Origin of the sequence: Halomicrococcus gelatinilyticus, from assembly GCA_024227995.1 — an archaeon.
Taxonomy (GTDB): Archaea; Halobacteriota; Halobacteria; order Halobacteriales; family Haladaptataceae; genus Halomicrococcus; species Halomicrococcus gelatinilyticus.
Genome location: CP100466.1, coordinates 222,830 through 331,950, shown reverse-complemented (window position 1 = coordinate 331,950; position 109,121 = coordinate 222,830). Strand labels below are relative to the sequence as shown.

Genomic DNA, 109,121 nt, shown 5'->3' with positions numbered 1-109,121 from the left:
ATCCGCTCGGCCGGTCCGCCGAGCAACTGGGGCGCGATGAACGCGCCCGCAGAGATGATGAACGTGAACAGGATGCCGGAGACGATGCCCGGCCACGAGAGCGGCAGGGTCACCTCGCGGAACGCCCGCGCGTCGGTCGCGCCGAGCGTCTTCGCCGCCTGGATGATGTCGTCGTCGATGGTGCTCACCGACGAGTACACCGGCAGTATCATGAACGGCAGCAGGCTGACGACCAGCCCGACCATCATCCCGGGCAGCGTGTACAGCAACTGCACCGGTTCGTTCACGACGCCGAGGCCCAGCAGGAGCTTGTTCACCAGTCCCTGGCGGCCGAGCACGGAGATCCACGCGTAGGTCCGAATGATGATGGGCACCCAGAACTGCACGACGACGAGGCCGAGCAGGATGGGCTTCCAGCGGGTTTCGGTCCGGCCGAGGTAGTAGCCGAGCGTGTAGCCGAGCGGCAGGACGATGAGCGTCGTCAGCACGCCGATGCCGAACGACTTCGCGACGACGGCCTGGTACGTCGGACTGTTCAGGAACCGGGCGTAGTTCTCCAGCGTGAACTCGGCGACGATGGTTCCGTACTCGCCTGAGCTGTAGAAGCTGAACAGGACGATGATCGAAAGCGGTGCGAACAGGAACAGGAACACCCACAGCAGTCCCAGCCCCGGCGAGAGGAGCCACCGCGCGTAGTCGTTGGCGGCGACGCGCTCCTGGATCGTCGTGAACGTGCTCCGCTCGCCCGTTACGGCCTCCCTTCCCATGCCGGTGGCGTCCTTGCCCGACATGGTCACGGATGCGTGTAGATGACGTCCGCGGGGTCGATCGCCAGTTCGACCGAGGTCCCCTCGGAGAACGTCGTCTGCTGCATGCCGGTCGTCGCGCTGACCATGACCGTCGTCCCGAGGGACGGGACCGACACGAAGTAGTTCACGTCGCTGCCCTGGTAGTCGACGTTCCGGACCTCGCCCTCGAAGACGTTCGCACCGTTCGACTCGCCGTCGACGAGCGACAGGAGTTCGTTCCGGAGGAAGACCTCGACGTCGTCGCCGTCTGTGACGTCGTCTTTCGGCGTGACGTCGATGGTGGTCCCCCCGTCGGAGACGACCTCGGGCCCGCTCCCGTTGTGGCGGAATGTGCCCGACACCTGCGAGGACTGGCCGAGGAAGTCGGCGACGAAGGGCGTGTCAGGGTCCTGGTAGGCGGCCTTGGGGTCGCCGAACTGTTCGAGGCGGCCGTCGTTGAGGACTGCGATGTTGTCGCCCATCGACAGCGCCTCGGTCTGGTTGTGCGTGACGTAGATGGTCGTCACGCCGGTCTCGCGCTGGATACGCTTCAGTTCGGTCCGCATCGACTGGCGCAGCTTCTTGTCGAGGTTGCTGAGCGGCTCGTCCATCAGGACGAGGTCGGGGTCGAACGCGAGCGCGCGGGCGACCGCGACGCGCTGCTGTTCGCCGCCGCTGCACTCGTGGGGGTACTGGTCCTCGTAGCCCTCGAGGTTGATGATGCGGAGCATCTCCTCGACGGCCGCCTCCTGTTCGGCCTCGCTCGCGCCGCGCATCTTCAGCCCGAAGGCGATGTTCTCGAACACCGTCTTGTGGGGGAACAGGGCGTAGTCCTGGAACACGACGCCGATGTCGCGCTCGTAGGCCGGCAGCGACGTGATGTCGTCGCCGCGGATGCGTATCGTCCCGGCCGTCGGGTCCTCCAGGCCGGCGATCATCCGGAGCGTCGTCGTCTTCCCGCACCCGCTCGGCCCCACGACGGTCACGAACTCGCCCTCCTCGACCGTGAACGAGACGTCGTCGACGGCCGTCAGGTCCCCGAACTGCTTGACCAGATCGTCTATTTCAAGGTATGTCACTGGTAATCACGTTGCGTTGTATCGGATATATTTATAAAAGGTTCTGGAGTTACTGGACCGATTCCCACTTCTTCGACCACTCGTCCTCGTGTTCGTCCTTGTACTCGGGGTTGAGGAACGTCAGACGCTCGCCGCCGCTCGGGTCGTAGTCGTAGAGCTCCTCGATGCCCTTGGACGTGACGCTGGTCGCGGGCGGGTAGCCCAGCTTCTCACACAGCGACTGCATGACGTCGTCATCGAGGAGGTAGTCGAGGAACGTGTACGCGGTGTTCTTCTTCTTCTCGGACGTGTCCTCCAGGACGACCCAGTTGTCGGACCAGCCGTACGCGCCCTCCTTGGGGATGACGTAGTCGAGGAAGTCGTAGCCGTCCTGGACGGCGCCGTAGATGCGGCCGCCCCAGGCCTCGCCGACGAGCGCCTGCTTCTGGGAGAACAGCCGGACGTGCTCGTCGCCGCTCGTCCAGTACTTCGTCACCAGCGGCCGTTGTTCTTTCACCTTGTCCCAGATCTTCTGGATGCCCTTCTCGTAGGAGCCGTCGACCTGGATGTCGTTGGGGTCCATGCCGAGGTAGACGGCGGTGGTGAACACGCGCACGAAGCCGTAGCCTTCCATGGTCACCTTGCCCTCGTTGGCGGTGTCCCAGGCGGCCTCCCAGGAGTCCAGTTCACCGAGCTCCTCTTTGTTGTAGGCCATCCCGATGGTCCCGTAGACGTACGGGATGCCGTGGACGTCGTCGTTCGGGTCGTAGAGCGGGTTCTGGAAGAGGTCCAGAAGGTTCCCGTAGTTCTCGAACTTGCTCTCGTCGAGCGTGTGCCAGAGTCCTTCTTTCGACCCCATGTTGAGGGTCGACGCGGACGACTTGAACAGGTCGGCCTCCGTCTGGCCGGCCTTGATCTTCGAGTAGCCCGCGAACTGGTCGCCGTGGAGTTCGGTCTTGATCGTCACGCCGTACTCCTCCTCGAAGGGCTTGAACACCTTCTCCTTGAAGGAGTCGAGGTAGTGGCCGCCGGGCATCTGGAGGACGAGCTCGTCCGCGAGCTCCCCGTCTCCGCCGCTGCCGCCGCCACCGAGGCTCCCGAGACAGCCCGCGAGTCCCAGCGCAGTACCGCCCGCGACAGAGGTCAGGACGCGACGACGCCGACCGCTGTCCAGAGTCCGGTTTCCGTCAGTCGCCTGTCTTCTTCTTCCCATGTACACCGGTAACAGTACCCCCTGGGCTAATAAACCTTGGTAAAATATATCGTCCTATGAAGTACAAAGTATCGTACTATCGGGTAAAGAGTTAACACTGGTAAGGGCAAATGGGGCGTACATGGTAACACGCAGAACGACGAACCGCAGTGGGGTGGGAACGGACGCATGACGGAGATAGACAGGACCGCTCGTAACCGCGTGGACACGGCAGTAGAGGCCCTCACCGACGACGCAGTAGCGTTCGCGAGCGACCTCGTGACCGAGCGAAGCGTGCAGGGGGACGAAGCACCGGTACAGTCACGCGTACGCGACAAGCTTAACGAAATCGGTCTCGACGTCCGGACGCTCGAGGCCCACGAGGTGGCCGGCATCGAGGACCACCCGGAGTACTCCGACACCGGCGAGCCCTACGACGACCGCCCCAACGTCATCGGTACGCGCGAGGGTTCCGGCGACGGCCGCTCGCTGCTGTTCAACGGTCACGTCGACGTCGTCCCCGAGGGCGACGCAGAGCAGTGGTCGTTCGACCCCTTCTCGGGCGACGTCGAGGACGGAAAGCTGATCGGGCGCGGTGCCTCCGACATGAAGGGCGGCGTGGCCGCCATGGTCTACGCGCTCGAAGCGCTCGACCGCGCCGGCGTCGAACTCCTCGGCGACGTGACCGTCGAGTCGGTCATCGAGGAGGAGGCCGGCGGCTACGGCGGCACGCTGGCGACCGTGCTCGACGACGACGCGGCGGACGTCGACGCCGTGGTCATCCCCGAACCGACTGACTTCGACATGTGGATCGCCAACGACGGCGTCTCCTACTTCCGGGTGACCGTCGAGGGCAAGAGCGCCCACGCCGCCGAGACCGACAACGGCGTCAACGCCATCTCGAAGCTGGTCCCCATCTACCGGGCGCTCGAGGCGCTCCACGACGAGCGCAAGGAGAGCGTCCACGACGACCTCTTCGAGCAGTGGCACGAACACACCGTCTCGCTCAACCTCGGCACCCTCCACGCCGGGGAGTGGGCCTCCAGCGTCCCCGACGAGGCCGTCCTCGAGGCGCGCATCTCCCACGCGCCCGACGAGACGCGGGAGGAGATACACGACGTCGTCGAGGAGACGGTCCGCCGCGCGGCCGACGGCGACCCGTGGCTCGACGACCACCCGCCGGCGGTCGAGTGGTTCGGCTGGCGCGGAAGCTCCGCGAAGATATCGCCCGACGAGGAGATCGTCACGACCGTCCAGGACGTGATGGCCGCGGAGTTCGACCGCGAGAGCCACGCCAAGGGCTTCCCCGGCGGCATCGACTCCCGCTTCTTCGTCAACTACGCCGACACGCCCGCCGTCTGTTTCGGACCGGGCGACTACAACATCCACGGCACCGACGAGTACCTGCCCGTCGAGGACCTCGTCGAGACGACGAAGGCGCTCGCGTTCCTCGCGATGGAGTGGTGCGGCTACGAACTCGACGAGCGGGCGAGCGACCTCGACGCATCGGAGGCCGCCGAATGAGCCCGGTGACCGACGAGATGGGTGACGGAACAGACACAGAGGCGGCCGCGACGCGCGACAAGACGACCGACCTCGAATCGGCCGTCGACGAGTACGTCCCCGACGGGGCGAGCGTCGCCTTCGGCGGGATGGGCGGCCGCGACCCCGAGGCGGCGGCCCGCGAGATCATCCGCCAGGAGAAGGAGGGACTGTGCGTCGTCGACGACGCCCGGACCACCCTCTTCGACATGATGGTTGGTGCCGGCTGCGTCGACGAGTACGTCGGCTCCTGGGTCGGCACCAGCCTCATCTCCCAGGGCCACAACGTCCGGCGCGCGGTCGAGGACGACGTCCCCCACCACCTGGAGATGCAGGACGTCTCGAACTTCGGGTCGTCGCTCCTCTTCTTCGCCGGCGCGATGGACGTCCCCTTCGTCCCCACGCGGTCGATGCTCGGCACCGACATCGCCGCGAAGAACGACGACATCGAGGTCATCGAGGACCCGTTCGGCTCCGGCGACGAACTCGCGCTCGTGCCCGCGGCGAACCCCGACGTCGCCATCATCCACGTCCAGCGCGCGGACGCGCAGGGCAACGCGCAGATATTCGGCAACGTCGTCAACGACCACCTCAAGGCCCGGGCCGCCGAGCACACCGTCATCACGTGCGAGGAGGTCGTCCCGACCGGGGAGATCGAGGAAGCGCCCGAACTCACCCGCATCCCGTTCTACGCCGTCGACGCGGTCGTCGAGGTCCCGTTCGGCTGCCATCCGTGGCACTGCTACGGCGAGTACTACGCCGACCTCCCGTTCTACCGGGAGTACGGCCTCGAGTCGAAGGACCGCGAGGAGTTCCTCGACTGGCTCGACGAGTGGATCGTCCCCCACGAGGAGTACCTGGAGAAGGTCGGCGCGGACCGGCTGGCGAAACTGGAGTCCATGGAGCAGACCATCAACGGAGACACGAGATGAGCGAGATGCAACCTGAAAGGACCGGCGACCCGGACTTCGAGTACCCCATCGACGTCGAAGACCCACACGAACCGGCCGACGACTACTCGCTGACCGAACTGCTCGCGGTGACCGCGTCCCACGAGATCGGTGACGGCGAGACGGCGTTCATCGGCGTCGGGATGTCGCTCATCTCGGGCGTGCTCGCCAAGCACACCCGCGCGCCCGACTGCCAGCTCGTCACCGAGTCCGGCTACGTCGGCTCCCAGCCGCCGGGCGTGGTGCAGTCCATCTCCGACAGCGTGCTGGGCGTCGGGTCGCTCGTCGCGACCGACCAGATGCAAATCTTCATGGACAACCAGCGCGGGCTGTTCGACGTCGGCATCATCGGGGCGGGCCAGATTGACAAGTACGGCAACACCAACTCCACGGTCGTCACCGGCGACGAGGGGACCTACGAGCGGCCGAAGGTGCGCCTGCCCGGGTCGGGCGGGAGCAACGACATCATGACCTCCTGCGGCCGGACGGTCGTGATGATGCGCCAGCACCGCCGTGCGTTCACCACCGACGTCGACTACGTGACCGCCCCGGGCTACCTCGACGGCCCCGGCGCGCGCGAAGAACTCGGCTTCGAGGGCGGCGGTCCCGAGGCGGTCATCACGGACATGGCCGTGTTCCGGTTCGACGACGACACGAAGGAGATGACCCTGTCGTCGACCCACCCCGGCGTCTCGGTCGATGAGGTGCGCGAGGAGGTCCAGTGGGACCTCGCGGTCGCCGACGACGTCACGACGACGCCCGTTCCGACCCGCGGTGAGGTGGCGATGCTCCGGGCCATCGACCCGACCGACATCGTCCTCCGCGGCACCGACCGCATCTACGACGTCGGCTTCGAGGAGTGGACCGAGGAGGTCGAAGCACACTGGGAGAAACTGATGGAACTATGACAGAGCGACCACGAACAACGACGCCAGGCACCGAACTCGGCGGGATGTTCCCCCGCGCGTTCCAGAAGGAGTACGTCACCATCGTGCGCGGCGAGGGCCACCACGTCTGGGACGCCGACGGCAACCGCTACGTCGACGCCATCTCCGGCAACCAGAACGTCAACATCGGCCACGGCCGCGAGGCGATCGCCGAGGCCGCCCGCGAGCAGATCGAGACCCTGGAGTACACCTCCAGCATGCTCTTTGCCAACGAGCCCGCGATGGAGTACACCGAGAAGATCGCGGAGTTCACGCCCGACGGCTTCGAACACACCTGGCTGGTCGGCAGCGGCTCGGAGGCCAACGAGAGCGCCGTGAAGATGGCCCGCCAGTACCACTTCGAGCGCGGCGACGAGCGCAAGTACAAGGTCATCTCGCGCCGGCGGAGCTACCACGGCAACACGGCCGGCGCGATGGCGCTCTCGGGCTTCCCCGCCCGCAAGGACAAGATGGAACCGCTGTTCCAGAACTTCCCGAAGGCACCGAGCGCCTCGCCGTACCGTTGCGAGTTCTGCGGGGGTGAGGGCGCCGGAGGCGCGCGAACGTCGTCAGAGCTCCGCTCTGACGGAAGCGAGGGCGGGCGCGACTGCGGCGTCGAGTGCGCCGACGAGGTCGAGCGCATCATCCAGGACGAGGGACCGGAGTCGGTCGCGGCGTTCATCGCCGAACCCGTGACCGGCGCGGCCAACGGCGGCGCGTACCCCCACGACGGCTACTTCGAGCGCGTCCGGGAGATCTGCGACGAGTACGACGTCCTGTTCGTCGTCGACGAGGTGATGGCCGGGTTCGGGCGGACGGGCGAGAACTTCGCCATCGAACACTGGGACGTCACCCCCGACATCATCACAGGGGCGAAGGGGATGTCCGGCGGGTACACCCCGGTCGGCGGGACGATGCCCCACGAGCGCGTCGCCGACGTCTTCGAGGACGTCGAGGACGGCTTCCAGCACGGCCACACCTACTGCTTCAACCCCACCTCCGCGGCCATCGGGACGGCGGTCCTCCAGTACATGCAGGACCACGACCTCGTGGCGAACGCCCGCACGGTCGGCGAGTACCTCCTCGAACGGTGCCAGGAGTTCTACGACTACGACATGGTGGGCGACGTCCGCGGCAAGGGGCTGATGGTCGGCGTCGAGTTCGTCCAGGACCGCGAGACGAAGGAGCCGCTGGCCGAGACCGGTGCCGAGTTCCAGGGCCTCCTGTTCGAGCGGGGGCTGGACAACGGCATCATCACGTACCCGAGCGGCACGCACGTCGACGGCGAGCGCGGCGACCACACGCTCATCACGCCGCCGCTGACGGTCGGCGAGGACGACGTCGACGACATCGTCGAGCGGATGCACGCGACGTTCGCCGACGTGGAAGCGGAGCTGTCGGTGTAGGGCACCGGCGTCCTTCTTCCCAAAGTTTTATCACCCCATACGACGATTCTTAAGCAAGGGAGACGGTGAAATTATATCGCCGGATTCTTGTAGTAGTTCCCCATAGCTTTTGCTCAAGCGCTCGATTTCGTCTACACTGGGCGCCGTGACGGACGAACAGGACACCGACCAGCCACCGGTCCGGGGAGCGCCCGCGGTCCGAATCACCAACAGTTCGACCATGACCGACGCGACCCACGACGCCACCATCGACTGGAACGAGTTCTGGCACGAAGCCGACGACGACGACCGCGACAGCGCGACGCCGAGCACGCACCACGTGCGCGGACTGCTCGACGACCTCTTCGACGCGAAGGGCGTCCCCGATTCGTTCGCGGACGTCGGCTGTGGTCCCGGCATCGTCGCCTTCCACGTCGCCGACCGCCACCCCGAGACCGCAGTCGTCGGCTACGACGCGGCCGAGACGATCCTCGACGAGAACCGCGAGCGAGCGCGTGACGAGGGGTACGAGAACGTCGACTTCGAGCGCACAGTCCTTCCCGAATTCGACCCCGGCCGCCAGTTCGACGTCGTGCTCACCTTCGGCACGCTCGCGTACGTCGCTGACTCCGAACGCGCACTCCAGGCCCTCTACGACGCCGTCGCCCCAGGCGGTTCCCTCGTGCTGGGATACATCAACCGCGGCGGTCGGGCCCACTACCACCGTCTCCTCGACGACCCCGACGAGCACGCGCCGGAGGGCTTCGACCCCGGCCGGTTCGAGGAGCGGTTCAAGCTCGTCCTCGACGGCGAAAGCACCCTCTCCTACCGCCAGATACGCGACGCGCTCGGTACCTGGCCGCGGAGCTTCTGGGAGTTCACCGAGAGGCCCGAGCAACGCTGGGCGTGGGACCACGCGCCACTGGTCTGGGTGCCGAAGTGACCCCGAGTCCCACGGGCGCTCCGTGACAACCGGCGCGTTCCGGACCGCAGTCGGCGGTCCAGGTCGGGTCGTGGTCGGGTAGTCCCGCCCTGCAGGCGACCCCAGGCCCGCAGAAGGGAGGCCGTATCCGGTTAGGCTCGAGTTGTATGCGCCGCCACAGCGACGGAAAGCGGACCTTATCCGGTTAGTATCCGACTCATAACAATCAATGCCGTCGCTTTATTTGCCGGTCGAACCATGCAATTATCTGGTTTCGGCCTACCGGATTACAGGCGGTTGTTGCGTGCCGCCCTGGACCACGATTACGAGTTCTACACCGTCGCCGAGTACCTCGACGCGGCCGAGACGGCTCCCCGGTCGATAGTCCTCCGGCACGACGTCGATCGGCGCGTCAGCAACGCCGTCGCGCTCGCCGACGTCGAGGCCGACCTCGGCATCGACGCGACGTACTACTTCAGGACGAGCACGTTCGACCCGGAGATCGCGAAGCAGATGGCCTCGAACGGACACGAGATCGGCTACCACTACGAGGACTTCGTGAAGGAACGCGGCAACCCACACCGGGCGCACACGCGATTCGCAGCCAACCTCGCGTCGTTCCGCCAGCACGTCCCCATCGAGACCGTCTGCGCCCACGGGAACGCTCTCTCCCCGCACCTGAACATTGACATGTGGAACGAAGACACCCGGACGCCGGCCGACTACGACCTCGTCGGGAGAGCGTACGAAATCGACGCCGACGACGACGGTAGCAGCGACCGGATGTACCTGTCCGACACCGGTCGCGACTGGGACGCGTCCGTCCCGGGGTTCGGCGCGGTCCGCTCGACCGACGACGTGGTACAGGCGCTCGAATCCGGCGACTGTCCGTCCGTCTACCTGCTCGCGCATCCGAGTCGATGGGCGACGTCAGGGGTCCAGCGCCTGGAACGGGTCAGCTGGGACCTCGCCGCGGAGACCGGGAAGTCGGTGGCGAACACCGTCAACACCGTTCGACAGGCCGACGGACGGTTCGGCTCGCCAGCGCGCGTCTTGCGAACGCTTCGCTCGATAGCCAGCACCGGTATCCCCGGGAGGAAGTGATGGCGAGCGACGGGACGTCTTCGTCGACGCGTCGCGCCGTCCTTCGGAACGGCCTGGCTATCGCCGGGTCGGCGATGGTCGCGGGGACGGCGCTCTCCGCCTCCTCGTCGAACGGCAAGCTGGTGTTCACCTACGACGACGGCCCGGTCGAGGATTACACCAACACGTACCGGAAGGCCCACCGCAAGGAGGGCGTCCCGGGCTGTTCCGCCGTGGTGGCGTCGTACGTCGGAGGAGGCAGCGCCCTCAGCGCGTCACAGCTCCGGACGCTGGAAGACGAGGGCTGGGAAATCATGTCCCACACCGTCCAGCACCGCCTACTGGCTGCCGTCGAGGTCACGCGCGACGTCGCGTCCGGCGACCGGAAACTCCACGTGAGCACGAACGTCCACGGCAAGGTCCCCGGGGACGAACTCGTCGTCAGCGACGGAACGCGGTCGACGACCGTCACTGTGACAGGTAACGGCTCCGACGAGAAGGGGGAGTTCGTGGAGCTCGAGTCGCCGGTCGGGCAGGCGTTCACGGCCAGCGACGGCGTGACCGAACGGTACTCAGACGCCGTCCTTCGGACGTCGCTCCGCGAGTCGAAACGGCAGATCGAGGAGTACGGCGTCGACGTCTCGAACATCGTGATGCCGTACGGCGGGTACGGGCGACGGACGCAGGAACTCGTCGACGAGCACTACACCGCCGTCGCGAACGGTGGGCTCGCCATCGGCGGCCGCGGCCAGATCCACCACGCCGACGGGATACAGCTCCCGCACCTCTCCAGGACGATGTTCCGCCGTGGGAAGATCACGAAGGACGAACTCGGGACGTTCCTCGACCGGGTCGCGTCCGAGGACACGCTCGGAATCCTGGGTGGTCACAGCTGGGCGACGGAGAAGCTCTCGCCGTCCCGCATCCGGATGGTGATCCAGATGGCGAAAGACCGGAACGTCGACATCGTCACCCTCCGCGACGCGCTCGCCGACCTCGGCGTCACCGACGGGTCCGGGACGACAACCACGACGAGCACGTCCACCACGACAACGTCGACGACCACGCCGCCGACCTCGACTACCACGACCACGCCGGCTACCACGACGACGGGCACGGGAACGACGACGGCCACGAGTTCCAGCGTGGACGCCGGACCCACGACGGGGACCGGGTCTGCGGGGGAGGGGAACGAGGCATCGACCTCGTCCACCACGACGAAGACGAACCAGCCCGGGTTCGGCGTGCTAGCCGGCATCGCCAGCATCGGCGGTGCGCTCGGGCTCAAACGATACAGCGACGAGTGAACGGCCCGCCGTTCCTCGGAGGCTGCAGCGTTCGAGTTCCCGACCACGCGCCGTCGATGCAGTTCGTCGGACGGGTTCGGCCGCTCGTCCGGGACCTTACCGTGGACGTTCGTGCGCCCGTTCAGTTCACGGAGCGGTCGGCGTCCTCCCAGTACGGATCGCGCAGGGTGGCCTTGTCCACCTTGCCGTGGGCCGTCGTCGGGAGGTCGTCGGCGAACGCCACGGACTTCGGCTTCTTGTAGTCGGCGAGCAGTTCGTCCGCGTGCGCTCTCACGTCGCCGGCGGTCAGCGCCTCCGAGCCGGCGACGACGACCGCGTGGACCGCCTCGCCCCAGTCGTCGTCCGGGATGCCGAACACCGCCACGTCGCGTATCTCGGGATGGTCGCCGAGGGCGTCCTCGACCTCGTGACTGTAGACGTTCATCCCGCCCGTGATGATCACGTCGCGCTTGCGGTCGAGCAGGTAGAGGTAGCCGTCCTCGTCGAACCGCCCGACGTCGCCGGTGTGAACCCAGCCGTCCCGGAGCGTGCGTGCGGTCTCCTCGGGGCGCTCGTGATACCTCTCGAACGCGTAGGGGGAGGCCACCGCGACCTCGCCCGGCTCTCCCGTGGGGCGGGGGTCGCCCGTCTCCGGGTCGACGATGCGGACGTCGACGAGGAGACACGGCTGACCGGCGGACCGGAGGCGCTTTGCCCGGTCGTCGCCGTCCGCGTCGCTCGCCGCCGCAGCGGCGGCGTGCTCCTGACGCCCCAGCGTCGTGACGAGGTTCGGCACCTCCGTCTGGCCGTAGAACTGGAAGAAGACGGGGCCGAGCGCCTCGATGCCCTCGCGGAGTCGGTCGGGACGCATCGGCGCGGCACCGTACAGTAGCCTGTCCAGCGAGGCGAGGTCCCACTCGTCGACGCCCCTGTCGAGGAGGCGGTACACCATCGTCGGGACCATGAACGTCCACGTCACCTCCCGCGACTCGATGGTCCCGAGGGTCCGCTCGACGTCGAACCCGTCCCGTATCACGGTGGTCGCGCCGGCCAGCAGGTTCGCCCAGAGGAACGTGCCGGCCGAGTGCGACAGCGGCGTGACGACCAGTCCGGTGTCGCACCCGTCGAACCCGAGTTCCGCGAGATGGGCGTAGAGGCTCGCCGCGAGTCCCGCCTGCGAGTAGACGACGCCCTTCGGCTGGCCCGTCGTGCCGCCGGTGTAGAAGTGCCCCGCCACGTCCCCGGGTTCGACGTCGACGGCCGGCGGGGTCGTCGACTCCTCCGCCAGCAGGTCGTCGTACCGACTGACCGTCGCGTTCTCGATCCGTGGCGTCTCGGCCTCGTCACCGCCGACGAGCACGACGTCAAGCGACGTCGCGAGCGCAGGCGCGACCTCGGCCAGCACGTCCGCGTGCGCAGCGTCGCAGACCACCGTGGAGGCACCGGAGTCCGAGAGGACGTGCTCGACCTCCGACGGCGAGAGCATCGGGTTCAGCGGCAGGCGGGCCGCCCCGGCAGCCACGATGGCCAGGTCGACGACGACGTACGCTGGTCGGTTCGACAGCAGGACCGCCACCCTGTCCCCCGGGTCGACGCCCATCCCGACGAGCGCGTTCGCCAGCGCCGACGACCGGGCGTCGAGGTCGCCGTAGGTGAGTCGGCGCTCCCCGGACACGACGGCGGTACGGTCGGCGTGCTTCTCGAGCGCCCTGCGGAAGAGCGGCGGCAGCGTCCGGGGCGTGGGGGCATCCATAGGGAGAGTTGTTCGCGGCCCCAGAAAAAGCGTTGTGGGTGGTGTCAGTACTTCCCGCCCCCGGGCGGCCGTCGTGGCCGGTCCCGCCGTCGCTGGCACAGGACCGCACCGGAAAAGCTACTGCCACCTCGACGGCCCGGCAGCCGTCTGCAGTCCGTCGACGACGCTGGACGGCGACGATGGTCGCCGTCCCGTAGCTACCTGTTCCGACACGTTCACACCGCGTGACATGCCCGCCACATCGCGGCGCAGACTGCTACGCTCCCTCGCCGTCGGCGCTCCCGGTGCGACCGCAGGCTGTCTCTCGGACGGCGGCAGTCCGGCCACCGAATCGTCGACTGATACCCCCGTCGGCACGAACCTCACCGAGTGGGAGCGGTCGACGGACTGCGTCACGACGGCAAAGCGCGACGACATGGACGAGCTGTACGACAGCGTCATCAGCGTCGAGGAGGTGGGCCGCAGTCGCCCTGCCCGGTTCGCCCACGTCGAATTTAGCGCCCTCACGGCCGCCGAACGGGACATCCTTCGCACGGTCACCGGCGACGGCGGCTACGCGACCTGCGACCCGTCTCCGGCGTTCGGACGGTTCGTCGATCGCGTGCAACAACGCCAGCACCAGAAGGAGACGACGATGGTGTATCTCGAACGGAACGGGACGTACTACGGGCTCTACGTCGAGGTGACGGACCAGGTGTGCTCCTGGTGACGCCTGGACCGCGGTTCGTTCCGGACACCCTCAGAACGACGACCGGTCCAGCACCGTCTCGAGCAGCGCGACGAGGACGAGGAGACCGGCCAGCACGGCGCTCTCTACTGGACCGTACTGGAACGGGTAGACCGCGAGCGCGAGGAACGCCAGTGCGCCGATGAAAGCGATGGCCGCGACGAGCAGCGCCTTCGTCGTCCCTTCCATACCGGAGTCGAGGTGCTGCTGTCGAAAAAGGTCACCGTCTCGACACGCACGTCCGAAGTGGACGTTTGACCCGTGGCGACCGTCGGAGACGTCGGTCTGCAGAAAGCTTATTCCACCGAAGTGACGAGCGAAGTCATGGATCGCCGAACGGTCCTCGCCGGCACCGGAACCGCCCTCTCGCTCCTCCTCGCGGGCTGTTCGAACGGCATCGACGCGAACGACGAGTTCGACCCCGACGTCGAACCGGTCGAACGGGTGGGTGGGGCACCGCCGGTCTCGATCGAGGCGGAACCGGAGCGGGAGTACGAGTACCGCCCGGGGAGCGACTCCGTACGCGTGGAGTTCGACGGAGGAGAAACCGCCACGATGCCGTTCGACGAGTGGGGGACGCGGCGGGCCACCGACCACGCCGTCGACCACGTCTACTCGCTCCTGGCGGAGCAGTCGCTCGCCGGAACGGGCGTCTCCGTCGGGCAGGGCGAGGCGGTGCTGTCCGAACTGGACCGCACGACGGCGGAGGACGCACCGTCAGCCCCCGAACTCGACCGGGACGCGCAGTTCGCCCCTGTCGTCTTCCACGAGCACAGGTACGACCGGAACGGTGACCTCGTCTCCGAGCCGTCGGTGTCGTTCGACGCCATCGTCGAGGCGACGCCGCGGACCGTCGACGTGACGGTGCTGTTCCCCGAGCGCGAGTACGCGGCGACGCTCCCGGTCGTGTGCCAGCGGACGGTGGTTCGGTACTCCTGACGACCTCGGTTCGGCTACTTCGGCTGACCAGAATCGGTGGCACGACTCGAACCCCACGAGCCGCGGGGTCTCACCTCGGGTTGTACGGGTTGGTCGCCGTATCGAGCCGGTAGACGCCGTCGGCCGCCTCGAAATCGTCGTCCAAGGCATAGATGTACCCGAGTCCTTCGGTTTGCATGTACGCGATGATGCAGGCGTCGACGAACGAGAAGGGTTCGTGCTGTCTGAACAGGGCCTTTCCCGTCGCCAGCGCGTCTGTCGTGAGCGAGTCGACGTGGAACCGTGCGTTCTCCTCGATACGATCGAGGAGATCGACGGCTGCATCGTGGCCAGCGTGGGTCGTGAGCCCGTTGAGCGTTTCTGCAAGGACGTAATCGATGACGACTGCCTCCGGAAGCGAACCGTCGTCGATACCTCGGAGAACCGGGAGCGCGACCTCGTGCGAACTGTCCTGCCGGTACGCAGCCGCAAAGAGAACCGTCGTATCGATAAGTGCGCGGGGCATCTACTCGACGTCGACGCCCCAGGCGTCGTGGTCGCCAGTCACGTCGGTCGTCTCCTCGCCATCGTAACCGTCGAACTCCGCGAACGTCCCCGTTTGCTGCTGGACGACCTGGACACGGACGCTCCCGTCGTCTTCGACGTGCCAGCGAAGCTGATCGCCGTCGTCGATCCCGAGCTCACGACGAATCCGAGCCGGGATGTTCGCCTGATTCCCCGACACCTTGCTCTCGGCGTCGATCCGGTTGCTGCTCATGCGTCCTGGTAGGGGACCGATGGTCAAAAGCCTAGTGTGTTACCACACTATATAGCAATCCACCACGACTCACGCCCCAGCGAGGAAGTCGGTCCGATCTATGGTCGTCGAGCACTGCCCGTCAGGCTACGAAAGGTCGGCTGGCGCCGTCACTCTTGCACGACGATTATCGGGCGATGCGTCTGCTCGGCGGTCGACTCGTAGGTCCTGCCGAACACGCGCTCCAGCGGCGACTCCTGCGTCTCGCCCATCACCAGCAGGTCGTAGTCCCGCATCGCCTGGCCGATCTCGAACGACGGATCGTCCGAGACGACCTCCTTCCGCTGGCGGTCGTCCGGGTCGACGTCCGGCGACAGTTCGTACGCTCCGAGCAGCACCACCTTGCACGCGGTGAGGCCGTCGATGAACGTCGACGGGAGCGGATCGGGGTCGGGGAACTCGACCGGAATCAGTACGGTTGGAGCGACCATCGTTGGAAACCCGACTACGAGTACGTGTCCGCGGTTCAAAAGGAGTGACGGGCGACCGACCCCGGTCGGAAGGCGGTGCGCGGCGACCGGCGATGGTCACCCGGACCGCTCGTCGTTCGCCCCGCCTCGCCAGGACGCGTGCTGGCCACTGACACACCGAGACGGGTCGGAGATTATCGACATAGTAATGATGCATCAAGCAGGTGGCTGCACGTATGGATGGTCAGCGACAGCGTGCCGCCGTCGGCTTCCTCGGCGTGCTCGCTGTCCTCGGGATACTGCTGCACTTCGTCGGGGTGGAGGAGCTGACCCGCGAGCTGTCGGACGCGGACGGGACGATGGTCGCACTCGTCGTGCTGGCGATCTTCGGGTGGCTCGCGGCGTGGGGGTTCGGGCTCAAGACCGTGCTGAACACGCTCGGTAACGAAGTCTCGTTCGTCAGGTCCGTCCTGATCATGAACGGCGCGATGTTCTCGAACAACGTCACGCCGTTCGGGCAGGCCGGCGGCGAGCCGGTGACGGCGCTGCTCATCTCGAAGACGACGGACGCCGAGTACGAGCGCGGCCTCGCGGCCATCGCGACCCTGGACTCGCTCAACTTCGTCCCGTCGATCGTCATCGCCATGATCGGGCTGGGCTACTACGCGACCCAGACGACGTTCAGCCGCCGTCTTCAGGTCGCCGCCGTCGTGGTCGTCGCGCTGACCGCCGGGGTGACCGCAGGCGGGTACCTCGGCTGGCAACACCGGGGCCGCATCGAGCGAGGCATCGTGAAGCTGCTCGCGTCGGTACTCAACCCCGTCCTCGGCGTCCTGCCGAGGGTTTCGCGGTTCGACCGGGCCGCCATCCGCTCCAGGGTTGACCACTTCCTCGGGTCGATCGAACGGATCGCGACCGACCGCGAGGGCGTGACGGTGGCGCTCGGCGCAGCCGCGGCGGGCTGGGCGTTCCAGATGGTCGCGCTCTGGCTGTCGTTCCAGGCGGTCGGCGCGCCCGTCCCGTTCGCCATCGTGCTGTTCGCCGTCCCCGTCGGCGCGATGGCGGGGGTCACCCCGCTCCCTGGCGGCGCGGGCGGCATCGAAGCAGTGCTCGTCGGCCTCATCTCGACCCTTCCCGGTGCCGTCGCCGGACTGGAGACCGTGACCGCCGCGGTGGTCATCTTCCGCGGCGCGGTGTACGTCATCCCGGTCGTCATCGGCGGTCTGGTGATGAACGCCGCCAGCATCGACTACCTCTGACCGGCTGTCGAAAGCGTGTCCAGACCGCCGAACGTCGCCACGCCGCCGACGAAGCACGCCGACGCGGTCCCTTCCCGAGCTCCGTGACGGCCCGGTCGTACAGTTCGAACGCGAGCGAGATGATGAGCGATCCGCCGCCGACCGCGAGCAGGATGGCCTGCCACTCCCGCCTGGGGTCGACGTCACCGTCGCTGGCGGCGAGTTTTTTGCGACCCCGTCCGGGCTGTGGACGTCGCGGTCGTCGTCGTTCGAGTCCCGTTTCCGTCGAGAGCGGCAGACCACCCCTACTCACCGTCCCGCGACCGGTAGCCGGGTGGTAACTAAATGGTTGTTCACTGTTGTTACAGTGCATGGCATCACCGGGGATAGTCCGACTGATGAGCGACCTCTGGAAGGACTCGCTGGACGGGATCCATCCGACCGTCGACATCGAGACGGGCGAGGTAACGTATCCGGAAGCGGAAGCTCGCCTCGACGAACGCGACGGTCTTGCCTTCGAGGTGCTGGAGACGCTCACGGACCAGGACCGACTTCACCGTGAGTTCCAGGAGAAGCAGTACATCTGTCCGCAGTGCGAAGCGAAGGGGATGCAGTACACGTCCGCCTGTCCGTCCTGCACCTCTCCGGAGACGGTCCGCACGGAGCGATACCGTCACGCGGAATGTGGTCACGAGGGGATACAGGAACAGTTCCTCGACGACGAGGACGGTGCCGTCTGTCCGGGATGCGAGATGGACCTCGAATCGCTCGAACGTCTGGAACTGGACACCATCCACTTCTGTGAGAACTGCGACGCGATCTCGGAGACGGTGGACCACCGACTCCGGTGTCGGGAGTGTCACCTCGTCATCCATCCGATGCGGGCGACCGAACGCATCCTCTACCAGTACTATCTCACCGACGATGGCGCAGACTGGATCGGGGAGCAACTGACCGCACGCGAATCGCTCGTCGAGATGCTCGAGAACCGGACGTTGCGGACGGAGACGGACACGACGGTAACCGACGAGTCGGGCGAGCAGGTCCCGGTCCACGTGTACGCGACGGACGACCTGCTGGACGAGGACATCGTCGCTGCGGTACACGAGCAACCGGACGAGAGCGACGTCAGGAACCTCCTGTCGATCGCACAGGACGCCGACGCCCACGCCATACTGGTCACGACGTCCGGGAACATCGTCGGCAAGGACGTCGACCGGTTCATCACCGACGACCGCCTGACGGTCCTGCAACTGGCGAACGGCGGGACGCTCCAGCGGGAGTACGAGATCATCGCCGACCCGACCAAGCGCAACTCGTTCGTCGGCCGCATCGCCAACATCTTCCGGTCGCAGACGGTGTGATCCACGGTCGTAAGCCTGTTCGTCCAGTTAGGCAGTTCCTGAACCGGAACAGTGCCCGTCCGTCCGCGGTGATCGCTCTTCGACGCCCGGCGAGCAACAATAGCTCACGAAATCATGCCGACCACGGTTCACTTTCACGTCCACTCCACGGGGACGGCTCAGTTCCTTTAGGTGTCCGCCGTTCCCTCCAGCTATGGCGACGACTGACGACGAATCGAACCCCGGGCAGACTACGCTCGAACTGACACGGCTCGACGACGGGCGCTGGCGAGCGACCCAGGCCGGGGTCGCGACCGAGAGGTACGGCCAGACGGATGCGCTCGCCGCGATGGACTACTGCCGCCGGGTCGCAGAAGGAGGCGACGATGAGTGACGCCGGCCGGGAGACGATAGTGCGGTACCGGTGCCGCGCGTGCGGCACCGAGTTCGTCGCTGCCGGGCCTGGCGTGACGCCCTGTCCGCGGTGCGGGGCCATCGAGGAACACGAACTCGACACCTAGCTATCGAACTCGCATGAGTCGCGCGAGGACGTCCGCTGGACTGTGGAGGACGGTGACGGCACCCCGTTCGTGGTCGTGGCCGACCAGAACTGAAGACGCTAATCCGCGGTTCCCGTCGCCAAATCAGCGTTCTCAGTCCGTAGTGCGTCGCTGGCGAGCGGCGACCTCCGGATGGCGATAGTAGTAGAGCGAGAATCCGAGGTAGACGATGCCGAGCCCGAGGAGAAGGGCGAGGAAGGGATGGATGCTCAGCCCGAAGCTTCCGATGATGACCAGCATGACGAACGTCACTACGTACACGAGAAGGGCGACCGCAAACGTTCGGCCGATTCGAGTGATAGGGTCCCGTTCCGGTGCCATCGCCTGAACCACTACGCTAGCTCGGGTGAAAAGTATTCCCTGCCTACAGCCGCTCCCCTGGTCCTGCACGTGGCCACTCCCGGATAGATTCGACCGGACCCCCTGGCTCTCCACGTCGTTGTCGACCTCGAACGTGGCCGTGGTTGTCGTATTCCGCGGCGAGTGGAGCCGGGGTTGACTGTACAGGGGTGCGGGTCGGGACCACCTGCAGTTCCGGCAGGCGTAACGAGGCCACTACTCTCCGACCGCCGACTCTTTACTCCCCGACTCCCTCAGTCGGACGTATGGAACCGGAGGACAACCACCGGTACTGGGCCAACCGCTCGGAGGAGTTCTCCCCCAGCTACTACGCGGACATCGGGCAGAACGAGGTCACGGAGACCCTCGACGCCGTATTCGACCACTACGTGGACGAGGACGCGGCCATCCTCGAGGTCGGCTGTAGCTCCGGACGGCACCTGGCCCGCCTCCTTGACAGCGGCTACGAGAACCTCACCGGCATCGACATCAACGACGACGCGTTCGAGGTGATGGCCGAGCACTACCCCCGGCTGGCCGAGACGGGGACCTTCCACGCCGGCGCGATCGAGGACCTCCTCCCCGAGTTCGACGACGACGCGTTCGACGTCGTCTACTCGGTCGAGACGCTCCAGCACGTCCACCCCGAGAACGCCGACGCCTTCGAGGAGGTGGCCCGAGTCAGCGCCGACCTCGTGATCACTGCCGAGAACGAGGGCAACAGCCCGAGACGCGGCCGCGAGGGCGCCGAGGTGAGTTGCGTCCACGACGACTTCCCGCTCTACCACCGGAACTGGAAGGACGTCTTCTCGGACCTCGGACTCGCGCAACTCCTCCGCGAACCGCACAGCCGCGACACCGTCCGCGTGTTCCGCGTGCTCTGACCCTGCCGACCGTCGAACGCAACCGTCTAACGGAGTCATCGAACGGGGCCGTCGATCGGCTACAACAGGACCGACGCCAGACTCTATACCCAGCGTGGCGTGGACGTTCGATGGGGGAGAGTGAATGGGTCGAGCACTGCCGGAGGAGTGGTTCGTCTCGGACACGCGAGTGAACGCGGCGATCGCGTGGTCGTTCAGCGCCGTCTTCGTCGGCGTCGCCGTCGTGGGTTTCCTGCAGGTGCTGTTCGTCGAGATGGCGCTCGCTGCTATCGCTGCGTTCGTCGCCATCACGCCCGCCGTCGTCTATCGGTCGTGGACCCGGACGGTCCCGTGGCCGCTGCTGCTCGTCACCGCGCTCCCACTGGCGGTCGGGACGTTCCGACCGACGCTCTTCGACGAACTCGTCACAGGGTTCAGCGTCGCGACCCTCGCCATGCTCGTCGTCGTCGCGCTCGAGTTGACGACGGCGGTGCGGATGACGCCGCGGTTCGCGGTGTTCTTCACCGTCATCGCGACGCTGGCGACCGCCGGGTTCTGGGCGGTCGGCTCGGCGGCCTCGGCCAGATACCTCGGCACGACGTTCGTCTCGACGAACGGCGAACTGATGGCCGTGTTCACCGCCACGCTCGTCGCGGGCATCTTCACCGGGATACTGTTCCGACTGTACTTCCGGCAGCGACTCGCCACCGACGCCGAGCGGTCGGAGGAGGTGGCGACGTGAGTTCTCGGACGCTCGGCCACGTTTCAGCGCGCAGGAAGGGCCAGCTGGCGCGTCTCCTCCAGGTGGCGATGGCGGGCATCCTCCTCGTGGGCGTGTTGCGCGGCAACGCCGGCATCGCCGTCAACGCGGGCGTCGGACTGCTGGTCTCGTTCCTTCCCGCGGTACTGGAGCGCAACTACCGCATCACGATGAGCGTCGGCATCGTCCTCTGGATCACCGTCGCGATGTTCCTGCACGCGCTCGGGACGCTGTCGCTGCCCGCGCTGGGGTTCCTGAGTCCGTACAAGTCGACGTGGTGGTGGGACCACATGACCCACGCGCTGTCGTCGTCGCTCGTCGCTGGGGCGGCCTACGCCGTGACGCGCGCGCTCGACGAACACACGGAGTACATCGCGATGCCGCCGAAGTTCATGTTCGTCTACCTACTGCTGTTCGTGATGGCGTTCGGCGTCGTCTGGGAACTCGTCGAGTTCTACGTCGGCGTCGCGTCGGACCTCGTCGGGACCGGCAAGGTCCTCACCCAGTACGGGCTGGACGACACGATTCTCGACCTGTTCTACAACACGCTGGGCGGACTCATCGTCGCGACCTTCGGGACGGTCCACCTGACCGACCTCGCCGACCAGCTCCAGTTGCGGATCGAATCCACGGACCAGTAGGTGTCGACAGACGGAGGGCTCTCGTCACGCCTCGCGTCCGCGCTCGTCCGCCGGAACCTCCTCCCGCGTTGCCCGTCGGGTCGCCCTGCCGAGGCCGATGAGCGAGAGGCCGGTGACGAGCAGGTTCACCCCGAAGAGGACGCCGACGGCCCAGAGAGCGGTCGCCGGGAATCCCACCCAGAGCATGCCCGCGACGAGCAGCGACACGACGCCGCTCGCGAAGAGCCACAGCCAGCCCTCGTTACCGCGACCGGCGATGGACCACCCGATTTCGACGACGCCGTCGACCAGGAAGAACGCGATGGCGAGGATCGTCAGCGTCGTCAGGCCGACGACCGGATTCGCCATGAACGAGATGCCGGCGAATCCGTAGAGGATGCCGAGCAGGACCTGCCAGACCGCACCCCAGAAGCTCCCGGCCGAGAACGCGTGCGCCACGTGGACGATCGCGCCGACGACCAGGAACGCGCCGAGGAGGACTGCGAGCGAGAGGCCGGTGACGAACGGTGCCAGCATCGCGAAGACGCCGAGGACGGCGATGATGGCACCGACGACCACGCCGCCACGCATCTGCCCGGAGTCCATTTCGGCGGCTGGAACGGCTGCGATGTAGTTCATGATGTTCCCGTTCGCAGTTGGACGGGCGACGTCAAAAAGGCGCGAAACCGTTCAAACGGTGGCTGGCCGTCCGGGCGTGACTCATTGCTCACAATCGCTCGTCCACCGGTCGTTGAACGTCCCCAACGCCCCCGCTCGTCCCCGAGAGCGTCGACGAGCGGCCATCAGGGCAGCGTCGCCGGTGACGCGCCAGAACTCCACGGTAACCTGCACGAGAGTGTCGGAAAGGACCCCGTACAGACCACATAACGGTCGAGTGTCGGTGGCGTACAGACACGGGTGATAGGTGACGACAGCGCCCGCCGACGTTCGTGCGCCACGACCGGAAGAACGGGAGGCGGTTCGCCGACCCGGTCGAGGTGCAGTTCGCGGACGTCGAGAGAACGACGGGGCGAGGGGAGTCCGTCTTCGTTTCCGACCGCGACGTCGGGCAGACCGGAAGCACGTGACCGCCTTGATGGCTCGACGGATTTTCGAATACGAGACCGGCAGCCGACGGTCGTCGACAGGTTGCTGGGATGATAAAACGGCTGTTTGTGCTTACCGAAGGTAGTTACGGTGACGGAGCGAACGGTCGGACATGGCTCCCGTAACACGACGCGACGCCCTCCTCGTCGCCGGTAGCGGAATCGCCGCATCGATCGCAGGTTGCCTCGGACGGCTCGATTCGGGCAGTAGTCCCGAGGACGACACCACGACCGACGACACGACGACCGCGGAGGGTGACAAACCTCCGGAGAGCACGGAGACGACGGACGAGAGCGACGGGAACGGCGGCACCGGTGCCGTCACCGACTACGAGACGGTCCAGTTGGGCACGACCACGGGTGCCCCGGAGTGGTACCAGGAGAACGAGAGGACCGCCGGTGACGTCAGCGTGTCGCGCTCGAAGCAGCAGCTAGAGACGATCCTGACGGAACGCTTCGACGACGGCGAGCGTCCGGCCGCCGTATCGGACCTGCTCGAAGGCGTCTCGTTCGAGGAGTCGCTGTTCCTGTACGCCGAGTCGGTCGGGCCGGACACCTGCCACGACGAGGTCGAGGTCTCCGGCGTCGAGGTGTCGGACGGCACACTCACCGCGACGGCGTCAGTCGTCGACACCAGCGGTGAGGACGAAGGCTGTGGCCAGGCCGTGACGTTCCCGGCCGCGCTGGTCCTGGTGACGTTCGACGGCGAACCCGTGTCGGATGTCTCGGTCACGGTCGTCGACGGCTGGGGCAACGAGAGCGGAGTCGGGATGGCGTCCGGCGAGTCGAGCGCGTCGGCCAGCGGGTCGACGGCGACGCGGACGACGAGCAGCGAGACGCCGACGACGACACGGTAATCGCGGTCCCGTCACAGTAACGGCGGACCCAGTTCCAGGCGACGTCCGGGTGCACCCGGACGGTCCACTGGTTCGGGCGTGGAAGCTACTCCTCCAGCAGTCGAAGGTCCTCCGCGACGATGTCCGCCAGTCGGTCTTTCAGTTCGGGGTCGACCTCCGCGACGTCGTCGCCGTCGTGGAGTCGGTCGTTGTGCCGCTCGACCATCTCGGCGACGTCGGGCAGGGGGACGCGGGTCGTGGTCTCGCACTCGTCACAGCGGATCGGTACCTGTGGAGCATCGTCGCCATCGTCGGGCATGCGTACGCTGCAACGTCGTGGGCCGGAGAGGAAAAGTCGACCGTTCGGGCAACGACGTCCGCGTTCGTCCTCGCTCCGCCGGGCGAACGTGTTCGCGGCGGCGCTCGCCGACCGTCAGCCTCTCAGCACCGACGTGTCACCTTTCCCGAAGTCGGGGCCTGTCGGTGGATTCCCGTTCTGGCCACCCCGGCTGGATGACAGGCGGATGCCGGTCTCGACGTGAACGCTGCAGTCCACCCCGTGGCCGGCGGACTGGTGAGTCGTCTCGGCGCGCTACGGATGACGTCCCCGGACGCCCGTCAGTCCCTCGACCCGAGCCACGTCCCGAGCGTCAGCCCGTAGACGACGTGGCTCACGTGGAACACCCAGCGTTCGTCCGGGTCGAGTTCCATCCCGAGCACGCTCTGCAGGACGACCCGAACGCCGACGATGGACAGGAGGAGTCCGTACGCGAACCCGCCGAGCGCACCCCGGCGTTCCTTCGTCACGTCGGGGCCCTCCATCCACGGACCAGCGAGGCCCGAGAAGACGACACCGCCGACGGTGCCGTACAGCAGGTGAAGGACGAGTCCCTGCAGGGCGTAGTCGTCGGGCCGACCACCACCGACGTACGTCGCCCAGAAGTTCGCCGTCGGCGGGAGCGAGTCGGTGATCGGCATCCGGAACGCGGTCATCACCGCCGTCGCGACGAACCCGCCCGTTCCTCCCTTCGCTAGCGACCGAACGTCGACGACGGCTCGCGACGACTCCTCGCTGGCCGCGTCCGGTTCGGCACCCGTGCGTGCGTCCGGCGCGTTCGAGGACATGACTCGATCAGAACTCGACGCTGACGTGGATAGGCCTACCGGCGGTGAGCCAGCGGATGGCGAACGCGGTAGCACGCGTTCGACGACGGACCAACGACTCCTGGAGCCAGGACTGGAGGTAACGGAGCGAACGCTGCCAGGCGACCGCCGATAGCGGTACTGGTGACGGGAAGACGTCCGAACGCATAAGAAGCTACTCTTACAAGATAGCCGGCGAATCGTCGTGGTTCGACCGGACGCAAGGCTCTCAGACACTGGAAACGTCAGGTTGTCTTTATATCACCAGAGTGGCACGGAGACTGATGGAGGAGAACGAGTTGATGACCGAGACGGTCAGCACCATCGACATCGGAGAGAGCCTGCGCCAGGCAGCGAGTCGGATGCCCCATCACGGCGTCGGGAGCATCGTCGTCACGAACGACGGGTCGCCGACCGGCCTCATCACGAAGTCGGACGTCGCGGAGGCGGGCGTGGTGACGGACGCCCCGTTCAGCCAACTGCCGCTCGCGAAGGTGATGAGCCACCCCGTTGTGACCGTCCTGCCGACGGAGACCGTTCGGGAGGCCGTCGAACTGATGGACGACAACGGCGTGAAACACCTCCCGGTCGCGACCGACGCCGAGCTCTGCGGTATCGTGACCAGCAGCGACGTCGTCCACCACCACGAGGAACTGCTAGACGAGGTCGAGGCGTTGCAGCAGAACTGTTCCGAGCGACTCACCACCCAGGCGCACGCCGAGATAGAAGACGAGGCGTCGACGCAGGTGTGACCGCGTGTGGCGGGACGCGTCGACTTAGAGGTACGAGTCGTCGTACTCCTCGCTCGACCGCGTGGCGTGGACGTTCTGGCACTCGCGGCACTCGATGCGCCCCACGTCGTCGACCATCGCGTCGACCGACCCGCAGTTGCCGCAGTAGTAGCCGAACCGCTCCTCGAAGTCGGGATCGGAGTACGCGACGAAGAAGGAGGCTTCCGTCCCCGACTCGGCAGCGTCGCGGTCGACGTACAGCCGGTCGCCGTCGTCGGTCGGCGCGGTCAGCGTCCCGTCGCGCATCTCGGTGCCGGGGAAGTCGGTGGTCTCCTCCCCCACCGCTCCGGTCTGGGACGTCTCGCCCTCGCCGGTCCGGTCGGTCGGCTCCGGCCCGCTCGCGGACGACTCGACGTAGACGTACTCGACCAGCGACTCGTCGGCAACGTCGACGCGCCGGTCGTCGACTCGCTCGAACCCCTGGCGCTCGAAGAACGACCCGCCTTCGGTGTTCGCCTGGAACGCGGTCGCCTGGAGCCGTTCGCTGCCGGACTCGCGAAGGCGCTCGGCGACGCGGTCGAACAGTCGCGTCCCGACGCCCCGCCCGCGGTGTTCCGGGTCGACGAACAGCCATCGGACGGTCCCCCGGTCGTCGTCCAGCGTCCCCTCTGCGATGCCGACGGTCGGTGTCCCGTCGTCGGTCGGCGCCTCGTCGTCCTCGGCGACGATGACGACGGTGTCGTCGTCGATCGCCGCCGACAGCTGGTCGTCCGCGAACTCCTCGTCGACGATGCTGTCGATCTGCTGGGGGCTGAGGGCGTACGAGGTCGTCATCGCCGACCGGACCAGTTCGCGCACTCGCTCGGCGTCGGCGTCCGTCGCGTCCCTGAGTTCCATGGAGACAGTTCACTCCCGAGTCCGTTAAGCGCGCGGGCCATGGCGACCACGCGGTGGCTTGCGTCCGCGGGCGGCCCGGGCGCGGCGACGGCGACTCCATCCGGATCGACAACAAAAACCCGGTTCAGCGAGGACTTTTGTGGAGTCTGGCGCTTCCCACAGGTATGCTACTCGTCGGAAGCGACGATGGGGTGTCTCGGGTGGCGGACGTCACCACCGCCGCGGATAGCGACGTGGAGCGCGTGCTGTCGGCGGGGCGGACGCTATGCGTGCGGACCTTCGACGGGGTCGACGGTGTGTTCGCAGCCACGGAGACGGGGCTGTACCACTCCCCCGCCGGCGGCGAGTGGACGGACCTCGGTGTCCCCCGTGAGCAGGTCTACGCCGTCGGCGCGAGCGACGACGGCCGACTCTACGCAGGGACGCGGCCCGCACACGCCTACGTCGCCGACGTGAGCGGTGGCCCCGGGCCGGCCCTGGAGTGGCACGAACTCGACGGGTTCCGGGAGGTGCGGAGCGCGACGACTGGGGAATCGACCGCCACGACGACGTCGCGCAGGTCCGGGACCTCCACGTCCCTGCTGGAGAACCGGACCGCGTCGTGGCCGGCGTCGAGGTCGGCGGCGTCTACGTCAGCGACGACGGCGGCGACACCTGGACGAGCAGGTGCATCGAGGGCTTCGACGCCCCTCACACCGACGACGTCCACCACGTCTGCGTGGAAGACGGCGAGACGATGACCGCCGCGACCGGCAGCGGTCTCTACCGGACCACCGACGCCGGCCGGACGTGGACGCGACTGGACGCTGCCCATCGGCAGGACTACTTCCGCGAGTCGCTCGACGACGACGGCGTCATCTTCGCCGGCGGGTCGCCGACGCCCCCGGGGTCCTGGGAGGACGACCGCGACCACGCGCTGTTCGAGTGTCGTGACGGCCGAACCCTCGAAGCGGTCCGGTCGCCGACCCCGGAGGAGGTGCCGGTCGGCTGGTGTGCGCGCGACGACGGCGTCCTGGCCGCGACCCACCGGGGGACGCTCCTCCGTCACGGACCCGACGGCTGGGAGCGAGCGGGCACGGTACCCGTCCCCGAGAGCGTCCACGGGCGGTGCGTCCCGCTCGCGTGGGTCGACGCCTGAGCGGGCACGGACCGGCGGCCGTCAGCGAGCGTCGTGCCTCTCTGCGTCGAGGACTGTCAGTTCCTCGTCGACGGTCAGGCTGAGCGCGTCGCCGTCGACGCTGAACGTCAGACGGGCCTCGAGCGGGTCCGTCTCGACGACGGTCTCCTCGTAGTTCAGCATGACCGAGGAGAACCGCTCGTACTCCGGTGAGACGAGGTTGACGTCGTGAGCGGTCAAAAACGACTGCAGTTCCGTCGTGTCGAGGAGGGCACTGCCGCACGCGACGCGCTGGTCGAAGATGCAGTTCGTACAGCTGGCCGAGTGCATGACGGCGAATCTGTTGGTGCACTCGTCGCACTCGCCGTCGCCCAGCTGGTGGTCCTCGCAGACGGTGAGCCACTCGTCGAGCGTCGCCGAGCACCGCGGACACGTCCCCGTGGCAGCAAGCAGTCGCTCCGACAGGCTCCACGTGTGGGCGGCTTCGTGGACCTCGGTCGGCGTCCGGTCGGCCATCCCGGCGGGCGGGAGACGAAGGTAGCCGAGGAAGCCGTACTCTTCGGGGACGTTCTCCGCCTCCTGTCGGGTGCTCGTGCCGAACGTGCCCCCACACTCCGCGCAGTACGTCGCGACCCGTTCCTGGCGATAGGTCAACGCCATCTGGCGACCGCAGTGATGGCACGCCTCGCCGATCCGGGTCAGTTCGAGCACCGGGTCGTCGGTCACCGCTCCCGAGAGGATGGCTTCGGACACGCGACCGCCGGCCCGCCGGAGGTCGTACCCGTCGTCGGTCCGTTCGACGAAGTGGCCGACCAGCGTGTCGAGGTGGTAGTTGAACTTCGCCGAGTCGACCGTTCCGATACGCTCGCGCAGGTCGGAGAACGACATCGGCCGGTCGTCCCTGTCGGCCGTCGCGAGCGTCTTCAGGATCTGGACGCGGATGTCGTGCCCGAGCGCGGCGAACGCCTCGTCGGGCGAGAGGGTTGTCTCGTTCAACTCACCGTCCATGAGAGTTCCCACGAGCAACGGAGACGTAAATCCGGTTCATCTCGGTGCCGGTGGCCGCGACAGTCGGGATTGGCCGCCGACAGCGATAGCGGTCGTCGGATGCGTCGGATCGGAACCCGTCGGACGGCCCCGAACCCTGGTCACCCAGGTGCCCGTGTTCGGCGGCGTCGTCGAACTCGCCGTGTTCCTGCGCGACCTCGGTGCGCTCTCGCTCGCAGTCGACGGGCCGTACCACCGCTCCCACCCCGACGGAGCGGTCGAACGTGACGACGTCGCGGACGACGCGCCGGTCGACCGGCGTAACGGCCTACCGTCTTCTCCTCGAACGCTCCCCGACCAGCTACCGCTGCCCCCAGCAGTGAAGCCCGCCCCGGTCGAAGCAGTCGACCATGGCGAGAGAACTCACACGGCGGCGGTTCGTCGCGGTCGCCGGAGCGCCGACGCTCGCCGCGCTGGCCGACTGTTCGGCGTCGCCGGACGACGCCGACGCGGGAACGGAATCGACGCAATCGACAAACGCGACCGGGACGGGGACCACCACGACCACGCCGACAGCGGAGTCGCTGGACCTCCGCGAGGCGAACGTCGTCGGTGTCGAGTACGATGGCGACGGGGAGTCGTACCGGTTCTCGGTGACGCTGTTCCACGACGACGACGGCGAACCGGGGTACGCGAACTGGTGGCAGGTCGAGACGCTCGCCGGCGACCAGCTCGGCCGGCGCGAACTGGTGCACGCACACGGAACGCAACGGTTCACGCGGTCCGACACCGTCGAGATTCCGTCGGGGACGCGCTACGTCGTCGTCAGGGGCCACGACGAGACGCACGGCTACGGCGGTCGGGCTGTCGTGGTCGACCTCGACGACGGGACGACCGACGCGGTCGGGCAGGGGTCGAAGCCGCAGTCGTTCGAGAACTACACCGCGACGGTCACGACGGGGTGAGCGCCCCGCCGGCGGGCCCGAGCACCCGCCACGCGACCCCGGGACGGAACAGCGTTACTGGATGCTCCTCCATCATCATCACGCGGAAGAAGGCGTCCCGGAGCACGCCGTCGGCGTGCGCCCTGCGGGCCAGCCGGGCGAGGTAGCGACCCGTCAGCGCCGTTCCGCGAGGCCGTGGACCCGCCGTCCGTGGGAACTGGAAGTCCGAACCCACCGCCATGTTCCAGGCGGCGTCGACGACCGCCTCGCTCCGGTCGAAGAACCGTCGTCCCGCGTCGTCGCGGCCGCCCGACGCGAGGACGTCGTAGAGGAGCAGCGATTCGAGCGCGGCGACCGACATCCCCTGCGCGTAGATGGGGTTGAAACTGGCGATCGCGTCCCCGACGACGACCAGTCCCTCGGGGAAGCGGTCCAGGTCCTCGTATCGGCGCCTGACGTTGGTCGGGAAGCGGTAGTGGACGACGTCCGCTGCGGTCCACCGGTGCTCGTCGAGCAGTCGGTGCGGGTCGGGAACGGGAAGGGTCGCGGCGAACTCGACGAACCCGGCCGGGTCCGCCGGCGGGTACTCGCCGTGGACGCCGAACAGGGTCACCAGCCAGCGTCCGCCCTCGACGGGGAGCATCCCGGCGCCGCGCGGACACGACGACGAGGGCGTGACGACGAACGAGCGGCGGTCGTCGGCGGGACGCTCGACCAAGGTGGTGCTGTACGCCAGGTCGATGAACACCTCGTCAACGGGCGGCGGTGCGTAGTCGTGCGTCTCCAGCCAGGTCGGCGTTCGACTCGTCCGACCGGTCGCGTCGACGACCAGGTCGGCGGTGAGTTTCTCCACGTCTCCCGCATCGTTCCTGATCTCGACGCCGTCGACGACCGTGGCCGCGTCGTCGGCGAGGTACTCCGTGAACAGGCAGCTGGGTCGCAGTTCGACCCCGTCGATGTCGGCGACGAGGCGACGAGCGATCCACTCGTACAGTCGCCGCGTGGCACAGTACTGGGGGATGCGTCGCGGGCCGTCGGCGAGGTAGTCGCCCTCGATGAAGAAGTTGACGTCGCGCGCGGCGTCGACGAGCAACCCGTCGGCAGCGAGCAACTCCTCGCCGTATCCGGTCAGCAGGTCGTCCAGCGTGGACTGGGCGGCCGTCAGCATGACGTGGACGTGCCGGGACTGCGGCACCCCACGGCGGGCGACGGGGTCGTCCGGGAGCGGGTCGCGGTCGACGACCGTCACCTCGTCGAACCCGTCGGCGAGGACGCGGGCCGCGAGCAGGCCGGCCATGCCTGCGCCGACGACGACCGCCTGACCGTCCGACTCCGACGCCCTGGTGCTGTCGTACCGCGGAACGGTCGCCAGAGACACGACTGTCACCCCCAACTGTCGACTTCGCGCAGTCGATAGATAAGTGCTAGCACACGTCGCGGTGCGGCGACGTGTCGCCGGACGAACCGCTCGGTCGACGGGACCAGCACGGGGGCTGCCGTCCGGAACTCGGACGGGCGGCGGAACTGGGACGCGGAGACCTACGTGCCCGCGTCGCCGTCGAGGACCCAGTTGACGACTGTCGCCTCGACGAGGTCGCGCTCGGTGTGGAGAGAGTCGCCGCCGTACTCGGCCCGCACGCGGTCGCTGCGCTCGCGCATCCGCGACTCGACGGGGCTCTGGTCGGGTTCGTCGCGGGTGCGGTCCAGCATCGCCTCGAAGTCCTCCCGGAGGTCGAAGGAGGCGCGGGCGACGTTGCACCGCGGGAGCGGACTCATGCCCGTCTCCAGCACGAGGTCGCGGACGACGGCCCAGTCGCTCTCGCAGAAGTGGATGGACACCTCGCCGACGACGTCGCGCCACGCGATTGCGCCGCCGTACTTCATCTCGGGGATGGCCCGCGGCGGCAGGTCGACGCGGACCGGCGCGTCCGGGTCGTCGCAGAGACAGCAGGGCTGCTCGGTCTTCCCGGTGTACATGAGCGGGGCTAGGGACCCACCGGACAAGTCGCTGCCGGCGGTCCAGGTCCCGTGGTCCCAGCCGACGCTCAGAGGTACTTCGCCGCGATGTACGTCAGCAGTCCGAGGAGGACGAGCGGGATGAGCGTCAACCCGATGCTGATCGCCTCGTAGAACGGCTGGGACCCCCACGGAGAGGTGATCAGGAAGAGGGCGATGAAGAACCCCAGGATGAACAGGGGGACGATGTTGACCGTGATGTCGAGTATCGTCTCGCGGTTCCAGACGGAGTGGGGCATCAGTCGTCACCTCCCGACTCGGACGGCTCCGCCTCGTCGCCCGCCCCGTCGGCGAGCGCGGTCTCCTGCCGCCGGGCGAACCAGCGCCACTCGGGCGACAGCATGTCTTCCTCCTCGAGGTTCCAGGGGTCGGGGTCCTCGACGAGCGGTCCCTCGAACCAGGACTGGACCATGTTCCAGACGAAGATGAGCTGCCCGACGCCGATGACGAGCGCGCCGATGGTGGCGATCTGGTGCAGGTCGGTGAACTGCGGGAGGTAGGTCGCGTACCGCCGCGGCATGCCGCCGTAGCCCAGCAGCAACAGCGCGAAGAACGTCACGTTCGTCCCGATCATGGTCAGCCAGAAGTGCCAGCGGGCGAGTTGCGTCTGGTACATCCGCCCCGCGTAGATGGGGAACCAGTAGTAGAACGCGGAGAAGAGCGCGACCGCGATGGCGCCCATGACCAGGAAGTGGAAGTGCCCGACGACGTAGTAGGTGTCGTGGAGGATGAGGTCGACGGGGATGGAGGCGAGGAACACGCCCGTCACCCCGCCGATGATGAAGTTCTGCAGGAAACCGAGACAGAACAGCATCGGCGCGGCCATCCTGATGTTCCCGTTCCACATGGTGGTGATCCAGTTGAACACCTTCACTGCGCTCGGCACGGCGATGGCCAGCGACACCGCCATGAAACTGGCGCGCACCCGCGGGTCGATGCCGGTGGCGAACATGTGGTGGGCCCAGACGCCGAAGCTCAGCACGCCGATCGCCAGCGTCGAGTAGACGACGAACTTGTAGCCGAACAGCTTGCGGCCGGAGAACCGCGGCAGCACCAGGCTGACGATACCCATCGGCGGGAGGATGAGGATGTACACCTCCGGGTGGCCGAAGAACCAGAACAGGTGTTGCCAGAGGAGGGGTCCGCCGCCCTCGGCGGCGAAGAACGTGGTGCCGAAGTTGCGGTCGAGCAGCAGCATCAGCAGCGCGCTCCCCAGCAGCGGGAACGCGAACAGGATGATGCCCGACTGCGTCAGCAGCGTCCACGAGAACAGGTCGAGCTGCGGCCACTCGATGTCGCGTTCGGTGAAGATGGTGGCGATGAAGTTGATCGCCCCCATCGTCGTCGCGACCCCGGACAGGTGCAACCCGAGGAGCATCATGTCCACGCCGGGGCTCGGTTGCTCGATGGACAGCGGCGTGTACATCGTCCAGCTCGTCTCGGCGGGCGCGAACGCCGGAACGAAGAAGCCCGACCAGACGAGCAGCGCCGCCGGCGGCAGCATCCAGAACGCGATGGCGTTGATGCGCGGGAACGCCATGTCGTCGGCCCCGATCAGCAGCGGGATGAAGTAGTTCCCGAACGCCGCGATCATCGGCGTCCCGAAGAGGAGCAGCATCGTGATGCCGTGGGTCGTCAACAGCGCGTTGTAAAGGTTCGCCGACATAATGTCGGTCTCGGGCGCGAACAGTTCGACTCGCATCAGCAGCACGGAGAGCCCGCCCCACGTGAACGTGATGAGCGAGTAGACGCCGTACAGCAGGCCGATGTCCTTGTGGTCGACCGTCGTCAACCACCGTATCCACCCCGACGGCTTCTCGACGTACTCGGTTCTCCGTTCCTCCGCTCCCGCCGTCCCCCCGACTGTCGGCGCGTACGACCGCCAGTCCTCGATGCTGAGGATGAAGTAAAGGACGACCAGCAGCAGCGTCCCCATCAGGACGGAGGCCACTACGTCGGTTCCGATTTGTACCATCGCTCCGCTAGTAGAGGAGCAACGAGTAATCCCTTTCGGCGAACTGTCATTTTTCCGGCGTTGGATGGTGTCGTACCGAATACCTGACCGGGACCAAACCTGACGTCGACTCGATACGTTCGGCACCGACCGACGGGGACCCGTTCGGGGACGCCGACGCTCGACCGCGCCGACGTTCGACCGGGCTTTGATTCACCCTGCACGCGAGGTCGACCGACGCCGGGCGACGACGAGCGGACTACCAGAACCGGAGGTTGTGCTTGACCGCCTCGCGTTTGAGGTTCTGTATGTGCTCGGTCAACGGGATGTCCTTCGGACAGACGTTCGTGCAGGAGAACTGCGTCTGACAGCGCCACACGCCGTGCGTCTGGTCCATGTCGTCGATCCGCTGTTCCGTCGCAGCGACGCCCTCCCGCTCGTCCATCGCGAACCGGTAGGCCATGTTGATGGCAGCCGGGCCGAGGTACTCGTTGTCCCCGGCCGCGATGTTGCACGAGGACATGCAGGCGCCACACCAGATGCAGCGCGTCGCCATCTTGATCTCCTCGCGGTTCGCGCGGCTCTGGCGCTGTTCGACGAGTTCGCCGTCCGGAATCTCGTCCGGACTGAAGAACGGGTCGACCGCCTTCATCTGGTCGTAGAAGTGCTCCATGTCCACGACGAGGTCCTTCACCACCTCCTGGTGGGGGAGCGGCTCGACCATCACCGGTTCGTCGAGGTCGGCGACCTGCGTCTGGCAGGCGAGCCGCTGTCGGCCGTTGATGAACACCGCGTCGCTACCGCAGATGGCCTGCCGGCAGGAGTGACGGACGGTCAACGACGAGTCGAAGTGGTCGCGCGCGTAGATGAGCGCGTCCAGCACCGTCAACCCTCGCTTGTACGGCACGTGGAAGTGGTCGAACCGCGGCTCCGCCTTCTCCGGCACGTCCGGGTCGTACCGGAACACCTTCAGGTGGACCGTCTCCTCGGCCGCCGCCTCGTCCGCCCGCTCCTGTGACTCGCGTTCCCGCCGCCGTGCCTGTTTCTCGGAGATCCGCCGCTGCTGCGGGGCCGGCTCGGCGGACCGGTCCTCGACCTCCTCATCGACCGCTGCTCGCTCCGTCCGCTGTTCGCTCACGTGGAAACCCCTCCATCGCAGGGACGGCCCGCACGGGCATAAACCTCGTCACCCGGTAAGAGGATTCAACACCGTCGCGGCCGTCCGTCCGGACGATGACGTCACTCCACGGTGCGATACTGGACGTGGACGGCACCGTCGTCCGCGGCGACGAGCGACTGCCTGGCGCTCTCGAGGGGATACGGTCCCTGCGCGCGGCCGGCCTGGACGTCCTCTACTGCTCGAACAACCCGACGCGACCGGTAGACCACCACGTCGCCCGACTGCGCGACCACGGCGTCGCCGTCGACCCCTGGCAGGTGCTCACCGCCGACGTCGTCACGGTGGAGTACCTCGCGACCGAGCACCCCGGCAGCGACCTGTTCGTCGTCGGCGAACCCCACCTCTGCGGTCGGCTCCGCGACGCGGGGTTCGCGCTCACGGAGGACCCCGAGGCGGCGGACGTCCTCGTCGCCTCCATCGACCGCGAGTTCGACTACGACCGGCTCACGCAGGCGTTCTGGGCGCTCGAAGCGGGCGCAACGTTCGTCGGCACGGACCCCGACCTGACCATCCCGACGGGCGAGCGACTCGTCCCCGGGTCGGGTGCCATCATCGACGCAATCGCCGGCGTGGCGTCGCGCGAACCGGAGCGGGTGCTCGGCAAGCCCGCCCCGGAGACGGCGGCGGCCGCGCTGGAACGACTCGGCGTCGACCCAGAGCACTGCCTCGTCGTCGGCGACCGACTCGACACCGACGTCGCGCTCGGCGAGCGGACGGGGATGACGACGGCGCTGGTACTGACTGGCGTAGCGACCCGCGCCGACGTCGAGCGCGCCGACGTCCGGCCGGACTACGTGCTCGACTCGCTGGCGGAGGTCGGCGAAATCCTCGACTAGAGCTCCTCCTCCGCGGCGCGGTCCCGGACGTCGACGGCGCGCTCGCGGACGGCGTCGAGGTCGTCCTTCCGGTCGAGGTTGTGGTACGACAGCCCCATCCGGTAGTCGTCCCGGAGGCGGTCCTCGTTCTCGGCGAGGAAGTCCCAGTAGAGCGCGTTGAACGGGCAGGCGTCGTCGCCGGTCGTCTCGTCCGGGTCGTAGCGACAGTCGTCGCAGAAGTCGCTCATGCGGTCGACGTAGTTGGCGCTCGCAGCGTAGGGCTTCGTCGAGAGGGCGTCCGTCGCGAACGACCCCATGCCGACGACGTTCGGCGTCGTCACCCAGTGGTAGGCGTCCACGTAGGCGAAGTGGAACCAGCGGTCGAGTTCGTGGGGGTCCGCGCCGTACAGCAGCGCGAAGTTCGACAGCACCATCAGGCGCTCGATGTGATGGCTGTACCCCCTGTCGCGGACGCGGTCGACCACGGTGGCGAGACAGCGCATGTCGGTCTCCCCGGTGTAGTAGAGCGGCGGCAGGTCGCGGGTCGCGTCCAGCAGGTTCGCGCTCGACATCGCGGGCATCCGTCGGCGGTAGACGTGCCGGACGAACTCCCGCCACCCGACCACCTGCCGGACGACCCCCTCGACGCTGTTCAGCGGGGCGTCGCCGGCGTCGTACGCGTCGACGACGCGCTCGACGACCTCGCGCGGGTGCAGCAGGCCGAGGTTGAGCGCGGGCGAGAGCAGCGCGTGGTTGCCCGCCCACGAGTCCGCGACCATCGCGTCCTGGTAGGGGCCGAACTCGGCGAGGCGGCGTTCGACGAAGTCGTCGAGGGCGCGGTGGGCGTCCGCCCGCGTGACCGGCCAGCTAAACCCCTCCGGGTCGCCCCACGTCTCGAACGTCTCGTCGGCCCACGCCGCCACGGCGCGGGTCTGCTCGTCCGGTTCGAACGACGGCGGGTCGGGGAACTCGTGATTCGGCGGCGGCGTCTCGCGGTTCTGCTCGTCGTAGTTCCACTGGCCGCCGACGGGGTCGTCGCCGTCCATCAGGTACCCCGTCGACCGGCGGACGAACCGGTAGAAGTCCCCGTGGCGGAGGCGGTCGCGGTCGCCGGCCCAGTCGTCGAACTCGTCGGGCGAGAGGAGAAACAGGTCGTTCTCGAGGAGGTCCACGTCGCCACCGGCCTCGTCGACCAGTTCGCGCAGTCGCTCGCCGGCGCCGTGGCTCGCGGGCCGCATCAGCGCGAGGACGTCGCCGGGGTGGTCGTCGAAGTGGTCGGCGAGCGCGTCGCCGAACGTCTCCGCCCGGCGGTACTCGACCTCGTAGCCGCGCTCGCGGAGTTCGTCGCGGAAGTGCCGCATCGCGCTGAAGACGAGCGTCAATTTCTGCGGGTGGTAGGGGAGACGGCGGGCGAACGCGCGCGCCTCGATCATCAGCACGCGTTCGTCCCCGTCTGCGTCCGCGAGCGGGCCGACGCGCGTCGTCAACTGGTCGCCGAGCACCCAGACGGTCATGGCGGTGGTTCGACCGGACGGTAGAAAAAGCAGGGACCCGACGCCGTGGGTCAACACCGCTCGTCGGCGACCACGGTCGCGACGGCGGACACCGACCCGACGACCGTCACGCTCAGCATGGTGCCGACGTGGGGGACGCCGACGAGCGCGTGGCTCGCGAACCCCGCGAGGACGACGAACCCCAGGAGGGAGGCGTCGTTCGAGCGCGTCCGTCGGTTGCTCTCGAACGCGGCCGCGAGCGGGTCCTCGCCGCCGAGGACGACGAGCGGTGGGGCCACGAACAGCCGAGCGGCGAGCACGAAGAGCAGCGTGGTCGCTGCGACGCCGGCGAGCGGGTGCAGCGCGGCGAGCACGGCGAGCAGGGTGGCGACGGCGTACAGGCCGGCCGCGTACGCGAGCAGTCGCCCGAGTCCCAGCCAGGGCACGTCTCGCAACGAGCGGGGCACGCCGTACCGGGCCACGGTCACGGTGACGCCTGTCGCGAGGGCGCCGGCGGCGAGCGGCGCCGCCGAGAGCGCGACGAGGCGGGCGAGGGAGTCCGTGGGCAGACCGAGCAGCGCCCCGGGCGCGACGCCGGCGGCCCGCGACCCGCCGGGGAAGACGAGGACGTCGACGGACACGAGTCCGCTGCGCGGCCACGACTGCACCCTGACCGGAACCGGGTCGGCGAACCGGAGCGCGTCCACGAGCGTCGAGAGGAGGCCGACCAGCGCGAACGGCAGGATGAGCAGTGGCTGCTCGCGGAGTCGCCGCAGCGACGTCCCGACCAGGGTCCACGGCCACACGCCCGTCACGGCTGTGCCTCCAGTGCGTAGAGGACGTTCCCGCCCGCGACGTACACCCGACCGTCGGCGACCACCGGCGTCGACACAGATCCGGCGGCCTCGAACCGCCAGCGCTCGGCACCCGTCGCGATGTCGAGCGCATAGAGGTCGTAGTGCGACGGCAGGTAGAGGGTGTCGCCGGCGACCACGGGCGTGGAGTTCCGGTTCCCGTACGGGGCCGTCCACAGGGTCTCGCCGGTGGCCGCGTCCAGCGCGAGCAGCGGTCCGGCGGACAGTTCCGTCTGGACGTAGAGGGTGCGGCCGGCGACGACCGGCGGCGTCCCCACCGGCGTCTCCGTCGGGCGGCGCCACACCCGCGCTCCGGTCGTCGTGTCGAAGGCGTACACGTTCCACCGGTCGGTGAGGTAGAGGCGGCCGTTCGCGACGGCAGGTGCGTTCACCGTCGGCTCGCGGATCGTCGTCCGCCACAGTTCGGAGCCGTCGTTCAGGTCGAGGGCGCGAACGCGACCGCGACCGGAGACGACGAAGACCGCGTCCTCGGCGACGACCGGCCGCCGCGGGTCGGGGTACGACCCCGCCCGCCAGCGGCGCTCGGCGCTGCTGGGGTCGAGCGCGACGACGGCGTCCTCGTCGTCGATCTGGCCCGCGTAGACGAGCGTGTCGTCCGCGACGACCGGCGGCGGGGTCGGTCGGCTGCGAGGCGGCGGGGCGTGCGCGTCGCGCTCGCGGTCGGGGTACCGCCACCGGTTCGACCAGCGGTAGCTGCTGCCGAACAGGTCGACGCCGCCGGTCGGGTTGACCCCCAGGAGGCCGGTCCGGTCCGCGACGGCGAGCGTCTCGTTCGCGTACGCGGTCTCTGCGAGGAGGCAGGGCGGGGAGTAGAACGTCCCGTTCGCTATCTCGTGACGGACCGTGCCGTCGTCGGCGTCGACGACGAGGAACCGGTCGGCGGCGCTGTAGTACAGTCGGCCGTCGTGGAGGACCGGCGACGGCGGGTCGGCGACGTGGCCGTACGCCGCCCGCTTCCACCGGACGGCGACGTCGCCGGCGGGGCCGACCATGTCGGGCGCGTGACCCGTGCCGGCGGCGTCGTAGCGCGCCATGGGCCACGTCGCCGAGGCGGCGTTCGACGTCGCCGACTCGTCGGTCGTCCCGTGGGTCGCGACGGTGAACAGCCCTCCGACCAGAGCCGACCCGGCGACGCCGAGGACGGTCCGCCTGTCGGCGCGAAGAGATGTCACGCTCCGGAGTTCACAGGCGGGGGAAATCACTCTTGCCCTCCAAGGTCGGGGATGCGGGGCTGCTGAGACCGGTCCGAATCGGTTCGAAGCGTCAGTTTGAGACTTTGTACTCGTCGGGCCAGCTAATCGTGAACTCGTTTCGCAGTACCACGTCGCAGGGCAAGCTACCGTGCCCGACGTCGTCGTCGCCGACCGACGTGATGTAGTCGCGGTCACCGCCAGGAGCGTACTGGCTGTCGCTACATCCCTCGACCGTTATCGTCGTCGTTTCCGACGCCCCTGTCGGGCCGGTGGCCTCCAGGCGATAGCGCTGACCGTGTTCGAGGAGAGTGGGGAACGTCAGGACGTACTTGCCGGGAATCTCGTAGGTCGCGTCGACGAGCGGCTTCTGTTCGCCGGACTGGGGAGTGACCGTGACGGTCAGTTTCCGCGTTTCCGATCCGAGGTTCTGCAGGAGGTAGCTCTCGTGGTTCTCGCCCGTCGGTATCGTTGTCGTCGGGGTACCTGTCGTCGTGCCGCGCGTCGCTGTTGCGGTGGCGGTCGGAGAACCCGTCGTGTTCGCTCCAGCGGCAGTGGAGTGGGTCGTCCTGGTTTCGTCGCTGGTCAGTGGTGAACCGGTGCAGCCAGCGAGTGCGACGGAGAGGAGAGCCGCTCCGCAACCAAGCAGGCCGCGCCTGTTCATGCCAACCCATCATCACTTTCGGATAAATGCTTTCTGTATGAATCGAAGGCACGCAGCGAGCGTGCACGCACCTGGCCAGCACTGACGACTGTATTTGCTACTCTGATGGGTTGTCGAATACCGCTGTAAGAGAGTACCCGACCGCATCGAGGAGAGATAGTCCTCCGAGGAACGCTCCCCCGAGTACGAGATAGGTTTCAGGAACAGCTATGGCCTTTTCCACTCCGACGCCAATCAGGGCGGCAAAGCAGATAGACCGGACTCTCATCGTATTCCCGGGTTCAGTTTCGTAGGCATCTACATTAAACCTGGCAACTACACTCACACCGTGCGATTTCTGGGCTCTCCATCAGCCTACAAACTCTCGATTCGCCGGGGGAATCGGCCCCTGCGGTGCTTCAAAGTGGTCGACTTCGAACGCGACGGCGCGCACCTATCAGAAGATCGCGCGGTGGTCACCGCCCTCTCCTCTCGCTGGTGCCGGGTGAGATTCGCGAGCCCCAGGACCTCACGAGCGGCGTCGACGAGGGCGACGACGTCGTCGCAGACGAACGCGGTCGCGTTGCTCTTGTTCACCTCGTAGTAGTTGGCCGTGCGCACGATAGCGGCGTAGCGCCACTCGTTGCCTTCGTCGGTCCGGATGCGTACCGACCGTGGAGTGTCGATGTGCTAACTTATTGGCCGTGAACACGACGGGGTGTCGTATGCTGCGGTGACTGGAACGGGGATTCTTTATAAAGAGGCGTGTGGGTCAGGCGTGATCGGCGCGGTCGCGCGGGGCAATCCTCGAGGACGCACCGTGAATATGAACACGTCCAGCTGGCTACTAGTGTTCATATCCGGTCGAGCGAATCTGGGAACGTGCAACCCCAGGGGGTACCACGCCGAAACCTTACTCCGGACACCCAAATTTATGGATAGGTGAAATTCACATTATATATGGAAGATACACCGACTGTTGACACGAGAGTTCCTGGATTCGTTTACCTCGATATGGACCGAGTGAAATCAATATCTGCGCGCATTGACCAGGGCTATATCCAAGAACGGGTTAAAGAGCAAGAAGAAAGTGAAGAACTTGCTACGTCAGTATACGGTAGTATTAAAGCACATATTCTTGGGTCAGTCGGGCCTAGCGCAGAAACTGGTGCAGAAGTTAATGCCGGGTTTGCATCTGGTTCACGCCTTCAGGAAACAAAAGCTCTGCACCACTATTACTACGATCTGCTTGAGCAGTGGCTAGCGAAGGCTGAGGGTGACTGGTTTCACAATGTGAATTTAATGAAGGAAGGCGTTGGCGGTGGGTCTGCGCTACCCAGCCGATTTAGAAATGAAGTAGAAGAGGGAGACATCATCAAAGTATCTGGGGAACTAAATTTCTCAGATTTCAATACAAGTGTGGAGTTAATGGATGGGTTTTTTGATATGATAGAACTACTGGAGGAGTTTCAGACAGAAGCAGTCCGTAAGCAGCTTACTGGTGACACATCGGAGGTAACTGAACTCAGTGAGGTCGGTGAATTTGAACTTCAGAAATTTAAACCAGCAGAGCCAATATTCAACGCGCTTAAAACAGTTCTACCAAATGAATACCGCCAAATGCTGATTACGGAACTTTCCCCAATATCAGATAATGATTTTACCTTCTGGGCAACAGTAGAGCGAGACAATCTTGAAACAACTCCTGTTGAATTCCTTTCAAAATATCAATCGAACGATATTGAGAATTGTACAATGTTAGCGCGTGTAGAAAATATTACGTCTGAACTAGACGAGGAAGAACAAGCGTCATTGAGTGAAATTGAGGAGGGTGAAGACGTTGAGATTGGGAAATTCCTCAATTTTGCGGGCGAACTTGGTTCCCAATTCGGACTTGCAGTGAAGTATCCAAAAGTGTCAGTTTCTCCAATCGCAATTTATCGTTAATTAACAGTTCAAACATTTAGATTACGTATCAATTGCCGTAATTACTCGTTGGATTTGTTGATGTGCCTCTGTATTCTTAAAGTTAGTCATAATTTCGTCCTTGTTAGGGGTGTCAGAACTTAATGATGCTGTAATTAATTTTCCAGCGTCTCGGATGAATGCTGCTAAGGACGGATGATCATTCTGATTAAAGTAGATTGCAATTTCTCGAATTGCATCTTCTATGAGCTTTCGATCATGGGACAACGCTTTGTTTGATGTCCTTGTTTCATAGAAGCTTTGTATGAGGTCTAAAATAACTTCATTCATACCACTTTGGATGCCTCCAAAGGCGCCACGTTCTAACACCGCCTTTTCAATTGTACTCTCTGGGTCATCGGAAAGAAGTTCACCAGATTCACCACGTGGCATTTTGAATCGTTGTGTTAACGCCTTCGTCATATTCTTAGTGAAAATCCGATCACCATCATCTAATCCGAAGTGATCCTTTATGAACTTCTCGCGACACTTTGTGGTCTTCTTCACCATATCTTTCTGTTCAGTAGTAACATAACAGGCCTCCAGTGTGAATAATATAAATAGGTAAACTAATCCAGAGACAATATTTAATTCTTCATTATTATTTATCTTTCTGACTCTCTCTTTACTCTCTTTGAGAGTTTGAATGTATTTCTCAATATCGTCACCGTCGCCTTCAATAATTCTCACACACCTAACAAATTCAACAATTAGCTGCTTTTCTGGAGTTGAGGCTTCTAAATCAATCACATCAATTTCGCTTTTATCAGAGTCACCACCACCAATATCTATACTTTCTAAGTCAACCTCATCATTGTCAGCATAAAACACTCTAAGGTTGTTCAACACTCTATTTTCATCTATATCTGGATCCTGAAGGAGTTGATATATTTCCTCCTCTATTGTATCGTCTGAAGAGATTTCTTCAAGATGGAAATGTAACATTGAGCCTGCAGCGAAACATTCCGCTGTTGCTTCAGCAAATGATTCAATTGGTCCGCTCTCAGGAGATTCTTCAAACATGAGTGCCCAAATGAAATTTTGCACTGAGTCATTGAGGACATCCTGATCTAATTTATTTAAGTAAAAGCTAGCAACTGTCCGATGCTGTTGATTTAACTTCTCCTGACTTAGCGAGTTTTTGAGATGCTGATGTAGGAGATCGTGGGGTTGGTAGACAGATACTGATTCATGCGTCCCAATTCCCTCCAGTACAGATTTTCGATGTAAGGAGCGTAGCTGACGCCGAATGTGTGCTCTTGTCTCACCAGTAAGGTGTGTAATGATGTCCTCTCGGAACTCATCTAAAACGGAAATATCACGAAGGAATTGTTCCTGAGATTCTTCAAGTTGGTTGAGAAATGCGTCGTCAAGATACCGTCGAATCTCTCTTTCAGGAAGCCGATCTATCGCATCAGCGAGACCATGTTCATAGGCAGTCTGAGTAAACCGTTTCAGGTAATATGGATTTCCTGAAGTGGTTTCATGTACTGTTTTAATTTGCTCCTCTGTAGGTGAGAAGCCCGCTTCCTGCAAGTACATTTCAACTTCACGTTCTGAGAACTCACCAAGACGGATTTCTGCGATTGGAGAATCATAGCCTTCACACAGATCGCGGGTTCGTGACGCAACTATCCCTACAATTCCCTTTGGCATTTCCGAGGCTATCGAATGGAATAGCCTGTCAAACTCTGCCTTCTTTTCCCCAGGTATTTTATGGTATTCATCAAACAGTAGTAATAATCGAGTATCGGGGTTGAGCTGGTGAAATTGGTCCAAAAATTCGGTTAACAGATCAGAATAGGCTGGGGCGAGATTCTTATCTTTTTTCTCTGGAAGAGCTTTTTTGCTCAGCGATAATAGACTGAGATTAGGAGATATGATTCCTCCACCAGTAGAGATGTAATCTATTGCATTCTTCAGCTTTTGCGACTGTAAGATTTTGACGGCGCGTTCCGTCATCCTCCGTGTTACACTCTGAGGAACTTCCTCTCTCCACTTCTCCTCGAATTCGCTTGAGAAGTGCTCTATATTAGTTAGGCCACTATGGAATTGGAAATTTAGGATGTAGACGTCATCGTCGTTTTCAAACTCAGTTCGAATTTCCTCCAATATACTGCTTTTCCCATGTCCCCCTGGTCCGACTAATGAAAGGAAATGGCCTTTCTCTTCAGCCGACAGAACACAGTCGAATATCTTCTGCAACTGATCCTCACGGTCAACGCTATTCGGTAATTCTCTCTCAGACATATTATAGAAATCTAAATTTCCTCTTCTTCAATAGATTCTAGAAGTTGTTCAACATATTCCAGCTGTTTACGCACACGCTCAACCCGTTTTTCGACAATTCTTTTTTCCCCAGAAGCAATATCTGTACTAAGATAGTTCATTTCCTTACTGCACCAATTTAGTTCTGATTGGCCTATTTCAGCCGCCTTGGTTGCAGATACTTGATTAACCTTCTTTGTCCCGTCTGTTGGCAATATACCTAATTTGTTCGTCAGGTATTGACCAATTTTCATTTGTTCAAGGATACCCGCTTAGAGAATAGTGTAGGCTCTCAGTACTTATTCTTTGAGGAAATGACACACCTCCGACGACCAAGTATTCTCTTAGAAGTGGCGTCAATAAAGAGATGACCTCCGGGCAAGAGAAGATGTGTGCGAACCAAGGTATGACCGACTCAGTGATAATTGACCTTCATGAGTTATAGGTCTCTTATCGGAAGTAGCGTGAAATCGTCTGTTGAACTATCTAAACCCCAGAATCAGCCCCTTCAAATTCTTCGGTCTTTCCGGAAACCACCCTCCAGCAGTTTTGATACCTCCCTGTCTTCCCTCGAATATGAGCCAAGTAGAGGATAACCGGATCGACGAACACGGCTCGTCACAGGAAGAACTGACCGTGACCGAACTTGCTGGCGGCATCGCCGCCTGCGGGAGCGTCCGGAGCGGGAAGATCGTCGCGGAATCACTGCTTGACGTCGGCCAGAACTACCAGATGCTCCTTGGCATCGCCGACGACGCCGAACGAGCCCTCGTCTTCGACGAGGTCGACTGCGCCATCGCCGAGTTCACCTTCGACGGTGACGGACTGAACTGGCCACCCGAGCGCGTCATCGACCTGGAGTCCCCGCACGCCAGGGAAGCCCGTGCAGCTGTGGATGAGACACGCCTCGATTGGATGCATCCGAGGTTCCGCGAGGCGTAGCGGGGCGAGAGATGGGCTTTCCTGACGACGACCGGGTATAGAATCACCCACGACGATTCCAGCAGTTCCAGACCACGACCGCCGATCAGAATCACCATGCAATCGCCGGGAGAGCGGGATTTATGCGCCCGGAGTGTCCAGTTCGCGTATGTACCTCGCCGACCAGACCTGGCCGGAACTGGGCGACTACGTCGCGGAGGAGTCGGTCGCGGTCGTCCCGCTGGGGTCGACCGAACAGCACGGCCCGCACCTGCCGCTCGCCACCGACCACCTCATCGCGGAGGGGCTGGCGCGCGAAGCCGCCGAGCGGGCGGGTTACCTCTGCACGCCGACGGTCAACGTCGGCGTGAGCCCGCACCACAAGCAGTTCCACGGCACGATGTGGGTCGACCCGCCCGCGTTCCGCGACTACGTCGAGAGCTTCTCGCGCAACCTCACCTACCACGGCGTCGACCGCATCGTCTACGTCAACGCCCACGGCGGGAACATGGAGCACCTCCGGGAGGTCGGACGTCGCCTCCGCGAGGACGAGGTCGCCTTCGCCGTCGAGTGGATGTGGGACGAGTCCATCCCGGACCTCGTCGACGAGGTGTTCGAACGCAACGGGCCCCACGGCGGTCCGAAGGAGACGGCGATGATACAGCACCTCGCGCCCGAACTGGTGCGCGAAAAGAAGCTCGCGGAGGCACGCGACACTGGACTGCCGGACATCGCCGACGGCGACTTCCGCGTCCACGGCGCGCGCAACTTCTACGACGCCATCGACAACACGGAGAACGGCGTCCTCGGCGACCAGACCGACGCGACCGCCGAGAAGGGCGAGCGGCTGTTCGAGGCGGCGACCGACCAGCTCGTCGCGCTACTCGAATGGCTCGACGACAGCCGGTTCGAGGACCTGATGGCGAAGCCGCACGTCGACCCCCAGCCCGGCAGTCGGCGCTGACGGGCCGTGCGTCGCGGGTATCCACCGAGCGCTGCCGGCCGTGCACGTTGCCAGCCGTGCGCGTCGCCAGCCACGGGCGCTGCCGTCTGCCGCAGTCGCCGGCGAACGTCGGCCGGACGGCACCTACCGTTGTTCTAATGCCATTCGAGGGCGTGGAAGGCATGGATGAGTAGACAGACTCTCGCCGCCATCGGCGTCGCGTTCGCGCTGACGGCCCCGTGGTTCGTCGTCTGGAGCACGTCGTTCCACGCCGAGTCGACGCTGCTGACGGTCTTCCTGAGCGGCCTCGCCGTCCTCGGCGCGTCGTTCCTGCTCGCGTGGGGAGCCGAGACGGCGGAGAAGGACGTGCCGCGCGCGTTCGCCATCGCCGTGCTCGCGGTGCTCGCCGTCGCCCCCGAGTACGCCGTCGACGCCTTCTACGCCTGGAACGCCGGGCAGTTCGCCGGCACGCCCCGCGGCGCGGAGGCCGGCAACCTCGCCGTCGCGAACATGACCGGCGCGAACCGCATCCTCATCGGCCTCGGCTGGTCGGGCATCGCGCTGTTCACCGTGTTCCGCAGTCGCGCGGACGTGGACCCGAACGTGGTGAACCGGTCCGGGACGCTCGCCGACGCCGTCAGCATCGACCCCGACATCTCCCTGGAGATAACGTTCCTGTTCGCCGCGACCCTCTGGGCGTTCCTGGTGCCGCTGAACGGCGGCATCGACGCCCTGGACACGCTCTTCCTCGTCGGCCTCTACGTCGCGTACATCGGTGTGGTGCTCCGGGGCGACGTCGAGGAGACCGACCAGCACGTCGGCGTCCCGGCGTACCTCCAGTCGTTCCCGCGCACCCGGCGCGTCGCGACCGTGCTGTTGCTGTTCGGCTACTCCGGTGCGATGATCTTCACCGCGGTCGAGCCGTTCGCCCACGGTCTCGAGGAGATCGGCCAGAGCGTCGGGATACCCTCCTTTTTCATGATCCAGTGGGTCGCGCCGCTGGCCTCCGAGTCGCCCGAACTCATCGTCGTCGCCTACCTCGTCAACAAGGCGCGTTCGACGGCCGGGTTCAACGCGCTCATCTCCTCGAAGCTGAACCAGTGGACGCTGCTCATCGGCACGCTCGCCGTCGTCTACTCCATCGCCATCGGACAGTACGGGACGCTGCAGTTCGACGCGAAGCAGGCCGACGAGATCTGGCTCACCGCCGCCCAGTCGTACTTCGCGCTGTCACTGCTCGTCAACTACGAGATTTCGGCGCGCGAGGCCGTCACGCTGCTCGTTCTCTTCGTCTCGCAGGTCGCCCTGGAGTTCGTCATCATCCGCGACCTCCTCGTCCTCCCGCTGACGAGCAACGAACTCCTCGTCGCGTTCAGCGTCGTCTACGTCGTGCTCGGGACGGTCCTGTTCGTCGCTCGACGCGGCTCGCTCCAGGTCCTGCTCGGCCGCGCCGTCGACACCGTGACCGACGCGGTGTCGAGTCGCGGCGACCACCCACAGCGAGCCGACTGACGTCCCTTCCACCCGGATGGGGGCACACGCTTATGGTCGTCCGTGGGGAGACTCGAACCATGTTCGACCGCATCCTGATCGGCGTCGACGGGAGCGATTGCGCGCGGCGCGCCGCGACGTTCGGCTTCGAGCTGGCCGACGCGTGCGACGCGAGCGTCGACGTGCTCCTCGCAACCGGCGGCGGGTCGCGGTTCGGCGGTGGAACGGAGGGCGAGACCGAGACGGGACAGGACGTCCTCGACGAGACGGCCGCGCTAGCGGCCGATCGGAGCCTCGCCGTCGACACCCACCTCGTCGAGGGACGACCAGCGACGGTCCTCACCGAGTTCGCGGCCGACAGCGGCGCCGACCTCGTCGTCCTGGGTCGGCGGGGCCGGTCGGGGCTGGGCCAGCGACTGCTCGGCAGCGTCACGGAGCGAGTGCTGCGCCGGACCGACGCCCCGGTGCTGACCGTCGCCGAAGGGGGGACGGCCGGTGACGCCGAGGCGGCGTACGAGGACGTGCTCGTCACGACCGACGGGAGCGACGCTGCCGAGTGGGCTGGCCCGTACGCGGCCGAGATCGGACGGCGTTGCGACGCGACGCTCCACCTCCTCAACGCCGTCGACGTGCAGGGTGAAGCGGGCGTGTTCGACGCCGGCGGCGTCTCCGAGCGATTCATCGAGCGACTCGAACAGCGCGGCGAAGAAGCGATCGAGCGACTCGCGGACACCGTCGACGACGTCGATTACCGGACGACCGTCGTCCGAAACCCGCCCCACGAGGCCGTGGCGACGTACGTCGAGGACAAGGACGTCGACCTCGTCGTGATGGCCTCGCGAGGCCAATCCGGGCTCGCCGGCCAGCGCCTCGGCAGCGTCACGGGGCGCGTCCTCAGGACCGTCGACGTGCCCGTGCTGGTCGTCACGTCCGCGCCCTAGTCCCGCGACTGGCGGCTTTAGCTCTGGGAGACTAGCGGCGGTAGCTCACGGCGATGCCCTCGCCCAGCGGGACGACGCTCGTCTCGAACGCCGGGTCGTCGCGCACCGTCGTCAGGTACTCCGCGATGCCGCGCGACTCCGCGTCCAGGTCGGGGTCGCCACCCTCCAGCGCGTCGAGGATGGCGTCGAAGTCCTGTGCGCCGCTCACCATCGCGTTGTCCGCGACGACGACGCCGCCCGGTCGGACCTTCTCGCGGACTGCATCTAGAGCGTCCGGATAGCGATGTTTCTGGTGATCGACGAGCACCACGTCGAACGGGCCGTCGTAGCGCTCGATCGTCTCCAGCGCGTCGCCCGCCTCGAAGACCGCTCGGTCGGCGAACCCGCCCCGACGGAGATACTCGCGCGCCTCGTCCAGTTCGTCCTCGTCGTGTTCGGTGAGGACGACCTGGCCGTCCTCGGGGAGTGCGGCCGCGAACCAGTAGGCCGAGTAGCCGAACCCGGAGCCGAACTCGAAGACGCGCTCGGCGTCGACCATGCGCGCGAGCAGGCGGAGGAACTGCCCCACCTCGCGTCCGACGGTGGGGAAGTCCTCGCCGCGCGACTCCATCTCCCGTAGCGTCTCGTCCGGTTCGGCGATGGCCGCGCGGGCGAACCGTTCCGTCGCGTCCGGAAGCACGTCGGTCATGGCCGATGCGTCGACCGGCGGACTGATAAATCGTACCGGGACCGAAGCGTTCTTTCTTTCCGCCACCGAGCAACGCGTATGGGTCGCATCAAACGCATCCTGACCGTCCTGGTCGCAGTCGTCGCCGTGTCGTTCGCCGTCCACTACGCCCTCTTCGGCTCGCTCCCCCTCGGGAAGCCGCAACTGCTGGAGGACGACGAACCCACCGAGGAACCGCTCGACGTCACCGAGAACGCCTGAGGGCGTTCGACCGTCCCGTCGACAGAAGGTTTTTATTTCTCCGAGTAGAACCCGTATATTACCAGATGCGTCGCCGTCGCCTCCTTGGGTCCCTCTCCGCGCTCGTCACGGTCGGTCTGCTTGGAGCCGTGCTGCCGTTCGGGAGCGAATCGAACGCGACCGAACTCCGCGACCTGACCGTGAGCAACCACGACGACGAACCGCACGTCGTCCACCTCCAGGTCGAACACGACGGCGACCTCGTCCACTGGCAGTCCTACGACGTGGAGGCGAAGCACACGGTGTTCGGAGACGAGTCGGCGTACGACGTCGTGGGCGGGGCCGACGTGCCCTGTGCGTGGCCGGCCGAACCGGGACGCATCGTGCTCCGCGCCAGGGTCGACGACCGGTCGGAGTGGGAGACGTACGACCTCGGCGAGAGCGACGCCGACTGCCGGGTCGTCGAGGCGCACGTCGGACGCGACGGCCGGTTCACGTTCATGGTGAGCGGCGACTGTGCGTCGCGGGCGGACGAACCGACCGCCTGCGGAGCGGACGCCACGACGGAGTAAAGGTTCCGCGACCGGCACGGCTCCAGAAAACCTATATTTCTAACTTCCGTCGGCCGGCTTACCTGATGCGCCGACGCCGCCTGCTCGCCGCCCTCCCCGCGCTCGCCACCGCCGGCTGTCTCGGAGTCGACCTGCCGTTCGGGAACGGCTCTGACGCGACAGAACTCCGGGACCTGGTCGTGCGGAACATCCACGACCGGCCGCACGTCGTCCACCTCCAGGTCGAACACGACGGCGACCTCGTCCACCAGGAGTCCTACGAGGTCCGGGGCATGCGAACCGTGACCGAGGACGGGTCGACGTTCGACGTCGCTGGCGGGACCGACGTCCCCTGCGCGTGGCCGACCGACGCCGGGCGCATCGTCCTCCGCGGCCGCGTCGACGACCGCAAGAAGTGGAAGCGCCTCGACCTGGGCGAGAGCGACGCCGACTGCCTGTACGCCAAGGCGCAGGTCGAACAGGACGGCCGGCTCGTGTTCCTGACGAGCGCCCGCTGCGGTGAGCCCCCGGGGAACCGAACCCTCTGCGGGACGAACGACACGACGGAGTGAGCGTCGCAACCGCTATCCGGCCGGAGCGAGACGGCTCCGCCAGTGGCACTCGACTACCCGTACTTCCTGGTCAACGTCAAGACGTACCCCGGGACGGCCGGCGAGGAGGGGCTGGCGTTCGCCCGCACCGTCGAGCGCGTCGCGGCGGAGACGGACGCGCGGTTCGTCGTCGCGCCACAGACGCCCGACCTCCGGTTGATTGCGGCGGAGACGTCGCTGCCCGTCGTCGCGCAGGGGGTCGACGCCGACGAACCGGGGCGGCGGACGGGCGGCGTGCTGCCGGAGACGGTGGCGGCGGCGGGCGCGGACGGCGTCCTGGTCAACCATCCCGAGCGGCCTGCCGAGCTCGCCGCCATCGAGACGACGGTCGACCGCTGTCGTGAGTTGGGGCTGGAGAGCATCGTCTGCGCGAACGGGGTCGAGCAGGCGCGGGCGGTACTCTCGTTCGAGCCGGACTGCCTGCTGTTCGAGAAGCCCGAGGACGTGGCGACGGGACGCGCAATCAGCCGGACACATCCCGAGCGCGTCGAGGCTGTCGTCGACCTGGTCGCGGCCGAGCGTCCCGAGACGAAGGTGTTCCTCGGCGGCGGCATCAGCGGGGCGGCGGACGTCGCGGCGGCGTTCGACCTCGGCGCGGACGCGGCCGGCGCGGCGTCGGCGGCGGTGCAGGCCGACGACCGCGAGGCGTGGCTGCGCGCGGTCGCCGGGGCGATGCCGGAACGCGGCGAGTAGATCCGGCAAGCCGCGAGTGGACGCCCAGCTTTTTGGGCGCGCCGCGCGAGCGTCGCGTATGGAGTACACGACGCTCGGCGACACGGGCATGGAGGTCAGCCGCATCTGCCTCGGCTGCATGAGCTTCGGCACGAGCGACTGGCGCGAGTGGGTCCTCGACGAGGAGGAGAGCCACGAGATCATCGAGCGCGCCATCGACCTCGGCATCAACTTCTTCGACACGGCGAACATGTACTCCGGAGGCGAGAGCGAGCGCGTGCTCGGCGACGCCCTGGAGGGCCGGCGCGACGAGATGGTCGTCGCCACGAAGGGGTACTTCCAGATGGACGACGACGACCCCAACTCGGGCGGGCTCTCGCGGAAGGCCATCGAACAGGAACTGGAGAACTCCCTCGACCGCCTGGGGATGGACACCGTGGACCTCTACCAGATCCACCGCTGGGACGACGACACGCCTATCGGCGTCACGATGCAGGCGCTCGACGACGCGGTCCGGCGCGGGAAGGTCCGCTACCTCGGCGCGAGTTCGATGTGGGCCCACCAGTTCGCCGACGCGCTCCACACTGCCGACGAACTCGGTACCGACCGCTTCGTGACGATGCAGAACCACTACAACCTCGTCTACCGCGAGGAGGAGCGCGAGATGCTCCCGCTCTGCGAGCGCGAGGGCGTCGGCGTCATCCCGTGGAGTCCGCTCGCCCGCGGCTACCTCACCCGGCCTCACGAGGACATCGACGCCACGACCCGCGGCGAGACCGAGGAGCACATGTACGACCACCCGTACCGCGAAGGGGGCGGCAGGGAGGTCAACGAGCGCGCCCAGGAACTCGCCGCGGAGAAGGGCGTCACGATGGCCCAGATCGCGCTCTCGTGGCTGCTGCACAAGGACTGGGTCGACGCTCCCATCGTCGGCACGACCAGCGTCGAACATCTCGAGGACGCCGTCGAGGCGCTGGAGATCGACCTCTCCGCGAGCGACGTCGCCTACCTGGAAGAGCCCTACGAGCCCGTTCCCGTCTCCGGCCACGAGTAGCGGTGCGGCCGTTCCCCCGACAGCGTTCGTCGCGCCGGCGTACGGAGCCCCGGTGCTGGCCCGAGAACGTTGGCGAGGAATCGACCATCCGGCAGTCGGTACGTCGACCAGTAGCGCAGTCGAGATGAACCAGCAGCGCCGTTCGGGGTGATCCCGGCCGCGTTGCACTTTAGCTGGTGTATAATTAGTTCGTGAGGGTGTCGAACCTCGTTCGATGGCGAAACACACGCGAGGATGTGAGAAGAATGGCAGATGATTCGCGCGACGGGTTCACCCAGGGTGCGCTCGTCGGGGGCGGCATCGTCTTCTTCGTCGCCGGGACGATGATCCTCACGGGGATACCGAGTGGCGGCTTCGGCTCGGTGTCCGGCGGCACCCACGACGGGACGGCCGCCACGACGACGGAAGCCGTCACGACCGGCCCGGAGTCGACACAGGACCTCTCGATGACGACCAGCAGCGAGCCGACACGGACCCCATCAGCGACGACCGGGACGGAGACGACCACTGCGACGCCGACGGCCACCGCGACGCCGACGACTGCGCCGACCCGGACGACGGAAGCTCCGCAGTCGGAGGTGCGCTACCGTATCAACGTCGGCGGCGAACGGCTGAAAGCGTCGGACGGCGGACCGGACTGGCTTCCGGACACCGAGCGCAACCCGTCGTGGTTCGGGAACGCCCGCCTCAGTGGAAGCCGGACGAATCGGACGAGCGACCAAATCGCGACGACGTCCGCCGTTCCGGACGGGACGCCCGAGGCCGTGTTCCAGCGGCAACGGTACGACCCCGACGTGAAGGGAGATCCGACCGACGACGTCGAGATGCAGTATCGGTTCCCGGTCGAGAACGGCCGATACGTCGTCCGGTTGTACTTCGCCGAGACGTACTTCGGCGAGACGGGGTGGCGCGACTACAAGAAGTCGGGGCCGCGCAAGTTCGCGGTCGAGGTCGAGGACGAGACGGTGCTCGACGACTACGACGTGTACAGGGAGCTCGGCCACGACAGGGGGACGACGAAATCGTTCGCGGTCGAGTCGGAGGACGGCGTCCTCGACGTCGTCTTCCGGCACAAGAAAGGGGATCCGACGGTCGCTGGCATCGAGGTCGTTCGTGACGACGGCGAGGAGAGTGACGACGGCGAAGACGACGAGAGGTGAGACGAGGGCCGCGAACGCGGTGCTGGCTCCCCGACCCGAAGCGGTTTTGCGCGTGCTGGCTGGACGTCACGGTATGGAAGAACTGCAGGCACATCACTTCGGCGTGACCGTAACGGAACTCGACCGGGCCGTCGAGTTCTATCGAGACGTCCTGGGGCTCACCGTCCTCAGTCGGTTCACCGTCGAGGGACCGTCGTTCTCGACGGCCGTGGACGTCGACGGAGCGACCGGGCGCTTCGCTCATCTGGACGCAGACGGCGCGCGGATCGAACTCGTCGAGTACGAACCCGGGGGAGCGGGCAAGGCGGAAGATACGATCAACCGACCAGGGGCGAAGCACCTCGGCCTGGAGACCGACGACGTCGACGCCTTCTACGAGACGGTACCCGGAGACGTCGAGACGCTGAGCGAACCGCAGACGACCGAGAGCGGTTCGCGCATCCTGTTCCTCCGCGACCCCGAGGACAACCTGGTCGAGATCATCGAGTCGTAGCCGTCGTCGGCAGGTGCGACAGCCGGCGACCGGGCCGACGCGTCGCCCGGTCTGTCACTCGGCCGGCGGGTGGATGGCGATGTGGCCGTCGCTCTGGATGAACACCCGGTGTTCCTTGAACGTGAACGAGACGTGGCCGCCGGAGGGCGGCGCACCGTTGCTCCTCGGCCGGAACAGTCCGTCGAGGGCGTCGGGGTCGAACCGCTCGTACAGCGGATCCATCTCCGTCGGGTCCTCGTCGATAGCCTCCGCGACGGCCGTCATGACCGTCGTGCTGAGCGGTTCACTGCCCTCCCAGTCGTGTTGTGCATGGTACGTCCCCGGCCACGGCCCGGAACTCCACGCGTTGTCTTCTGTCTGACTCATTGCTGGACCACCCGTGCGACACGGGATTCGTACAACACGGCACAACGTACCCTTCAATAAATCCCTGTCAGACATGCAACCTGGCGTCGTCAGACACGCCAGCGGCAGAATGCAGGACGGGACGGGGGTAACTCCCCGGGGTGCGTCTTACGCGACGTGACGTCCGACGCGTCAGTCGTCCCGTTGGCCGACGACCGCGGTCGACCGGAGGTATCCCAGTTCGGGGGCGACGCGCCAGCGCTCGTCGAAGAATCCGGCGGCGCGAGCGGCGTTCCACCCCTGGTAGCGGACGGTGTCGTCGAAGATGGCGTAGTCGGGCGTCGCCGTCTGCGTCGGGATCCAGTTTCGGACGCGGGTGAGCCGGGCTCCCGCGAGCGACGTGCCCGTCTCGACCTGGACGAGCGACTCCGGATGCTCGGGGTTCGGGTAGACGAACTCCACGCCGAGGTCGCCCTCGTAGACGTTCCCCGCGACCGCCGCGCGGCCGTCGCCGACCTCGACCGGGAAACCGTCCGCGAGGCGCTGGTACACGGCGTTCGAGGACGGCCGTCCGAACAGCACGAGGTTGTACTCGCGCATGAGCGCGTCGTCGACCGCGGTGTCGGGGACGACCGTCGCCTTCGCCCGCGCTCGCTGGACGAGCCGCTGGGAGCGCACGTTCGCGAGGTTTCGGTTCGCGGTCGTCTCGGCGGCGTCGCCCTGCGTCCCGTAGACGAGGTAGTAGGGGTCGTGGTGGACCTCCTTGAGCGGGCCGTACTGCTCGGGGGACTTCCGGACGGCGGGCCAGTCGGGCGCAGTGCGAGACGCCGAGACGCCGTCGCGGAGGTCGAGGTAGATCCGCTGTTCGCCTCCTCTGCCGGGAAGTCGGACCGTCTCGCCGTTCACCGTGGCCGTCGGCGCGCCGCGAACGCGCACGTCAGTCTCGTGGAAGACGCGCGGGTCGACGGAACAGACGGCGACGTTCTCGGTGTCGATGCGGAGACCGTCCCCGGTCACCGCGGCGTCCACCTTCGTCGGGGCGTGGATCGTCTCCTGCTCGTGGACCGCGACCCAGTACTTGCGGTGCTCGACGCGGAGATTCGTCGTGAAGAGGTGGACGTGCTCGGGGTACGGGTCGCGGGTGGTCGACCGCAGGAACGTCCGCAGGTCGGGGTGGTTGACGCAGTCGGTCCCCTCGCCGATGCCGGCGTCCCACCAGTGTGGCTGGTCGGGAACCTCCAGGAACGCGACGTCGACGTCGTCGGGGTCGGGCGTGGAGTAACGCCGCCCGACCTCGCCGCGCACCGTGAGGCCGCGGTTGGCCAGCGCTCGGAGGTAGGTCCGGGGATGCAGCGTCGGGACCGAGGTGTCGGCGCCACCGTGCAGCGCGAAGACGGGGAGCGTGCCGTCGACCGCGTTTGCCGTCTTCGGCAGCGCGAGGTTCTTCTGGAGCGCCGTCTCCCCGACCGCCTTCAGCCGCGGGAACGAGTGGAGCTTGTCGCGGTCGAACGTCGCGGTGATGTAGGTCTCGTGGTCGGTCCACCCCGCCGAGGGGGCGAGGCCGGCGAACCGGTCGGGGTTCGTCAGGCCGACGTGCCAGGTTCCGTGGCCGCCCATCGAGTGCCCGGTGAGATAGACGGCGTCCTCGTCGACGTCGAACCGTTCTTTCGCCACCCGGATGGCCTCGAGGTCGTCGAGGCGACCCAGGTCCTCGTGGTCGTAGTTGACCGGCCCGCGCGCGCCGGGCGCGACGACGTAGGCGTCCTCGCGCTGGACGTTCGCGCCCGCCTGGTTGATGGAGGGGACGTTCGCGCCGTGCAGCGAGACGATGAGTTCGTACGGTCCCGACGACCCCGACGGTTCCCTGACGGAGAACTCCTGAACGCTCTCGTCGTGTTCGGAGACGAACGTCGTCTGCCAGCGCGTTTCGTCTCTGCTACGGATCCGGAGCGGAATCGCCCGCTCGTCGGTCGCACCGTCGACGCCGACGCGCGCAGTGACGGCCTCGTCGGCCGCCTGAACGGTGAACGACCCCCCGCCTGCCGTCCCGGCGGCCGACTTCGCGGCGTCGCTTCGCCCGACCGGGGCGGTCTCCGTGCTGGTCATCGCCAGGCCAGGGACCGTCTCCTCGCGTTCCACGTCGGCGGTTCCGGAGCCCTGGCTCCCCACCGGCCCGTCGGTCACGACCCGCGTGTTCACGCGCCGCGTCTCGAACGGTGCCAGCGGCGGGTCGACCGCGACGGTCCGCTCCTCGACCAGGTCGCTGTCCGGTGCGAACGTCAGCGTCGGCGTTCGCTCCTCGGCCGTCGTGTTCGTCACCCGGACGGATGCGGGACGGTCGGTCGCCTCGCCGACGCGCAGGTCCGGGAGGACGACGTTCTGGGGCGTCCCGCGGAACGAGGCGAGGTCGTTCACCTCCACGGGCGCGCGCGGCGGGCGGAACGTCACCGAGACGGAGCCGCTGGCGAAGGTCAGGGTGTTCTTCAGCAGGAGGTAGTTCGTCCCCTCCTCCAGCACGACGCCCGACGGCGGTTCCTCGTACCGCCGGCCGTTGAGCCACGCGACCGAGGCGTCCGTCTCCAGCACCGCGCGGCGCGTCTCGGACATCTCGAACGCCGCGACGGCGTAGCCGGTCGCATAGAGGACGCCGCCGACCCCGAACCAGTCCTGGAAGTCGTCGAACAGGCCAGCGCCGCCGAACAGCGGCGTCAGGCCGCCGTCCGTGGGGTCGACGCGGTCGGCGAAATCGAGCGGTACCGTCGACTCGCCGTCGGCGAGCGTCTCCGTCGCCCACTCGACTGTCGCACCGCCGGCGTACGCCGACTGGAACTGCTGGTCGGCGGCCGGTCGTTCGTCGCCGGTCGCGTACGCAGCCTCGCCGCCCTCGGGGAACAGCCACCCGGTCTCGACGCCGCGGCGCTGGTACTGGAAGGGGCCGACGGTGTGCCACTCGGAGGGCGTGAACGCCGCGTCGACGGGGTCGAGGTCGGCAGACCACGAGCGGTCGTCTACCGCCGCGTCGTCGCCTGCTGTCGCGGTGCCGACGGCCGCCATCGCGGCCGCCCCCGCGACCGACGACGTGAACGCTCGTCTGCTCAGTTCCACATCTGTCGCACGCCTGTCGTTACCATCCGCCATACAGGCGATACCCTCGAAAGAAACTAATTTCTATTCTAGTTTGGTTTATATTAACGCCAGGTTCGTTTACGGCCGGGAGCGGTCGCTCGGTGGTCACGGTACACCCGACACGTGGAGGGCGGAGACCGGCGGCGGGCTGTCGAGAGAGGATGGCGAGGAGATTCAGTCCCAGTCGACGCGTTCGACGGCGTAGCTGCCACACTCGGGGCACACCTGGTACTGGACCTCGAACTCGGACTCACACCCCTGACACTCGTAGGGGTCGGAGTCGTCGGAGGGTCCGACGCCGAGCCGTCTCATCAATCCCATGCCCGCCGCTTCGGAGGTGTGGAATAAATAGGTCAGCCTACCACGGTGAAAGTTAAATCCGGCGCGTAACGCCCTGAAAAGGACACATTGGACGAAACCCCGGTGGCAGCGATTCCCCGGGTTCGGTGAGGAGAGACAGGTCGCAGGTCAGTCCGGTCCGTCGGCGACGGTCGCGTCCCCCTCGACAGCAGTTCCGGACGGGAGGGCCGTCGTCGCGACCGGCGCTCCCTGCTAAGCGTACGAGAGTCGACCGGCGACCAGGAGGAGGCCGACGGCGACCGCGCCCGCGGCGTAGAAGAACGTCGCCGCGCCGTCGGCGGCGTCGCGAGCGCTGCGGCTCAGGCCGTCGCTGAGGCGACTCCGGCCGGCGTGGCTCAGGCCGATGAGGAGGAACCACAGTGCGACCATCGTCAGGACGAGGTGCCCGCGACTCGTCTCCAGCAGGGAGTTGAACGTGTACCCCGTACCGGCGAGGTGGCCGCCGGTGGCGAGCAGCACGAGCGCCGCGAGCGACGAGAACCGCGTGTACTGCTGGGTGAGCCAGTCGAGCGCCTCCGCGTCGAGTCGCCCATCCCGCGCCGCCGGGATGACGAGCGCGGCGACGAACACCGCAGCGCCGGCCCAGAGACCGGCGAACACGGTGTGCAACAGGTTCATCGTCAGGTCGATGGTTGACATCGGGCGGAGGTACTCACGGACGATTCAATATACCTTCGGAAGGCGTTCGGCGGAAACGAGCGGGGGTCGACGCTCGCGCGCTCGCAGGCGCGGACCGCGATGCTATCGCAACGGCCGAACGTCAGCGTGAGCGACCATCAGGTTCAATAGGAGCCGACACGCATCGTCGCCAGGCGGAGATCAGTGGCATGACCGGGAGCGATCGACGGTGGGCGTGGCTTTTCATCGCCCTCGTCGGACTGGGAGGGGTGGTCGTGAACCTGCTGTACTACGTCCAGTTCGGGACGTTCCTGACCGACCACGGCTTCGGTGGCGTCGCCCTCTACGGCGCGCTCGGTGCGCTCTCGGGACTGGCGTACCGGTCGGAACGTGACGGGTCGCCGAGAGCCGGGAACCGGTAGCGACTACCCGTCCACGGCGGCTCGCGAGGAGAGGTCGAAAGGGTCCGGCGGACGCACAACTGTGCAGAGAGAACGCTAAAAGGGGAGATAGAACGACGAGTCAGCGGTTACTGGTTGACGGCCTGTTCGGCCTTGGGGTCGTACTTGTCCTCGAACTCCTGGATGAGCTGGCCCATCTTGGCGTACCACTCGTTGAGCATCCGCTGCATGTCGTTCGTGACCTGGTCGGGGTTGGTCGGCCGGTAGACGTGGTAGTAGCCGCCCTGGTCGTAGTTGACCTGCTCCTTCTGGATGAACCCCGTCTGCAGGAGGCGCTGGATGGAGCGGTACGCGGTCGAGCGCTCGCGGTCGATGCTGTCGGCGATCTCGTCGATCGTCAGCGGCTCCTCGCTCTCGACGACGACCCGGTAGCACTTGCGGTCGAGTTCCTTCAGGCCGTGCAGACACTCCAGTAGTCCCTCACACTCCATGTCCTGCTGGAGGTATTCAGCCATCGAGTCTGTCATTGGTTATCGGCTAGGGATACGGACTAGACACGGAAAAGGTTTTGCATAGTACGCACAACACTGCCGCGTCTCCCGAAAATCCGACGCTCGCTGGATGGTGCGTCGACGGTTACGCGTCGTCGCGTGGACCGCGGGCGCTCGCTGGAGCGGTCCGGATCAGGTCGGTCGGAGAACAGAAACGATCGGGTGGACGCCACGAGAAAACGACGTGCGTCCGAAATTGGCGTGTTAGTCGGAAGCCTGCGCCACGGACGAGGGCTCTTCGGTGCGGAGTTCCCGGATGGAACTGACAACGACCGCCCCGCTGACGAGCAGCGCGGCACCGATGATGATGGCCAGGCTCACCATGTCGAGGACGGGCATCTCCAGGACGCCGCCGAGTTCCCGCACGGCGACCGCGATGGCGCCCAGCAGCAGCATCACGCCGAAGTACACCTTGATGTCCTCTTCTTCCACGAGGCTCGTGGCCGCGGCACCGAGTCGCGCTCCGAGCGCGCTACCGGCAAGCAGCGGGACGACGATGGTCAGGTCGACTGCGCCGTCCATCGCGTACAGGAAGCTCCCGATCCCGCCCGAGAAGACGATCTCGAACAGGTCGGTCCCGACCGCGACCGGGACCGGGACGCCGATGAGGTAGAACAGGGCGGGCATCCGGATGAAGCCGCCCCCGACGCCGAGGAAGCCCGAGAGCAGGCCCGTGGCGAACGCGACGCCGAGGATCATCCAGAGCGAGACCGTGAGGCCGCCCTTGATGTTCATCATCGGCGGAACGCGGTAGGACTGGATCTTCTTGGCGATGTCGGGGATCTCTTCGGCGGCTTCCTCGACGTCCATGTCTTCGGCGTCGTGACTGACGCCACCGTCGTCGTCGCCCTTGATGGCGTTGTACGTGATGAAGACGCCGATAGCGCCGAGGAGGCCCACGTAGGAGATGCTGACGACCGTGTTGGCCAGCCCGATGTCCTGGAGCCAGTGGAGGCCGATCTTGCCGACCTCGATGCCGGCGGTCGTCCCGGCGATCATCAGCACGCCAAGCTTGTAGTCGACCTGTCCGAGGTCGCGGTGTTTGAGCGTCGCGATGACCGAGGTCCCGAACACGAACGCGAGTCCGGACGCGACTGCGACGTCGGTCTTGTAGCCCATCACCAGCAGTGCGGGCGTGACGAGGAACGACCCACCCATCCCGAAGAATCCGAACAGGAGGCCGATGAGTAGCCCGAAGCCGGCGAACATGCCGAGCAGCGACGCCGCGACTCCGAATACCTCCATCGCTAGTCACCCCGCAGCGCCTTCGTGATGGTCGGTCCGAGTACCTGCTCCAGTACCCCATAGCCGACGTACAGCAGGATCGCCTCGACCAGCACGGCGCCGATGATTATGGCGGCACCCATCGGACCGGAGACGCTCTCAATTCCGAACATGATTCGACACCTCGTGCAGTATTGTACTGTTCATTGATTTCTGCTCAACTGGAGATAGCCGGCAACACCACTTAACGGTTTTGGGTTGATGGTGCAAGACTATATTTCGATACGGTATGCATGGTTAGACGTAACTTATGCATGACTACGCGCGGATTCGCCCAGAACGCCTGTCAAGCGTCAACAGAGAAGTATGGCGACCTTCGAATCGATCTCGTTACTGTTCCAACAGTCTCGCTACTGCGCCACCTGTGTTGTGCAAATAGTACAATACTGTAGCGATGGCCGCGTGAGCGGCTATCGACGGTCCGAAACGGTGCTGCAGCTCGTCGGGTAGCGGCCAGTAGGTAGGATGGTGGTCGAAAGCCGATTCAGTCGCTCGCGACGGACGTCGAACCGGTGTCGGACGAGCGCGCCCGCCAGAACGCCTGCAGGTACGAGCCGATGAACATACCCGCGATCGCCCACAGGATGGTCACGTTCCCGATTCCGAGGCTGGCGTAGGCGGCACCGGGACAGATACCCGTGACGCCCCAGCCGACGCCGAAGATGACGCCGCCGACGAGGACGTTCTTGTCGAACGACTTGAGTCGACGCGAGTACGCTCGGCCGGTCAGTGGTGCGCGGTCGAGGACGGTGGTCGCCACGGCGAACACGATGCCGGTGGTGACCGCGGCACCGCCCATCACGAACAGCAGTCCGAAGTCCTCGAACTGCAGGAAGTTCAGGACGACCTCCGGACGCGCCATGTGGCTGTAGCCGAGTCCGAACCCGAAGATCAGGCCGCCGAGCAGTATCACCGGCATGAACGCCGGGTGCCGGTCGGGCTTCGCGCTCATGGATTCACCCCCAGCGCCTGGACCAGCTGGGCCGTTCCGATCGCGACCGCCATGAACGTCGCCACGTTGACGAGGGAGGTCTCGGAGACCGACCCCACGCCACAGACGCCGTGGCCGGACGTACAGCCTTTCCCGACGCGAGTGCCGACGCCGACGAGGACGCCCCCGCCGAGCAGTCGCCACCACTGTACGTCGGTCGTCCACGCGCCACCCTGGAAGACGACGGCGTAGACCGCCGCCCCGAGGACGATACCGAGCGTGAACACGATCCGCCAGTCGCGGGAGGCGAGGTACTTCGGCTGGTTGAACCGGGGCAGGCTCGAGGCGTACGACCACGTCGATTCGAGGAACGTGCTCGCGCCCGCGATGATGCCCGTGCCGAGGTAGATCACGGCCGTGCCGAGACCGATGAGTAGCCCCCCGATGGCGTACCGCTCGATGCCGTTCGGGAACAGCTCGGCGAAGGTCAGTGCTGGTATCAGTTCCACGCTCATTAGTAGATCATCGGAAGCCGACTATCCTTCGGTTCAGTCATCGCTCGTGAGTGCGTCCTGACTGGCAGCGCAGTTGTTGGGGCCGAGTTCGAGTTCGAAGGCTTCCTCGTCGTCGGCCTCCTGCTGACCGAGGTTCGTCTCGATGATGTCGACGTAGTTCGCGGGCCGGGGCGGCATGTCCGCGAGGACGATGTCCACGAACTCGTCTTCGTCCACGGTCAGCGCGTCCATCGTCTCCGTCAGCTCGCCGATGGGCGCGGTGTAGGTGCCGTCCTCGGCGGGTTCGGCCGAGTCGCTGAAGTGCGCACCGCCGATGAGGACGTCGTCGTCGAGCGTGAGCACGCGCTCCTGGAGCGACTCGTACAGCTGCTTGGCCGCGTCGGGCGCACCCTCGTCGCCCTCTTCGAGGTCCGGGCGGGCAACGCTCTCGATGAACAGGCCGTCGCCCGTGGCGAGCAGTTCCCCGTCGACGAGGTAGGACGTCATGCCCGAGGTGTGGCCGGGCGTGTACACCGTCTCGATCTCGGTGTCGCCGACCTCGAAGACGTCGCCGTCCTCGGCGTTGGTGACCTCGTCGGCGTAGGTGACGCCGCGCTCGACGGAGGCCGCCGGGATGACGCCCTCGACGCCTTCCTCGGCAAGGGCACGCACGCCTGAGATGTGGTCGGCGTGGATGTGGGTGTCGATGGCGTACTTCAGGTCGGCACCGAGCTCCTCGGCGTCCTCCAGGTACGTGTCGGTGAACGCGCGGAGCGGGTCGATGATCGCCGCCTCGTCGCCGGAGACGACGAGGTAGCCCAGACAGCCGCTGGAGGGACGCTGGTACTGCGCGACGAGCGCGTCACCGTCGGTCTCGACCTCCTCGTACTCGTAGATGGTCGCCCAGCCGTTCATCCCCTCGGCGAGGCTGACCGCGTCACGGCCCTCCTCGACGAGCATCTCGGCGATGAGTTCGCTGGACCCACCCTTCGCACAGAGGACGACGAGAGGGTCGCCCTCCGGGATGCGTTCGAGGTCCTCCTCGTCGAGGCCGTCGACGAGGCCGTAGTACGGCACGTTGGCGATCTCGACCGAGTCGCCCTCGATGTGCCACTCGTCGAACTCGTCCTCGGCGCGAACGTCGAGGATGGTGACGTCCTCGCCAGCGTCGATCTGCTCTTTCAGGGTCTCCGCTTCGATGGTCTCCACGTCGGTGTCGGACGTATCTTCACTCATTGTCGTCACGTAGCGTTACTGGTCGGTCGCACATAAGCTTTTGCATAGTATTTCGATTACTACGCAATACCGTATCGGTCGGTGACGACCCTGCGAAAATAGAGCAGCAGCGACGGCCCCGCTTCACCGTTATTGTTGTCTCAGCACACGCGAGCGAGTACACTATGGTAGAACAGTCGAGTACGGATTTTACAATTCGACGGGTTTTTGTACCCGAAGTTGGTATTGTGGGGTAAGCCCAAGACAGACCAAGGGTGACCCAACTATGAGCACGGAATTCGAAGTCACTGAGACGCTGGACGTGAAAGGAAAGAGCTGCCCGATGCCCGTCGTCAAGACCAAGCAGTCCATCGACGGCCTCGGCGAAGGAGACGTTCTGGAGGTCGTCTCGACCGACTCCGGTAGCATGAGCGACCTCAAGGGGTGGGCCGACACGACCGACGGCGTCGAGCTCCTCGACCAGGAGGAGGGCGACTCGGTCTACCGCCACTACGTCCGGAAGACGGAGTGACCCCATGAGTACGGACACGCCCGACGCTTCGGGGGCCGACGCACCGAGCCAGGCCGAGCTCTACGAGCAGATCGAGGAGCTCGAGCAGGAGGTCGCGGACCTCAAGTCCGAGGTCGGTGACGGCCAGAAGAAGATGACCATCATCGCGACCAAGGGGACGCTCGACATGGCGTACCCGCCGCTCATCCTCGCCAGCACTGCCGCGGCGTTCGGATGGGACGTGGTGGTCTTCCACACCTTCTGGGGCCTCGACATCCTCCACGAGGAGAAGTCGAAGGAGCTCAAGCTCAGCGCCGTCGGCAACCCGAGCCTGCCGATGCCGAACGCGCTCGCCGCGCTCCCGTTCGGCGACGCGATGGCGACGAAGTTCATGAACAAGAAGATCGACGAGAACGGGACGGCGACCATCGAGGAGCTCGTCGACCTCTCCATCGAGAGCGGCGTCGAGATGCAGGCCTGCCAGATGACGATGGAGCTGATGGACTACGAGGCCGACGAACTCTACGACGGCGTCGTCGCCGACGTCGGCGCTGCCACCGCCCTCGAGCACATGGCGGACGCCGACATCCAGTTGCTCGTCTGACGATCTGGACGCTTTCCTCACCGCCTCCCGACGGTCGAACGACGTCCACGGCTACCCATTCTCCGGGCGGCGCTCGCACGACGACACCACCAGCGTCAGCCAGGGCGGGTCGTAGCGACCCCGAGACGATACCGACCCCGAGACGACGGGCGCTAGCCGTCGCGGACGAAGCCAAAATCCGACGCCGCCCGGCGGTCTAACAGCGGAAATTGTGGGGTGGTGTGCTGGCGCGGGGACGACGGTCGACCAGCAGCGGAAACGGTGGTGTCACCTGACGAGCGGAGCGACCTCGTCGCCGAGACGCTCGACGCACTCGACCATCTCGTCGGTGCCGATGCCGGGGTGGTACGTGCGGAAGATGAAGTGGACGTCGTCGCCCAGCGCCTCGCGGTACGTCTCGAGTTCCGCTGCGACCTGCTCGGGCGTGCCGAAGATGGCCTGCTCTTTCAGTTCCTGCTTGCGCTCGTCGTCGAGTTCGTCGACCGTCTCGCCGGAGAAGATCTCGGCGTACCGCCGCTGGATGAAGAAGTAGCCCGACTTCATCGTCTCCCACGCCTCCTCGCGGGAGTCGGCGACGAAGCCGTGCTGGAGGACGTACACGTCGAAGTCGTCGTCGAGGCCCTCCTCCTCGCGGACGTTCTCGATGTCCTCCTTGCGCTTGCGGACGCCCTCGATGGAGAGCGCGGAGGGAGCACACCACGCGTCGGCGGTGCGGGCGGCGCGGCGGACCGCCGGCTTCGCCGACCCGCCGAACATGACGGGGACGTCCGACTCGGGGTTCGGCGTCACGCTCACGTCCGGCGAGACGTCGTGGAACTCGGCGTCGTAGTCGAGCGGTCCCTCCGACCACGCGCCGCGGAGGACGTTCGTCGTGTCCATGAGGCGGTCGACGCGCTCCTCGCGGGGGACGCCGAACGCCTCGAACTCCGCCGGGTTGGACCCGATGGCGAGGCCGAGCGTCAGGCGACCGTCTGAAAGCAGGTCCACCGTCGCGGCGTCCTCCGCCAGGCGTACCGGGTCGTACAGCGGCGCGAGGGCGATGCAGGTACCGATCTCGACGTCGTCGGTCCGGGCCGCCAGCGCGCCCAGCGAGGGCATCGTAGCGGGGAGGTAGCCGTCGTCCGCGAAGTGGTGCTCGGACACCCATGCGCTGTCGAGTCCAGCGTCGTCGATGGCCTCGCCGAGTTCCAGCATCTCGTCGTAGATATCGGTCATCGAGCGGTCGTCGTCGGGGCGGCGCTGGCAGGTGAACAGTCCGGTGCCGAGCTTCATGTCCCCGGCTTGTCGCCCCCCGACCTTAACGGTTTACGGCGAGGCAAGGTGCGCGACGCTCCCGCGAGCAACTCCCGTCGCTCGGAGAGCAGGGGACGGGGAGACGGGTCGTGTTCCAGGGACCGCATAACAGAGACTACATAATTGTTACGTGGGCAGGTGCCGGAGAGAATCCCATGGGTACAGATGGTCCCCTCACGAGTTCCGGCCCCGAGCCGCCCGAGGACAGCATCCTGGACGCGCTCAAGCCGGTGCTCGTACTGGCCGGGGCGCTGGTGCTGTTCTTCGTCGCTCTGGTGCTGTTCGGGTAGGAGGAGAGAAGCGGCTCCTGGCCGTCCCTACGCCGGCTTGCGGGCCGTGATCCGCGCGGAGGCGACGTACTCGCTGAGGTCGCGGTCCTCGGTCCACTCGCGGATGAGCGCGTCGCTGTCGTCCTTCGGTTCGACCGACACCGACTCGAACCCGGCGTCTTCGAGCATCGCTTCGAGGTCACCGATGCGGGACGCGCCGGCGATGCAGTTCGAGATGGCGTCGAGGTCCGTCCGGAGGCCGTCCGGCAGGTCGGCCGTCAACACGACGTCGGTGATGGCGACGCGGCCGCCGGGCGCGAGGACGCGGTACACCTCGTCGAACACCTGCGGCTTGTCGGGCGAGAGGTTGACGACGCAGTTCGAGATGACCACGTCGGCCGTCGCGTCGGCCACGGGCAGGTGCTCGATCTCGCCGAGGCGGAACTCGACCGCGTCGGCGTCGTTGTCCTCCACGTTGTCGCGGGCGCGCTCGACCATCTCGGGCGTCATGTCGACGCCGATCACCTGTCCAGAGGGGCCGACCTCCCGGCCGGCGAGGAAGCAGTCGAAGCCCGCGCCGGACCCGAGGTCGACGACCGTCTCGCCCTCGTCCAGGTTCGCTATCGCCGTGGGGTTGCCACAGCCGACGCCGAGGTTCGCTCCCGCTGCGACGGCCTCCAGTTCCTCCGTCGAGTAGCCGAGCTCCCGCGCGGTCGCCGAGACGTCGGCCTCGCCCCCGCCGCAGCACGACGACCCGGAGACGCCGCAGGCGTCGCCCTCGCCGGCGGCGAACGTCCCGTAGTGGTCGCGGACCGCGTTCCGCTGCTCCCGCGCGTCCGGTGCCGATGTGGAATCCTCGCTCATGTGGATGTCGCCTCGGAGTTGTCGCTCGGCCGGCATGAATCCACGGGAAGCCACAGGAATCGGACGGACTCGTGGGCGACCGGTGGTGTCCGCAACCGACGGGGCGTCGGTCCAGCGGGCGGGTCGGCGGACCAGCACGGGAACGCGACCGTTCAGACGGTCGCCTTCTCGGAGCTCGTCGTGATGACGTGCTCGACGAACAGCAGCCCGATGAGTCCGAGGACGATGACGGTGTACGCGAGCGCGGCGAACAGCGCGTCCTGGGTGCTCGCGTACGCGCCCGTGCGGAAGATGATGGCCTTACGGACCATCGCGATGACGCCGGTGTAGATGATGAGCCGGACCACCTGGCGCGTATCGCTCTCCTGCGTGTAGGCGACGACCGTCTGGTACACCTCGACGATGACGAGCAGGAGGAGCCCGGTGTCGATGAATCCGACGACGACGGTGGGATCGGTTATCGTCCCGTCAAGCACCGCCTCGACGATCCGGATGACGAGGTCGACGACGCCGATGGCGAACAGGAGCGCGAACACCAGCGCCGCGGCCAGTTCCACGACGTGGACGAACCGGTCCGTCAGCGCGGCGAACCGCGTCGAAAGGAGACGGCCGGCATCGGCGTTCTGGGCAGGGGCGGCGTCGGCCGTCCCACCGCCGTCCGGGCTCGGCGACCGGGAGCCGGTGTCCTCAGCCATGACGACAGTTCGTTGCCGGGGTCGTTCGGCGACTCACGGGGGAGAGTGGGCGACTTGCGAGCAAAAGCGACCCGGAACCACCGATAATGCGTCCTTCCGTCGGCGGTCACCGCAACCGAGGTAAGAACGGCCGGTTCCGTCACGGGGCGCGGTCCGGACGCGCCGCGCGGTCGCGGTCCCGCCGAACCAGGCGGAGCAATTGTCGCCTCCCCTAGTTTTACCTGGCCGGGACGGAAGGGCATGGCATGGTATCGTCGGACGACCTGAAGACGCGTCGCTGGGTCGGCTGGGCCGTCCTCGCGTCGGCGTTCGTGCTCGTCAACTTCCACCGGGTGTCGACGGGCGTGCTCGCCGAACACCTGGCCCGGGCCTTCGACACCACCGGCTCGGAACTCGGTCTGCTGCACGCCTCCTTCTTCTACATCTACGCGCCGCTCCAGCTGGTGGCGGGCGTGCTCGCCGACCAGAAGGGAACCCGGCGGGTCGCCGGCGCGGGCTCGTTCGTGATGGCGCTGGGCGTGCTCTGGTTCGCCGCGAGCGGTACCTACGTCTCGGGGTTCGCGAGCCGGGCGCTCGTCGGCCTGGGCGGTAGCGTCATCTACATCGCGACGCTGCGCTACTGCGCGAACTGGTTCCGCGCCGACGAGTTCGCCACCGTCACCGGGCTGACCCTCTCGGCGTCGGCGCTCGGTGGGCTGGTCGCGACGACGCCGCTCGCCGTCGCGGTCGCCGACCTCGGCTGGCGCGCCTCGCTGCTCGCCGTCGGCGTCGCTGGTCTCGGGGTCACGGTGGCCGTCGTCCTGGTCGTGCGCGACTCGCCGGCGCAGGCCGGGCTGGCTCCGGTCGCGGACGCCGCCGACCCGCCGGACCTGACGTTCGCGGAGGTGCTCGACAACGCGCGGGTCGTCCTCCGCGAGCGCGAGACGTGGATCATGGGGCTGATGCTGTTTTTCGCCATCGGGACGAACTTCACCGTCATGGGGCTGTGGGGCGTCCCCTACCTCGTTCACGCCTACGACCTCTCTGTCCGGACGGCGTCGCTCTACACGCTCGCCGGCAACGCCGGGCTGCTGTTCGGGTCGCCCGTGATGGGGTGGCTCTCGGACCGACTCGGCCGGCGAACGGGGCTCATCGTCGCCGCCGGTCTCCTCTACACGCTCGCGTACGCCGGCATCGCCCTCACCGGGACGCCGCCGCTCGCCTACGTCGGCGCGGCCTTCTTCGGCGTGATGTTCCTCCTCGGCGGGTTCCTGCTCTCCTACACCGTCGTCAAGGAGCGCCACGCCGGCGAGACGAGCGGGACGGCGACCGGTGCCATCAACGCCATGGGCTTCTTCGGCGGTGCCGTCCTCCCCGGCGTCATGGGCGTCGCGCTGGACGTCTACTGGACCGGCGAGACCGTCGCCGGGTCGCGCATCTACACCCTGCTCGGCTACCGGGTCGCGTTCGCCATCGCGACCGCGAGCGGCCTCGTCGCGCTCGGCTGTGCGCTCTGGCTCCACCGGCGCACCTGACTGGCGCTACCGCCCGGGCCACTCGTCGGCGTCGAGCGGTTCGCCGTCGAGGAAGGCCGCGATGCCCTCGCCGGCGTCCTCGGTCGCACAGAGCGCGGCGAACCGCTCGTTCGAGTAGTCCAGCGCCGCGTCGTACTCCATGTCGACCATCTCGTAGAACGCCGCCTTGCCCATCTGGACCGCCGTCGGGCTCTTCGACGCGATGGTCTCCGCGAGGTCCCCGGCCGCGTCCAGGTGCTCGCCGTCGGGGACGACGCGGTTGAGCAGCCCCCAGTCCAGCGCAGTCTCCGCGTCGATCAGTTCGCCGGTCAGTATCAGTTCGAGGACGCGCTTCCGTTCGAGCGACTGCATCAGCGGCACGGCCGGCCCCATGCAGAAGAGACCGACCTTCGGGGCCGTCGCGCCGAACTGCGTTCCCTCGGCGGCCACCGCCAGGTCGCAGGCGGCGACCAGGCCGATGCCGTTGGCGGCCGCGTGGCCGTGCACCGCGGCGACGACGGGCGTCGACATCTCGGTCAGGGTGTGGAACGGCTCCTCCATGCGCGCCACCCACGTCTCGTACTCCGCCTCCGTCTCGTGGTCGGCGTGCTCGGAGACGTCGATGCCGGCGGAGAAGGTGTCGCCCGCCCCGTCGACGATTATCGCCCTGACGTCCGGGTCCTCGTCGAGCGCGTGCAGCGCCTCGTCCAGGTCCTGCGCGAGGCCGGTGCTGAATGTGTTCATCGCGTCGGGCCGCGAGAGCGTGATGCGACCGACGTAGCCGTCGCGGCTGGTCTCGACGGTCTCCCACTGTTCGGTTGTCTCTGACGTCATGTGGGGGGCTTCGCAGGCCCCCGTGTTAAATGTCATCACGCGACGAGATGGCAGCCACAGCGGAGGGCGTCGTCGCCGAATCGGAAACGCGGGAAGAGGGAGGAAGCGTCCCGTCAGTAGTCGATGGTCGTGATCTCCTCGACCGGCCACTGGCTGAGGACCTCGACGCCGTTCTCCCGGACGACGACCATCTCCTCGACGCGGACGCCCTGGCGGTCGGCGGGCTCCATCGTCTCGACGGCCATGGTCATGCCCTCCTCGATCTCGATGGGGTGGTCGGGCGAGAGGCCGCGCCAGATGAGCGGCACCTCGTAGAGCTGGAGGCCGAGGCCGTGCGCCCAGTGGTTGGTCGTCATCTGCCAGTGCTCGTCGGCGTCGTACCAGTCGGCGTGCTCGCCCGCCATGTCCGGGAAGCCCTTCGCTATCTCGTCGGTGGTGACGCCCGGCTCGATGCGTTCGAGCACGTCGTAGAGGTTGTCGCGCGCGGTCTCGTAGGCGTCTTTCTGGGCCTGGGTGGGCTCGCCCATGCTGAAGGTGCGGTAGTAGCAGGAACGGTAGCCCATGAAGCCGATGTTGTAGAAGTCGGCGTAAACGAGGTCGCCGGGACGGATGATGCGGTCGGTGGTGTTGGCCTGGTGCTTCGGCCACGTGTTCGGGCCGGAGGTGAGGTAGCCGCCCTGGACCATCGCGCCGAGGCTCCAGAGCTCCTTGGTGGCCTCGCCCCAGACCTCCGACTCGCGCATGCCGGGGCGGGCGGTCTCCTTGATGCGCTGGAACCCGCCCTCGATGATGGCGGCGACCATCCGCAGCGCCTCGATCTCGTCGCGGGTCTTTATCTTCCGGGCGTCCTCCATCACCTGCACGCACTCGCCGGGGCGGACGTCGACGCCGCGGTCCTCGAACTCCGAGATGAGGTGCTGGTTGCCCACGTCGATGCCCATCGGCTCCTTGTGGACGCCGTACTCCTCCATGGCCTCGACGACGAGGCCGGCCATCTTGCCCTTCAGCCAGTTGCGCGCCGAGTCGCGCCCGGACGCGCGGGGAACGTTACCGAGGCCGGGACACGCGTAGCGGACGTCGTCGAGCCACGGGCAGTTGAACCGCTGGTTGCTCGCGTGGTCGGCGGTGTCCCAGTGGACGACGTCCCCGTCCTCGGTGAGCAGCGTGTAGTGGTCCGCGCCGGAGCCGCCGGTCATCGCGAGCCCCGTCACGTACCGGACGTTCGGGTCGTTGATGAGGAGCATGCTGCCGAGGCCGGCCTCGCGCATCCGCTCCAGGGCGCGCTCCTTGCGCTCCTCGCGCATGCGCTGGAAGTCGATGCGTTCCTCCCAGTCGACGCCCATCGTTCCTCGGGTTCCTTCCATGAAGTCGCGCTGATACAAGCCCATGCCGGCGGCTACTCGGGCCGCCGTAAAGAAATTTCCCGAACGTCGTTCCCTGGTGACGATTCGCGCGCCACCGAACCACAGAATCAAGGTCCCCGTCTCCGTCCGCACGGACGATGACAGCACACGACACGCCGATAAGAGTGGACCACGTCGGCATCGCCGTGACCGACGTCGAGACGGCCGAGCCGTTCCTGCAGGCGCTCGGCTGCGAGAAGCTGACCGACGAGACCGTCGAGGACCGGTTCCGCTGGGCCTACTACCGCCTCGGCGACGCCTCCCGGCTGGAGCTCATCGAACCGGTCGCCGAGGACACCTTCCTCACCGACTTCCTCGACCGGAACGGGCCGGGACTCCACCACGTCACGCTGGAGGTGGCCGACATCGACGCCGTCGTCGCGGCGCTCGAAGAGAGCGGGTTCCGGGTCGTCGACCGCGCCGAGTTCGACACCTGGACCGAGGCGTTCGTCTCGCCGTCGAACCCGACGGGCGCGCTCTTCCAGCTCATGGAGTACGACGACGACTACCACGATGGGCGCGGGCCAGCCGAGGACGTGTACGTGAACGGGCACCGGCTCGGCGAGTGAATCACTCAAAGATGGCAGCGAGGCGTTCCTCGAAGGCCTGGCGCGACCCGTCGTTGAGGACGTGGTAATCGTGACCGAATGGTGCCGCGAGGTCCGACATCCCACTGTTCAACTCCCGGAGATCGCGACACAAGAGGTCGGCCGACGTGTGACCCTCGTCACGCCGCCGGTACCGCTGGAGGCGAAGTGGCAGCGGCGCCTGGACCCACACGACTGGCGTCGGTCCAAACCGGTCACGGACAGCCTCGACCGACGTCTTTGAGTGGACTCCCTCGATGACGACGCCAGTCGGGGCGTCACCGCGCCGGACCAGTCGCTGGTCCAGTTCCGTGAGCACCTCCTGGACAAACGCTGTCCGTCCACTCTCTTCGTGTATTCGTAGCACGAACTCACCGACCGACTCGTCCCGGTCCTGCTCGTCATACGCCTGTCGCACGGTATCGCCAACGGACACTGTGTCGTACCCCCACCGCTTCGCATACTCACCGGCCGTCGTCTTGCCGCTCCCTGATAGACCCGAGATAACGAAAGATCGCACGGTGTCGAGGGTAGGGAAGGAACAAACTTAGTTGGTCGGAACCGCCGGACGACGACGAGGCTGTAATCATGGGTCGACCACGACAGAAGTATCGGTAGATACCCGTGCGTTCTTGATCCGCCGAGTCCAATTTCAACCGATTGGTACAGCCGTTCGAAGCGGTGTCGATGGGTCTACGATGCCCGATGTGCGCCCTGTCTTCAGCAGGAGCGGCGAAAGACACCACCGTTCGAGAACCGCGACAGAGAAGGAAAGCAGCGATGCGGACCGCGGCGTCCTGCCGCTAGAGGCTGATGCCGAGGTGGCGGTCCATCGTCTCCTCGTCGTCGCGCAGTTCCTCGGGCGACCCCTCGAAGACGATGCCGCTCTGGTCGAGGAGGAACGCGCGGTCGGCCAGATCGAGCGCGACGGCGACGTTCTGCTCGACGAGCAGGACGGTGATGCCCTCCTCGTTCAGTTCCTCGACGAGGTCGGCCACGCGCTCGACGATGAGCGGCGCCAGCCCCTCCGTGGGTTCGTCCAGCAGGAGCACGTCGGCGCCGCAGACGAGCGCCCGAGCGATGGAGAGCATCTGCTGCTCGCCGCCGGAGAGGTCCGTTCCGCGGTTGTCCTGGCGCTCCCGGAGGTTCTCGAAGGTGTCGAGGACGGAGTCGACGTCGCGCCGGAAGGCGCTGTCGCCGCCGCCGAGCGCGCCGACGGAGAGGTTCTCGCGGACGGTGAGCCCGGGGAAGACGCGGCGCTCCTCGGGCACCAGCGCGAGGCCGCGGCGCGCCGTCTCGACCGGCGACAGGCCCGTCACGTCCTCGCCGTCGTAGCGGACGGTCCCGGCGGTCGGTTCGAGCGCACCGGTGATGCTGCGCAGCGTCGTCGTCTTGCCGACGCCGTTGCGGCCCACGAGCGTGACGATCTCGCCCTCCTCGACGTCGAGCGAGATGCCCGAGAGCACCTCCGTCTCGCCGTAGCCGGCGCGGAGGTTCTCGACGGACAGCATCAGTGACCACCTCCGCCCAGGTAGGCGTCCTGGACGTCTTCGTTCGCGGCGACCTCCTCCGGCGTTCCGGTCGCCAGTTCCTGGCCGCGGTCGAGCACGGTTATCCTGTCGGAGACGTTCATCACCATGTCGATGTCGTGTTCGATCAGCAGTAGCGTGCGTTCGGAGAGGACGTCGGCGACGAGCTCCATCGTCGCCTCCGTCTCCTCGACGCTCATCCCGGCGGTCGGCTCGTCCAGCAGGACGACCTTCGGGTCGGTCGCGAGGACGAGGCCGATCTCCAGGCGGCGGCGGTCGCCGTACGCGAGTGCCGCCGCCGTCTCGTCGGCGCGGTCCGCGAGTTCGACGCGGCCGAGCACGTCCTCGACGCGCTCCTCGACGTCCGGGAAGCTGTCCGAACTGCGGAAGAAGCGGTCGCCCGCCGTGATCGTCTCGTCCATCGCCGACTGCGTGGCGAGGCGGACGTTCTCGCGGACGCTCAGCCCGCCGAAGACGGTGGTTATCTGGAACGAGCGCCCGATGCCGCGCCGGACGCGCTCGTTCGGCGGAAGCTGGGACACGTCCTCGCCGTCGAAGCGGATCGTCCCGTCCGTCGGCGAGAGCGCGCCGGAGATGAGGTTGAACAGCGTCGTCTTGCCGGCCCCGTTCGGACCGATGACGCAGCGGAACTCGCCGGCCTCGACCGAGAGGTCGACGTGGTCGACGGCGACGAGTTCGCCGAACTGGCGGACCAGCCCGTCCGTTTCGAGCACCGCCATCAGTCGCTCACCTCCCTGTCGGCGACCGAGTCGGGCTCGGCCTGCCCCGGGCCGCCGCCGAAGCGGTCGAAGCGGTCGGCCAGCAGTTCCGGAACCGACACCAGCCCGCGGGGAACGAAGATGACGAAGCCGACGAACACCAGCCCGAGGATGCCCTGCCACTGCTCGAACACGAGTCCGAGGTCGAGCCCGAGCAGGTGGACGCCCTGGAAGGTGTCGCCGAGCGTCAGCAGGAGCTCTTCGAGCCCCCAGAAGACGCCGGCACCGAGCATCGGTCCGTAGAGGGTCCCCATGCCGCCGAGTATCGTCATGACGACGACCTCGCCGGAGCGGATCCACGCGAGGAACGACGGCGCGACGCCGCCGGTCTGGATGGCCGACAGTCCGCCCGCGAGACCGGCGATGGCCCCGCTGACGACGAATGCCTGTCGGCGGTACGCGGTGACGTCGTACCCGATGAACGACGCCCGTTCCTCGCTCTCGCGGATGCCCTGGAGCACGCTGCCGAACGGCGCCGACATCAGCCGGCGCGCGAGCAGGTAGGAGGCGACCACGGCCGCCAGGACGAAGTAGTAGAACAGGTGGATGTCGCCGAGCAGCGCGAAGTTGCCGACCTCCGGGCCGCCGAACAGGCCGTAGACGGGGTCGAAGCCGAACAGGCCGTCGCTGCCGCCCGTGATCGACATGTTGCCGACGAGCTGGTAGAACAACTCGGCGAATCCGAGCGTGATCATCGAGAAGTAGACGCCGGAGACCCGGATGGAGAGGTAGCCGACCACCCAGGCGACGACCGCCGCGATACCGATGCCGACCGCCAGCGCGACGTACACCGACGGGACAGCGTGCTGGACGGTGAGGACGGTGCCGTACGCGCCCAGCCCGAAGAAGAGGACGTGGCCGAGCGACACCAGTCCCGCGTAGCCCATCACGAAGTCGAGGCTGAGCGCGAACAGCGCCCAGACGAAGATGGTCAGCAGCAGCGAGTTGACCAGGTACGACGAGTAGAGGACGCCGATGCCCAGCGGCGCGATGGCGAGCAGCGCGACGAGCGCGACGCCGAGGCGCTTGCGCGTCTGCGGGCCGAACACGCTCCGCCCGCCGGTCAGCAGGTCGCCGCTCGCCTCCCACTCTGGGTCGCCGAACAGGCCCTGCGGCCGGACGAGCAGGACGCCGATCATCAGCAGGAAGACGACCAGTCCTTCGAGGTTCGGCAGGACCGCGTCGAGACCGAAGGGTGGGCTCCGGAAGAACGTCTGGACGACACCGACGGTGAACCCGCCGACGACCGCGCCGCGGAAGCTCCCGAGACCGCCGAGGACGACGATGACGAACGCCGGGATGATGATGGAGCCGCCCATCCCGGGGCTGACGCTCTGTTTCGCGCCGAGGACGATGCCGGCGACCGCGGCCAGCATCGTGCCGAACGCGAACACGAACGTGTAGTAGCGGTCGATGTCGATGCCGAGGTGACGGACCATCTCGCGGTCCTGCGACCCCGCGCGGACGACCAGACCGAACCGCGTCCGGTTCAGGAGCAGCCACGTCCCGACGGCGGTGAAGACGCCGATGGCGATGACGAAGAGGTTGTACTTCGGGTAGCTGAAGCCGGGCAGCGCCACGGGCCCCTGCAGCATCGGCGGCTGGGCCAGCGACCGCGGGTTCGGCCCCCAGAACAGTTCGATGGCGTCCTTGAACACGAGCACGAGGCCGAACGTGAGCAGGATGTGGTAGAGCGGGTTGCGCCCGTACAGCTTCCTGACCGTCCAGCGCTCGACGACGGCCCCGACGAGGCCGACGAGCAGCGGTGCGACGACGAGCGCGACCCAGAAGGCACTCCCGCCGGTCCCGACGGCGACGATGGCGACCGCGAGGTACGCACCGAGCGCGAAGAACTCGCCGTGGGCGAAGTTGATGACGTCCATCACGCCGAAGATGATGGACAGACCGGCGGCGAGCAGCACGTACACTGCGCCGATGGTCAGCCCGTTGAGGAACTGTTCGACGAGTGCGCCGGCCATATCAGAGCGAGCACCCGGTGGTGTCACAGGGCGGGATAGCGTCGTCGCCGCTCACCTTCTCGATGAGCTCGACGTCCGCCATCTTGCCCCCGTTGTACACGTTCTTTCCGACCCAGACGGGGTTCTTCGCCTGCTGGTCGCAGGTCCGGAACTGGTTCTGGCCGTACAGCGTCTCCATCTGCATTCCGGAGAGCGTGTCCTTGACCTCGTTCGGGTCGGTGCTGCCGGCCTCCCGGACGCCGTTGGCGACCATCCGGATGGAATCGTAGGCGACGCGGGCGAAGCTGTCCGGCGAGGAGTCGTGTTTCTCCTCGAACGCCGACACGAACTCCTGGTTGTCACCGGTCTCGACCTTCGGCACGTACCGGGTGCCGCTGTAGATGCCGTCGGCGGCCTCGCCCAGCGCCCCGCGCACGACCTGGAAGCTACCCGTCGAGGTCATGATGTCCATCTCCTCGTGGAGGCCCTGGCTCTTGGCCTGCTTGAGGAAGTTGATGAGGTCGCCGCCGGTCGCACCGATGACGGCGACCTCGGCGTCGGAGCTCTTCATCTGGCTGATGAAGGAGTCGAAGTTCTTCGCGCCGAGTTCGGCCTTGGTGACGCCGACCTCGTTGAACGCGGCGTCGGACTCCTTCATCCGGTTCCGGAACTCGCGGAGCACGGACTGTCCGTAGGCGTAGTCGGCGATGTGGAACCAGACGTCGCTACCGAGGTTCTTCTGGGTCCACACGGCGCACGCCTCCGCGATCTGGGCCGTGTTCGTCTCGGCGCGGAACACGTACTCGTTGCAGTTCTTTCCGGTGACCGGGATCGCCGCGGCGCCCGGCGCGTAGATGATCTCCTCCTCCTGCGCGAACTCGTTGAGCGCGAGGGCCACGGAACTGGAGATGGCACCCATCAGGAACGAAGCGTCGTGCTGCTGGACGATCTTCCGGGCCTCCTGTGGACCCTTCGCCTCGTTCGCCTGGGTGTCGCCGTACTCCGCGTCGATGGTGAAGTCGTACTCGTCGCTGTCGTTGATGGTCTCCACCGCGAGTTTGGCCCCCTTCCGCTGTTCCTCGGCCAGGCCGGCGTACGGCCCGGTCATCGGATTGAGGACGCCGTACTTCACGGTGTCGACGCTACCGCCACCGCCGCTACCCCCGATGTTGCTGAGACAACCAGCGAACGCTGCCACGCCAGTGGCGCCTACCGCCCCTAACAGGTCACGTCGCTTGGTGCTTGATGCAGTTGGATCGTCCGCGTCACTGTCCGCCATGGAAGCACGGAACAAACGGGGTATAATAAATGATTGTATAAAGTTTTCTGAACTTGTACCCCCGGATAGAACTCTGGAAGAAAATGCGAGAAAGCTACGGCAAAATTTACGTCACAGGAGCAGAAATTACTGTAAATGGACACATGTGACCGTTTGCTTCCACTTCTGTACGAAGGGCGTGGCGTGGGCGAACGAGGAACCCGCCAGCGAGACGAACATGTCGAGAAACGACCGTAAGCCGGTCGGAAGGCCGCGTCGAGACGGCGGCGGCGCGATCGCTGACGTTCAGATGGGGCACCGCTCGCGGACCCGTTCCGCGGCGCGCGCGACGCCGGTCCTCGTCGCTTCGAGACAGCGGCGGGCGCGCCGGACGCGACGGGCAGCCACGAACCGGACCGCGTCGTAAGAGTTACCGAGCAGATTCCCGAAGTAGATGGCGCGGACGAACGCCTGAACGTCCGCGGCCGTCTCCGCACCGTACGCCGCTCGCAGGTCGGTGACGGCCTCCCGGCCGGGCGACTCGTCCGCCTCGGCGTACCGCTGGGCGAACGCGAGCGCGGGCAGTTCGTCGTCGTCGACCGCCGTCCCGACGTCACCCTCCAGGATCTGCCGCACCGTCCCCTCGTCGACCCCGGTCTCGAGCGCGAGGTCGGAGTGATAGCGCGTGCAGTACTGGCACTCGTTGACCGCCGTGACGGCGAGCATGATCTTCTCCGCGAAGGCGTCGCTGACCCGATCGGCCCGCCGCGCACGGACGAGCGCCGGCAGGTTCCGGACGAACCGGGCGACCCCCGGCAGGAACGAGCGAACCGTGAACGTCGTCTTCCGGAATCCGTCGCCACCTCGCGACCTGCTGGACTTCGACATCTGTCAGCCTCTTCCCGCGACGGTACCAAATCGATTGCGGAGGCGGCGGACGTCACCGGAACCGGACGAGGGTGGAACGGTCGCGTCGGCGCGACCGCCACGAGACGGGTGCCCAATTGGCCGCGTCCGGGCGATTTATCAGCACACCGGTAGAGCCACGACACATGTACAAGCACGTCGCACTGCTGGTGCGCCAGGACGGGATGAGCCACGACGAGTTCGTCGACTACTGGCAGAACAACCACACCCCCATCGCCCGCGAGATAGAAGGCGTCACGCGGTACCAGACCGTCCTCCCGACGGACCCCGAGAACGCCGAGTTCGACGGCATCGCCGAACTGTACTTCGAGGACCTCGACAAGCTCTACGACGCGCTCGGCAGCGAGGGCTCCCGCGACTACGACCCCGACAAGGGAAAGGCAAAGGAGGCCCGCGAGGACGTGAACAACTTCCTCGCGCTCCAGGAGCGCCCCCGCTTCATCGGCGAGGAGATCGTCCAGAAGGACGAGACCGACGGCGACACCACCGGGCTGTACAAGCACTCGGCGTTCCTCGTGCGCCAGGACGGGATGAGCCACGACGAGTTCGTCGACTACTGGCAGAACAACCACACCCCCATCGCCCGCGAGATAGAAGGCGTCGTCCGCTACGCGACGGTGCTGCCGACGGACCCCGAGAACGCCGAGTTCGACGGCATCGCCGAACTGTACTTCGAGGACCTCGACAAGCTCTACGACGCGCTCGGCAGCGAGGGCTCCCGCGACTACGACCCCGACAAGGGCAAGGCCAGGGAGGCCCGCGAGGACGTCGACAACTTCCTCGCGCTGCAGGAGCGCCCCCGCTTCATCGGGCAGGAGACCGTCCAGAAGGACGAGACCAGCGACTAGACCGGTAGCCACGCCCGACGAGCGCCCGCAGTACCGCTCGCCCGCGTTTACCGAGACACGAACCCTTAGGTGGTCCCCCGCAGACGCCTGAAGCATGACAGACGACGGTCCGGATTACCGCGAGCAGGTCGAGGACGCCTTCCCCGAACTCGACGACATCGAGAGCGACGACCTCCGCGAGAAGGTCGTCGAGGCGTGGGTGCTCGGCCTCGAACGCGGCGGCTGGCGGGACGTCATGGACATCCCCTACGCGTGGAACATCCACGAGGTGACGAACGTCGAGCACGTCCGCGGGGTCACCCGCATCGCCCAGCGCGCGGTCGTGGAACAGCGCGACTTCCACGGTGCCGACCCCGACGAGGACGTCGTGATCGCCGCCTGCCTGCTCCACGACGTGGGCAAGTGCTACGAGTACGTCGACCACGTCGACGACGAGGCGCTGCTCGACCCGGACCCGACGTACGCGACCGAGGAGATACCCCACTCCATCTCCGGATACGCCCTCGCCCACGAGGTCGGCTGCCCGCTCGCTGTCCAGCGCGCCATCCCCCACTTCCTCGGCGAGGTTCCCAAGCGCACCCTCGAGGCGGAACTCGTCAAGAGCGCCAACTCCGCGAGTTCGAACGCCATCACCCAGTCCGCGATGGGCATCACGCTGCAGGAGTGGGTCGAGCAGTACAGCCAGACCCAGTAGGACCGGAGCTTTTTGCGCTGGCGGCCGTCGAACCGGCCATGGAACCGAGCGACCTCACGAGCTACGTCGACGGCCTGCTCCACGAGGAGACACAGGTGACCGACCGCGGCCTCGACCTCACGGTGAGCGAGGTGTGCGTCGTCGAGAGCCCCGGCCGCGTCGACTTCGGCGGCGGAGAACTCCAGGACGCGAAGCTCGCGCCCCACGAGAAGCAGTGGCGCGACGCGGACGACGACTACCGGTGGTGGCACCTCGACGGCGGCCAGTACCTCCTGGCGTACAACGAGCGCCTGGCGACCGACCGCCCGCTGCTGGTCCAGCCCCGCGATGCCCTGCGGGAGCGCGGCGCGTTCCACCCCAGCCTCCGCGTGGCGACGCTGGACCGCGTGCCACTCGCCGTCCCCACGGGCGGTATCCGACTGAAGGAGAACGCCCGCGTCTCGACGCTGTTGCCGCCCGAGGGCGGAGCGTAGGCCGGCGACCGTCGCCGGACCGACAGACCGACCTGTCGGACTGAGAACCTTATCCCGGGCGGCAGCGTACGGAAGACCGTGAGCGAAGCACTCTACGCGGAGCATCCGGACGTCTACGACGCGCTGTACGCCGACAAGGAGTACGACAGGGAGGTCGCGTTCGTCTGCGAGCAGTTCGACGAGCGCGGCAACGGCGGGGACCGCGCGCTCGTCGTCGGCTGCGGCACCGGCGAGCACAGCAGGCGACTGCGCGACCGGGGGTTCGACGTGACGGGCGTCGACCGCTACGAGGCCATGGTCGAGCGCGCCCGCACCAAGTCCGACGCCGACTTCCGCGTCGGCCAGTTGCCGGACCTGCCGGTCGAGGGCGCGTTCGACCTCGTCTTCGTCCCGTTCACCGTCGTCAACCACCTGCCGCCGGACGACTTCGCGCCGACCGTGCGCGCGCTCGTCGACGCGCTGGCCGACGGCGGCCTCCTCGTCTTCGACGTGATGGACGAGCGGCCCGAGGAGCCGACGGCCATGCAACTGTACACGTCCGACCGGCCCGAGGGGACGTACGCCCGCCTCGTCCAGCGGCGACCCACGGACGGCCGGCAGTACCGCTGGGACTCGCTGATCTTCACGCCCGACGGCGAGTTCTTCGTCGACGTCCACGAGTTGACCGACTTCGACCGCGAGGTCGTGACCGGCGCGCTGGAGGTCCTGGGACTCGACGTCGCAACGTTCGGCTGGTACGGCGACGTCGACGAGTCGGAGACGGACATGACCGTCTTCGTGGGGAGCGACGACCGGTCGTAGCACCGTCGGTGAACGCCACATCTGACAGCAGTCTCGTCGTCACGTTCGGTTTCGTCAAGGACTGCTCGACCTCTACGCCGGCAAGTGGGGCGAGGAGTACGGTCGCAAGCCCGTTCTGGTCGCCCAGCGGGCGACCACGCTTCCGCTCCCGGTCATCCTCGTCTTCGCCCCGAACTGGGCCTGGATCACCGTCGGGAACGTCCTGCTGGGCATCAACCAGGGACTGACCTGGAGCATGGCAACCAACGACCGGATCGGCACCAGATCGACACTGTCCAGTCTCGATACAAAAGGTGCACGTCGCCGCTGGGTTCCTGCCCGAGAAGCGGCCAACCCTGGTGTCACACACGTCTGCCCTCGGAAAAGCCATCACTCGAACGGTAGCGGTGCCAGGCGGAGGGACGAGCGTGGTCGTGATTCACGAAGTGACCGCCGGCGGGACGAAGCGGGTGGCAAAACCGCGGGGTCTTCAGGCTGGGGCTTCTAGAGTGGACGATGAAACGCGCCCGTCACTGCTGGACGATCGAGGACGACGGAGACGGACCGTCCCCCGAACGGAGCAGCCGTGTCCGGTGAACTCGTCGTGGCTGTGGGCCGTGCCCACCGATCTGGCGTCGCTCTGTCGCGATACTTCCGGCGGCTGTTGACACCGCCGCTTCCGGGTGACGGGCTGCTGTTGGTCGGCTTCCTCGAGGGAGTGCTCGGCTGGGGGCTGTCGTGGCTGTTCAGCCAGAACCCCGGATTGGCTCCGGTCGGGCTGATCCAGTCGATCGTCCTCACGTGGATCGTCCTGACCGGTGGGATACTGTTCGTCGGCGTGACCTACACCGCACCGACCGTCCGCCGGAACCGGGTCTGGCTGATATGGGGCGGGCTCAACGTGGTCGCGACCGCGGTCAACGTCGCCGCCCTCGCCGGAACGCTCCCGTCGGGGCTGCTCGCGTACGCGTACTGGCACCCGTGGCTGGCGGTGATGGGGGTCGGCTACCTCGTGACTGGGTTGTACAACTGGAGGAGCCCACAGATCCGCTATCAGGAGCGTTTCGTCTACGTCGCCACCGGGCTGGTGACACTCGGCCTGCTGGCCGCGAGTCTCGGACCGCTGGCTGGATTCGTGACTGCCAACATCTTCGTGCTCGGCGGGGTGTTACAGCTCGTCCCGATCGGCCACGACGTGCTCGCTGACGCAGTGCTCATCGCCCGCCGACAGTAGCGCCCCAGAGTAATCGAAGGATGAGCTCCAGACCAACCGACCCTCGATTCGACTGATGTACGACACCATCCTACTCCCGACAGACGGTAGCGAGGCGACGACCGACGCCGCCGCCCACGCGTTCAGCCACGCCAAACGGTACGACGCCGCGATACACGTACTGTCGGTCGTCGAACTCGCCAGCAGCCCCGGGACCGCCGGCCGGGACGAGGAGAAACTCGACAAGCGGAGACGTGAGCGGATGGCAACGGCCGAACGGCTCGTCGAGGAACACGCTCCCGTGGGCGTCGACGCGACCGTCGTCGTGGAGTTCGGGAGCCCCGCCCGTGTCATCACAGAGTACGTGACGGAGGTTGGGGCCGACCTCGTGGTCATGAGTACCCGTGCCCGGGGCGGAGTCGAACGGTTCATCTTCGGCAGCATCACGGAGCAGGTCATCCAGACTATCGACGCACCCGTCCTGGCGGTCCAGCGCTGACCCATTGCAGGGGACGCGTAACCGATAGCCCACGGCGACCGCCGACGATACTCGCCCGCTGCCTCCCTCGAACTGGGCGAAGTGAAGAAGTCGCTACAAGACGCTACTGAAAGCGAGGAGCGTCTCGCGACCCGCGGTGCTCCTGGCCGAGGTGGTGACGTTTTGTCCGTCGAGCCCCTGTAACACGTGATGAGTGAACTCCCAGAGACCCTCGCGGGTGTTGCCAGCGCTGACTGTACCGGGCTGCAAGCACCGGTCACCGGATCGACGAGCGGGGTCGGGCGGGGCGCAGCGCTGAGGCCTGGCCGACTCGGTGCGGACGGCATCGTCCACGGCCGAGATCCACAGGCAGGTGCGGACGTGGTCGACGAACTCTCGCAGGGTGGTGTCGACGCGACGTTCCACGTCAACAATCGTTCGCCGTCTCTGCTGACGGTCCGTCGCACCCGACGACCGGTCAGCGCCGGCCGACTCCTGACGCCCCCAGCATGAGTTACGACCGCATTCACGCACGGGAGCCGACCCATCACCGGGACCAGTGGTCAGTCGGGACCATCGAATCGATCGAGGAGCGGGACGGCCACTGTGTCGTCACGGTCACCGCCGAACGGGGCGAGACACGAGACCTCGTCGTCACGCTCGCCATTCGCGACCTGTTCGTGAGTCGACTGGACGTCCACGAGGGAGCCTCACCCGTCGGCGAGCGGGTCTGGTATCGGAAACGCGGCGGTCACACGTCCCCGTAGGGAAGGGCGCGACAAGAGATGCGAGGTCGAGTCCGGGCACTGTCCTGCCGATGCGGTAGCGCTGTACACCATCGGTATCACAGTTCATCGGATGCGGGACGTCGCCACCACCGTGGTCGAGAACGCACAGCGAATCTGGTAGTCGGTGACCTGGTCGCCGTCCCACGACCACCGCAAGAGGACGTGTTTGAGAGCCGCGACGAGTGACCGCGCGGGTCTCGAAACGAAAAGGCCGTCCGAAATTCCGTCGTACCGTTACTCGATTGGGTCGAGCCCCTCCTCCTCGCGGAGGACGTTTATGTACTTCCGGAAGCCGCTCTCGAGGTCGTACTGCGGTTCGTAGCCGAGGTCCTCCTTGACGGCGGTCATGTCGAGCTTCTGGGTCCAGGGGAGTTCGCCCTCGTCGGAGACGTCGGCAGGCGAGTCGTACGGCGAGCGAACGCGTCCGATCGGCGTGTAGTCGGCGGTCACGCCGAAGCCCCTGCCTTCGAGACCGAGATGACCGCAGCGGCAGCGACGAGCGGGAACAGCGCGAGGGCGCCGAACAGCAGCGAGTACGAACTGCTCGACAGAATCCAGCCGGCCAGGGAGGCGCCGAACGCGCCGATCCCGAAGTTGACCGTGAAGACGACGCCGAAACCGATGCCCTGGCCTGCGTCCGGCGTGTGTTTCGCGACGAGGCCAGACTGCAGCGGGGCGAGCGTGAACAGCAGGGCACCGAAGACGAGTCCGACCGCGATGACGGCAGTGCCGGAGAGCCACCCGAGGGCGAGCAGTACGAGCGAGGTGGAGACGAAGACGCCCAGCAGGACGTGCTCGATCTGGAACCGTTCACCGAGGTTCCCGCCGACGACCTGGCCGACCGACCCGGTCAGCAGGATCAGTGAGTACAGCCACTGCCCCGCACCGACGGACGCGCTCGCGACCTCGAGACTCGGGAGCGTCGAGAGCGTGTCGATGAACTTCGGGAGGAACGTGAGCGTGCCTCGGTAGTAGACGCCGGCGAACACGTACATGGCGACGATGCCGATGAAGACCGGCGTGACGAGGGCCTTGAGCTGATCGACCACGTCACCGAACGAATGTTCGGACGCCGTGTGGTCGTTCGAGTCCGAGGGACCGCGGAGCGCGAACAGGACGCCGAAGCCGAGGAGCGGGACGGCGAGCAGCGTGAGCACGGTTCGCCAGTCGGTGACGGCCAGGCCGGCCGTGATGAGGAGCGGGCCGATACCGATCCCCAGGTTCGCGCCGATGCCATGGTAGGCGAACCCCTTGCTCGGTGCGTCCGCTTCGCGACTGATGAACGCGAGTGCGGGCGGATGATAGAACCCGGCACCGACTCCTGCGAGGGCGACGACGACCGCCAGCGTAGCGAACGAGTTCACCAGGGGAATGGCGAGAAACACGCTGCCGGTCAACACCAGGAATCCGGTGATGACCTTGTCCGCGCCAAACCGGTCGCTCAGGATGCCGGAGGGAAGCGCCATGGCTCCGTACAGGCCGGTCATCAGCGTGACGAGCAGTCCCAGTTCGTAGGTCGTCACCTGGAACTCCTCGATCCATATAGGAACGAACAGCGGAATCGAAAGGACGACGAGGTGGTCGAGCGCGTGGGCGCCCGTCGTGTATCCGATGAGTCGCTGGTCGGCTTCAGGGACTCCGCGCCCATCGAGGACGTCGCGGAGTGTGTGCCTGAGCCGAGATAGAATTGCATTATTCATGCAATTATTATTCTTCTCCCCTATATTAATAGGACTGTGATACCGGAGAGTGATGCCATCCCAGAGTCGCGTTAATCTAGCCCACACGGCAGCCGAAAGCCTACACGGAATCCCGACGGCATCACCATCCGAACACGGACACCCATGACGCGTCCTGGGGCGTCTGACGGGGGGCTTCCCGGGACAGTTCCGCTGATAGTATTCCGTAGTAACTACAATACCGCCCAGGGAGCGATGCTATCTCATCGATACCGGCGTCGCCAACGTGCACGGCGGTCTAGAAAAGGACGACAGTGCACCGTGTTCCTACCCCCTCGTCGGCCGGGGAACGACATTCTGTATCGATTCGATGGGGTGTACGGTGCGATTCCCGTGGAGGGATGGCAGCGAGCAGCGAGACTCGACGGGACGTTTCTTCAGGCCCCGTCTGTCCCGATTAGGGCCGCTGTTCGTGCGATTCAGGAAGCGCAGAACAAGTATCGTCGGCACACTGTTGGTCGCCGAGGGCTGGTTTACAGTGGATAGCTGTGATACGGATAGCCGGTGTGAAAGGGAGGGCAGTGGGAAGTCGAGGCGAAACGTACTGACGTGGCTGGCAGGAGCGGCGGGAGCTGGGCTTGCGACGGGGGTGCTCGAAAGCGGTCGGGCCGCTGCGAGGACGCCGCCGGTCACGGTGATCCACGGGACGCAGTTCCACGGGCGGTTCGGAGGCCGCAACCAGGCGAACGTCTCGCGGTACGCGACCACGTTAGACAGAATCCGCGACAGGTACCCGAACACCATCTTGCTGGGTACCGGAGACGACCTGGCAAAGCGGCCGTTCGCGACCCCGTTTGCCGGGAAGCATATCGTCGAGGCGTTGGATCAACTCCAGCCGACGGCTGCCACGACCGGAATATTCGGACTTGCGCCCCAGAATATCGCTGCGATGGAACCCGGCTTTCCCGACGAGTATCAGGTACTAGATAACGTGCCTGCAGCGCGGACAGCGGTCGAGCATCTCCAGGCAGCGGTGCCGACTACATCGTCTGTGCGTCGCATCTTGCGCTCGCGGGGGCGGAGACCGTCGCGAAACGCGTCGACGGCGTGGACGCGATCATCGGCGACCACGTCGAACACGTCTTCGACGAACCGCGGATGATCGACGGGACGGTAATCAACACGGTCGGTGCCGGATTCCACCACGCCGCAGCCGTGACGCTCGCTGACGACGGGATGGAAGGCTGGCATCGGAGCAAGGTCACCGCTGCGGTCAAGCCAGACCAGGAGATGGCAGCGGTCGTCGACAGGTGGCGGTACCGGTTCTCGTTCCCACCGTGACTGGCACCGAACGCACCGTCCACAACGTCGTCTATTCGATTGGGTCGAGCCCTTCCTCCTCGCGGAGGACGTTTATGTACTTCCGGAAGCCGCTCTCGAGGTCGTACTGCGGTTCGTAGCCGAGGTCCTCCTTGATGGCGGTCATGTCGAGCTTCTGGGTCCAGGGGAGTTCACCCTCGTCGGAGACGTCGAGGTCGGCGTCGGGCATGATGTCCTGGACCGTCTCGGCTGCCTCGCGGATGGTCGCGACGGTGCCACGGACGTTGTAGACGCGCCGGGAGAGTTCCTCGTCGGGGGTGAACGCGGCGAGGCGGAACGCCTGGGCGATGTCCTCGACGTGCTGCCAGTCGATGACCTGGTCGCCGTACTCGACGGAGAAGGATTCGTCGAGCGCCGGCTTCTCGACGACGTTCGCGAGGAAGGCCGAGCCGCCGGTCTCGCGATAGGGGCCGTAGGCGACCGTCGGGCGGAGCGCGACGTGGCTGAGGTCGTGGTCCTCGAAGTAGACGCGGGCCTGGTGCTCGTTGAACTCCTTGGTCGCACCGTACAGCGTGTCGGGGTAGACGAGGTCGTCCTCGGTCACCCAGTCGTCGTCGTAGTTCGCGGGCGGCGCGAACACGGCAGCCGACGAGGCCCACGCGACCCGCTCGACCTGGTCGTCGAGGGCGCGGGCGGCCTCGAAGATGTTGTTCGTCCCCTGGACGTTCACGTCGATGGCGGCGCGGGGGTTGTCGCGCGCGGTGTTGGTCAGCAGCGCGGCGAGGTGGACGATGCGAGTCGCGCCCGTCTCGCGGACCGCGCGGAAGACGTCCGTCGGGTCGCTGAGGTCGCCGCGACGCACCTCGACGTCGTCGGCGACGCCGAGCTTCTCGAGGATTCGCGTGTCCGTCGACAGGTCGTACGCGACCACGTCGTGGCCGTGGTCGACGAATTCCTTGGCCGTGTACGAGCCGATGAAGCCCGTCCCGCCCGTCACGAGTACCGTCTCAGTTTCGTTCATTCCGACCGGAACTCTGTGCGGCCCGGTAAAAAAGTGTGCCAATGCGGCATGCGGTGCGCGGGAGCGTGGAACGAGCTAGCAGTACACTGACGGATAGCAGGCGGCCGTGGCGTCGTTCGCCGGGACCGCCACCTTCTCCCGGCCGAGGAACCAACCCCCGGCGATGAGCGACCACGAGAACCGCGGGTTCGAGCGACTGTTCGGCGGCGACCTCTCGGTCGGTCTCTTCTTCCCGATAACGACGTCGACGGCGGCGATACCGCCGATGGACGAGCAGGTGGCACTTGCGCAGTACGCGACCGAACTCGGGTTCGACGCGCTCTGGGTCCGGGACGTGCCGCTGCATTGGCCGAAGTTCGGCGACGCCGGACAGGTGTACGACCCGTGGGTCTACCTCGGGCACGTCGCCGCGCACACCGAGGACGTCGCGCTGGCGACGGGCAGCGTCGTCCTCCCGCTCCGCCACCCACTCCACGTGGCGAAGGCGGCGGCGTCCGTCGACCGGCTCTCGAACGGCCGTCTCGTCCTCGGGGTCGCGAGCGGCGACCGGTCGCCGGAGTACCCCGCGTTCGGCGTCGACGAGGACGAGCGCGGCGAACTGTTCCGGGAGAGCGTCCGCGTCATGCGGGCCGCCTGGTCCGAGGAGTTCCCCGAGGTCGAGTCGGCCTACGGAACCACGGACGGACGGCTCGACCTCGTTCCGAAACCGACGACGGAGACGCTTCCGCTGCTCGTGACCGGGAACGCCCGCCAGTCGGTCGACTGGATCGGCGAGCACGGCGACGGCTGGCTCCACTACCAGCTCCCGCTGGACACCGTCGAGAGCGTCGTCGCGGACTGGCGCGCGGCGACCTCCCAGCGGAAGCCGTTCGCCCAGGCCATGCGCGTGCAACTGAAGGCGGACTCGACGGCCGGGATGGACCACGTCCACCAGGGTTTCGCCGCCGGCAGCCAGTGGTTCGTCGACCATCTCCGGGCGCTGTCCGACCGCGGCGTCGACCACCTCGCCATCAACGTCCGGGGCAACGACCGGGACGTCCGGACGGTCCTGGAGGAGTTCGCCGAGGACGTCATCGACGAGGTGTAGCGGCATCCGGCGGCCCCGGCCGGGACGCTCACTCCGAACCGGTGACGAGCAGGTAGAGGAGGACCACCGCCAGCGCGACCTCCGAGACGATGGTGAGGAACTCGACCGGCCCGGCGAAGAGGTGGTCCAGCAGGAACGGGACGAGCGGGCCGCGGTGGGGCGTCCCGGGGCCGAGGAAGAACAACGGCCGATGACCGGAGAGGTGCCACCCGAAGTAGCCGACGACGTAGCCCGTCATGAGAACGACGCCGCCGAGGTAGAGGGGACGGCGATACCGGCCCTGCACGGCGAGCACCAGGCCGGCGACGAGGAAGAGCCCGGAGATGACGAACAGCGGCCAGCGAACGTCGGGCGGGACGAGGAAGCCGGCACCCGCGTACCGGAGCCAGTTGTAGACGCCCAGCGTCAGATGGACGACGGCGACGACGACCGCCAGGTGGGCCGCGACGACCAGCAGCGGAGACGGGAAGTCCGAATCCATCAGCCGAACCGTGGGGCTGACCCGGCAAGTAGTTCGTGGTCCCGCGTTCGGACGGACGACCCGTGTGCGGTAGCGACGTCGCAGCGTGCGCGACAGCGGCGCGCAGGTCACGGACGGCAGACGACGACAACGAAGGCAGAGACGGCAGCGACGAGCCGACCTACTCGTGGAGGCCGCCCACGTTCGCGTAGAACGAGGACTGCAGTTGCTCGACCATCTCCTCGTCGCGGTCGATGCGGGCGTCGACGACGAACGGGACGTCGCTCTCCTTGCCCTCGCGGAGCGCGTCGGCGAGTTCGTCGGGGGTGACGGCGCGGGTGCCGTCGGCGCCGAAGCCCTCGGCCACAGTGACGAAGTCGGTGTCGTGGAACTCCACGCCCGCGATGTCGCCGTCCTCGTGCTGCATCTGGCGGACCATCCCGAGACTGGTGTCGTTCAGCACGACGAACGTCGGCGCGACGCCCTCCTGGACCGCCGTCTCCACGCTCGTCATCGTCATCGTGAACCCGCCGTCGCCCGCCACCCCGATTACGTCCCTGTCGGTCGAAATGGCCGCGCTGACGGCGGCCGGCGTCGCCCAGCCCATCCCTCCGACGCCGCCAGAGCCGAAGTAGGTCCGCGTGGCGGGCGTCTGGAGGTAGTTCAGCAGCCAGAAGCGGTTGTTGCCCGAGTCGGCCGTGACGATGGTGTCCGCGTCGACGACGGCTTCTATCTCCTTGATCGCGCGCTGGGGCTTGATCGGCGATGCGTCGGACTCGCACTTCGGGTCGTGGAACGACTCGCGGGCCTCGCTGGCGCGCTCGCGCGCCCAGTCGTTGCTTCCTTCGCCGGCGGCCGCGAGCGCGGCGAGACTCTCCTTCGCGTCGCCGATGAGCCCAACGTCGGCGGGGTAGACCCAGCCGGCGTTGCGGGTGTCGATGTCCGCGTGGATGATGGTCTGCTCGTCCGGCCGGATGAACGACGGTGCCTGCCAGTTCGTGTCCATCGGGTTCATCCGACAGCCGACGACGAGCAGCGCGTCGGCCTCGCTGACCACCTGGTTCGCGCCCTCGTGGCCGAACGAGCCGATGACGCCCGCTCCGAGGTCGTCCGTCTCCGGGAACGTCGACTTCCCCAGGTAGGAGGTCGTGACGACCGCGTCGTACGCCTCCGCGACCGCCCGCAGTTCGTCGTACGCCTGGGCGGCGTGGACGCCGTTGCCCGCGACGATGACCGGACGCTCGGCCGACCCGAACGCCTCCGCCGCCGCCGCGGTGTCGGCGTCGGTCGGCTTCGCCTCCCAGTTTTTCACCTGCTCCTCGGCGTCCCAGACCGGCGGGATGGGGTCCTCGGGCATCTCGTCGGTGATGGCGTCGCCGTCGAAGATGACCGCCGTCGGCCCCGGCCGGCCGGCGGTGGCGTGCTTGTACGCCAACTGGACGCTGCGCAGCGTCTCCGTCGGCGACCGCGGGAACCAGTGTTCCTTCGTCACGCCGTCGAGAATCTTCGGGAGGTCGAGACCGCCGTAGTCGCCGCGCGACTGCTGGTAGGGCGCGAGCGTCGAGTAGTCGCCGCGCTCGCTCGCCTCCGTCAACACGAGCATCGGCGACGACGAGAGCCGTGCCTCCATCTGGCCGATAGCGCCCAGGCTGCCGATCCAGGGGCCCTGTCCGGCGAGGACGGCTGGCGCGCCGTGCAGACGGCCGTACATCTCGGCCATGACGCTGCCCTCGCGCTCGTCGCGGGGGCGGACGACGTCCACGTCGGCGTCCGGCAGTTCGTCCATCAGTTCGATGATGCGGCCGCCGGGATAGCCGAAGACGTACTCGACGCCCAGCTCGTCGAGGGACTCGACGACGCGTTCGGCGGTGTTCGTCACGTTTCTGCCTCCGTCGACGGTCGAAGGGTGATGGCTTCGTTCACAGTGAACGCAACGCAAGGTCGTGTCCTTAGTTTTTCCCTCCCGGCATGAGAGACGGCCCGCCGTCAGCTGGCGGTTCGGGCGGCGGCCGGGACGGGTCGCACCGTCACGAGGACGACGTCCGCACCGGCCGCTGCCACGCCTCTTTCGGCCGGCGAACTGCCCGACCGAACGTCCATCGCGACCGACGAACTGTACAGCCGCCGGAGCTATCGACGTTCGGACGGGAGTACCAGTTTATTTATCACGACGACGTGAGAGAGTGCTGATATGGAACGAGCACTCGCCGTCGTCGAAGGGTCCGAGTCCGCGAAACAGCTGGTGCACGAAGCAGGTGAGCTCGCGTCGGGCGTCGGTGCCGACCTCGTGCTGGTCCACGTCACCACCACCGAGGAGTACGAGTCGACGCGCACCTCGCTCGAGCAGATCCCGTCGATAGAGACCTCCTACACCGCTGGGCAGGCACTCGAGGGCGCACGGCAGTTCGCGGCCGACATCGGGCGCGAGATGCTGGAGGACGTCGACGTCGAGTGGGAGGCAGTCGGCCGCCTCGGCGACGAACGCGAGGAGATCCTCGACGCAGCGGAGGAGTACGACTGCGACCACGTGTTCGTCGCGGGCGAGAAGCGGTCGCCCGCCGGCAAGGCGCTGTTCGGCGACGCGACCCAGGCCATCATCCTCGACTTCGACGGCACGGTGACGGTCGTCACCGAGTAGCGACCGCCAGGGTCCACTCGTTTTCCGGACAGCAGATCCGAGCAGCGACGCGTGCAACGGGGACCGTTAACTCGCTGCGCGCAAACACACGACCATGACTCTCTACGAGCGGGTCGCCGACCTGCCACTCGTCGTCGACCGCGTCGAGTTCGAACAGCACGAACGCGACACGTCGAGCGGGTTCACGCGCGTCACGACCGAGGTGGTCCTGCACGGCGACGGTGAAGTCGGCCGCGGCGAGGACGTCACCTACGACGAGGACGACCAGCGCGCGCTCCCCGACCTGGACGCCGACCTCGCGGGCGAGTACGCCTTCGACGAGTTCTCGACGACCCTGGGCGAGCGCAACCTCTTCCCGACCGGTCCTGGCCGCGACGACTTCCGCGAGTACCGCCGCTGGGGGTTCGAGAGCGCGGCGCTCGACCTCGCGCTCCGCCAGGCCGACCGCGACCTGCCGGGCGTGCTCGACCGCGACCCGGAGCCGGTGCGGTTCGTCGCGAGCACGAACCTGGGCGACCCACCGACGACCGACCGCGTCGAACGCTGGCTGGACCACGACCCGACACTGGAGTTCAAGCTCGACGCGAACCCCGAGTGGGACGCCGAGCTCGTCGCCGACCTCGCGGAGACCGGGGCGGTCCAGGTCGTCGACGTGAAAGCCCAGTACGGCGAGGCGGAGGTGAACCAGCCCCCGGACGCCGACCTCTACCGCGTGGTGCGCGAGGGCCTGCCGGACGCGCTCGTCGAGGACCCGGCGGTCACCGACGAGACGATGGCCGTGCTCGAAGCGGCAAGCGAGCGCGTCACCTGGGACGCGCCCATCCACGGCGTCGAGAGCGTCGAGGCACTGCCGTTCGAACCCGACTGGCTGAACGTCAAGCCCTCGCGGTTCGGGAGCGTCGCGTCGCTGTTCGAGACGCTGGAGTACTGCGACCGCCGCGGCATCCAGACGTACGGCGGCGGCCAGTTCGAACTCGGCGTGGGCCGCGGCCAGATACAGCTGCTCGCCGCGCTGTTCTACCCCGACGCGCCGAACGACGTCGCACCGAAACGGTACAACGACCCCGAACCGACGGCCGGTCTGCCGCGAAGCCCGCTCGACGCGCCCGCCCCGGACGACGTGGTCGGGTTCCGGTGGGAGCGGTAGCGACCGGGTGCGACGGCGCGGCCGTCACTCCGAGACGATCTCGAAGCACGCGCCGCCGCGTTCGCCCTCGCAGACGTCGACGGTCCAGCCGTGGGCCTCGGCGATGCCCTTCACGATGGAGAGGCCGAGACCGGAGCCGTCCGCGGCGGTGGTGTGTCCGTGCTCGAAGACGGTGTCGCGCTGCTCCGGCGGGATGCCGGGGCCGTCGTCGGCGACGTAGAAGCCGGTCCGGTCCGTCCGCTGATCGGACCCGTCGGATTCGGACGAACCGCCGTCCGCGTTCGCCGGTTTCGACCGGCGCTCCGCACCGCTCGCGGCGAGCCGGCCGACGCGGACGGTCGGGGCGGGACCGGCGTGTTCGACCGCGTTCCGGAACAGGTTCTCGAACAGCTCCCTGAGTCGTCCCTCGTCCGCCTCGACGTCGACGGAGTCCTCGACGACGAGCGACGCCTCTTCGGTCTCGACGGTCGCCCACGCCTGCTGGACCACGGGCTCGAGCTCCACGGGTTCGGTCTCGTCGACGACCTGTCCCTGGCGGGCCAGCGTGAGCAGGTCGCCGACGAGGTCCTCCATCCGGCCGAGCGCGTTCGCCGTCTTCTCGAAGTGGTGGTCGTCACCGCGCTCCGCGGCGAGTTCCAGGTGGCCCTGGGCGACGTTCAGCGGGTTGCGCAGGTCGTGTGAGACGACGCTCGCGAACTCCTCGAGGCGCTCGTTCTGGCGTTCGAGTTCTCGCTTGCGTTCCTTGCGCTCGGTCACGTCGCGCGCCGAGCCGAGCTGCGCCGTCTCGCCCTCGTAGGTGATGACCCGGACGGAGAACTCCAGGTGGCGCACCTCGCCGCCCTTGGTCACGATGCGAGCCTCGTAGTGTGGCGGGTGGTTCCCGCGGACCCGTTCGCGGGCGATGCGCCGGACGCGCTCGCGCTCGTCGGGGTGCAACAGGTCCCAGACCGCCATCTCGTACAGCTCGTCTCGCGAGTATCCGGTGAGCTCGGTCGCCCGCTGGTTGGCGAACACGAACTCGTCGTCGCGGTAGATGTAGATGGCGTCGTGGCTCTGCTCGACGAGCGTGCGGTACTTCTCCTCGCTCTCCCGCAGCGCCTCCTGCGAGCGGACGCGCCGCAGCGCCTCGGCAGCGTGAGAGAGCAACAGCTCCGCCAGTTCGCGGTCCTCGTCGTCGAACGCCCCGACCTCCCGGGAGCCGGCCTGGAACACGCCAAGGTCGCCCATCGGGACGCTGAGCAGCGAGCGGTACTCCGACTGGACGGGCCTGGCATCCGCGTCGGCCTGGATGTCGTCGATGACGAACGACGCCTCGTTCTGGTGGGTCTTCCCCGCGATCCCCTCGTCGGCCGGGAGCGTGGTGAAGCCGTCGTCGGCCATCCCGGACGACGTGACCTTCGGGACGATGTAGCCGTCCTCGACGACGTCGACGCCGCAGGTGTCGAACTCCAGGATGCTCTCGGCGGCCTCGACCGTCAACACGAAGATCTCGTCTTCGGTCTGGCAGGCCTCCATCTCGGAGGCGACCTCGTGGAGTTCCTCGATCTTCTGTTTCTCCTCGCGCAGCGCCGCCTTCATCTCCTCGTGCTCCTCGATGCTGCGGAGGACGCCGACCGTGCCGTGGAACTCCTCGCCGTCGCGGAGCAGCCCGATGCGGGTCTCGCAGGAGATCCGCCGTCCGTCGGCGGTGTTGAGCGTCATCGGGAGCATCCCGACGTCGCGCTCGTCGTCGACCAGCAGGTCGCGGATGAGCTGCTCACCCTGGGCGACGTCCTCCTCGTCCAACAGCAACGAGACGTGCTCGCCGACGAGGCGTTCGCGGTCGTACCCGGACAGTTCCGGGAGCGTGTCGTTCACCGCCGTGATGTTGCCTGCCCGGTCCAGCGTGTACACGCCGTCGCCCATCGCCTGGACGATGGAGCGATAGCGGTTGAACTGCTTGCGCGGTCGGACGTTCTCGTCCATCGCGCGCCGTATCTCCGCCACGAGCGCGTCCAGGCGTTCCTCGTCCGTCTCCGACGGGACGTAGCCCGTCGCACCGGCAGTGATGGCCTCGCTCGCGACGCGCTCGTCTCCGGACGTCGTGCACAGGACGACGGGCAGGTCCGGGTGCTGCTCCCTGACGGCCTCCAGGAGGCCGAGCCCGTCAGACTCCCCCAGCGCGTACCCGCTGACGACGCAGCCCGCGCCGCCGTCGGCGAGTGCGGCCAGGACGGAATCGGGCGTCGTGGCCGTCGTGACCACGGCGTCGCCGAGGCGGGCATCGAGGTGCGCCGGCGCGACGCCCGTGTCGGAGTGGGGGTCGACGTACAGCACCCGAGTGTCCTCTGTCATTGTATCGTCTTCCTGATTGGTTACGCGGTAGTATCCCTAATAATTGATGGTATTCGGGGAACGTTCACATAGGTCGAAGCGACGTCGCGACTGACCGGAGGTACAGCTAGATAGCTATCCAGATATCCGAACGGGCACGCCGACGTCCCACGTGGACGGCGCACGGAAGCGACGCTTGCGTGTGCAGGCACCATCGCCTCGGTGGTCGACGACGTTCTCCGGCGAATGGGAGTCCCGGACCTCGAGCCGACCCAGCCGACGCTGTACCAGCGCGTTCGCGAGACGATGCTCACCGGCGTCACCGTCGTCGTCCCGCTGCTGATCACGGCCTACGTCGTCGTCGCGCTCCTCGACTTCGTCGCGAACATGCTCGTCCCGCTCGTCGAGGTGGTCCCGGTCGACTCGGTGGCCATCGTCGGCGGCGTCACCGTCTCGGTCGTGGCCGCCCTCGTCTTCCTGACGGGCACCGTCGCCAACTCGCCGTTCGGCGACCGGGCCATCGACGGCGTCGACGACGCCGTCGGCCGCGTGCCGGGCATCGGCGCCGTCTATCGGAGTTTCAGGCGGATGGGCGACGTCATGCTCGAGAGCGACGCCGACAACTTCCGCGACGTGCGACTCCTGGAGTTCCCGACCGACGACTCCTACACCGTCGCGTTCGTCACCGCCGACACTCCGGACGGCATCTGCGAGGCGACCGGTAACGACGCGATGACGACCGTCTTCCTCCCGATGGCACCCAACCCGGTCATGGGCGGGTTCGTCGTCAACGTCCCGGAGGACCGTCTCCAAGACGTCGACATGACCGTCGAGGAGGCGTTCCGAACCGTCGTCACCAGCGGCGTCGGCATCGACGCGGCGAGCCACGGGCGCGACGGCCTCTCGGAGAACGAGCTCAGGGACCTGACCCTGACCGACCAGCAACGCGAGTAGCACCTGCCGACCCCTGTGCCGGCGGGGATGACAGCCTCGCCGTCGGCGTCGTCGTCCTTCTCGTCAACGGAATCGACCGCGTCACGGAAGTGGTTGGCGTCGAACCTGGAACCCTCAGCTACGCGGGATTCGCAACCGTAGCCGCCGTTGTGCTCGGACTTCGGGTCCGGGGGAACGGCCCCGCTAACGCGGGCGCTCACGCACCCGCCAGGTCGGCGAGCGCGCCCGCGAGCACCCGGGTCGCGGTCGCACAGTCGTCCCAGTCGGTCCACTCGGCAGGGTTGTGGGAGATGCCGTCCTCCGAAGGAGCGAAGAGGAGGCCGGCGTCGGTGACGTTCGCGACGTGCATCGTGTCGTGGGCCGCCCCGGAGTGGAGCGCGAGCGTCTCGATTCCCGCGGACTCCGCCGCCGCGGTGGCGGCCTCGCGTACCCGTTCGCTCATCGCCGTCGGGCGCAGGTCGAACTCCCGTTCGAGATGCGTCTCGACACCGCGTTCGTCCTCGAGGCGCGCCAGCGCGTCGGCGGCCCGGTCGACGATCTCGTTCATCGCGTCGTAGTCGACGTCGCGCACGTCGACCCCCATCTCGACGCGCCCGGGAACGACGTTCGTCGCGTTCGGTCGCACGTCGAGGCTGCCGACCGTCCCGACCGCCGTCTCGCTGTCGACCTCGTTCGCGGCGCGCTCGACGGCGGTCACGAACTCGCTCGCTGCCACCAGAGCGTCCCGGCGCTCGTCCATCGGCGTCGCGCCGGCGTGGTTCGCCTTGCCCCGCACGGTCACGTCGCAGTGGGTGATGCCCGTGATCGTGGTGACGACGCCGACGGGAACCCCGGCGCGTTCGAGGCGCTCGCTCTGCTCGACGTGCAGTTCCAGCCAGGCGTCCCACTCGCTCGCGTCGAGACGCCCCTCGCCGCGGAATCCTATCGATTCGAGCGCCGACGCCAGGGCCGTCCCCTCGTCGTCTTCCAGCGCGAGCGCGTCCGCGACCGACCGCTCGCCGACAGCCACCGACGACCCAAGCAGGCCGTCCGCGAACCGCTGGCCCTCCTCCTCGGTGAACGACACCACCTCGACGGGGCGGTCGGGCGCGAGGTCCGCGTCCTGCATGGCCCGCACCGCCTCCAGGGCGGCGTAGACGCCGAGCGGCCCGTCGAAGATGCCGCCCGCCGGAACAGAATCGAGGTGGCTCCCCGCGGCGACCGGCGCGGCGTCCGGGTCCGCGCTCGGCGGCGTCCACCGTCCAGCGACGTTGCCGACGGCGTCCACCCGCACGTCGAGTCCGGCGTCCTCGAATCGGTCCACGAGTTGCTCGCGGGCCGCCCGATTCGGTTCGGTGCCCGTGAGGACGGTGCGGCCGTTGCCCTCGCCGTCGAGTGCGCCGAACTCGGCGTTCGCCTCGACGTCCTCGCGAAGTCTCGCTCCGTCGACCTTCATGCGTCGAGCGACGGACGCCGCCGGCATGAGTGTAGGGGACGCACGGTGTCGGTCCGCGATGCGGCGACGACGAAGAAGGAACGACCTGACGGGAGCCGACGGCACGCGCATCGGCTCAGGTAGTGACTACCGCGGCGTCGACGGACGGGTGACAACGGATTGAGGCTCGCGGTCGGAACTGCGTCAGGAGCGACCGGCGCTCGGTGACCGTGAGACAACTCCCGGTCGGCGGACGAACGACCGGCGGAGGGCAGTCGCCGACGCCGCCCGCGATTAATTTTTCGCGGCCGGAACGGGGGAGATGGGCCAGGGTTTAGACGCTCGGGATGCTACAGCGCCTATGACCGCCAGCCACTCGGCTGTCGGGTCCGAAGGGGGGCCGGACGACGCGGTGAAGCTAGAGGGCGTCCGAAAGACGTACCACCTCGGCGAACCGGTACACGCGCTCGACGGGGTCGACATCTCCATTCCACGGGGGGCGTACACCGCGGTAATGGGACCCAGCGGGTCGGGAAAGAGCACCCTTCTGAATCTCATCGGCTGTCTCGACACGCCGTCCGAGGGAACCCTCCACGTCAACGGCCGCGAGGTGACGGGGCTCTCCGAATCCGAGCTGACGAAGGTCCGGGGCGAGGAGGTGGGGTTCGTCTTCCAGACGTTCAACCTGATGCCGCGACTGACGGCCATCGAGAACGTCGCGCTCCCGCTGGTCTTCCAGGGCGTGAGTCGTACGGAGCGCCGCGACCGGGCGCGCGACCTGCTCTACCAGGTCGGCCTCCGCGGACGGGAGGACCACCGACCGAACGAACTGTCCGGCGGGCAGCGCCAGCGCGTCGCCGTCGCCCGCGCACTCGCGAACGACCCCGCAATCGTCCTCGCCGACGAACCGACCGGGAACCTCGACAGCGACACGGGCCGCCAGATAATGCGGCTTTTCCAGGAGCTGCACGACGACGGCCACACCGTCCTCATGGTGACCCACGAGCGCCACATCGCGGAGCACGCCGACAGCATCATCCACATCCTGGACGGCCACGTCGAGCGCATCGAGGAGATCGAGACACCGCGTCGCGTCGAGGAGGCGCGGTAATGGGCCCGGCCGAGACGCTCCGCATGAGCCTCCGGTCCATCCGGGGGCACAAGGTCCGGTCGTCGCTGTCGGCGTTCGGCGTCGTCATCGGCATCGCCGCCGTCATCACGCTCGCCACGCTCGGCACCAGCCTGCAGGCCGACATCGTCGGCCAGGTCGCCGGGGACCGCGCGCCGAACATGTACGTCTGGGCCGGTCCGTCGAACGGCCAGCCCGGCGTCGCCGCACAGCCGGTGTTCACCCAGCACGACGTCGAACGACTTCGCGCGCTCGACGGCGTCGCGACCGTCGTCCCGCGGGGCGTCGTCGCCGCCACGGCCATCACCTACAGGGGGAGCACCGTCAGCCAGCAGGGCGTCGTCGCCACCCAGCCCGCCCAGTTCGACGGCGCGGCGTTCGCCGCCGGCGGGTCGTTCGAGCAGGGGTCCCGTGAGGTCGTCCTCAACCCGCTCGCAGCGCGCATGTTCGACGACACCGCGACGGTCGGCGACGAGGTGACCGTCCGCCTGGCCGACGGGCGCGAGGTGTCCGCCACGGTCGCCGGCGTGCTCAACAGTTCGACGGGCATCGGCCAGTTCGGGGGGCAGGCCCGCCAGCCGCAGGTGTACGTCCCGACCGACCCGTTCTACGACCGGACAGTCCGGAGTCCGACCCAGGGGACCGAACAGCGCGTCTACCCGCTGCTGACCGTCGTCGCGGCCGACCACGAGTCCATCCCGACCACCCAGTCGGCGGTCGAACGGTACCTCGCCGGCCCGTCCGACGCCGACCGGCTCCGGCCGAACAGCTACGGGATGAACGTCCGGACCGACCAGGACCTCGTCCAGCAGGTCCGGGAGATCCTGAGCACGCTGACGGCGTTCGTCACCGGCATCGCCGTCGTCTCGCTCGTCGTCGCGTCGCTCGGCATCGCCAACGTCATGCTCGTGTCGGTCACCGAACGCACCCGCGAGATCGGCATCATGAAGGCCGTCGGCGCGCAGAATCGCGACGTCCTCCAGCTCTTTCTGGTGCAGGCCGTCCTCCTCGGCTTCGTCGGGGCGCTCCTCGGGGTCGCGCTCGGCGCGCTCGGCGGCCTCGTCGCCACCGACTACGTCGGCCTCCCGCTGGTGTTCGCGTTCGAATGGGTCCCCATCGCCATCGCCGTGGGCATCGGCGTGGGCGTCGTCACCGGGCTCTACCCGGCGTGGAGCGCGGCCCGCGTCGACCCCATCGACGCGCTCCGATACGAGTGACCGGCGAGGAGCGCAATTTTTCGCGCTAGACGCCGCAGGAGCGGCCGCGCTGTAACCGCCGTCACCCCGGCGCGCAGGGTCTCGGAGAGGTGCGGAGAGGAGAGGTGCGGAGAGGAGAGGTGCGGAGAGGAGAGGTGCGGAGAGGAGAGGTGCGGAGAGGAGCGCTCATTTCAACCCTGGACTTTTCAGGGATCGTGGGCGTTGATAACACCCATGGCAGGACGGAGCAAACGGTCGCGACCGGCGAGTGACGGCAGAACCAGATCGAGCGGAGCCGGAGGTGTGCAATGGTGACGCTCACGGCACACGACGTGACCGCGGCAGACGGGACCCGCCTGCGGGTGTGGGAGCGGTCGACGGACGAAGTCGGCGCAGAGGCAGTACTCTTCCTCCACGGCGGCATCACCTGCTCGAAGGCGCTGTTCGCGCCGCCGGTGCCGGACGACGACTCCTACTCCTGGCTAGCGGACGCCGCCGCGCGCGGGCGGACCGCGTTCGCGGTCGACGTTCGGGGGTACGGCGAGAGCGAGGGCCCGCCGGAGATGGAGGAACCGCCGGAAGCGAACGGACCGCCGGTGCGGGCGCGCGACGCCGTCGCGGACGTGCGAGCGGCCTTCGAATTCGTCCGCGGGCGGTTCGACGTGGTCCACCTCGTCGGCGTGTCGTGGGGGACGATGACCGGCGGCGTCTTCGTCGCCGAGAACGACTCCGACGTCGCCTCCCTGACGCAGTGCGCGCCGGTGTACCGCGCGCCGTACGACTTCGCGGAGGGGATGGCCGCGATGGGCCTCGACACGGACCTCGACGCCTACTACGTCCAGGAGCGGGAGACGGTCGAGCAGCGCCAGGCGGGCGGCGTCGACGACGAACTGTTCGAGGCCGTCTGGCGCACGCAGGTCGAGTCGGGACAGGGCCTCGAGTGGAAGGACGCCTACGTCGCCCAGACCGGGGCGCTGGCGGACGTGCGGGCGGCCTGCGAGGACGACCCCGTGTACGACGCGGGCGAGATCGACGTCCCGACGCTCGTTATCAGAGGTTCAGACGACGCGACGTCGCAGCGCAGCGACGCCCTGTCGCTGTACGACGAACTCGACCTGGCGGAGGCGCAACGGGAGTACGCGGAGATCGGCAGCGGGGGCCACTTCCTGGTCCACGGCCCGCGGCGTGGGGCGCTCTACGCGACGGTCGCGGACTTCCAGGGCCGGAGCTAGTCCTCGTCCAGTTCGTCGAGCGCCTCGACGACGCGTTCGATCATCTTCCGCTGGCCGCGCCGGAGGTTCTTCGAGACGGCGGGTTTGGAGACGCCGAACTCGTCGGCGAGGTTGCCCAGCGTCGCCGAGCGCGGGCTCTGGAAGTAGCCGTCCGACACCGCCCGTTCGAGGGTCTCGCGCTCGGTCTCCGAGAGGTCGCGACACCCTTCGATGAGCGTCATCGCAGCGCCCGCGTTCTGGACGAGCGACTGCAGGTCCGGGAGGTCGGCCGACTCGCGCGCGACGACGTCGAACTCGTTGTGCCACTCCAGTTGCGCCAGCGCGTCGTCGGCGGTGTCGTCGTGGTCGAAGCCGACGTGCCAGAGCTCGCTGCCGTCCTCGATGTAGAACGGCCCGGTGATGTAGCCGTCGTGGTCGCGGATGGCCGCCATCGCCTCGGTCTCCGCGATGGCCGTCCGGATGTGGGCGACGTTGTCCCGCTTCGAGAGCAGCGAACAGTCGTGCATGTTGTCGTGGGCCTGGAGCGCCTGGAGCCCGGAGTCGAGTTCCACCCTGTCGTCGCCTTCGACGACCAGTCGGGTCTCCAGTTCCCGCGCGGCGCGGTCGAAGTCCCAGTGGATCGCCGAGTACGTCACCCCGTAATCGTCGGACGTGTCGATGAACGGGCAGTCGTACTGCTCCATGTCCATCGTGATGTCGATCATTGGTGTTGTCCTTGCTAGCGCTGGCCATACGTCAGCCATAGTAAAATAGTTTCTTTCCTGGGTGACCCCCTACGCCGTCAGGAGTTTCACCACGACGGCGACGACGAACAGACCGCCGACGAGCCAGAGTCCCGCGAGCGCCGCGGTCGCGCTGCCGACGCCGCGGTGACGGACCGACTCGTAGGTTCCCCAGAAGGCGAACCCGCCGAACATGACGGCGGTGACGATGCCCATCGCGAGCCAGGCGCTGCGCCGCACCACGCCCGCGGGGCCGGCGACGTACAGGACCGCACCCCCGCCGACGCCGAGCGCGAGCAGGAGGAAAGCCCACAGCCAGGTCGTCGGACTCTGCATCGTCGCTTCCGCAGCGTCGAACCCGTCGCGCTCCTCGCTCGGCGGGGCGTAGACCCGCCAGTCGCGCGAGCGGGCGAGCGTCGCGGCGAGCGCCACGAGGGCGATACCGAACAGGGCCGCGCTGGCGAGGTAGACCGGGGACGCCATACCGAACGTTCTTTCGTGTACGTCGCGGAGCATAAGCGTTACTCCGCGGAAGGGTCCAGACTGAACTTCTGACAACAGCGAACGCGAAGCGGTAGAAAAGCGGGCGGCGAGCCGCGGCTCAGGCCTGCTCCAGCTTACTCTGGAACTTCTCGCGCACCTTCTCGACCTTCGGCGCGGCGTGCATCTGGCAGTAGGCGTCGTTGGGGTTCTTCTCGAAGTAGTCCTGGTGGTACTCCTCGGCCTCGTAGAACTCCTCGAGCGGCGCGAGTTCGGTCACGACGTCGTCCTCGTACTCCTCGTCGAGCGCCGCGACGTACGCCTCGACCTGTTCGCCCTGCTCGTCGTCGTGGTAGAGAACGATAGAGCGGTACTGCGTGCCGACGTCCGGCCCCTGGCGGTTGAGCTGGGTCGGGTCGTGCGTGGCGAAGAAGACCGCCAGCAGTTCGTCGTAGGAGACGACGTCGGGGTCGAACTCGACCTGGACCACCTCGGCGTGCCCGGTGTCCCCGGAGCACACCTGCTCGTAGGTCGGGTCCTCGACGTGGCCGCCGGCGTAGCCCGACGTGACGGACTCGACGCCGTCGAGTTCCTTCATCGCCGCCTCGGTACACCAGAAGCACCCGCCGCCGAACGTTGCCGTGGTCATCACGACCCGCTAGGTGTCCGAGTCGTATGTATGTGACGAGCAACGACGAGGTCCGCGCCCGCAGAAGGCTGTCGGAGGCGGAAACGGACTAGACGGCGTCGGCGAGCGCGGGCAACACGTCGGTCACGTCGTCACGGAAGCGGGCGTCGGCGCGGTCGTCGAACGGCGTCGAATCGAGGTTGACGACCGCGGTCGTCGCGCCGCCGTCCGCCGCCATCCGGGGGAGCGACGCCGCGGGTTCGACCGTGAGCGACGACCCGGCGGCGACGAAGACGTCCGCCCGGCGGGCCCACGACCGCGCCTGCGAGAGGTCCATCTGCGGCAGTTGCTCGCCGAACAGGACCACGTCGGGCTTGAGAAGGCCGCCACAGTCATCGCAGCGCGGCGGCACCGCCTCGCCCGCTCGCACGCGCTCGTGGACCGGCCCGGCGTCGGACCGGCGGCCGCAGGACTCGCAGACGACCCGGTCGGCGTTGCCGTGGAGTTCGACGAGGGCGGCGGGCGTGCCGACGTGCAGGCCATCGGTGTTCTGCGTGACGACGGCGTCGACGTGACCCGCGTCCGCGAGGTCGTCGATGGCGTCGTGGGCCGCGTTCGGTGCCACACCGTCACCGAACATCGTCTCGTGGAGGTCGACGCGCTCGGTCCAGAAGCCGGCGGGGTCCGACCGGAAGCGGTCGTAGTGGAAGTCCGCCGGGTCGAAGCGGTTCCAGACGCCCGATTCGCTCCGGAAGTCCGGGATGCCGGACGCAGTGCTGACGCCGGCCCCGGTGAAGGCGACGACGTCGTCCGCGTCGCGGACCGCCGCCGCGAGGTCCGTCACGCTCTGCATACGCCGCCGTATGTCCGGCGCGGTTGTATACCTGTGGAAGTCGCGCGGTCACGTCGACGGCGTCGTCCGTCACACCCTCGACGCTGGCGCCGCCGAAAGAGGTTCCGTGACCGCGGACGACGCCCGTGGTATGACGCTGGACAACCGGAGCGACACGTTCGACATCGGCGGCGAGCGAACCGTCCACCGCCTGGGCTACGGCGCGATGCGGCTGACCGGCGAGGACATCATCGGCACGCCCGACGACGAGACGGCGGCGCGACACGTCCTCCACGAAGCCATCGCGCGTGGCGTGAACTTCGTCGACACCGCCGACTCGTACGGCCCCTGCGTCAGCGAGCGCATCGTCGGCGAGGCGCTCCACCCGTACCCGGACGACCTCGTCGTCGCGACGAAGGGCGGCCTGCTCCGCAACGACGACGGCGACTGGATACCGAACGGCGACCCCGACTACCTCCGGAACGCCGTCCTGAGGAGCCTCGACCGCCTCCGGGTCGACAGCATCGACCTCTACCAGCTCCACCGGCCCGATCCGGACGTCGACCTCGAGGACTCCGTGCACGCACTGGCCGAGCTGAAGGACGAGGGGAAGATCGACCACGTCGGGCTGAGCAACGTGGACGTCGACCAGCTGGAGCGCGCCCGGGACATCGTCGACGTCGCGACCGTGCAGAATCGGTACAACGTCGCACACCGCGAGGACGCCGACGTGCTCGCGGCCTGCGAGGACGCCGGCGTCGGGTTCATCCCGTGGTACCCGATGGCCGCGGGCGAACTCGGCGAGCGGGGCGACGCGCTCGCGGCGGTCGCCGAGCGACGCGACGCCTCCCAGTACCAGGTCGCGCTGGCGTGGCTGCTCGAGCGCTCGCCGGTGATCCTCCCCATCCCCGGCACGTCGAGCGTCGACCACCTGCGCCAGAACGTCGCCGCCTCGCACGTCGACCTCACCGAGGACGACATGACGGCGCTGGAGTGACGCTGGCCGTCGATTACCGCTTCACCGCCTCTCGAACCGCTACAGAGACGTTGGGGTGAACGCTTTTACCCACGGGAGCCGTTACCATCTAACATGGACGATAGTGAAACACAGGGGTCCGTCGAGATGGAGATAGAGGCCGACGAGGTGGCGGAACCGGACTTCGACAACCTCGTCGGCATCGTCACCGACGGACTCATCGGTGCGGTCGGCGGCCTCGTCGGCACGGCGGTGATGACGGCCGTGCTACTCGTCGCGGCGACGCTCGGGGGCTTCGAGTTCGCGTCGTTCTCGGACCTCGCCGAACTCACCGGTGCCGGCGCGGTGCTGCCGTGGGACGCCGCCGCCGTCGGGTACGTCATCTTCCTGCTCGGCGGGATGGTGACCTGGCCGCTGCTGTTCGCGTCCATCGGGTCGTACCTCCCCGGCGAGGAGTTCGCCATCAAGGGCCTGCCGTACGGGTTCGTCCTCTGGACCGGCTTCGCACCCGCGTTCTACGAGGGGTACACCGGCGCCGTGCTCGTCGTCTACCTCGTGATGACGCTGCTCGGTCACCTCGCCTACGGGTTCTCGCTCGGCTCGGTGTTCGACTACCTCTCGAGTCGGCCGTCGACGCTGGTCTGAGCGCGCCCAGTTCCAGACCGGCCGCTACGTTCTTCCGACGCAGTACCGCTCACGCCGCCGGTCGGCGCGCGCGGACGACGACGAACGACCCCTCGCCGTACCCGTCCTCGACGGGGCCAGGCGCGTCCATCTCGCCCGGGAACTCGAAGACGGTCTGGGCGAACGCGAGGTCCTCGAAGCCGGCGGCGTCGAGTTCGGCCGCGAGGTCGTCGGTCGAGACGAAGACGGCGTCGCGGTAGAACGGGTTCTCCGCCTTCATCTCCTCGTAGCGCCGTCCCAGCGGACTCGTCTCGTCGACGAAGCCGACCACGAGCGCGCCGCCGGGGCGCAGGACGCGCCGGGCCTCCCGGAGCGTCGCCGGCACGTCGTCGACGAAGCAGATGGTCGTGACGACCAGCGCGCTGTCGAACGTCGCGTCGGCGAACGGGAGCGCCTCGGCCACGCCGCGGACCGCGGTCACGCCGCGGTCGCGCGCCCGCGAGAGCATCGCCTCGGCGGGGTCGACGCCGTACTCGACGCCGAGCGGCGCGGCGAACCGCCCGCTCCCGACGCCGACCTCCAGGCCCGTCCCCGACGGGAGCAGGCGGTCGACGGCGTCCAGTTCCGACTGGTAGGCGTGTTCGTGGGCCTCGAACCAGTCCTCGTAGCGGTCGGTGTGTCGTTCGAAGGGTTGCGTCGTCGGCACGATGGCCGGGGGTAGAACGGGCGGCCGTATCAGCGTGCCGCCCGACCCGGGTCAGTCGTCGACGCGCTCACCGTCATTCGTGTCGGCGTTCGCCGTGTCTGCGTCCGCCCCGTCGGCGTCCGCCCCGTCGGCGTCCGCCCCGTCGGCGTCCGGACGGTCCGTCGCGTGGCGGGAAGCGTCCGCCGCGACCGTCTCGTTCACCCGGACGCCCTTCGAGGCGAGGTGCTGCAACTGCTGGCGGGCGAACTCCTCCTCGCGCGTCCCGCGGGTCGCCAGCACGTACATCCGCGCGCGGCCGGCGGGGCGCATCGTCCGACCGGCGCGCTGGGCACCCTGGCGACGGGAGCCGCCGAGGCCGGAGGCGACGACGGCGAGTTCGGCGTCCGGCAGGTCGATGCCCTCGTCGCCGACGCGGGAGACGACCAGCGTGTCGAGGCGGTCGTCGCGGAACGACTGGAGGTGGCGCTCGCGCTCGGCGTGGCGCATCTCGCCGGAGACGAAGGGCACCCCGAGCGCGTCGGCGATGGCCTTCCCCTGCTCGATGTACTCGACGAAGACCAGCGCCTTCGCTTCGGGGTGTTCGGCCAGCAGGAAGCGCACCTCCGCTATCTTCGCGGGGTTGGAGGCCGCGACGCGGCGCTTCTCGTGGCGCTCGGCGCTGGCGTACTCGTCGTGGTAGGTCGCGTCGTCCCAGGGGACGTAGCGGATCTCGACCTCGGGTTCGGCGACGTAGCCCGCGTCGAACAGCGCGTCCCAGTCGGTGCCGATGGGCGGCCCGATGAGGGTGAATATCTCCTTCTCGCGGTCGTCCTCGCGGACCGGCGTCGCCGACAGGCCGAGTCGGTGGCGGGTCTGGAGGTCCGCGCTCCGGCGGAACACCTTGCTCGGGATGTGGTGGACCTCGTCGTAGACGATGAGCCCCCAGCGGCGCTGCTCGAACAGCTGGCGGTGGCGGTCCATGCCCGCGGTCTGGTAGGTGGCGATGGTGACGGGGCGGACGTTCTTCTCGCCGCCGTGGTACTCGCCGACCTGGTCGGGCGCGAGCGAGGTGTTCGCGAGCAGTTCCTCGCGCCACTGGCCCGCCAGTTCGCGGCCCGGCACCAGTATCAGGGTCTCGCCGCCGACGGCCTCGACGATGCCCATCCCGGCCACCGTCTTCCCGCTGCCCGGCGGCCCGACGAGCACGCCGGACTTCACGTCGAGGAACTCCTCGACCCAGCCGCGCTGGTAGCCGCGCAGGTCCATGTCCAGTTCCAGGTCCAGGTCGTCGCCTTCCTCCAGGTCGCGCTCGTCCTGCACCGGGTAGCCCGCCTCGTAGAGAACCCGCTTCACCTCGGCGACCTTCTCCTCGGCGACCCAGCTCTCGTCGTCCGCGATGGGTGCGCGCAGGTGGCTCTCGTCGAGCTTCTGGCGCGCCACGTTGCCCATCAGCTCGTCGCTGGCCGCTTGCAGGACGGTGTAGCCGTCCTCGTGGGTGTACAGCGTGAACTGGTGGGCGCGCTTGTACTGCTCCGCGACGAACGCCTCCAGGTGCTCGGACCGTTCGGGCAGCACCTGCCGGACCGTCCGCAACAGGGAGTCGAGGTCGTCGTACGGCGCCTGCCAGACGTCCTCCTGGCGGACGACGTAGCGGTAGCCGCCCGACCCCGTCGTGTCGGCGAGGTGGGCGAACTGCGACAGCTGCGCGCGGGTGAACTGCGTCGGCTGGTCGACGATCACCTCGCGGCGCTCGGGGAAGACGACGACGCGCTCGCGGTCGGCCAGCCGTTCGAGCTCCGTCGGGAACCAGACCACCGGGTCGCCAGCCACGTCCATCCGCGAGACGTCGCCCGCTTCTTCGAGGTCGTCCAGCGCGGCGCTCGCCCACTCCTGGGTGCAGTCGAGCGTCCGCGCCAGTTCCTCGGCGGTGACGACGGGGCGACCCATCGCCTCGACGGCGTCGTGGACCGCCGAGAGGTCGACCTCGTCCGTCGAGGCGTCCGCGTCCCCGTCGGTCGATGCGCCGGCCGACGCTCCGGCGTCGATCGCCTGCTCCCCCGGCTCCTGGTGTTCGTGGTCCTCGTCGGTCACTGTCCACCGGTTCGGGCGCGGCCGGGATACGGGTTACGTCTTCGTAGCAGGAACGGCAAAAGCGCGGGAAGCAGAGGTTCGTGGACGATGCGGCGTTCACTTCGCGGCCGGCGTCGACCGGCGCGTCGGCGTCACCCGGCGGAGTCGGGAGCCGAGCAGGTAGCCGATCACGCCGAAGACGCCCCCGTACAGCAGTGCCATCTCGAACAGGAACGCGATGGAGTAGTGGGGGACGGGCATCGCCGTCAGCCAGTGGTTGGCCGCCCAGCCGACGACCGGCCCGCTGGCGAGCAGCACCGACGGGACGACGCCGGCGTCGAACGCCGCGCTCAGCGCCGCCAGCGCGACGAGGGCGACGGTCGCGAGCAGGAAGAGCTCGCTGACGCCGCCGCTGTACGTCGGCAGCGACCGCTGGATGGGCCAGTAGAGCCCGTGGACAGCGACCTGGTGGCCGACGACCCCGGCGAGCACGGAGCCGGCGGCGGTCGACGTCGCCGCCGACCGGGCCGACCCGACCAGCCGCGACGCGGCGGCAGACGCGAACTCCCGCGTCGTCGACGGCGAATCGGACGCCACACCGCGCGTCGACGCGGTTGCGGGCGACCCCCCGTCGGCAGAGGTGGCGGCCGACCCCCCGGACGAGGAGGCAGCGGCCGAGGGTGCAGCGCCGACGGACGAGGGCGTCGAACCGGCGACCGTCGGCCGCTCGGACTCGCGGGTCGCCGCGCCGGCTGCGTCTTCGCCCAGATCGTCGATGACGCGCTCGGCGACGGTGTCCGCGCCGTTCTCGAAGTCGGGCGACGCGGGCGGCGACTCGACGGCGTCGAGGACGTCGAGCGGGCCGTCAGCCACCGTGAAGCCGGCTGTGTCGAAGCGGTCGATCCAGTCGGCGACGGCCTCCTGTTCGTCCGTCGCGGGGTCGACGATGCACGGCGTCCCGGCGACGGCGGCGTCCATGATGGTCGAGTAGCCGGAGCAGACGACGGCGTCCGCGCCGCGGATGTACGGGAGCAGCGACGGGACCGGGTCCCAGTCGTCGTCCGCGACGTTGACGACGTCGTACCCGCGGTCCCGGAGGTGGTCGGCAACCCGGTCGAGGTCGGAGAAGTAGCTCGGCACGACGACCACGTCCGCGGCGTCGATCGCCGCGACGTCGCCTTCGAGCGCGACGGGGGGAACGCGGGTCGCTGCGGCAGGGTCGATCTCCGATCGCGGCCAGATGGCCGGGTAGAAGAACTCCCGCGAGGTGGCGAGCTGGAACTTCGTGTGGAACCGCGCGCCCGAGCGCTCGATGGGGTCGCGGTAGAGGCCGGGGACGTCGTGTTTCAGGGTGTACAGCGGCACGTCGGTCCGGGAGGCGGCCATCGCGGCGAACATGTCGTCGGTGACGAGCGCGTCCGGCTCGGTCTCGCGTAGCCAGCCGAGGTAGTCTTTCGTCCGGCCGGCGCTCGCCGGGACGCTCTGCGTGAGCACCTTCCCCAGCGACCCGCCCTGGTAGGTGTCGAC

At 67.1% G+C, this 109,121-nt stretch carries 118 protein-coding genes and 2 pseudogenes (2 of these 120 running past the window's edge); 57 read left to right on the top strand and 63 right to left on the bottom strand.

Annotated features, from left to right (window positions below; all coding sequences use genetic code 11):
- The 3 genes in view from NKT36_RS16890 to NKT36_RS16880 are tightly spaced (at most 49 nt apart) and all read right to left on the bottom strand, a layout consistent with a single transcriptional unit that may run on beyond the window.
- A protein-coding gene (locus NKT36_RS16890; RefSeq protein ID WP_327053557.1) for an ABC transporter permease crosses the window boundary here: on the bottom strand, positions 1-767 show its 5' portion. 157 nt of this gene lie to the left of the window's left edge; 767 of the gene's 924 nt are visible here — the first part of the coding sequence; the start codon lies at positions 765-767; the stop codon falls past the left edge of the window.
- A gap of 26 nt (positions 768-793) precedes the next feature.
- On the bottom strand, positions 794-1,867 hold the full coding sequence (locus NKT36_RS16885) for an ABC transporter ATP-binding protein (protein ID WP_327053556.1): 1,074 nt from the start codon (positions 1,865-1,867) through the stop codon (positions 794-796).
- A gap of 49 nt (positions 1,868-1,916) precedes the next feature.
- A complete protein-coding gene (locus tag NKT36_RS16880) occupies positions 1,917-3,059 on the bottom strand; it encodes an ABC transporter substrate-binding protein (RefSeq protein WP_327053555.1) in 1,143 nt (380 codons plus the stop codon).
- A 168-nt stretch (positions 3,060-3,227) separates the two neighbouring features.
- On the opposite strand from NKT36_RS16880, the gene NKT36_RS16875 reads away from it, so the two are divergent.
- From NKT36_RS16875 to NKT36_RS16845, 7 genes are all read left to right on the top strand, one after another.
- Positions 3,228-4,562, top strand: coding sequence for an ArgE/DapE family deacylase (locus NKT36_RS16875; RefSeq protein ID WP_327053554.1), 1,335 nt, complete (start codon positions 3,228-3,230; stop codon positions 4,560-4,562).
- On the top strand, positions 4,559-5,512 hold the full coding sequence (locus NKT36_RS16870; protein ID WP_327053553.1) for a CoA transferase subunit A: 954 nt from the start codon (positions 4,559-4,561) through the stop codon (positions 5,510-5,512). The genes NKT36_RS16875 and NKT36_RS16870 overlap by 4 nt, the downstream gene beginning before the upstream one ends.
- Before the next feature lie 5 nt (positions 5,513-5,517).
- A complete protein-coding gene (locus tag NKT36_RS16865) occupies positions 5,518-6,438 on the top strand; it encodes a CoA-transferase subunit beta (RefSeq protein WP_327053552.1) in 921 nt (306 codons plus the stop codon).
- The gene (locus NKT36_RS16860) at positions 6,435-7,862 is read left to right on the top strand and encodes an aminotransferase family protein (protein ID WP_327053551.1); all 1,428 of its coding nucleotides are present in this window, start codon (positions 6,435-6,437) and stop codon (positions 7,860-7,862) included. Before NKT36_RS16865 ends, NKT36_RS16860 begins: the two co-directional genes overlap by 4 nt.
- Positions 7,863-8,007: 145 nt before the next feature.
- Entirely contained in the window at positions 8,008-8,784 is a 777-nt protein-coding gene (locus NKT36_RS16855) for a class I SAM-dependent methyltransferase (protein ID WP_327053550.1), read from the top strand.
- Between the two features lie 237 nt (positions 8,785-9,021).
- The gene (locus NKT36_RS16850; protein ID WP_327053549.1) at positions 9,022-9,867 is read left to right on the top strand and encodes a hypothetical protein; all 846 of its coding nucleotides are present in this window, start codon (positions 9,022-9,024) and stop codon (positions 9,865-9,867) included.
- Positions 9,867-11,153 carry a polysaccharide deacetylase family protein gene (locus NKT36_RS16845; protein WP_327053548.1) on the top strand — a complete coding sequence of 429 codons (1,287 nt, stop codon included), beginning with the start codon at positions 9,867-9,869 and terminating at the stop codon, positions 11,151-11,153. The genes NKT36_RS16850 and NKT36_RS16845 overlap by 1 nt, the downstream gene beginning before the upstream one ends.
- 121 nt (positions 11,154-11,274) lie before the next feature.
- Here the strand turns inward: NKT36_RS16845 and NKT36_RS16840 are convergent, their stop codons facing one another.
- Complete coding sequence (locus NKT36_RS16840; protein WP_327053547.1) at positions 11,275-12,885, bottom strand: AMP-binding protein; 1,611 nt, start codon at positions 12,883-12,885, stop codon at positions 11,275-11,277.
- A 229-nt stretch (positions 12,886-13,114) separates the two neighbouring features.
- Here NKT36_RS16840 and NKT36_RS16835 point away from each other — a divergent pair, with 229 nt between their 5' ends.
- The gene (locus NKT36_RS16835; RefSeq protein ID WP_327053546.1) at positions 13,115-13,594 is read left to right on the top strand and encodes a hypothetical protein; all 480 of its coding nucleotides are present in this window, start codon (positions 13,115-13,117) and stop codon (positions 13,592-13,594) included.
- A gap of 30 nt (positions 13,595-13,624) precedes the next feature.
- On the opposite strand, the gene NKT36_RS16830 is transcribed toward NKT36_RS16835, so the two are convergent.
- Complete coding sequence (locus NKT36_RS16830; RefSeq protein WP_327053545.1) at positions 13,625-13,801, bottom strand: hypothetical protein; 177 nt, start codon at positions 13,799-13,801, stop codon at positions 13,625-13,627.
- A 135-nt stretch (positions 13,802-13,936) separates the two neighbouring features.
- Between NKT36_RS16830 and NKT36_RS16825 the strand changes: the two genes are divergently transcribed.
- A complete protein-coding gene (locus tag NKT36_RS16825) occupies positions 13,937-14,551 on the top strand; it encodes a hypothetical protein (RefSeq protein WP_327053544.1) in 615 nt (204 codons plus the stop codon).
- A 70-nt stretch (positions 14,552-14,621) separates the two neighbouring features.
- Here NKT36_RS16825 and NKT36_RS16820 read toward each other — a convergent pair whose 3' ends face one another.
- The 3 genes from NKT36_RS16820 to NKT36_RS16810 form a co-directional block, all read right to left on the bottom strand.
- A complete protein-coding gene (locus NKT36_RS16820; RefSeq protein ID WP_327053543.1) occupies positions 14,622-15,056 on the bottom strand; it encodes a PIN domain-containing protein in 435 nt (144 codons plus the stop codon).
- Positions 15,057-15,308, bottom strand: coding sequence for an AbrB/MazE/SpoVT family DNA-binding domain-containing protein (locus NKT36_RS16815; protein ID WP_327053542.1), 252 nt, complete (start codon positions 15,306-15,308; stop codon positions 15,057-15,059).
- A gap of 149 nt (positions 15,309-15,457) precedes the next feature.
- On the bottom strand, positions 15,458-15,778 hold the full coding sequence (locus NKT36_RS16810; RefSeq protein ID WP_327053541.1) for a universal stress protein: 321 nt from the start codon (positions 15,776-15,778) through the stop codon (positions 15,458-15,460).
- A gap of 215 nt (positions 15,779-15,993) precedes the next feature.
- On the opposite strand from NKT36_RS16810, the gene NKT36_RS16805 reads away from it, so the two are divergent.
- From NKT36_RS16805 to NKT36_RS16790, 4 genes are all read left to right on the top strand, one after another.
- The gene (locus tag NKT36_RS16805) at positions 15,994-17,016 is read left to right on the top strand and encodes a lysylphosphatidylglycerol synthase transmembrane domain-containing protein (protein WP_327053540.1); all 1,023 of its coding nucleotides are present in this window, start codon (positions 15,994-15,996) and stop codon (positions 17,014-17,016) included.
- A gap of 377 nt (positions 17,017-17,393) precedes the next feature.
- Entirely contained in the window at positions 17,394-18,359 is a 966-nt protein-coding gene (locus tag NKT36_RS16800) for a TackOD1 domain-containing metal-binding protein (RefSeq protein ID WP_327053539.1), read from the top strand.
- Between the two features lie 193 nt (positions 18,360-18,552).
- Entirely contained in the window at positions 18,553-18,732 is a 180-nt protein-coding gene (locus tag NKT36_RS16795; RefSeq protein WP_327053538.1) for a hypothetical protein, read from the top strand.
- Entirely contained in the window at positions 18,725-18,859 is a 135-nt protein-coding gene (locus NKT36_RS16790) for a hypothetical protein (protein ID WP_327053537.1), read from the top strand. Before NKT36_RS16795 ends, NKT36_RS16790 begins: the two co-directional genes overlap by 8 nt.
- Before the next feature lie 132 nt (positions 18,860-18,991).
- Here the strand turns inward: NKT36_RS16790 and NKT36_RS16785 are convergent, their stop codons facing one another.
- Positions 18,992-19,159, bottom strand: a complete 168-nt coding sequence (locus NKT36_RS16785; RefSeq protein WP_327053536.1) for a hypothetical protein — start codon at positions 19,157-19,159, stop codon at positions 18,992-18,994.
- Positions 19,160-19,503: 344 nt separating this feature from the next.
- Here NKT36_RS16785 and NKT36_RS16780 point away from each other — a divergent pair, with 344 nt between their 5' ends.
- The 3 genes from NKT36_RS16780 to NKT36_RS16770 all read left to right on the top strand — a co-directional run bounded on the left by NKT36_RS16780 (position 19,504) and on the right by NKT36_RS16770 (position 21,501).
- Entirely contained in the window at positions 19,504-20,121 is a 618-nt protein-coding gene (locus NKT36_RS16780) for a class I SAM-dependent methyltransferase (RefSeq protein WP_327053535.1), read from the top strand.
- 124 nt (positions 20,122-20,245) lie between these two features.
- Positions 20,246-20,842: a hypothetical protein gene (locus NKT36_RS16775; RefSeq protein ID WP_327053534.1), complete on the top strand. Its 597-nt coding sequence runs from the start codon at positions 20,246-20,248 to the stop codon at positions 20,840-20,842.
- Positions 20,839-21,501: a hypothetical protein gene (locus NKT36_RS16770; protein ID WP_327053533.1), complete on the top strand. Its 663-nt coding sequence runs from the start codon at positions 20,839-20,841 to the stop codon at positions 21,499-21,501. Before NKT36_RS16775 ends, NKT36_RS16770 begins: the two co-directional genes overlap by 4 nt.
- Before the next feature lie 24 nt (positions 21,502-21,525).
- Here NKT36_RS16770 and NKT36_RS16765 read toward each other — a convergent pair whose 3' ends face one another.
- Complete coding sequence (locus tag NKT36_RS16765) at positions 21,526-22,119, bottom strand: HdeD family acid-resistance protein (RefSeq protein ID WP_327053532.1); 594 nt, start codon at positions 22,117-22,119, stop codon at positions 21,526-21,528.
- Between the two features lie 580 nt (positions 22,120-22,699).
- On the opposite strand from NKT36_RS16765, the gene NKT36_RS16760 reads away from it, so the two are divergent.
- A complete protein-coding gene (locus NKT36_RS16760; RefSeq protein ID WP_327053531.1) occupies positions 22,700-23,443 on the top strand; it encodes a hypothetical protein in 744 nt (247 codons plus the stop codon).
- An 85-nt stretch (positions 23,444-23,528) separates the two neighbouring features.
- Here NKT36_RS16760 and NKT36_RS16755 read toward each other — a convergent pair whose 3' ends face one another.
- Together NKT36_RS16755 and NKT36_RS16750 are read right to left on the bottom strand one after the other, a co-directional pair.
- A complete protein-coding gene (locus NKT36_RS16755) occupies positions 23,529-23,741 on the bottom strand; it encodes a hypothetical protein (protein WP_327053530.1) in 213 nt (70 codons plus the stop codon).
- Positions 23,742-24,040: 299 nt separating this feature from the next.
- A complete protein-coding gene (locus tag NKT36_RS16750; protein WP_327053529.1) occupies positions 24,041-24,547 on the bottom strand; it encodes a hypothetical protein in 507 nt (168 codons plus the stop codon).
- Positions 24,548-24,849: 302 nt separating this feature from the next.
- Between NKT36_RS16750 and NKT36_RS16745 the strand changes: the two genes are divergently transcribed.
- Complete coding sequence (locus tag NKT36_RS16745; protein WP_327053528.1) at positions 24,850-25,317, top strand: CBS domain-containing protein; 468 nt, start codon at positions 24,850-24,852, stop codon at positions 25,315-25,317.
- 24 nt (positions 25,318-25,341) lie between these two features.
- Here the strand turns inward: NKT36_RS16745 and NKT36_RS16740 are convergent, their stop codons facing one another.
- Positions 25,342-26,193 carry a GNAT family N-acetyltransferase gene (locus NKT36_RS16740; protein WP_327053527.1) on the bottom strand — a complete coding sequence of 284 codons (852 nt, stop codon included), beginning with the start codon at positions 26,191-26,193 and terminating at the stop codon, positions 25,342-25,344.
- Positions 26,194-26,674: 481 nt separating this feature from the next.
- Here NKT36_RS16740 and NKT36_RS16735 point away from each other — a divergent pair, with 481 nt between their 5' ends.
- The gene (locus NKT36_RS16735) at positions 26,675-27,331 is read left to right on the top strand and encodes a WD40/YVTN/BNR-like repeat-containing protein (RefSeq protein WP_327053526.1); all 657 of its coding nucleotides are present in this window, start codon (positions 26,675-26,677) and stop codon (positions 27,329-27,331) included.
- 21 nt (positions 27,332-27,352) lie between these two features.
- On the opposite strand, the gene NKT36_RS16730 is transcribed toward NKT36_RS16735, so the two are convergent.
- Positions 27,353-28,318, bottom strand: coding sequence for a winged helix-turn-helix domain-containing protein (locus NKT36_RS16730; RefSeq protein ID WP_327053525.1), 966 nt, complete (start codon positions 28,316-28,318; stop codon positions 27,353-27,355).
- 389 nt (positions 28,319-28,707) lie between these two features.
- On the opposite strand from NKT36_RS16730, the gene NKT36_RS16725 reads away from it, so the two are divergent.
- Positions 28,708-29,262, top strand: coding sequence for a hypothetical protein (locus NKT36_RS16725; RefSeq protein WP_327053524.1), 555 nt, complete (start codon positions 28,708-28,710; stop codon positions 29,260-29,262).
- Here NKT36_RS16725 and NKT36_RS16720 read toward each other — a convergent pair.
- From NKT36_RS16720 to NKT36_RS16700, 5 genes are all read right to left on the bottom strand, one after another.
- Complete coding sequence (locus NKT36_RS16720) at positions 29,249-30,628, bottom strand: NAD(P)/FAD-dependent oxidoreductase (protein ID WP_327053523.1); 1,380 nt, start codon at positions 30,626-30,628, stop codon at positions 29,249-29,251. The two genes, NKT36_RS16725 and NKT36_RS16720, sit on opposite strands and share 14 nt — an antisense overlap.
- A 152-nt stretch (positions 30,629-30,780) precedes the next feature.
- Positions 30,781-31,218 carry a hypothetical protein gene (locus NKT36_RS16715; protein WP_327053522.1) on the bottom strand — a complete coding sequence of 146 codons (438 nt, stop codon included), beginning with the start codon at positions 31,216-31,218 and terminating at the stop codon, positions 30,781-30,783.
- 68 nt (positions 31,219-31,286) lie between these two features.
- Positions 31,287-31,496 (bottom strand): DUF6684 family protein, encoded by a 210-nt coding sequence (locus NKT36_RS16710; protein ID WP_327053521.1) that lies wholly within the window; start codon positions 31,494-31,496, stop codon positions 31,287-31,289.
- Positions 31,496-33,193 carry a cytochrome c oxidase subunit I gene (gene ctaD, locus NKT36_RS16705; RefSeq protein ID WP_327053829.1) on the bottom strand — a complete coding sequence of 566 codons (1,698 nt, stop codon included), beginning with the start codon at positions 33,191-33,193 and terminating at the stop codon, positions 31,496-31,498. Before ctaD ends, NKT36_RS16710 begins: the two co-directional genes overlap by 1 nt.
- Before the next feature lie 277 nt (positions 33,194-33,470).
- Positions 33,471-34,349, bottom strand: a complete 879-nt coding sequence (locus tag NKT36_RS16700; RefSeq protein ID WP_327053520.1) for a succinate dehydrogenase/fumarate reductase iron-sulfur subunit — start codon at positions 34,347-34,349, stop codon at positions 33,471-33,473.
- Between the two features lie 95 nt (positions 34,350-34,444).
- Here NKT36_RS16700 and NKT36_RS16695 point away from each other — a divergent pair, with 95 nt between their 5' ends.
- Positions 34,445-35,227, top strand: a complete 783-nt coding sequence (locus NKT36_RS16695; protein WP_327053519.1) for an HAD-IIA family hydrolase — start codon at positions 34,445-34,447, stop codon at positions 35,225-35,227.
- On the opposite strand, the gene NKT36_RS16690 is transcribed toward NKT36_RS16695, so the two are convergent.
- From NKT36_RS16690 to NKT36_RS19300, 6 genes are all read right to left on the bottom strand, one after another.
- Positions 35,224-36,720 carry a cryptochrome/photolyase family protein gene (locus tag NKT36_RS16690; RefSeq protein ID WP_327053518.1) on the bottom strand — a complete coding sequence of 499 codons (1,497 nt, stop codon included), beginning with the start codon at positions 36,718-36,720 and terminating at the stop codon, positions 35,224-35,226. The genes NKT36_RS16695 and NKT36_RS16690 overlap by 4 nt on opposite strands.
- Before the next feature lie 50 nt (positions 36,721-36,770).
- Entirely contained in the window at positions 36,771-37,514 is a 744-nt protein-coding gene (locus tag NKT36_RS16685) for a hypothetical protein (RefSeq protein WP_327053517.1), read from the bottom strand.
- Positions 37,511-38,746: an outer membrane protein assembly factor BamB family protein gene (locus tag NKT36_RS16680; protein ID WP_327053516.1), complete on the bottom strand. Its 1,236-nt coding sequence runs from the start codon at positions 38,744-38,746 to the stop codon at positions 37,511-37,513. The genes NKT36_RS16685 and NKT36_RS16680 overlap by 4 nt, the downstream gene beginning before the upstream one ends.
- 91 nt (positions 38,747-38,837) lie before the next feature.
- Positions 38,838-39,428: a hypothetical protein gene (locus NKT36_RS16675; RefSeq protein WP_327053515.1), complete on the bottom strand. Its 591-nt coding sequence runs from the start codon at positions 39,426-39,428 to the stop codon at positions 38,838-38,840.
- A 97-nt stretch (positions 39,429-39,525) separates the two neighbouring features.
- Positions 39,526-39,753 (bottom strand): hypothetical protein, encoded by a 228-nt coding sequence (locus tag NKT36_RS16670; RefSeq protein WP_327053514.1) that lies wholly within the window; start codon positions 39,751-39,753, stop codon positions 39,526-39,528.
- Positions 39,754-39,782: 29 nt separating this feature from the next.
- On the bottom strand, positions 39,783-40,070 hold the full coding sequence (locus NKT36_RS19300) for a DUF7692 domain-containing protein (RefSeq protein WP_456071259.1): 288 nt from the start codon (positions 40,068-40,070) through the stop codon (positions 39,783-39,785).
- 297 nt (positions 40,071-40,367) lie between these two features.
- Between NKT36_RS19300 and NKT36_RS16665 the strand changes: the two genes are divergently transcribed.
- Positions 40,368-41,354 carry a DUF6414 family protein gene (locus NKT36_RS16665; RefSeq protein WP_327053513.1) on the top strand — a complete coding sequence of 329 codons (987 nt, stop codon included), beginning with the start codon at positions 40,368-40,370 and terminating at the stop codon, positions 41,352-41,354.
- 21 nt (positions 41,355-41,375) lie between these two features.
- Here the strand turns inward: NKT36_RS16665 and NKT36_RS16660 are convergent, their stop codons facing one another.
- Both NKT36_RS16660 and NKT36_RS16655 read right to left on the bottom strand, forming a co-directional pair.
- Entirely contained in the window at positions 41,376-43,622 is a 2,247-nt protein-coding gene (locus NKT36_RS16660; protein ID WP_327053512.1) for an ATP-binding protein, read from the bottom strand.
- Positions 43,623-43,633: 11 nt separating this feature from the next.
- Positions 43,634-43,894: a hypothetical protein gene (locus tag NKT36_RS16655; RefSeq protein ID WP_327053511.1), complete on the bottom strand. Its 261-nt coding sequence runs from the start codon at positions 43,892-43,894 to the stop codon at positions 43,634-43,636.
- Between the two features lie 322 nt (positions 43,895-44,216).
- Between NKT36_RS16655 and NKT36_RS16650 the strand changes: the two genes are divergently transcribed.
- The 4 genes from NKT36_RS16650 (at position 44,217) to NKT36_RS16635 (ending at position 47,936) form a co-directional block, all read left to right on the top strand.
- Entirely contained in the window at positions 44,217-44,582 is a 366-nt protein-coding gene (locus NKT36_RS16650) for a hypothetical protein (protein WP_327053510.1), read from the top strand.
- Between the two features lie 148 nt (positions 44,583-44,730).
- A complete protein-coding gene (locus tag NKT36_RS16645) occupies positions 44,731-45,525 on the top strand; it encodes a creatininase family protein (protein ID WP_327053509.1) in 795 nt (264 codons plus the stop codon).
- Between the two features lie 165 nt (positions 45,526-45,690).
- Positions 45,691-47,016 (top strand): sodium:calcium antiporter, encoded by a 1,326-nt coding sequence (locus NKT36_RS16640; protein WP_327053508.1) that lies wholly within the window; start codon positions 45,691-45,693, stop codon positions 47,014-47,016.
- A 59-nt stretch (positions 47,017-47,075) separates the two neighbouring features.
- The gene (locus NKT36_RS16635) at positions 47,076-47,936 is read left to right on the top strand and encodes a universal stress protein (protein WP_327053507.1); all 861 of its coding nucleotides are present in this window, start codon (positions 47,076-47,078) and stop codon (positions 47,934-47,936) included.
- A gap of 31 nt (positions 47,937-47,967) precedes the next feature.
- Here the strand turns inward: NKT36_RS16635 and NKT36_RS16630 are convergent, their stop codons facing one another.
- On the bottom strand, positions 47,968-48,624 hold the full coding sequence (locus tag NKT36_RS16630; RefSeq protein WP_327053506.1) for an O-methyltransferase: 657 nt from the start codon (positions 48,622-48,624) through the stop codon (positions 47,968-47,970).
- 78 nt (positions 48,625-48,702) lie between these two features.
- On the opposite strand from NKT36_RS16630, the gene NKT36_RS16625 reads away from it, so the two are divergent.
- The 7 genes from NKT36_RS16625 (at position 48,703) to NKT36_RS16595 (ending at position 53,384) form a co-directional block, all read left to right on the top strand.
- Positions 48,703-48,864, top strand: coding sequence for a hypothetical protein (locus NKT36_RS16625; RefSeq protein ID WP_327053505.1), 162 nt, complete (start codon positions 48,703-48,705; stop codon positions 48,862-48,864).
- Between the two features lie 65 nt (positions 48,865-48,929).
- Entirely contained in the window at positions 48,930-49,415 is a 486-nt protein-coding gene (locus NKT36_RS16620; protein WP_327053504.1) for a hypothetical protein, read from the top strand.
- 65 nt (positions 49,416-49,480) lie between these two features.
- Positions 49,481-49,966, top strand: coding sequence for a hypothetical protein (locus NKT36_RS16615; protein ID WP_327053503.1), 486 nt, complete (start codon positions 49,481-49,483; stop codon positions 49,964-49,966).
- 42 nt (positions 49,967-50,008) lie between these two features.
- Complete coding sequence (locus NKT36_RS16610) at positions 50,009-50,698, top strand: triose-phosphate isomerase (protein WP_327053502.1); 690 nt, start codon at positions 50,009-50,011, stop codon at positions 50,696-50,698.
- Positions 50,699-50,756: 58 nt separating this feature from the next.
- A complete protein-coding gene (locus tag NKT36_RS16605; protein WP_327053501.1) occupies positions 50,757-51,731 on the top strand; it encodes an aldo/keto reductase in 975 nt (324 codons plus the stop codon).
- 245 nt (positions 51,732-51,976) lie between these two features.
- Positions 51,977-52,891, top strand: a complete 915-nt coding sequence (locus tag NKT36_RS16600; RefSeq protein ID WP_327053500.1) for a malectin domain-containing carbohydrate-binding protein — start codon at positions 51,977-51,979, stop codon at positions 52,889-52,891.
- A gap of 73 nt (positions 52,892-52,964) precedes the next feature.
- Entirely contained in the window at positions 52,965-53,384 is a 420-nt protein-coding gene (locus NKT36_RS16595) for a VOC family protein (protein ID WP_327053499.1), read from the top strand.
- 54 nt (positions 53,385-53,438) lie between these two features.
- Here NKT36_RS16595 and NKT36_RS16590 read toward each other — a convergent pair whose 3' ends face one another.
- From NKT36_RS16590 to NKT36_RS16575, 4 genes are all read right to left on the bottom strand, one after another.
- Positions 53,439-53,750, bottom strand: coding sequence for a HalOD1 output domain-containing protein (locus NKT36_RS16590; protein WP_327053498.1), 312 nt, complete (start codon positions 53,748-53,750; stop codon positions 53,439-53,441).
- A gap of 171 nt (positions 53,751-53,921) precedes the next feature.
- Positions 53,922-56,867, bottom strand: coding sequence for a prolyl oligopeptidase family serine peptidase (locus NKT36_RS16585; RefSeq protein WP_327053497.1), 2,946 nt, complete (start codon positions 56,865-56,867; stop codon positions 53,922-53,924).
- A gap of 162 nt (positions 56,868-57,029) precedes the next feature.
- Positions 57,030-57,176: an FmdB family zinc ribbon protein gene (locus NKT36_RS16580; RefSeq protein WP_327053496.1), complete on the bottom strand. Its 147-nt coding sequence runs from the start codon at positions 57,174-57,176 to the stop codon at positions 57,030-57,032.
- Positions 57,177-57,407: 231 nt separating this feature from the next.
- Entirely contained in the window at positions 57,408-57,854 is a 447-nt protein-coding gene (locus tag NKT36_RS16575) for a CopD family protein (protein ID WP_327053495.1), read from the bottom strand.
- Between the two features lie 188 nt (positions 57,855-58,042).
- On the opposite strand from NKT36_RS16575, the gene NKT36_RS16570 reads away from it, so the two are divergent.
- A complete protein-coding gene (locus tag NKT36_RS16570) occupies positions 58,043-58,255 on the top strand; it encodes a hypothetical protein (protein ID WP_327053494.1) in 213 nt (70 codons plus the stop codon).
- 107 nt (positions 58,256-58,362) lie between these two features.
- On the opposite strand, the gene NKT36_RS16565 is transcribed toward NKT36_RS16570, so the two are convergent.
- The 6 genes from NKT36_RS16565 to NKT36_RS16540 form a co-directional block, all read right to left on the bottom strand.
- Entirely contained in the window at positions 58,363-58,761 is a 399-nt protein-coding gene (locus tag NKT36_RS16565) for a helix-turn-helix domain-containing protein (protein ID WP_327053493.1), read from the bottom strand.
- Between the two features lie 228 nt (positions 58,762-58,989).
- Entirely contained in the window at positions 58,990-60,030 is a 1,041-nt protein-coding gene (locus NKT36_RS16560) for a sulfite exporter TauE/SafE family protein (protein WP_327053492.1), read from the bottom strand.
- A gap of 2 nt (positions 60,031-60,032) precedes the next feature.
- The gene (locus tag NKT36_RS16555; RefSeq protein WP_327053491.1) at positions 60,033-60,182 is read right to left on the bottom strand and encodes a DUF7512 family protein; all 150 of its coding nucleotides are present in this window, start codon (positions 60,180-60,182) and stop codon (positions 60,033-60,035) included.
- Between the two features lie 371 nt (positions 60,183-60,553).
- Positions 60,554-61,021 (bottom strand): YeeE/YedE family protein, encoded by a 468-nt coding sequence (locus NKT36_RS16550; protein WP_327053490.1) that lies wholly within the window; start codon positions 61,019-61,021, stop codon positions 60,554-60,556.
- Entirely contained in the window at positions 61,018-61,515 is a 498-nt protein-coding gene (locus tag NKT36_RS16545; RefSeq protein ID WP_327053489.1) for a YeeE/YedE family protein, read from the bottom strand. Before NKT36_RS16545 ends, NKT36_RS16550 begins: the two co-directional genes overlap by 4 nt.
- A gap of 33 nt (positions 61,516-61,548) precedes the next feature.
- Entirely contained in the window at positions 61,549-62,730 is a 1,182-nt protein-coding gene (locus NKT36_RS16540) for an MBL fold metallo-hydrolase (protein WP_327053488.1), read from the bottom strand.
- A gap of 265 nt (positions 62,731-62,995) precedes the next feature.
- Between NKT36_RS16540 and NKT36_RS16535 the strand changes: the two genes are divergently transcribed.
- Together NKT36_RS16535 and NKT36_RS16530 are read left to right on the top strand one after the other, a co-directional pair.
- The gene (locus tag NKT36_RS16535; RefSeq protein ID WP_327053487.1) at positions 62,996-63,241 is read left to right on the top strand and encodes a sulfurtransferase TusA family protein; all 246 of its coding nucleotides are present in this window, start codon (positions 62,996-62,998) and stop codon (positions 63,239-63,241) included.
- A 4-nt stretch (positions 63,242-63,245) separates the two neighbouring features.
- Positions 63,246-63,824 carry a DsrE/DsrF/DrsH-like family protein gene (locus tag NKT36_RS16530; RefSeq protein ID WP_327053486.1) on the top strand — a complete coding sequence of 193 codons (579 nt, stop codon included), beginning with the start codon at positions 63,246-63,248 and terminating at the stop codon, positions 63,822-63,824.
- A 267-nt stretch (positions 63,825-64,091) separates the two neighbouring features.
- Here the strand turns inward: NKT36_RS16530 and NKT36_RS16525 are convergent, their stop codons facing one another.
- Positions 64,092-65,096 carry an LLM class flavin-dependent oxidoreductase gene (locus NKT36_RS16525; protein ID WP_327053485.1) on the bottom strand — a complete coding sequence of 335 codons (1,005 nt, stop codon included), beginning with the start codon at positions 65,094-65,096 and terminating at the stop codon, positions 64,092-64,094.
- Between the two features lie 176 nt (positions 65,097-65,272).
- Here NKT36_RS16525 and NKT36_RS16520 point away from each other — a divergent pair, with 176 nt between their 5' ends.
- Positions 65,273-65,407 (top strand): hypothetical protein, encoded by a 135-nt coding sequence (locus NKT36_RS16520; protein ID WP_327053484.1) that lies wholly within the window; start codon positions 65,273-65,275, stop codon positions 65,405-65,407.
- A 27-nt stretch (positions 65,408-65,434) separates the two neighbouring features.
- Here NKT36_RS16520 and arsM read toward each other — a convergent pair whose 3' ends face one another.
- Positions 65,435-66,250: an arsenite methyltransferase gene (gene arsM / locus NKT36_RS16515; protein ID WP_327053483.1), complete on the bottom strand. Its 816-nt coding sequence runs from the start codon at positions 66,248-66,250 to the stop codon at positions 65,435-65,437.
- A gap of 152 nt (positions 66,251-66,402) precedes the next feature.
- Positions 66,403-66,945 (bottom strand): phosphate-starvation-inducible PsiE family protein, encoded by a 543-nt coding sequence (locus NKT36_RS16510; protein WP_327053482.1) that lies wholly within the window; start codon positions 66,943-66,945, stop codon positions 66,403-66,405.
- A gap of 245 nt (positions 66,946-67,190) precedes the next feature.
- Between NKT36_RS16510 and NKT36_RS16505 the strand changes: the two genes are divergently transcribed.
- Positions 67,191-68,459 carry an MFS transporter gene (locus tag NKT36_RS16505; RefSeq protein WP_327053481.1) on the top strand — a complete coding sequence of 423 codons (1,269 nt, stop codon included), beginning with the start codon at positions 67,191-67,193 and terminating at the stop codon, positions 68,457-68,459.
- Positions 68,460-68,465: 6 nt separating this feature from the next.
- Here the strand turns inward: NKT36_RS16505 and NKT36_RS16500 are convergent, their stop codons facing one another.
- Entirely contained in the window at positions 68,466-69,272 is an 807-nt protein-coding gene (locus NKT36_RS16500) for an enoyl-CoA hydratase/isomerase family protein (RefSeq protein ID WP_327053480.1), read from the bottom strand.
- 113 nt (positions 69,273-69,385) lie between these two features.
- Positions 69,386-70,660 carry a M24 family metallopeptidase gene (locus NKT36_RS16495; RefSeq protein WP_327053479.1) on the bottom strand — a complete coding sequence of 425 codons (1,275 nt, stop codon included), beginning with the start codon at positions 70,658-70,660 and terminating at the stop codon, positions 69,386-69,388.
- A gap of 113 nt (positions 70,661-70,773) precedes the next feature.
- Between NKT36_RS16495 and NKT36_RS16490 the strand changes: the two genes are divergently transcribed.
- Complete coding sequence (locus tag NKT36_RS16490; RefSeq protein ID WP_327053478.1) at positions 70,774-71,244, top strand: VOC family protein; 471 nt, start codon at positions 70,774-70,776, stop codon at positions 71,242-71,244.
- A 1-nt stretch (position 71,245) separates the two neighbouring features.
- On the opposite strand, the gene NKT36_RS16485 is transcribed toward NKT36_RS16490, so the two are convergent.
- The 6 genes from NKT36_RS16485 to NKT36_RS16460 form a co-directional block, all read right to left on the bottom strand.
- Positions 71,246-71,782: an AAA family ATPase gene (locus NKT36_RS16485; RefSeq protein ID WP_327053477.1), complete on the bottom strand. Its 537-nt coding sequence runs from the start codon at positions 71,780-71,782 to the stop codon at positions 71,246-71,248.
- A gap of 283 nt (positions 71,783-72,065) precedes the next feature.
- Complete coding sequence (locus NKT36_RS16480; protein WP_327053476.1) at positions 72,066-72,773, bottom strand: ABC transporter ATP-binding protein; 708 nt, start codon at positions 72,771-72,773, stop codon at positions 72,066-72,068.
- Entirely contained in the window at positions 72,773-73,531 is a 759-nt protein-coding gene (locus tag NKT36_RS16475; protein WP_327053475.1) for an ABC transporter ATP-binding protein, read from the bottom strand. Before NKT36_RS16475 ends, NKT36_RS16480 begins: the two co-directional genes overlap by 1 nt.
- The gene (locus NKT36_RS16470; RefSeq protein WP_327053474.1) at positions 73,531-75,549 is read right to left on the bottom strand and encodes an ABC transporter permease; all 2,019 of its coding nucleotides are present in this window, start codon (positions 75,547-75,549) and stop codon (positions 73,531-73,533) included. Before NKT36_RS16470 ends, NKT36_RS16475 begins: the two co-directional genes overlap by 1 nt.
- A 1-nt stretch (position 75,550) precedes the next feature.
- The gene (locus tag NKT36_RS16465; protein WP_407652239.1) at positions 75,551-76,807 is read right to left on the bottom strand and encodes an ABC transporter substrate-binding protein; all 1,257 of its coding nucleotides are present in this window, start codon (positions 76,805-76,807) and stop codon (positions 75,551-75,553) included.
- Between the two features lie 285 nt (positions 76,808-77,092).
- Positions 77,093-77,674 carry a carboxymuconolactone decarboxylase family protein gene (locus tag NKT36_RS16460; protein WP_327053472.1) on the bottom strand — a complete coding sequence of 194 codons (582 nt, stop codon included), beginning with the start codon at positions 77,672-77,674 and terminating at the stop codon, positions 77,093-77,095.
- A 164-nt stretch (positions 77,675-77,838) separates the two neighbouring features.
- Between NKT36_RS16460 and NKT36_RS16455 the strand changes: the two genes are divergently transcribed.
- The 8 genes and pseudogenes from NKT36_RS16455 to NKT36_RS16420 all read left to right on the top strand — a co-directional run bounded on the left by NKT36_RS16455 (position 77,839) and on the right by NKT36_RS16420 (position 82,966).
- Positions 77,839-78,561, top strand: a complete 723-nt coding sequence (locus NKT36_RS16455; protein WP_327053471.1) for an EthD domain-containing protein — start codon at positions 77,839-77,841, stop codon at positions 78,559-78,561.
- Positions 78,562-78,655: 94 nt separating this feature from the next.
- Positions 78,656-79,255 (top strand): HD domain-containing protein, encoded by a 600-nt coding sequence (locus NKT36_RS16450; protein WP_327053470.1) that lies wholly within the window; start codon positions 78,656-78,658, stop codon positions 79,253-79,255.
- A gap of 38 nt (positions 79,256-79,293) precedes the next feature.
- Positions 79,294-79,728, top strand: coding sequence for a dCTP deaminase/dUTPase family protein (locus NKT36_RS16445; RefSeq protein ID WP_327053469.1), 435 nt, complete (start codon positions 79,294-79,296; stop codon positions 79,726-79,728).
- 78 nt (positions 79,729-79,806) lie between these two features.
- A complete protein-coding gene (locus NKT36_RS16440) occupies positions 79,807-80,529 on the top strand; it encodes a class I SAM-dependent methyltransferase (RefSeq protein ID WP_327053468.1) in 723 nt (240 codons plus the stop codon).
- A 29-nt stretch (positions 80,530-80,558) separates the two neighbouring features.
- Positions 80,559-80,785, top strand: a pseudogene (locus NKT36_RS16435) (MFS transporter); the annotation flags it as partial.
- Between the two features lie 420 nt (positions 80,786-81,205).
- On the top strand, positions 81,206-81,742 hold the full coding sequence (locus NKT36_RS16430) for a hypothetical protein (RefSeq protein ID WP_327053467.1): 537 nt from the start codon (positions 81,206-81,208) through the stop codon (positions 81,740-81,742).
- Between the two features lie 55 nt (positions 81,743-81,797).
- Positions 81,798-82,220 carry a universal stress protein gene (locus NKT36_RS16425; protein WP_327053466.1) on the top strand — a complete coding sequence of 141 codons (423 nt, stop codon included), beginning with the start codon at positions 81,798-81,800 and terminating at the stop codon, positions 82,218-82,220.
- A 488-nt stretch (positions 82,221-82,708) separates the two neighbouring features.
- The gene (locus tag NKT36_RS16420; RefSeq protein WP_327053465.1) at positions 82,709-82,966 is read left to right on the top strand and encodes a DUF7861 family protein; all 258 of its coding nucleotides are present in this window, start codon (positions 82,709-82,711) and stop codon (positions 82,964-82,966) included.
- 255 nt (positions 82,967-83,221) lie between these two features.
- On the opposite strand, the pseudogene NKT36_RS16415 reads toward NKT36_RS16420, so the two are convergent.
- Positions 83,222-83,392, bottom strand: a pseudogene (locus NKT36_RS16415) (UDP-glucose 4-epimerase); the annotation flags it as partial.
- A gap of 41 nt (positions 83,393-83,433) precedes the next feature.
- Positions 83,434-84,687 carry an MFS transporter gene (locus NKT36_RS16410; protein ID WP_327053464.1) on the bottom strand — a complete coding sequence of 418 codons (1,254 nt, stop codon included), beginning with the start codon at positions 84,685-84,687 and terminating at the stop codon, positions 83,434-83,436.
- A 1,086-nt stretch (positions 84,688-85,773) separates the two neighbouring features.
- Here NKT36_RS16410 and NKT36_RS16405 point away from each other — a divergent pair.
- On the top strand, positions 85,774-86,007 hold the full coding sequence (locus NKT36_RS16405; protein WP_327053463.1) for a hypothetical protein: 234 nt from the start codon (positions 85,774-85,776) through the stop codon (positions 86,005-86,007).
- A 31-nt stretch (positions 86,008-86,038) separates the two neighbouring features.
- On the opposite strand, the gene NKT36_RS16400 is transcribed toward NKT36_RS16405, so the two are convergent.
- Complete coding sequence (locus tag NKT36_RS16400) at positions 86,039-87,007, bottom strand: NAD-dependent epimerase/dehydratase family protein (RefSeq protein WP_327053462.1); 969 nt, start codon at positions 87,005-87,007, stop codon at positions 86,039-86,041.
- Positions 87,008-87,170: 163 nt separating this feature from the next.
- Here NKT36_RS16400 and NKT36_RS16395 point away from each other — a divergent pair, with 163 nt between their 5' ends.
- A complete protein-coding gene (locus NKT36_RS16395) occupies positions 87,171-88,094 on the top strand; it encodes an LLM class oxidoreductase (RefSeq protein WP_327053461.1) in 924 nt (307 codons plus the stop codon).
- A 28-nt stretch (positions 88,095-88,122) separates the two neighbouring features.
- Here the strand turns inward: NKT36_RS16395 and NKT36_RS16390 are convergent, their stop codons facing one another.
- Both NKT36_RS16390 and NKT36_RS16385 read right to left on the bottom strand, forming a co-directional pair.
- Positions 88,123-88,575, bottom strand: a complete 453-nt coding sequence (locus tag NKT36_RS16390; protein WP_327053460.1) for a hypothetical protein — start codon at positions 88,573-88,575, stop codon at positions 88,123-88,125.
- Positions 88,576-88,735: 160 nt separating this feature from the next.
- Positions 88,736-90,433: a thiamine pyrophosphate-binding protein gene (locus tag NKT36_RS16385; RefSeq protein WP_327053459.1), complete on the bottom strand. Its 1,698-nt coding sequence runs from the start codon at positions 90,431-90,433 to the stop codon at positions 88,736-88,738.
- A 312-nt stretch (positions 90,434-90,745) separates the two neighbouring features.
- On the opposite strand from NKT36_RS16385, the gene NKT36_RS16380 reads away from it, so the two are divergent.
- Both NKT36_RS16380 and NKT36_RS16375 read left to right on the top strand, forming a co-directional pair.
- On the top strand, positions 90,746-91,192 hold the full coding sequence (locus NKT36_RS16380; protein WP_327053458.1) for a universal stress protein: 447 nt from the start codon (positions 90,746-90,748) through the stop codon (positions 91,190-91,192).
- Between the two features lie 94 nt (positions 91,193-91,286).
- Entirely contained in the window at positions 91,287-92,339 is a 1,053-nt protein-coding gene (locus NKT36_RS16375) for a hypothetical protein (RefSeq protein ID WP_327053457.1), read from the top strand.
- 24 nt (positions 92,340-92,363) lie between these two features.
- Here the strand turns inward: NKT36_RS16375 and NKT36_RS16370 are convergent, their stop codons facing one another.
- A complete protein-coding gene (locus NKT36_RS16370; RefSeq protein WP_327053456.1) occupies positions 92,364-94,673 on the bottom strand; it encodes a PAS domain S-box protein in 2,310 nt (769 codons plus the stop codon).
- Positions 94,674-94,898: 225 nt separating this feature from the next.
- Between NKT36_RS16370 and NKT36_RS16365 the strand changes: the two genes are divergently transcribed.
- Positions 94,899-95,606: a DUF502 domain-containing protein gene (locus NKT36_RS16365; protein ID WP_327053455.1), complete on the top strand. Its 708-nt coding sequence runs from the start codon at positions 94,899-94,901 to the stop codon at positions 95,604-95,606.
- 196 nt (positions 95,607-95,802) lie between these two features.
- Here the strand turns inward: NKT36_RS16365 and NKT36_RS16360 are convergent, their stop codons facing one another.
- On the bottom strand, positions 95,803-97,041 hold the full coding sequence (locus tag NKT36_RS16360; RefSeq protein WP_327053454.1) for a Zn-dependent hydrolase: 1,239 nt from the start codon (positions 97,039-97,041) through the stop codon (positions 95,803-95,805).
- Positions 97,042-97,381: 340 nt separating this feature from the next.
- Here NKT36_RS16360 and NKT36_RS16355 point away from each other — a divergent pair, with 340 nt between their 5' ends.
- The 3 genes from NKT36_RS16355 to NKT36_RS16345 all read left to right on the top strand — a co-directional run bounded on the left by NKT36_RS16355 (position 97,382) and on the right by NKT36_RS16345 (position 100,577).
- On the top strand, positions 97,382-98,131 hold the full coding sequence (locus tag NKT36_RS16355) for an ABC transporter ATP-binding protein (RefSeq protein WP_327053453.1): 750 nt from the start codon (positions 97,382-97,384) through the stop codon (positions 98,129-98,131).
- Positions 98,131-99,366 carry an ABC transporter permease gene (locus NKT36_RS16350; protein WP_327053452.1) on the top strand — a complete coding sequence of 412 codons (1,236 nt, stop codon included), beginning with the start codon at positions 98,131-98,133 and terminating at the stop codon, positions 99,364-99,366. Before NKT36_RS16355 ends, NKT36_RS16350 begins: the two co-directional genes overlap by 1 nt.
- A gap of 287 nt (positions 99,367-99,653) precedes the next feature.
- Complete coding sequence (locus tag NKT36_RS16345; RefSeq protein WP_327053451.1) at positions 99,654-100,577, top strand: alpha/beta hydrolase; 924 nt, start codon at positions 99,654-99,656, stop codon at positions 100,575-100,577.
- Here the strand turns inward: NKT36_RS16345 and NKT36_RS16340 are convergent.
- From NKT36_RS16340 to NKT36_RS16325, 4 genes are all read right to left on the bottom strand, one after another.
- The gene (locus NKT36_RS16340) at positions 100,574-101,281 is read right to left on the bottom strand and encodes a helix-turn-helix domain-containing protein (protein WP_327053450.1); all 708 of its coding nucleotides are present in this window, start codon (positions 101,279-101,281) and stop codon (positions 100,574-100,576) included. The genes NKT36_RS16345 and NKT36_RS16340 overlap by 4 nt on opposite strands.
- Before the next feature lie 69 nt (positions 101,282-101,350).
- Positions 101,351-101,782 carry a hypothetical protein gene (locus NKT36_RS16335; RefSeq protein WP_327053449.1) on the bottom strand — a complete coding sequence of 144 codons (432 nt, stop codon included), beginning with the start codon at positions 101,780-101,782 and terminating at the stop codon, positions 101,351-101,353.
- Between the two features lie 118 nt (positions 101,783-101,900).
- The gene (gene msrA, locus NKT36_RS16330) at positions 101,901-102,428 is read right to left on the bottom strand and encodes a peptide-methionine (S)-S-oxide reductase MsrA (protein ID WP_327053448.1); all 528 of its coding nucleotides are present in this window, start codon (positions 102,426-102,428) and stop codon (positions 101,901-101,903) included.
- Between the two features lie 88 nt (positions 102,429-102,516).
- Positions 102,517-103,260: an SIR2 family NAD-dependent protein deacylase gene (locus NKT36_RS16325; protein ID WP_327053447.1), complete on the bottom strand. Its 744-nt coding sequence runs from the start codon at positions 103,258-103,260 to the stop codon at positions 102,517-102,519.
- Between the two features lie 130 nt (positions 103,261-103,390).
- On the opposite strand from NKT36_RS16325, the gene NKT36_RS16320 reads away from it, so the two are divergent.
- Entirely contained in the window at positions 103,391-104,236 is an 846-nt protein-coding gene (locus NKT36_RS16320) for an aldo/keto reductase (protein WP_327053446.1), read from the top strand.
- Between the two features lie 93 nt (positions 104,237-104,329).
- Positions 104,330-104,860, top strand: coding sequence for a DUF6789 family protein (locus NKT36_RS16315; protein ID WP_327053445.1), 531 nt, complete (start codon positions 104,330-104,332; stop codon positions 104,858-104,860).
- Between the two features lie 49 nt (positions 104,861-104,909).
- Here NKT36_RS16315 and NKT36_RS16310 read toward each other — a convergent pair whose 3' ends face one another.
- The 3 genes from NKT36_RS16310 to NKT36_RS16300 form a co-directional block, all read right to left on the bottom strand.
- Positions 104,910-105,545, bottom strand: coding sequence for a class I SAM-dependent methyltransferase (locus NKT36_RS16310; protein ID WP_327053444.1), 636 nt, complete (start codon positions 105,543-105,545; stop codon positions 104,910-104,912).
- Between the two features lie 51 nt (positions 105,546-105,596).
- Positions 105,597-107,615, bottom strand: coding sequence for a DEAD/DEAH box helicase family protein (locus NKT36_RS16305; protein ID WP_327053443.1), 2,019 nt, complete (start codon positions 107,613-107,615; stop codon positions 105,597-105,599).
- 96 nt (positions 107,616-107,711) lie between these two features.
- Positions 107,712-109,121: the 3' portion of a glycosyltransferase gene (locus tag NKT36_RS16300; protein WP_327053442.1), read on the bottom strand. It continues 183 nt past the right edge of the window; only the last 1,410 of its 1,593 coding nucleotides appear in the window; its start codon lies beyond the right edge, outside the window; the stop codon is at positions 107,712-107,714.

What these genes read in the sequence shown, in the direction of transcription:
- NKT36_RS16880 (WP_327053555.1), bottom strand. Translation starts at nt 3,059, where the DNA reads ATGGGAAGAAGAAGACAGGCGACTGACGGAAACCGGACTCTGGACAGC.
- NKT36_RS16875 (WP_327053554.1), top strand. Translation starts at nt 3,228, where the DNA reads ATGACGGAGATAGACAGGACCGCTCGTAACCGCGTGGACACGGCAGTA.
- NKT36_RS16870 (WP_327053553.1), top strand. Translation starts at nt 4,559, where the DNA reads ATGAGCCCGGTGACCGACGAGATGGGTGACGGAACAGACACAGAGGCG.
- NKT36_RS16865 (WP_327053552.1), top strand. Translation starts at nt 5,518, where the DNA reads ATGCAACCTGAAAGGACCGGCGACCCGGACTTCGAGTACCCCATCGAC.
- NKT36_RS16860 (WP_327053551.1), top strand. Translation starts at nt 6,435, where the DNA reads ATGACAGAGCGACCACGAACAACGACGCCAGGCACCGAACTCGGCGGG.
- NKT36_RS16850 (WP_327053549.1), top strand. Translation starts at nt 9,022, where the DNA reads ATGCAATTATCTGGTTTCGGCCTACCGGATTACAGGCGGTTGTTGCGT.
- NKT36_RS16845 (WP_327053548.1), top strand. Translation starts at nt 9,867, where the DNA reads ATGGCGAGCGACGGGACGTCTTCGTCGACGCGTCGCGCCGTCCTTCGG.
- NKT36_RS16840 (WP_327053547.1), bottom strand. Translation starts at nt 12,885, where the DNA reads ATGGATGCCCCCACGCCCCGGACGCTGCCGCCGCTCTTCCGCAGGGCG.
- NKT36_RS16835 (WP_327053546.1), top strand. Translation starts at nt 13,115, where the DNA reads ATGCCCGCCACATCGCGGCGCAGACTGCTACGCTCCCTCGCCGTCGGC.
- NKT36_RS16830 (WP_327053545.1), bottom strand. Translation starts at nt 13,801, where the DNA reads ATGGAAGGGACGACGAAGGCGCTGCTCGTCGCGGCCATCGCTTTCATC.
- NKT36_RS16825 (WP_327053544.1), top strand. Translation starts at nt 13,937, where the DNA reads ATGGATCGCCGAACGGTCCTCGCCGGCACCGGAACCGCCCTCTCGCTC.
- NKT36_RS16820 (WP_327053543.1), bottom strand. Translation starts at nt 15,056, where the DNA reads ATGCCCCGCGCACTTATCGATACGACGGTTCTCTTTGCGGCTGCGTAC.
- NKT36_RS16815 (WP_327053542.1), bottom strand. Translation starts at nt 15,308, where the DNA reads ATGAGCAGCAACCGGATCGACGCCGAGAGCAAGGTGTCGGGGAATCAG.
- NKT36_RS16810 (WP_327053541.1), bottom strand. Translation starts at nt 15,778, where the DNA reads ATGGTCGCTCCAACCGTACTGATTCCGGTCGAGTTCCCCGACCCCGAT.
- NKT36_RS16805 (WP_327053540.1), top strand. Translation starts at nt 15,994, where the DNA reads ATGGATGGTCAGCGACAGCGTGCCGCCGTCGGCTTCCTCGGCGTGCTC.
- NKT36_RS16800 (WP_327053539.1), top strand. Translation starts at nt 17,394, where the DNA reads ATGAGCGACCTCTGGAAGGACTCGCTGGACGGGATCCATCCGACCGTC.
- NKT36_RS16795 (WP_327053538.1), top strand. Translation starts at nt 18,553, where the DNA reads ATGGCGACGACTGACGACGAATCGAACCCCGGGCAGACTACGCTCGAA.
- NKT36_RS16790 (WP_327053537.1), top strand. Translation starts at nt 18,725, where the DNA reads ATGAGTGACGCCGGCCGGGAGACGATAGTGCGGTACCGGTGCCGCGCG.
- NKT36_RS16780 (WP_327053535.1), top strand. Translation starts at nt 19,504, where the DNA reads ATGGAACCGGAGGACAACCACCGGTACTGGGCCAACCGCTCGGAGGAG.
- NKT36_RS16775 (WP_327053534.1), top strand. Translation starts at nt 20,246, where the DNA reads ATGGGTCGAGCACTGCCGGAGGAGTGGTTCGTCTCGGACACGCGAGTG.
- NKT36_RS16765 (WP_327053532.1), bottom strand. Translation starts at nt 22,119, where the DNA reads ATGAACTACATCGCAGCCGTTCCAGCCGCCGAAATGGACTCCGGGCAG.
- NKT36_RS16760 (WP_327053531.1), top strand. Translation starts at nt 22,700, where the DNA reads ATGGCTCCCGTAACACGACGCGACGCCCTCCTCGTCGCCGGTAGCGGA.
- NKT36_RS16755 (WP_327053530.1), bottom strand. Translation starts at nt 23,741, where the DNA reads ATGCCCGACGATGGCGACGATGCTCCACAGGTACCGATCCGCTGTGAC.
- NKT36_RS16750 (WP_327053529.1), bottom strand. Translation starts at nt 24,547, where the DNA reads ATGTCCTCGAACGCGCCGGACGCACGCACGGGTGCCGAACCGGACGCG.
- NKT36_RS16745 (WP_327053528.1), top strand. Translation starts at nt 24,850, where the DNA reads ATGGAGGAGAACGAGTTGATGACCGAGACGGTCAGCACCATCGACATC.
- NKT36_RS16740 (WP_327053527.1), bottom strand. Translation starts at nt 26,193, where the DNA reads ATGGAACTCAGGGACGCGACGGACGCCGACGCCGAGCGAGTGCGCGAA.
- NKT36_RS16730 (WP_327053525.1), bottom strand. Translation starts at nt 28,318, where the DNA reads ATGGACGGTGAGTTGAACGAGACAACCCTCTCGCCCGACGAGGCGTTC.
- NKT36_RS16725 (WP_327053524.1), top strand. Translation starts at nt 28,708, where the DNA reads ATGGCGAGAGAACTCACACGGCGGCGGTTCGTCGCGGTCGCCGGAGCG.
- NKT36_RS16715 (WP_327053522.1), bottom strand. Translation starts at nt 31,218, where the DNA reads ATGTACACCGGGAAGACCGAGCAGCCCTGCTGTCTCTGCGACGACCCG.
- NKT36_RS16710 (WP_327053521.1), bottom strand. Translation starts at nt 31,496, where the DNA reads ATGCCCCACTCCGTCTGGAACCGCGAGACGATACTCGACATCACGGTC.
- ctaD (WP_327053829.1), bottom strand. Translation starts at nt 33,193, where the DNA reads ATGGGGACGCTGCTGCTGGTCGTCCTTTACTTCATCCTCAGCATCGAG.
- NKT36_RS16695 (WP_327053519.1), top strand. Translation starts at nt 34,445, where the DNA reads ATGACGTCACTCCACGGTGCGATACTGGACGTGGACGGCACCGTCGTC.
- NKT36_RS16690 (WP_327053518.1), bottom strand. Translation starts at nt 36,720, where the DNA reads ATGACCGTCTGGGTGCTCGGCGACCAGTTGACGACGCGCGTCGGCCCG.
- NKT36_RS16675 (WP_327053515.1), bottom strand. Translation starts at nt 39,428, where the DNA reads ATGAACAGGCGCGGCCTGCTTGGTTGCGGAGCGGCTCTCCTCTCCGTC.
- NKT36_RS16665 (WP_327053513.1), top strand. Translation starts at nt 40,368, where the DNA reads ATGGAAGATACACCGACTGTTGACACGAGAGTTCCTGGATTCGTTTAC.
- NKT36_RS16660 (WP_327053512.1), bottom strand. Translation starts at nt 43,622, where the DNA reads ATGTCTGAGAGAGAATTACCGAATAGCGTTGACCGTGAGGATCAGTTG.
- NKT36_RS16655 (WP_327053511.1), bottom strand. Translation starts at nt 43,894, where the DNA reads ATGAAAATTGGTCAATACCTGACGAACAAATTAGGTATATTGCCAACA.
- NKT36_RS16650 (WP_327053510.1), top strand. Translation starts at nt 44,217, where the DNA reads ATGAGCCAAGTAGAGGATAACCGGATCGACGAACACGGCTCGTCACAG.
- NKT36_RS16645 (WP_327053509.1), top strand. Translation starts at nt 44,731, where the DNA reads ATGTACCTCGCCGACCAGACCTGGCCGGAACTGGGCGACTACGTCGCG.
- NKT36_RS16640 (WP_327053508.1), top strand. Translation starts at nt 45,691, where the DNA reads ATGAGTAGACAGACTCTCGCCGCCATCGGCGTCGCGTTCGCGCTGACG.
- NKT36_RS16635 (WP_327053507.1), top strand. Translation starts at nt 47,076, where the DNA reads ATGTTCGACCGCATCCTGATCGGCGTCGACGGGAGCGATTGCGCGCGG.
- NKT36_RS16630 (WP_327053506.1), bottom strand. Translation starts at nt 48,624, where the DNA reads ATGACCGACGTGCTTCCGGACGCGACGGAACGGTTCGCCCGCGCGGCC.
- NKT36_RS16625 (WP_327053505.1), top strand. Translation starts at nt 48,703, where the DNA reads ATGGGTCGCATCAAACGCATCCTGACCGTCCTGGTCGCAGTCGTCGCC.
- NKT36_RS16620 (WP_327053504.1), top strand. Translation starts at nt 48,930, where the DNA reads ATGCGTCGCCGTCGCCTCCTTGGGTCCCTCTCCGCGCTCGTCACGGTC.
- NKT36_RS16615 (WP_327053503.1), top strand. Translation starts at nt 49,481, where the DNA reads ATGCGCCGACGCCGCCTGCTCGCCGCCCTCCCCGCGCTCGCCACCGCC.
- NKT36_RS16605 (WP_327053501.1), top strand. Translation starts at nt 50,757, where the DNA reads ATGGAGTACACGACGCTCGGCGACACGGGCATGGAGGTCAGCCGCATC.
- NKT36_RS16600 (WP_327053500.1), top strand. Translation starts at nt 51,977, where the DNA reads ATGGCAGATGATTCGCGCGACGGGTTCACCCAGGGTGCGCTCGTCGGG.
- NKT36_RS16595 (WP_327053499.1), top strand. Translation starts at nt 52,965, where the DNA reads ATGGAAGAACTGCAGGCACATCACTTCGGCGTGACCGTAACGGAACTC.
- NKT36_RS16590 (WP_327053498.1), bottom strand. Translation starts at nt 53,750, where the DNA reads ATGAGTCAGACAGAAGACAACGCGTGGAGTTCCGGGCCGTGGCCGGGG.
- NKT36_RS16585 (WP_327053497.1), bottom strand. Translation starts at nt 56,867, where the DNA reads ATGGCGGATGGTAACGACAGGCGTGCGACAGATGTGGAACTGAGCAGA.
- NKT36_RS16580 (WP_327053496.1), bottom strand. Translation starts at nt 57,176, where the DNA reads ATGGGATTGATGAGACGGCTCGGCGTCGGACCCTCCGACGACTCCGAC.
- NKT36_RS16575 (WP_327053495.1), bottom strand. Translation starts at nt 57,854, where the DNA reads ATGTCAACCATCGACCTGACGATGAACCTGTTGCACACCGTGTTCGCC.
- NKT36_RS16570 (WP_327053494.1), top strand. Translation starts at nt 58,043, where the DNA reads ATGACCGGGAGCGATCGACGGTGGGCGTGGCTTTTCATCGCCCTCGTC.
- NKT36_RS16565 (WP_327053493.1), bottom strand. Translation starts at nt 58,761, where the DNA reads ATGACAGACTCGATGGCTGAATACCTCCAGCAGGACATGGAGTGTGAG.
- NKT36_RS16560 (WP_327053492.1), bottom strand. Translation starts at nt 60,030, where the DNA reads ATGGAGGTATTCGGAGTCGCGGCGTCGCTGCTCGGCATGTTCGCCGGC.
- NKT36_RS16555 (WP_327053491.1), bottom strand. Translation starts at nt 60,182, where the DNA reads ATGTTCGGAATTGAGAGCGTCTCCGGTCCGATGGGTGCCGCCATAATC.
- NKT36_RS16550 (WP_327053490.1), bottom strand. Translation starts at nt 61,021, where the DNA reads ATGAGCGCGAAGCCCGACCGGCACCCGGCGTTCATGCCGGTGATACTG.
- NKT36_RS16545 (WP_327053489.1), bottom strand. Translation starts at nt 61,515, where the DNA reads ATGAGCGTGGAACTGATACCAGCACTGACCTTCGCCGAGCTGTTCCCG.
- NKT36_RS16540 (WP_327053488.1), bottom strand. Translation starts at nt 62,730, where the DNA reads ATGAGTGAAGATACGTCCGACACCGACGTGGAGACCATCGAAGCGGAG.
- NKT36_RS16535 (WP_327053487.1), top strand. Translation starts at nt 62,996, where the DNA reads ATGAGCACGGAATTCGAAGTCACTGAGACGCTGGACGTGAAAGGAAAG.
- NKT36_RS16530 (WP_327053486.1), top strand. Translation starts at nt 63,246, where the DNA reads ATGAGTACGGACACGCCCGACGCTTCGGGGGCCGACGCACCGAGCCAG.
- NKT36_RS16525 (WP_327053485.1), bottom strand. Translation starts at nt 65,096, where the DNA reads ATGAAGCTCGGCACCGGACTGTTCACCTGCCAGCGCCGCCCCGACGAC.
- NKT36_RS16520 (WP_327053484.1), top strand. Translation starts at nt 65,273, where the DNA reads ATGGGTACAGATGGTCCCCTCACGAGTTCCGGCCCCGAGCCGCCCGAG.
- arsM (WP_327053483.1), bottom strand. Translation starts at nt 66,250, where the DNA reads ATGAGCGAGGATTCCACATCGGCACCGGACGCGCGGGAGCAGCGGAAC.
- NKT36_RS16510 (WP_327053482.1), bottom strand. Translation starts at nt 66,945, where the DNA reads ATGGCTGAGGACACCGGCTCCCGGTCGCCGAGCCCGGACGGCGGTGGG.
- NKT36_RS16505 (WP_327053481.1), top strand. Translation starts at nt 67,191, where the DNA reads ATGGTATCGTCGGACGACCTGAAGACGCGTCGCTGGGTCGGCTGGGCC.
- NKT36_RS16500 (WP_327053480.1), bottom strand. Translation starts at nt 69,272, where the DNA reads ATGACGTCAGAGACAACCGAACAGTGGGAGACCGTCGAGACCAGCCGC.
- NKT36_RS16495 (WP_327053479.1), bottom strand. Translation starts at nt 70,660, where the DNA reads ATGGGCTTGTATCAGCGCGACTTCATGGAAGGAACCCGAGGAACGATG.
- NKT36_RS16490 (WP_327053478.1), top strand. Translation starts at nt 70,774, where the DNA reads ATGACAGCACACGACACGCCGATAAGAGTGGACCACGTCGGCATCGCC.
- NKT36_RS16480 (WP_327053476.1), bottom strand. Translation starts at nt 72,773, where the DNA reads ATGCTGTCCGTCGAGAACCTCCGCGCCGGCTACGGCGAGACGGAGGTG.
- NKT36_RS16475 (WP_327053475.1), bottom strand. Translation starts at nt 73,531, where the DNA reads ATGGCGGTGCTCGAAACGGACGGGCTGGTCCGCCAGTTCGGCGAACTC.
- NKT36_RS16470 (WP_327053474.1), bottom strand. Translation starts at nt 75,549, where the DNA reads ATGGCCGGCGCACTCGTCGAACAGTTCCTCAACGGGCTGACCATCGGC.
- NKT36_RS16465 (WP_407652239.1), bottom strand. Translation starts at nt 76,807, where the DNA reads ATGGCGGACAGTGACGCGGACGATCCAACTGCATCAAGCACCAAGCGA.
- NKT36_RS16460 (WP_327053472.1), bottom strand. Translation starts at nt 77,674, where the DNA reads ATGTCGAAGTCCAGCAGGTCGCGAGGTGGCGACGGATTCCGGAAGACG.
- NKT36_RS16455 (WP_327053471.1), top strand. Translation starts at nt 77,839, where the DNA reads ATGTACAAGCACGTCGCACTGCTGGTGCGCCAGGACGGGATGAGCCAC.
- NKT36_RS16450 (WP_327053470.1), top strand. Translation starts at nt 78,656, where the DNA reads ATGACAGACGACGGTCCGGATTACCGCGAGCAGGTCGAGGACGCCTTC.
- NKT36_RS16445 (WP_327053469.1), top strand. Translation starts at nt 79,294, where the DNA reads ATGGAACCGAGCGACCTCACGAGCTACGTCGACGGCCTGCTCCACGAG.
- NKT36_RS16425 (WP_327053466.1), top strand. Translation starts at nt 81,798, where the DNA reads ATGTACGACACCATCCTACTCCCGACAGACGGTAGCGAGGCGACGACC.
- NKT36_RS16420 (WP_327053465.1), top strand. Translation starts at nt 82,709, where the DNA reads ATGAGTTACGACCGCATTCACGCACGGGAGCCGACCCATCACCGGGAC.
- NKT36_RS16410 (WP_327053464.1), bottom strand. Translation starts at nt 84,687, where the DNA reads ATGAATAATGCAATTCTATCTCGGCTCAGGCACACACTCCGCGACGTC.
- NKT36_RS16400 (WP_327053462.1), bottom strand. Translation starts at nt 87,007, where the DNA reads ATGAACGAAACTGAGACGGTACTCGTGACGGGCGGGACGGGCTTCATC.
- NKT36_RS16395 (WP_327053461.1), top strand. Translation starts at nt 87,171, where the DNA reads ATGAGCGACCACGAGAACCGCGGGTTCGAGCGACTGTTCGGCGGCGAC.
- NKT36_RS16390 (WP_327053460.1), bottom strand. Translation starts at nt 88,575, where the DNA reads ATGGATTCGGACTTCCCGTCTCCGCTGCTGGTCGTCGCGGCCCACCTG.
- NKT36_RS16380 (WP_327053458.1), top strand. Translation starts at nt 90,746, where the DNA reads ATGGAACGAGCACTCGCCGTCGTCGAAGGGTCCGAGTCCGCGAAACAG.
- NKT36_RS16375 (WP_327053457.1), top strand. Translation starts at nt 91,287, where the DNA reads ATGACTCTCTACGAGCGGGTCGCCGACCTGCCACTCGTCGTCGACCGC.
- NKT36_RS16370 (WP_327053456.1), bottom strand. Translation starts at nt 94,673, where the DNA reads ATGACAGAGGACACTCGGGTGCTGTACGTCGACCCCCACTCCGACACG.
- NKT36_RS16365 (WP_327053455.1), top strand. Translation starts at nt 94,899, where the DNA reads ATGGGAGTCCCGGACCTCGAGCCGACCCAGCCGACGCTGTACCAGCGC.
- NKT36_RS16360 (WP_327053454.1), bottom strand. Translation starts at nt 97,041, where the DNA reads ATGAAGGTCGACGGAGCGAGACTTCGCGAGGACGTCGAGGCGAACGCC.
- NKT36_RS16355 (WP_327053453.1), top strand. Translation starts at nt 97,382, where the DNA reads ATGACCGCCAGCCACTCGGCTGTCGGGTCCGAAGGGGGGCCGGACGAC.
- NKT36_RS16350 (WP_327053452.1), top strand. Translation starts at nt 98,131, where the DNA reads ATGGGCCCGGCCGAGACGCTCCGCATGAGCCTCCGGTCCATCCGGGGG.
- NKT36_RS16345 (WP_327053451.1), top strand. Translation starts at nt 99,654, where the DNA reads ATGGTGACGCTCACGGCACACGACGTGACCGCGGCAGACGGGACCCGC.
- NKT36_RS16340 (WP_327053450.1), bottom strand. Translation starts at nt 101,281, where the DNA reads ATGATCGACATCACGATGGACATGGAGCAGTACGACTGCCCGTTCATC.
- NKT36_RS16335 (WP_327053449.1), bottom strand. Translation starts at nt 101,782, where the DNA reads ATGGCGTCCCCGGTCTACCTCGCCAGCGCGGCCCTGTTCGGTATCGCC.
- msrA (WP_327053448.1), bottom strand. Translation starts at nt 102,428, where the DNA reads ATGACCACGGCAACGTTCGGCGGCGGGTGCTTCTGGTGTACCGAGGCG.
- NKT36_RS16325 (WP_327053447.1), bottom strand. Translation starts at nt 103,260, where the DNA reads ATGCAGAGCGTGACGGACCTCGCGGCGGCGGTCCGCGACGCGGACGAC.
- NKT36_RS16320 (WP_327053446.1), top strand. Translation starts at nt 103,391, where the DNA reads ATGACGCTGGACAACCGGAGCGACACGTTCGACATCGGCGGCGAGCGA.
- NKT36_RS16315 (WP_327053445.1), top strand. Translation starts at nt 104,330, where the DNA reads ATGGACGATAGTGAAACACAGGGGTCCGTCGAGATGGAGATAGAGGCC.